The 115,343-nt window shown below is 70.8% G+C and carries 94 protein-coding genes and 4 pseudogenes (2 of these 98 only partly in view); 50 read left to right on the top strand and 48 right to left on the bottom strand.

What is annotated here, in order from left to right:
• Positions 1-747, bottom strand: partial view of a type I methionyl aminopeptidase gene (gene map, locus ACZ7MG_RS24625; protein ID WP_471383512.1) — the 5' portion only. Its footprint begins 21 nt before the window's first position; the window shows 747 of its 768 coding nt (coding positions 1-747); its start codon is at positions 745-747; its stop codon lies beyond the left edge, outside the window.
• A gap of 73 nt (positions 748-820) precedes the next feature.
• Here map and ACZ7MG_RS24620 point away from each other — a divergent pair, with 73 nt between their 5' ends.
• The 9 genes from ACZ7MG_RS24620 to ACZ7MG_RS24580 all read left to right on the top strand — a co-directional run bounded on the left by ACZ7MG_RS24620 (position 821) and on the right by ACZ7MG_RS24580 (position 12,735).
• The gene (locus ACZ7MG_RS24620) at positions 821-1,096 is read left to right on the top strand and encodes a helix-turn-helix domain-containing protein (protein ID WP_471383509.1); all 276 of its coding nucleotides are present in this window, start codon (positions 821-823) and stop codon (positions 1,094-1,096) included.
• 182 nt (positions 1,097-1,278) lie between these two features.
• Positions 1,279-3,261 (top strand): hypothetical protein, encoded by a 1,983-nt coding sequence (locus ACZ7MG_RS24615; protein WP_471383506.1) that lies wholly within the window; start codon positions 1,279-1,281, stop codon positions 3,259-3,261.
• A 189-nt stretch (positions 3,262-3,450) separates the two neighbouring features.
• The gene (locus tag ACZ7MG_RS24610; RefSeq protein WP_471383503.1) at positions 3,451-4,293 is read left to right on the top strand and encodes a nitrilase-related carbon-nitrogen hydrolase; all 843 of its coding nucleotides are present in this window, start codon (positions 3,451-3,453) and stop codon (positions 4,291-4,293) included.
• A gap of 121 nt (positions 4,294-4,414) precedes the next feature.
• The gene (locus tag ACZ7MG_RS24605; protein WP_471383500.1) at positions 4,415-5,701 is read left to right on the top strand and encodes an aspartate aminotransferase family protein; all 1,287 of its coding nucleotides are present in this window, start codon (positions 4,415-4,417) and stop codon (positions 5,699-5,701) included.
• A 28-nt stretch (positions 5,702-5,729) separates the two neighbouring features.
• Positions 5,730-7,319, top strand: coding sequence for a PucR family transcriptional regulator (locus ACZ7MG_RS24600; RefSeq protein ID WP_471383497.1), 1,590 nt, complete (start codon positions 5,730-5,732; stop codon positions 7,317-7,319).
• A gap of 332 nt (positions 7,320-7,651) precedes the next feature.
• Positions 7,652-8,494, top strand: a complete 843-nt coding sequence (locus tag ACZ7MG_RS24595) for a nitrilase-related carbon-nitrogen hydrolase (RefSeq protein WP_471383494.1) — start codon at positions 7,652-7,654, stop codon at positions 8,492-8,494.
• Positions 8,495-8,597: 103 nt separating this feature from the next.
• Positions 8,598-10,001 (top strand): dihydropyrimidinase, encoded by a 1,404-nt coding sequence (gene hydA / locus ACZ7MG_RS24590; RefSeq protein WP_471383491.1) that lies wholly within the window; start codon positions 8,598-8,600, stop codon positions 9,999-10,001.
• A gap of 11 nt (positions 10,002-10,012) precedes the next feature.
• Entirely contained in the window at positions 10,013-11,035 is a 1,023-nt protein-coding gene (locus tag ACZ7MG_RS24585) for a TIGR03842 family LLM class F420-dependent oxidoreductase (protein ID WP_471383488.1), read from the top strand.
• 125 nt (positions 11,036-11,160) lie between these two features.
• Positions 11,161-12,735, top strand: coding sequence for an NCS1 family nucleobase:cation symporter-1 (locus tag ACZ7MG_RS24580; protein WP_471383486.1), 1,575 nt, complete (start codon positions 11,161-11,163; stop codon positions 12,733-12,735).
• Between the two features lie 72 nt (positions 12,736-12,807).
• On the opposite strand, the gene ACZ7MG_RS24575 is transcribed toward ACZ7MG_RS24580, so the two are convergent.
• The gene (locus ACZ7MG_RS24575; protein ID WP_471383484.1) at positions 12,808-13,479 is read right to left on the bottom strand and encodes a hypothetical protein; all 672 of its coding nucleotides are present in this window, start codon (positions 13,477-13,479) and stop codon (positions 12,808-12,810) included.
• Positions 13,480-13,710: 231 nt separating this feature from the next.
• Here ACZ7MG_RS24575 and ACZ7MG_RS24570 point away from each other — a divergent pair, with 231 nt between their 5' ends.
• From ACZ7MG_RS24570 to ACZ7MG_RS24500, 15 genes are all read left to right on the top strand, one after another.
• The gene (locus tag ACZ7MG_RS24570; RefSeq protein WP_471383481.1) at positions 13,711-14,265 is read left to right on the top strand and encodes a Uma2 family endonuclease; all 555 of its coding nucleotides are present in this window, start codon (positions 13,711-13,713) and stop codon (positions 14,263-14,265) included.
• A gap of 61 nt (positions 14,266-14,326) precedes the next feature.
• Positions 14,327-15,169 (top strand): class I SAM-dependent methyltransferase, encoded by an 843-nt coding sequence (locus tag ACZ7MG_RS24565; RefSeq protein ID WP_471383478.1) that lies wholly within the window; start codon positions 14,327-14,329, stop codon positions 15,167-15,169.
• Positions 15,170-15,236: 67 nt separating this feature from the next.
• On the top strand, positions 15,237-17,063 hold the full coding sequence (locus ACZ7MG_RS24560) for a gamma-glutamyltransferase family protein (RefSeq protein WP_471383475.1): 1,827 nt from the start codon (positions 15,237-15,239) through the stop codon (positions 17,061-17,063).
• Positions 17,064-17,157: 94 nt separating this feature from the next.
• Positions 17,158-18,003: an inositol monophosphatase family protein gene (locus ACZ7MG_RS24555; RefSeq protein WP_471383473.1), complete on the top strand. Its 846-nt coding sequence runs from the start codon at positions 17,158-17,160 to the stop codon at positions 18,001-18,003.
• 469 nt (positions 18,004-18,472) lie between these two features.
• Positions 18,473-19,885 (top strand): phytoene desaturase family protein, encoded by a 1,413-nt coding sequence (locus tag ACZ7MG_RS24550; RefSeq protein WP_471384016.1) that lies wholly within the window; start codon positions 18,473-18,475, stop codon positions 19,883-19,885.
• A 92-nt stretch (positions 19,886-19,977) separates the two neighbouring features.
• On the top strand, positions 19,978-21,189 hold the full coding sequence (locus tag ACZ7MG_RS24545; RefSeq protein ID WP_471946156.1) for an SCO3242 family prenyltransferase: 1,212 nt from the start codon (positions 19,978-19,980) through the stop codon (positions 21,187-21,189).
• A gap of 32 nt (positions 21,190-21,221) precedes the next feature.
• A complete protein-coding gene (locus ACZ7MG_RS24540) occupies positions 21,222-22,076 on the top strand; it encodes a sugar phosphate isomerase/epimerase family protein (protein WP_471383471.1) in 855 nt (284 codons plus the stop codon).
• A gap of 79 nt (positions 22,077-22,155) precedes the next feature.
• Complete coding sequence (locus ACZ7MG_RS24535) at positions 22,156-22,989, top strand: EboA domain-containing protein (protein WP_471383468.1); 834 nt, start codon at positions 22,156-22,158, stop codon at positions 22,987-22,989.
• Positions 22,990-23,127: 138 nt separating this feature from the next.
• Positions 23,128-23,982, top strand: coding sequence for a TatD family hydrolase (locus ACZ7MG_RS24530; protein WP_471383466.1), 855 nt, complete (start codon positions 23,128-23,130; stop codon positions 23,980-23,982).
• Positions 23,983-23,992: 10 nt separating this feature from the next.
• Positions 23,993-25,495 carry a metabolite traffic protein EboE gene (gene eboE, locus ACZ7MG_RS24525; RefSeq protein WP_471383464.1) on the top strand — a complete coding sequence of 501 codons (1,503 nt, stop codon included), beginning with the start codon at positions 23,993-23,995 and terminating at the stop codon, positions 25,493-25,495.
• Positions 25,496-25,563: 68 nt separating this feature from the next.
• On the top strand, positions 25,564-26,895 hold the full coding sequence (locus ACZ7MG_RS24520; protein WP_471384011.1) for an alkaline phosphatase family protein: 1,332 nt from the start codon (positions 25,564-25,566) through the stop codon (positions 26,893-26,895).
• Complete coding sequence (locus ACZ7MG_RS24515; protein ID WP_471383462.1) at positions 26,892-27,464, top strand: hypothetical protein; 573 nt, start codon at positions 26,892-26,894, stop codon at positions 27,462-27,464. Before ACZ7MG_RS24520 ends, ACZ7MG_RS24515 begins: the two co-directional genes overlap by 4 nt.
• 85 nt (positions 27,465-27,549) lie before the next feature.
• Positions 27,550-28,215 (top strand): cytochrome P450, encoded by a 666-nt coding sequence (locus tag ACZ7MG_RS24510; protein WP_471383460.1) that lies wholly within the window; start codon positions 27,550-27,552, stop codon positions 28,213-28,215.
• A gap of 129 nt (positions 28,216-28,344) precedes the next feature.
• Complete coding sequence (locus ACZ7MG_RS24505) at positions 28,345-28,854, top strand: O-acetyl-ADP-ribose deacetylase (protein WP_471383457.1); 510 nt, start codon at positions 28,345-28,347, stop codon at positions 28,852-28,854.
• A gap of 257 nt (positions 28,855-29,111) precedes the next feature.
• Positions 29,112-30,041 carry a hypothetical protein gene (locus ACZ7MG_RS24500; RefSeq protein WP_471383454.1) on the top strand — a complete coding sequence of 310 codons (930 nt, stop codon included), beginning with the start codon at positions 29,112-29,114 and terminating at the stop codon, positions 30,039-30,041.
• 27 nt (positions 30,042-30,068) lie between these two features.
• On the opposite strand, the gene ACZ7MG_RS24495 is transcribed toward ACZ7MG_RS24500, so the two are convergent.
• Positions 30,069-30,449 (bottom strand): ArsR/SmtB family transcription factor, encoded by a 381-nt coding sequence (locus ACZ7MG_RS24495; RefSeq protein ID WP_471383451.1) that lies wholly within the window; start codon positions 30,447-30,449, stop codon positions 30,069-30,071.
• 57 nt (positions 30,450-30,506) lie between these two features.
• Here ACZ7MG_RS24495 and ACZ7MG_RS24490 point away from each other — a divergent pair, with 57 nt between their 5' ends.
• From ACZ7MG_RS24490 to ACZ7MG_RS24480, 3 genes are all read left to right on the top strand, one after another.
• Positions 30,507-32,456, top strand: coding sequence for a heavy metal translocating P-type ATPase (locus ACZ7MG_RS24490; protein WP_471384008.1), 1,950 nt, complete (start codon positions 30,507-30,509; stop codon positions 32,454-32,456).
• Between the two features lie 165 nt (positions 32,457-32,621).
• Positions 32,622-34,118 carry an AlkA N-terminal domain-containing protein gene (locus tag ACZ7MG_RS24485; protein WP_471383448.1) on the top strand — a complete coding sequence of 499 codons (1,497 nt, stop codon included), beginning with the start codon at positions 32,622-32,624 and terminating at the stop codon, positions 34,116-34,118.
• Between the two features lie 19 nt (positions 34,119-34,137).
• The gene (locus ACZ7MG_RS24480; protein ID WP_471383445.1) at positions 34,138-34,629 is read left to right on the top strand and encodes a methylated-DNA--[protein]-cysteine S-methyltransferase; all 492 of its coding nucleotides are present in this window, start codon (positions 34,138-34,140) and stop codon (positions 34,627-34,629) included.
• Between the two features lie 18 nt (positions 34,630-34,647).
• Here the strand turns inward: ACZ7MG_RS24480 and ACZ7MG_RS24475 are convergent, their stop codons facing one another.
• The 4 genes from ACZ7MG_RS24475 to ACZ7MG_RS24460 all read right to left on the bottom strand — a co-directional run bounded on the left by ACZ7MG_RS24475 (position 34,648) and on the right by ACZ7MG_RS24460 (position 40,038).
• The gene (locus tag ACZ7MG_RS24475; RefSeq protein WP_471383442.1) at positions 34,648-35,382 is read right to left on the bottom strand and encodes an SIR2 family NAD-dependent protein deacylase; all 735 of its coding nucleotides are present in this window, start codon (positions 35,380-35,382) and stop codon (positions 34,648-34,650) included.
• Positions 35,383-35,451: 69 nt separating this feature from the next.
• The gene (locus ACZ7MG_RS24470) at positions 35,452-37,992 is read right to left on the bottom strand and encodes a protein kinase domain-containing protein (protein WP_471946155.1); all 2,541 of its coding nucleotides are present in this window, start codon (positions 37,990-37,992) and stop codon (positions 35,452-35,454) included.
• Between the two features lie 392 nt (positions 37,993-38,384).
• Positions 38,385-38,876, bottom strand: a complete 492-nt coding sequence (locus ACZ7MG_RS24465; RefSeq protein ID WP_471383437.1) for an NUDIX domain-containing protein — start codon at positions 38,874-38,876, stop codon at positions 38,385-38,387.
• A 64-nt stretch (positions 38,877-38,940) separates the two neighbouring features.
• On the bottom strand, positions 38,941-40,038 hold the full coding sequence (locus ACZ7MG_RS24460) for an ADP-ribosylglycohydrolase family protein (RefSeq protein ID WP_471383434.1): 1,098 nt from the start codon (positions 40,036-40,038) through the stop codon (positions 38,941-38,943).
• Between the two features lie 210 nt (positions 40,039-40,248).
• Between ACZ7MG_RS24460 and ACZ7MG_RS24455 the strand changes: the two genes are divergently transcribed.
• Positions 40,249-41,427 (top strand): glycerate kinase, encoded by a 1,179-nt coding sequence (locus ACZ7MG_RS24455; RefSeq protein ID WP_471384005.1) that lies wholly within the window; start codon positions 40,249-40,251, stop codon positions 41,425-41,427.
• Positions 41,428-41,430: 3 nt separating this feature from the next.
• Here ACZ7MG_RS24455 and ACZ7MG_RS24450 read toward each other — a convergent pair whose 3' ends face one another.
• The 11 genes from ACZ7MG_RS24450 to ACZ7MG_RS24400 form a co-directional block, all read right to left on the bottom strand.
• Positions 41,431-42,648: an alpha/beta hydrolase gene (locus ACZ7MG_RS24450; RefSeq protein WP_471383431.1), complete on the bottom strand. Its 1,218-nt coding sequence runs from the start codon at positions 42,646-42,648 to the stop codon at positions 41,431-41,433.
• 202 nt (positions 42,649-42,850) lie between these two features.
• Positions 42,851-43,672, bottom strand: a complete 822-nt coding sequence (gene pssA, locus ACZ7MG_RS24445) for a CDP-diacylglycerol--serine O-phosphatidyltransferase (RefSeq protein ID WP_184903917.1) — start codon at positions 43,670-43,672, stop codon at positions 42,851-42,853.
• A gap of 40 nt (positions 43,673-43,712) precedes the next feature.
• Positions 43,713-44,369, bottom strand: coding sequence for a phosphatidylserine decarboxylase (locus ACZ7MG_RS24440; RefSeq protein WP_078531507.1), 657 nt, complete (start codon positions 44,367-44,369; stop codon positions 43,713-43,715).
• Between the two features lie 202 nt (positions 44,370-44,571).
• Entirely contained in the window at positions 44,572-45,777 is a 1,206-nt protein-coding gene (locus ACZ7MG_RS24435; protein ID WP_471383427.1) for an acyl-CoA dehydrogenase family protein, read from the bottom strand.
• Positions 45,778-45,779: 2 nt separating this feature from the next.
• Positions 45,780-46,292 carry a MaoC family dehydratase gene (locus tag ACZ7MG_RS24430; protein WP_471383424.1) on the bottom strand — a complete coding sequence of 171 codons (513 nt, stop codon included), beginning with the start codon at positions 46,290-46,292 and terminating at the stop codon, positions 45,780-45,782.
• Positions 46,293-46,297: 5 nt separating this feature from the next.
• A complete protein-coding gene (locus tag ACZ7MG_RS24425; RefSeq protein WP_471383422.1) occupies positions 46,298-47,272 on the bottom strand; it encodes an HpcH/HpaI aldolase/citrate lyase family protein in 975 nt (324 codons plus the stop codon).
• The gene (locus ACZ7MG_RS24420) at positions 47,269-49,326 is read right to left on the bottom strand and encodes a protein meaA (protein ID WP_471383418.1); all 2,058 of its coding nucleotides are present in this window, start codon (positions 49,324-49,326) and stop codon (positions 47,269-47,271) included. The genes ACZ7MG_RS24425 and ACZ7MG_RS24420 overlap by 4 nt, the downstream gene beginning before the upstream one ends.
• A gap of 9 nt (positions 49,327-49,335) precedes the next feature.
• Positions 49,336-50,673 carry a crotonyl-CoA carboxylase/reductase gene (gene ccrA, locus ACZ7MG_RS24415; protein ID WP_471383416.1) on the bottom strand — a complete coding sequence of 446 codons (1,338 nt, stop codon included), beginning with the start codon at positions 50,671-50,673 and terminating at the stop codon, positions 49,336-49,338.
• Between the two features lie 455 nt (positions 50,674-51,128).
• Positions 51,129-51,938: a TetR family transcriptional regulator gene (locus ACZ7MG_RS24410; RefSeq protein WP_471383413.1), complete on the bottom strand. Its 810-nt coding sequence runs from the start codon at positions 51,936-51,938 to the stop codon at positions 51,129-51,131.
• 473 nt (positions 51,939-52,411) lie between these two features.
• Positions 52,412-52,756, bottom strand: a complete 345-nt coding sequence (locus ACZ7MG_RS24405; RefSeq protein ID WP_471383411.1) for a hypothetical protein — start codon at positions 52,754-52,756, stop codon at positions 52,412-52,414.
• Positions 52,757-52,779: 23 nt separating this feature from the next.
• A complete protein-coding gene (locus ACZ7MG_RS24400; RefSeq protein ID WP_471383409.1) occupies positions 52,780-54,594 on the bottom strand; it encodes a 3-hydroxyacyl-CoA dehydrogenase family protein in 1,815 nt (604 codons plus the stop codon).
• Positions 54,595-54,984: 390 nt separating this feature from the next.
• Between ACZ7MG_RS24400 and ACZ7MG_RS24395 the strand changes: the two genes are divergently transcribed.
• The gene (locus ACZ7MG_RS24395; RefSeq protein WP_471383406.1) at positions 54,985-55,560 is read left to right on the top strand and encodes an adenylosuccinate lyase; all 576 of its coding nucleotides are present in this window, start codon (positions 54,985-54,987) and stop codon (positions 55,558-55,560) included.
• Here the strand turns inward: ACZ7MG_RS24395 and ACZ7MG_RS24390 are convergent.
• The 5 genes from ACZ7MG_RS24390 to ACZ7MG_RS24370 all read right to left on the bottom strand — a co-directional run bounded on the left by ACZ7MG_RS24390 (position 55,557) and on the right by ACZ7MG_RS24370 (position 64,505).
• The gene (locus ACZ7MG_RS24390) at positions 55,557-56,093 is read right to left on the bottom strand and encodes a GNAT family N-acetyltransferase (protein ID WP_471383404.1); all 537 of its coding nucleotides are present in this window, start codon (positions 56,091-56,093) and stop codon (positions 55,557-55,559) included. The genes ACZ7MG_RS24395 and ACZ7MG_RS24390 overlap by 4 nt on opposite strands.
• A gap of 118 nt (positions 56,094-56,211) precedes the next feature.
• Entirely contained in the window at positions 56,212-57,783 is a 1,572-nt protein-coding gene (locus ACZ7MG_RS24385; protein WP_471383402.1) for an alpha/beta hydrolase, read from the bottom strand.
• A 169-nt stretch (positions 57,784-57,952) separates the two neighbouring features.
• Positions 57,953-58,168, bottom strand: a complete 216-nt coding sequence (locus tag ACZ7MG_RS24380; RefSeq protein ID WP_471383399.1) for a hypothetical protein — start codon at positions 58,166-58,168, stop codon at positions 57,953-57,955.
• A gap of 480 nt (positions 58,169-58,648) precedes the next feature.
• Positions 58,649-63,505 carry a trypsin-like peptidase domain-containing protein gene (locus tag ACZ7MG_RS24375; RefSeq protein ID WP_471383396.1) on the bottom strand — a complete coding sequence of 1,619 codons (4,857 nt, stop codon included), beginning with the start codon at positions 63,503-63,505 and terminating at the stop codon, positions 58,649-58,651.
• A complete protein-coding gene (locus ACZ7MG_RS24370; protein WP_471383395.1) occupies positions 63,495-64,505 on the bottom strand; it encodes a trypsin-like serine peptidase in 1,011 nt (336 codons plus the stop codon). Before ACZ7MG_RS24370 ends, ACZ7MG_RS24375 begins: the two co-directional genes overlap by 11 nt.
• Positions 64,506-64,832: 327 nt before the next feature.
• Here ACZ7MG_RS24370 and ACZ7MG_RS24365 point away from each other — a divergent pair, with 327 nt between their 5' ends.
• Entirely contained in the window at positions 64,833-67,322 is a 2,490-nt protein-coding gene (locus tag ACZ7MG_RS24365) for a hypothetical protein (protein ID WP_471383393.1), read from the top strand.
• On the opposite strand, the gene ACZ7MG_RS24360 is transcribed toward ACZ7MG_RS24365, so the two are convergent.
• The 3 genes and pseudogenes from ACZ7MG_RS24360 to ACZ7MG_RS24350 form a co-directional block, all read right to left on the bottom strand.
• Positions 67,309-69,654, bottom strand: coding sequence for a trypsin-like peptidase domain-containing protein (locus tag ACZ7MG_RS24360; protein WP_471383390.1), 2,346 nt, complete (start codon positions 69,652-69,654; stop codon positions 67,309-67,311). The genes ACZ7MG_RS24365 and ACZ7MG_RS24360 overlap by 14 nt on opposite strands.
• A complete protein-coding gene (locus ACZ7MG_RS24355) occupies positions 69,651-70,490 on the bottom strand; it encodes a trypsin-like serine peptidase (protein WP_471383387.1) in 840 nt (279 codons plus the stop codon). Before ACZ7MG_RS24355 ends, ACZ7MG_RS24360 begins: the two co-directional genes overlap by 4 nt.
• Before the next feature lie 295 nt (positions 70,491-70,785).
• Positions 70,786-71,232, bottom strand: a pseudogene (locus ACZ7MG_RS24350) (integrase); the annotation flags it as partial.
• Between ACZ7MG_RS24350 and ACZ7MG_RS24345 the strand changes: the two are divergent.
• Positions 71,228-71,759: pseudogene (locus ACZ7MG_RS24345) on the top strand (3'-5' exonuclease); the annotation flags it as partial. The pseudogenes ACZ7MG_RS24350 and ACZ7MG_RS24345 sit on opposite strands and share 5 nt — an antisense overlap.
• Positions 71,760-71,849: 90 nt before the next feature.
• Here the strand turns inward: ACZ7MG_RS24345 and ACZ7MG_RS24340 are convergent.
• From ACZ7MG_RS24340 to ACZ7MG_RS24290, 11 genes are all read right to left on the bottom strand, one after another.
• Positions 71,850-72,701: an amidohydrolase family protein gene (locus ACZ7MG_RS24340; protein WP_471383385.1), complete on the bottom strand. Its 852-nt coding sequence runs from the start codon at positions 72,699-72,701 to the stop codon at positions 71,850-71,852.
• 9 nt (positions 72,702-72,710) lie between these two features.
• The gene (locus ACZ7MG_RS24335; RefSeq protein WP_471383383.1) at positions 72,711-73,022 is read right to left on the bottom strand and encodes an L-rhamnose mutarotase; all 312 of its coding nucleotides are present in this window, start codon (positions 73,020-73,022) and stop codon (positions 72,711-72,713) included.
• Between the two features lie 28 nt (positions 73,023-73,050).
• Positions 73,051-73,701, bottom strand: coding sequence for a LutC/YkgG family protein (locus tag ACZ7MG_RS24330; RefSeq protein ID WP_471383380.1), 651 nt, complete (start codon positions 73,699-73,701; stop codon positions 73,051-73,053).
• Entirely contained in the window at positions 73,698-75,137 is a 1,440-nt protein-coding gene (locus ACZ7MG_RS24325; RefSeq protein WP_471383377.1) for a lactate utilization protein B, read from the bottom strand. The genes ACZ7MG_RS24330 and ACZ7MG_RS24325 overlap by 4 nt, the downstream gene beginning before the upstream one ends.
• Entirely contained in the window at positions 75,134-75,874 is a 741-nt protein-coding gene (locus ACZ7MG_RS24320) for a (Fe-S)-binding protein (protein ID WP_471383375.1), read from the bottom strand. The genes ACZ7MG_RS24325 and ACZ7MG_RS24320 overlap by 4 nt, the downstream gene beginning before the upstream one ends.
• Complete coding sequence (locus ACZ7MG_RS24315; RefSeq protein WP_471383372.1) at positions 75,865-76,869, bottom strand: aldo/keto reductase; 1,005 nt, start codon at positions 76,867-76,869, stop codon at positions 75,865-75,867. Before ACZ7MG_RS24315 ends, ACZ7MG_RS24320 begins: the two co-directional genes overlap by 10 nt.
• Entirely contained in the window at positions 76,869-77,624 is a 756-nt protein-coding gene (locus tag ACZ7MG_RS24310) for an SDR family NAD(P)-dependent oxidoreductase (protein ID WP_471383369.1), read from the bottom strand. The genes ACZ7MG_RS24315 and ACZ7MG_RS24310 overlap by 1 nt, the downstream gene beginning before the upstream one ends.
• Positions 77,621-78,946 carry an L-fuconate dehydratase gene (locus tag ACZ7MG_RS24305; protein WP_471383367.1) on the bottom strand — a complete coding sequence of 442 codons (1,326 nt, stop codon included), beginning with the start codon at positions 78,944-78,946 and terminating at the stop codon, positions 77,621-77,623. Before ACZ7MG_RS24305 ends, ACZ7MG_RS24310 begins: the two co-directional genes overlap by 4 nt.
• Before the next feature lie 11 nt (positions 78,947-78,957).
• Entirely contained in the window at positions 78,958-79,809 is an 852-nt protein-coding gene (locus tag ACZ7MG_RS24300; RefSeq protein ID WP_471383365.1) for a fumarylacetoacetate hydrolase family protein, read from the bottom strand.
• Between the two features lie 183 nt (positions 79,810-79,992).
• Positions 79,993-82,245, bottom strand: a complete 2,253-nt coding sequence (locus tag ACZ7MG_RS24295) for an alpha-L-fucosidase (RefSeq protein ID WP_471383362.1) — start codon at positions 82,243-82,245, stop codon at positions 79,993-79,995.
• Positions 82,246-82,422: 177 nt separating this feature from the next.
• Positions 82,423-83,682 (bottom strand): ROK family transcriptional regulator, encoded by a 1,260-nt coding sequence (locus tag ACZ7MG_RS24290; RefSeq protein WP_471383360.1) that lies wholly within the window; start codon positions 83,680-83,682, stop codon positions 82,423-82,425.
• 183 nt (positions 83,683-83,865) lie between these two features.
• On the opposite strand from ACZ7MG_RS24290, the gene ACZ7MG_RS24285 reads away from it, so the two are divergent.
• The 8 genes from ACZ7MG_RS24285 (at position 83,866) to ACZ7MG_RS24250 (ending at position 95,785) form a co-directional block, all read left to right on the top strand.
• Complete coding sequence (locus ACZ7MG_RS24285) at positions 83,866-85,212, top strand: ABC transporter substrate-binding protein (protein WP_471383358.1); 1,347 nt, start codon at positions 83,866-83,868, stop codon at positions 85,210-85,212.
• The gene (locus tag ACZ7MG_RS24280) at positions 85,209-86,174 is read left to right on the top strand and encodes a carbohydrate ABC transporter permease (RefSeq protein WP_471383355.1); all 966 of its coding nucleotides are present in this window, start codon (positions 85,209-85,211) and stop codon (positions 86,172-86,174) included. Before ACZ7MG_RS24285 ends, ACZ7MG_RS24280 begins: the two co-directional genes overlap by 4 nt.
• Entirely contained in the window at positions 86,171-87,010 is an 840-nt protein-coding gene (locus tag ACZ7MG_RS24275) for a carbohydrate ABC transporter permease (RefSeq protein WP_471383353.1), read from the top strand. The genes ACZ7MG_RS24280 and ACZ7MG_RS24275 overlap by 4 nt, the downstream gene beginning before the upstream one ends.
• On the top strand, positions 87,007-88,296 hold the full coding sequence (locus ACZ7MG_RS24270; protein WP_471383351.1) for an alpha-L-fucosidase: 1,290 nt from the start codon (positions 87,007-87,009) through the stop codon (positions 88,294-88,296). The genes ACZ7MG_RS24275 and ACZ7MG_RS24270 overlap by 4 nt, the downstream gene beginning before the upstream one ends.
• A 335-nt stretch (positions 88,297-88,631) precedes the next feature.
• Complete coding sequence (locus ACZ7MG_RS24265) at positions 88,632-89,837, top strand: ROK family transcriptional regulator (RefSeq protein ID WP_471383349.1); 1,206 nt, start codon at positions 88,632-88,634, stop codon at positions 89,835-89,837.
• Positions 89,838-90,141: 304 nt separating this feature from the next.
• Positions 90,142-92,835 carry an alpha-L-fucosidase gene (locus tag ACZ7MG_RS24260; RefSeq protein ID WP_471383346.1) on the top strand — a complete coding sequence of 898 codons (2,694 nt, stop codon included), beginning with the start codon at positions 90,142-90,144 and terminating at the stop codon, positions 92,833-92,835.
• Positions 92,836-92,997: 162 nt separating this feature from the next.
• Positions 92,998-94,911, top strand: coding sequence for an AAA family ATPase (locus ACZ7MG_RS24255; RefSeq protein ID WP_471383344.1), 1,914 nt, complete (start codon positions 92,998-93,000; stop codon positions 94,909-94,911).
• Positions 94,802-95,785, top strand: a complete 984-nt coding sequence (locus ACZ7MG_RS24250; RefSeq protein WP_471383341.1) for a helix-turn-helix transcriptional regulator — start codon at positions 94,802-94,804, stop codon at positions 95,783-95,785. Before ACZ7MG_RS24255 ends, ACZ7MG_RS24250 begins: the two co-directional genes overlap by 110 nt.
• A 46-nt stretch (positions 95,786-95,831) precedes the next feature.
• Here the strand turns inward: ACZ7MG_RS24250 and ACZ7MG_RS24245 are convergent, their stop codons facing one another.
• Positions 95,832-96,656, bottom strand: a complete 825-nt coding sequence (locus ACZ7MG_RS24245; RefSeq protein WP_471383338.1) for an NAD(P)H-binding protein — start codon at positions 96,654-96,656, stop codon at positions 95,832-95,834.
• A 300-nt stretch (positions 96,657-96,956) separates the two neighbouring features.
• Between ACZ7MG_RS24245 and ACZ7MG_RS24240 the strand changes: the two genes are divergently transcribed.
• Positions 96,957-97,862: an AraC family transcriptional regulator gene (locus ACZ7MG_RS24240; RefSeq protein ID WP_471383336.1), complete on the top strand. Its 906-nt coding sequence runs from the start codon at positions 96,957-96,959 to the stop codon at positions 97,860-97,862.
• A 153-nt stretch (positions 97,863-98,015) separates the two neighbouring features.
• A complete protein-coding gene (locus tag ACZ7MG_RS24235; protein ID WP_471383334.1) occupies positions 98,016-98,927 on the top strand; it encodes an SDR family NAD(P)-dependent oxidoreductase in 912 nt (303 codons plus the stop codon).
• A 7-nt stretch (positions 98,928-98,934) separates the two neighbouring features.
• On the opposite strand, the gene ACZ7MG_RS24230 is transcribed toward ACZ7MG_RS24235, so the two are convergent.
• The 3 genes from ACZ7MG_RS24230 to ACZ7MG_RS24220 form a co-directional block, all read right to left on the bottom strand.
• Positions 98,935-99,102 (bottom strand): hypothetical protein, encoded by a 168-nt coding sequence (locus tag ACZ7MG_RS24230; RefSeq protein WP_471383332.1) that lies wholly within the window; start codon positions 99,100-99,102, stop codon positions 98,935-98,937.
• 397 nt (positions 99,103-99,499) lie between these two features.
• On the bottom strand, positions 99,500-100,078 hold the full coding sequence (locus ACZ7MG_RS24225; protein ID WP_471383329.1) for a TetR/AcrR family transcriptional regulator: 579 nt from the start codon (positions 100,076-100,078) through the stop codon (positions 99,500-99,502).
• Between the two features lie 121 nt (positions 100,079-100,199).
• Positions 100,200-101,252: a hypothetical protein gene (locus ACZ7MG_RS24220; protein ID WP_471383327.1), complete on the bottom strand. Its 1,053-nt coding sequence runs from the start codon at positions 101,250-101,252 to the stop codon at positions 100,200-100,202.
• A 416-nt stretch (positions 101,253-101,668) separates the two neighbouring features.
• Between ACZ7MG_RS24220 and ACZ7MG_RS24215 the strand changes: the two genes are divergently transcribed.
• The 7 genes and pseudogenes from ACZ7MG_RS24215 to ACZ7MG_RS24185 all read left to right on the top strand — a co-directional run bounded on the left by ACZ7MG_RS24215 (position 101,669) and on the right by ACZ7MG_RS24185 (position 109,587).
• Positions 101,669-102,193: a substrate-binding domain-containing protein gene (locus ACZ7MG_RS24215; protein WP_471383325.1), complete on the top strand. Its 525-nt coding sequence runs from the start codon at positions 101,669-101,671 to the stop codon at positions 102,191-102,193.
• A gap of 260 nt (positions 102,194-102,453) precedes the next feature.
• Positions 102,454-104,196 carry a CocE/NonD family hydrolase gene (locus ACZ7MG_RS24210; protein ID WP_471383323.1) on the top strand — a complete coding sequence of 581 codons (1,743 nt, stop codon included), beginning with the start codon at positions 102,454-102,456 and terminating at the stop codon, positions 104,194-104,196.
• Entirely contained in the window at positions 104,193-105,836 is a 1,644-nt protein-coding gene (locus tag ACZ7MG_RS24205) for an AMP-binding protein (RefSeq protein ID WP_471383320.1), read from the top strand. The genes ACZ7MG_RS24210 and ACZ7MG_RS24205 overlap by 4 nt, the downstream gene beginning before the upstream one ends.
• Complete coding sequence (locus tag ACZ7MG_RS24200) at positions 105,833-106,621, top strand: enoyl-CoA hydratase/isomerase family protein (RefSeq protein WP_471383317.1); 789 nt, start codon at positions 105,833-105,835, stop codon at positions 106,619-106,621. Before ACZ7MG_RS24205 ends, ACZ7MG_RS24200 begins: the two co-directional genes overlap by 4 nt.
• On the top strand, positions 106,618-107,376 hold the full coding sequence (locus tag ACZ7MG_RS24195; protein ID WP_471383316.1) for an SDR family oxidoreductase: 759 nt from the start codon (positions 106,618-106,620) through the stop codon (positions 107,374-107,376). Before ACZ7MG_RS24200 ends, ACZ7MG_RS24195 begins: the two co-directional genes overlap by 4 nt.
• 594 nt (positions 107,377-107,970) lie before the next feature.
• Entirely contained in the window at positions 107,971-108,630 is a 660-nt protein-coding gene (locus ACZ7MG_RS24190; protein ID WP_471383315.1) for a TetR/AcrR family transcriptional regulator, read from the top strand.
• A gap of 43 nt (positions 108,631-108,673) precedes the next feature.
• Positions 108,674-109,587: pseudogene (locus ACZ7MG_RS24185) on the top strand (transposase).
• A 262-nt stretch (positions 109,588-109,849) separates the two neighbouring features.
• On the opposite strand, the gene ACZ7MG_RS24180 reads toward ACZ7MG_RS24185, so the two are convergent.
• A complete protein-coding gene (locus ACZ7MG_RS24180) occupies positions 109,850-110,428 on the bottom strand; it encodes a hypothetical protein (protein WP_471383313.1) in 579 nt (192 codons plus the stop codon).
• A 156-nt stretch (positions 110,429-110,584) separates the two neighbouring features.
• Between ACZ7MG_RS24180 and ACZ7MG_RS24175 the strand changes: the two genes are divergently transcribed.
• Both ACZ7MG_RS24175 and ACZ7MG_RS24170 read left to right on the top strand, forming a co-directional pair.
• Positions 110,585-110,725 (top strand): hypothetical protein, encoded by a 141-nt coding sequence (locus tag ACZ7MG_RS24175; protein WP_471383311.1) that lies wholly within the window; start codon positions 110,585-110,587, stop codon positions 110,723-110,725.
• Between the two features lie 140 nt (positions 110,726-110,865).
• On the top strand, positions 110,866-111,039 hold the full coding sequence (locus ACZ7MG_RS24170) for a zinc-binding dehydrogenase (protein ID WP_471384002.1): 174 nt from the start codon (positions 110,866-110,868) through the stop codon (positions 111,037-111,039).
• Positions 111,040-111,066: 27 nt separating this feature from the next.
• Here the strand turns inward: ACZ7MG_RS24170 and ACZ7MG_RS24165 are convergent.
• The 6 genes and pseudogenes from ACZ7MG_RS24165 to ACZ7MG_RS24140 all read right to left on the bottom strand — a co-directional run.
• Positions 111,067-111,231: pseudogene (locus ACZ7MG_RS24165) on the bottom strand (ATP-binding protein); the annotation flags it as partial.
• 162 nt (positions 111,232-111,393) lie between these two features.
• On the bottom strand, positions 111,394-112,410 hold the full coding sequence (locus ACZ7MG_RS24160) for a helix-turn-helix domain-containing protein (protein WP_471383309.1): 1,017 nt from the start codon (positions 112,408-112,410) through the stop codon (positions 111,394-111,396).
• Between the two features lie 31 nt (positions 112,411-112,441).
• Positions 112,442-113,443, bottom strand: a complete 1,002-nt coding sequence (locus tag ACZ7MG_RS24155; protein WP_471383308.1) for an alpha/beta hydrolase — start codon at positions 113,441-113,443, stop codon at positions 112,442-112,444.
• A 637-nt stretch (positions 113,444-114,080) separates the two neighbouring features.
• Positions 114,081-114,374, bottom strand: coding sequence for a transposase (locus ACZ7MG_RS24150; RefSeq protein WP_471383307.1), 294 nt, complete (start codon positions 114,372-114,374; stop codon positions 114,081-114,083).
• A gap of 17 nt (positions 114,375-114,391) precedes the next feature.
• The gene (locus tag ACZ7MG_RS24145; protein WP_471383305.1) at positions 114,392-114,754 is read right to left on the bottom strand and encodes a hypothetical protein; all 363 of its coding nucleotides are present in this window, start codon (positions 114,752-114,754) and stop codon (positions 114,392-114,394) included.
• 36 nt (positions 114,755-114,790) lie between these two features.
• A protein-coding gene (locus ACZ7MG_RS24140) for a TetR/AcrR family transcriptional regulator (protein WP_471383303.1) crosses the window boundary here: on the bottom strand, positions 114,791-115,343 show its 3' portion. Its footprint extends 47 nt past the window's final position; 553 of the gene's 600 nt are visible here — the last part of the coding sequence; its start codon lies off the right edge, out of view; it ends in the stop codon at positions 114,791-114,793.

The following is a 115,343-nucleotide window of genomic DNA, read 5'->3' as shown; positions in this document are numbered from 1 at the left end:
CGGTCCCGCCTCAGTGATGGCCACCGTGTGCTCCGCGTGCGCCGCCCGCGACCCGTCGTCCGTCCGCAGGGTCCAGCCGTCCGGCGCCGCGTGGTACCCGTCGCCGCCCCCACCGATCACCATCGGCTCGATCGCCAGGACCATCCCGTGGCGCAGCCGCATCCCGCGCCCGGGCCGCCCCTCGTTCGGCACGGCCGGGTCCTCGTGCATCCGGCGGCCGATCCCATGGCCGCCGAACCCGTCCGGGATCCCGTACCCGGCGGCACGGCACACGGTGCCGATCGCGTGCGCGATGTCGCCGATGCGGTTGCCGACGACGGCCGCCTCGATGCCCGCCGCTAGCGCCCGTTCGGCCGTCTCGACCAGTCGCAGGTCGGCCGGGCGCGGCGTACCCACCACGAAACTGATCGCCGAGTCCCCGGCCCAGCCGCCGAGTTCGGCGCCGTAGTCGACGGACACGAGGTCGCCGTCGCGCAGCCGGTACGACGTCGGGACGCCGTGCACGATCGCGTCGTTCACCGAGGTGCAGAGCACGGCGGGGAAGGGGGTGGGCGCGAAGAAGGGGTGGTAGCCCAGGAAGGGCGACGACGCGCCCGCCTTCCGCAGCACCTCGTGCGCCACCTCGTCCAGTTCGAGCAGGGAGACGCCCACGGCGGCGGCCTCCCGCACCGCGCTGAGGCCCTGCCCCACGACCTGCCCGGTCTCGTACATCGCGTCCATCGACGCGTCCGTCTTCAGTTCCACCATGCCAATTACTATACCGCTCGCGACCCAATTAATATACCGGTCCCTCGGTGGGGATCGGTATTAGAATGGGCGCATGGTGCGCACCCCACTGACCCCCGAAGAGCGCGAACGCGGCGAGCGGCTCGGCCGGTTGCTGCGTGAAGCCCGCGGCGGTCGCAGCATGGCGGAGATCGCCGCCGGCGCCGGTCTCTCCGCGGAGACCCTCCGGAAGATCGAGACCGGCCGGGCCCCCACCCCGGCCTTCTTCACGATCGCCGCCCTCGCCCGCACGCTGGGTCTGTCCATGGACGAGCTGGTCGCCCGGTGCGCCCCGGCCGAGGCGACCGCCCCCACGGCCGCGGTGGCCTGAGCCGTACGTACGCCGTACTGGCGCGACTCGTACGCCGTGATGGCTGGAACCCCGCACGCACAGCCGTCGCGCGGCCGTGCACAGCACACTGCGTCCGCTCTGAAAACTTCGCGTAGCCGTTCTGTAACACGAATGGTGTTTTCTAGCGGGCCGGAGCACACCGGTCTGCCGGGGAGTATGCGATGGCTGTGGATCAACTCCCGGGTCAGGTGCGGGAGTTCGCGGGATACCTGAACAAGCTGATGACGAAGCTCGACCAGGGCGGTGGCTGGTGCGCCGTCTTCTGGCAGCGTGACCCCGACGGCATGCGGGCCTGCCTCGACGGCCTGGAGGTGCCGCCCTGGGACGTCGTCCAAGCGCTGATGCACGACCTCGACGCCGCGTACGGTCCCGCCGCCGCGGCCCAGGAGACCGAGCGGGCCCGCGTCCTGCACAGCGCCTCGGTGGCCGCCCACGACTCCCGGCCCGGCGGCCGTGAAGCCCTCGGCGACCGGCTCGACGGCATGTTCCGCGAACAGCGCTACGCCGCCGAACGTACCGCCGAGCTGACCCGTCTCCTCCAGGCCGCCACCACCCAGGAGGAGGCCGACTCCCTCCGGCTCGACCTGGCCTGGGCCCACGACGACCACGAACGCGCCACGGCCCGCTGCGCGGAGCTGCGCACCCGCATCGACGACGCCGACCGCCGCCCCGTGCGGGGCGCGCCGCGCTTCCCGACGAACCCCGCCGGGGACGTCTTTCGGCTACCCGTCGCGGAGGAGCACCTGGCGGCGACACCGGAACGGCGCGACGGCCGTACCCACACGGACCAGTACGGCGGCGCTGACGCGTACGCGGGCCGACACGGCGGTGGCCCACACGCGGGCCCGTACGGCGGCGGGGCCACGTATGCGGATCAGCTCGACGCCGATCGGGCACGGGGCGCCCGGCACGGCGACGGACGTATCCACGCGGACCTATACGACGGCGGAGACGCGTACGACGGGCGCGCGCCGGAGGGCCGCGCGCCGGGGGGCCGCGCGTCCGAGGGCCGCGCGTCCGAGGGGACCGCCTCGCGGGATGCCGCGCCCGACGCCCGGCGGGACCCGGCGCGCGACGCCCGGCGCGACCCCACCCACGACGCCCGGCGCGATGCCGTGCGCGACGCCCGGCGCGACCCCACCCACGATGCCCGGCGCGATGCCGTGCACGACGCCCGGCGCGACCCGGCCCACGACGCCCGGCGCGACCCGGCGCGCGACGCCGCGCACGACCCCTACGCGTCCGCCTTCCCGGCCCCCGGCGCCCCCGCCCGCACCGACGCCGCTCCCACCCCCACGTCTCCTCCCATCCCCACCTCTCCTTCCACCCTCGCCGACCCGCCCCCTCCCACCCCCGAGCCCGACCCCTCCGCCCCCGAGCCCGTCACCGCGCCGCCCGTCAAGCAGCGCTCCAAGCGACGCCCGCGCGGGGGCGCCCGTTTCGCCGGGGCGGTGGAGGCCGAGGAGGCGCAGCCCTCGGTCGTGCCCGAGGCGGGGCCGGCCGTCGGGCGGAAGGGGCGTCCCCGGGGCGCCCGTTACGCCGGTGTCGCGGAGCGGGTCGAGGAGCCGGGGCCCGGGTCGAAGTCGAAGCAGCCGCAGGCGCGGGAGGCGCTGGACGACGAAGCGCGGCGGGAGGTCGGCGAAACCGTGGAACGGCTGGTGTGGTTGCGCCGGGAGGGCCGCAGCGGCGAGGCGCACGCCCTGCTCGTGGAGGTCGCGCGGGGCCCGGCCGCCCGGTTCCCGCTGCTCGCGGCCGAGCTGCACCGCGCGGGGCTCGGCGCCGACTGGGCGACCCTGCTGTGGGAGGCCGGCTCGCTGCCCGCCGACCGGCTGGTCGCGGTCGCGGACGCCCTGAACGCGGTGGGCCGCGCCGCGGACGGCGAGCAGATGCTCCGCCAGGGCGTCTCCCGGCCCGCCGAGGAGATCGGCGAGGCCGTCGCCGCCTTCCTCGCCGAGGGGCGCGAACGGGAGGCGCGTGCGCTGCTCGACGTGTACGTACGCGTCCGTACGCCGGAGGAGGCCGCGCGCACCACCGAGGCCGACCCGCGCCGGCTCAAGCCCCTTGTCCTGGCGGCGGCGCGCGGCATCTCGCAGGAGCGCCACCGCGAGGTGACGCACGCCCTCCGCGTCCAGGGCATCACCTGACCCCACCCGCCCCCCGGGCCAGGCGAAACACAGGCGTGATCCTCCACTGGAGTGCGAAACGTGATCGACTCGGCTGGTTGACGACGATGGTCTTGCCCCGCCCGTCGACGGGGCTTACTTTCAAGCCTCTACGGCCTGCTTCTACGGGCGTAGAGGCTCGCTGAGGTCCCTGTCGAAGGAGCACCTGACATGGCCAACGTCGTACGCGCCGCCCTGGTCCAGGCGACCTGGACCGGCGACACCGAGTCCATGGTCGCCAAGCACGTCGAGCACGCCCGTGAGGCGGCCCGGCAGGGCGCGAAGGTGATCGGGTTCCAGGAGGTCTTCAACGCGCCCTACTTCTGCCAGGTCCAGGAACCGGAGCACTACGCCTGGGCGGAACCCGTGCCCGACGGCCCGACCGTGACCCGGATGCGGGAGCTGGCCCGCGAGACCGGCATGGTGATCGTCGTCCCGGTCTTCGAGGTCGAGCAGTCCGGGTTCTACTACAACACCGCGGCGGTGATCGACGCCGACGGCACCTACCTCGGCAAGTACCGCAAGCATCACATCCCCCAGGTCAAGGGCTTCTGGGAGAAGTACTACTTCAAGCCCGGCAACCTCGGCTGGCCCGTCTTCGAGACGGCCGTCGGCAAGGTCGGTGTCTACATCTGCTACGACCGCCACTTCCCGGAAGGCTGGCGCCAACTCGGTCTGAACGGAGCCCAGCTCGTCTACAACCCGTCCGCCACCCACCGGGGCCTGTCCTCCCACCTGTGGCAGCTGGAGCAGCCCGCGGCGGCCGTCGCCAACGAGTACTTCGTCGCCGCGATCAACCGGGTCGGTGTGGAGGAGTACGGAGACAACGACTTCTACGGCACCTCCTACTTCGTCGACCCGCGCGGCAAGTTCGTCGGCGAGGTCGCGAGCGACCAGGGCGAGGAACTGGTCGTACGGGACCTCGACTTCGACCTGATCGAGAACGTGCGGCAGCAGTGGGCCTTCTACCGGGACCGCCGGCCCGACGCGTACGAAGGACTCGTACAGCCGTGACCGTCCACGACAGCCTCGTACAGCCGTGATCGCCTCCGCAGGACTCGTACCGCCCTGACGTGGGCACGTACAGCCGTGACACACGCAGAACCCGTACAGCAGTGAAAGGAGTGGTGCAGCCGTGACCGACGAACTGCTCGGACGCCACCGGGCCGTACTGCCCGACTGGCTCGCGCTCTACTACGCGGACCCGCTGGAGATCACCCACGGCGAAGGCCGCCATGTCTGGGACGCCGGGGGCACCAAGTACCTCGACTTCTTCGGCGGCATTCTCACCACCATGACGGCGCACGCGCTGCCCGAGGTCACCAAGGCGGTGAGCGAGCAGGCCGGGCGGATCATCCACTCCTCCACGCTCTACCTCAACCGGCCGATGGTCGAACTCGCCGAGCGGATCGCGCAGATGTCCGGCATCCCGGACGCCCGCGTCTTCTTCACCACCTCCGGCACCGAGGCCAACGACACCGCGCTGATGCTGGCGACGACGTACCGCCGCAGCAACCAGATCCTGGCGATGCGCAACAGCTACCACGGCCGCTCGTTCAGCGCGGTCGGCATCACCGGCAACAAGGGCTGGTCGCCGACCTCGCTGTCCCCGCTCCAGACGCTGTACGTGCACGGCGGCGTCCGCACGCGCGGCCCGTACGCCGATCTCAGCGACGCCGACTTCATCACGGCCTGCGTCGCCGACCTGGAGGACCTGCTCGGCCACGGCCGCCCGCCGGCCGCGCTGATCGCCGAACCCGTCCAGGGCGTCGGCGGCTTCACCTCACCGCCGGACGGCCTGTACGCGGCCTTCCGCGAGGTGCTGCAACGGCACGGGGTGCTGTGGATCGCGGACGAGGTGCAGACCGGCTGGGGCCGTACCGGCGACAACTTCTGGGGCTGGCAGGCGCACGGGCAGAACGGGCCGCCGGACATCGTCACCTTCGCCAAGGGTATCGGCAACGGCATGTCCATCGGCGGTGTCGTCGCCCGCTCCGAGGTCATGAACTGCCTCGACAGCAACTCGATCTCGACGTTCGGCGGCACCCAGATCACCATGGCCGCCGGCCTCGCCAACCTCAACTACCTGATCGAGCACGACCTCCAGGGCAACGCCCGGCGCGTCGGCGGACTGCTCATCGAGCGGCTGCGGGCGATCACCGCGCAGATCCCGGCGGTCAAGGAGGTACGCGGCCGGGGCCTCATGATCGGCATCGAGCTGGTCAAGCCCGGCACCGACGAGGCGAACCCGGAGGCCGCGTCCGCCGTCCTGGAGGCCGCCCGCCGGGAGGGCCTGCTGATCGGCAAGGGCGGTGGCCACAACACCAGCGCGCTGCGCCTCGCGCCACCGCTGTCGCTGACCGTCGCCGAGGCCGAGGAGGGCGCCGACGCCCTCGAACGGGCTCTGAGGAGCATCCAGTAGCACCAGAACAGATCTGAGGAACACCGCCATGACCACCACCTCGGAACCCGGCCCGGAACCAGCCCTGGAACCCGCCCTGTCGGTACGCCAGGTCCTCACCCTGGACCGGGTCCTCGCCGGAGAGCCCGAGGTGGTGGCCGGCGCCGGTCAGCTCGACCGGCCCGTGCGCTGGGTGCATGTGGCCGAGGCCCCGGACGTCGGCGTGATGCTCAGCGGCGGCGAGATGGTCCTCACCACCGGGGTCCTGCTCGCCGGGGACGAGGACGCCCAGGCCGAGTACATCCACTCGCTGTACCGGGCCGAGGCCGCCGCGGTCGTCCTCGGCCTCGGCCGGGCCTTCCCGACGCCGCCCGAGGTGATGCGCCGGGCGGCGGAGCGGTGCGGACTGCCCATGGTGGTGCTGCACCGCCCGTTCCCCTTCGCCGAACTGACCGAAGAGGTCCAATCCCGGCTGGTACGGCGGAAGTTCGCGGCCGTGAGCCTGTCGGAGGCCGTCCGCACCGCCCTGACCGGGCTCATCACGGCCGGTGCCCCGCTGCAACGGCTGCTCGACGAGATCGCCCACCACGCGGGCTGCCCGCTCGTCGTCACCAACCTCGCCCACCGCGTCCTCGCCACGGCGGGGGAGCGGTCGGCGGTCGACGACGTGCTGCGCGACTGGGAACGCATCTCCCGCCAGGCGGGCGGCAACCAGGTCGACGGCTGGATCCGGGCCGAACTGGGCGGACGCGGCGAACGCTGGGGCCAGATCGTGCTGTGCGGCCACCGGGGCGACACCGCCACCGGGCGGCTGCTCGCCGACCGGGCCGCCGAGGCGCTCGTCCTGCACCGGATGCTCGGCGGCTCCGCGCACTCCTGGGAGGAACAGTCCGCGCAGGGCCTGCTGACGGACCTGGTCTCCGGCGTCGTACCGGCCCGGCAGCTGCTGCCGAGGGCACGCGCGGCCGGGCTGCCCGTCAACCGCCGTACCTTCGTACCCCTCGTCGTACCCGACGGCGACCCGGCCCAACTCGACCGTGTGCTCCGGATGTTGGGGCTCCCCGGGCTGGTCGCCGAACTCGCCGAGGGTGCCACCGCCGTTCTCCTCAGCCTCGCCCGGGACCAGGACGCGATCGCGCTCACCGCGCACTTCGCGGCCCGGCTGCGGTCGGAGTCGGGGGTGCGGACGACGGTCGTGGCCGCCGCCGAGGCACGGACCACCTGGGAGGACGTGCCGGGCGGGCTGCGCGAGGCCCGGCATGTGGCCGACGCCGTCGCCCAGTCCGCCACGACCGGGCTGGACCTCCCCGTCGTCGTACGCCTCCGGGACGTCCATCTGCGGGGCCTGGTGCGGCTGTTGCGGGACGATCCGCACGTCCAGGCCTTCGCCGAGCGGGAGTTGGACGGGCTGCTGTGCGGCGACGGGCACGCCGAGCAGGATCTGCTGCCCGTGCTGCGGACCTATCTCGCGACCGGCCGCAACAAGTCGCACACCGCCCAGCTGCACCACGTCAGCCGGCCCGCGCTGTACCGCCGCCTCGAAGCCATACAGGCCCGCCTCGGGGTGGACCTCGACGACTTCGAACAGGCCGCCTCCGTCCACATCGCCCTCCTCGCGCACGACGCGCAACAGGGCTGAAACATGCCGGGACCTGCGAAAACGGCGGTGAAACATGCGCCCAGGAAGGGGTGACACGGTGGAACGGAGAAGCCCCGCAGACGTGACACCGTGCAACTCAAACCCGATCTCCGGGCTTCCTACGCTCCTGGGGCAAGCGTCGGAAGTCCCGTCTGCCCTGCGACGCCCGGCACGCACTCTCGCCGCACCGGGCCCAAGCCCAAGTACATCCAGTACGAGGTCTTGTGCCCGGCACGCCGAGAGCACGCACCGGACGACGCAGGGCCCGCCCTTCGGGCGGACGACGGGCCTTCCGACGCTCGCCCCAGCACACCGAGTGACCGGAGGTCCCGATGAGCAGAGTCATCCGCGCAGCCATCTTCCAGACGGCCTGGACCGGCGACAAGGAGTCCATGATCCAGGTCCACGAGCAGGCGGCCCGCGACGCGGCCGCCCAGGGTGCTCAAGTGCTGTGCTTCCAGGAGCTGTTCTACGGGCCCTACTTCTGCCAGGTCCAGGACAAGGCGTTCTACGAGTACGCGGAAGCGATCCCCGACGGCCCGATCGTCAAGCGCTTCCAGGCGCTCGCCAAGGAGCTGGGCCTCGTCCTCGTCCTGCCGATGTACGAGGAGGAACAGCCCGGTGTCCTCTACAACACCGCCGCCGTGATCGACGCGGACGGCAAGTACCTCGGCAAGTACCGCAAGCACCACATCCCCCAAGTCCCCGGCTTCTGGGAGAAGTTCTACTTCCGTCCCGGCAACGCGGGCTGGCCGGTCTTCGACACCGCCGTGGGGAAGATCGGCGTCTACATCTGCTACGACCGGCACTTCCCGGAGGGCTGGCGGGCCCTCGGCCTCGGCGGCGCCGAGATCGTCTTCAACCCCTCGGCCACCTCGCGCGGCCTCTCCCGCTACCTCTGGCAGTTGGAGCAGCCGGCGTCGGCCGTCGCCAACGAGTACTTCATCGGCGCCATCAACCGGGTCGGCGTCGAGGAACTCGGCGACAACGACTTCTACGGCACCTCCTACTTCGTGGACCCCGAGGCCCAGTTCGTCGGCGAGGTCGCCAGCGACAAGGAGACCGAACTCGTCGTCCGCGACCTGGACCTCGCCAAGCTCCGCGAGGTCCGCGACCGCTGGCAGTTCTTCCGCGACCGCCGCCCGGACGCGTACGGCCCGCTGACGGCGCCGTAAGCAGCGAGGTCCAACACCCCCGCGCCCTGAAGGGGCGCGGGGAACTGCGCGACCAGCCACGAACGACCGGCACTGTCCCGACAACCGAACGGAGCGTGACCCAATGAGCGGCCGTACCGTAATCCGCGGCGGTCTCGTCATCACAGCCTCAGACGAGTTGCACGCAGACGTCCTGATCGAAGACGGCCGTGTAGTCGCGCTCGCGGCGAGCGGCACGACCACCGCGGAGGGCTGGACCGCCGACCGCACCCTCGACGCCACCGGCAAATACGTCATCCCGGGCGGCGTCGACGCCCACACCCACATGGAACTCCCCTTCGGCGGCACCTCCGCCTCCGACACCTTCGAGACCGGCACCCGCGCCGCCGCCTGGGGCGGTACCACCACGATCGTCGACTTCGCCGTACAGAGCGTCGGCCACACCCTCCGCGAGGGCCTCGACGCCTGGCACGCCAAGGCGGAGGGCAACTGCGCGATCGACTACGGCTTCCACATGATCGTGTCGGACGTGAACCAGGACACGCTCAAGGAGATGGACCTGCTGGTGCAGGAGGGCGTCACCTCCTTCAAGCAGTTCATGGCCTACCCGGGCGTCTTCTACAGCGACGACGGCCAGATCCTGCGCGCCATGCAGCGCTCCGCCGAGAACGGCGGCCTGATCATGATGCACGCGGAGAACGGCATCGCCATCGACGTCCTGGTCGAACAGGCCCTGGCCCGCGGCGAGACCGACCCCCGCTACCACGGCGAGGTCCGCAAGGCCCTGCTGGAGGCCGAGGCCACCCACCGCGCCATCAAGCTCGCCCAGGTCGCCGGCGCCCCCCTGTACGTCGTGCACGTCTCGGCCATGGAGGCAGTGGCCGAACTGGCGCGCGCGCGTGACGAGGGGCTCCCGGTCTTCGGCGAGACGTGCCCGCAGTATCTGTTCCTCTCCACCGACAACCTCGCCGAGCCGGACTTCGAGGGCTCCAAGTACGTGTGCAGCACGCCCCTGCGGCCCCGCGAACACCAGGCCAAGCTGTGGCAGGGCCTGCGCACCAACGACCTCCAGGTGGTCTCCACCGACCACTGCCCGTTCTGCTTCGTCGGCCAGAAGGAACTGGGCCGCGGCGACTTCTCCAAGATCCCCAACGGCCTCCCGGGCGTGGAGAACCGGATGGACCTCCTCCACCAGGCGGTCGTCGACGGGCACATCTCGCGCCGCCGCTGGATCGAGATCGCCTGCGCGACCCCGGCCCGCATGTTCGGCATGTACCCGAAGAAGGGCACCATCGCGCCGGGCGCGGACGCCGACATCGTCATCTACGACCCGCACGCCGAGCAGGTCATGTCCGCCGAGACGCACCACATGAACGTCGACTACTCGGCGTACGAGGGCAAGCGCACCACCGGCCGGGTCGAGACGGTCCTCTCGCGCGGCGAACTCGTCATCACCGAGCGGGAGTACACCGGGCACGCCGGGCACGGCACGTACACCCCCCGCTCCACCTGTCAGTACCTCACCTAGGAGCGGAGCAGATGGACTTCGGACTCGTCCTCCAGACGGACCCGCCGGCCTCGCGCGTCATCGAGCTGATGAAGCGTGCCGAGAACAACGGCTTCACCCACGGCTGGACCTTCGACTCCGCCGTGCTGTGGCAGGAGCCGTTCGTCATCTACAGCCAGATCCTCTCCAGTACGACGAAACTGACGGTCGGCCCGATGGTCACCAACCCGGGCACCCGCACCTGGGAGGTCACCGCCTCGACCTTCGCCACCCTCAACGACATGTTCGGCAACCGCACGGTCTGCGGCATCGGCCGCGGTGACTCGGCGATGCGCGTCGCCGGCCGCAAGCCCAACACCCTGGCCCGGATCAGCGAGGCGATGAAGGTCATCCGCTCGCTGGGCAGCGGGGGAGAGGCCGATCTCGGCGGTACGGTCATCAGCTTCCCCTGGATCAAGGAGGGCGCCGAACTCCCCGTCTGGATGGCCGCGTACGGCCCCAAGGCGTTGAAGATGACCGGTGAGGAGGCCGACGGCTTCATCCTCCAGCTGTCCGACCTGTACCTCACCGAGTACATGGTCAAGGCGGTCAAGGACGCGGCCGTCGCCGCCGGGCGCGACCCGTCCGAGGTGAAGATCTGCGTGGCCGCCCCCGCGTACGTCACCGAGGACGACTCGCCCGAGGCGCTGGCCCACGCCCGCGAGCAGTGCCGCTGGTTCGGCGGGATGGTCGGCAACCATGTCGCCGACCTGGTGTCCAAGTACGGCGAGCACTCCGCGGCCGTACCGGAGGAGCTGACGGACTACATCAAGGCCCGCGAGGGGTACGACTACTCGCACCACGGGCGCGCCGACAACCCCGACACCCAGTTCGTGCCCGACGAGATCGTGGACCGCTTCTGCGTCATCGGCACCCCCGCCATGCACATCGAGAAACTGAACGCGCTGCGGGCGCTCGGCGTGGACCAGTTCGCCGTCTACGACATGCACGACGCACAGGAAAGGGTGATCGACGTGTACGGCTCGACGGTCATCCCGGCGGTCAACGGGGGCTGACCCCCGCCCCCCGCTTCCCCTCAACCCCCCACACCTTGTCTCCCTCCCCGGCCGTCCCCGGGGAGGGGCCCAAGGCCTCCGCACGGCCTTTCTCCCCCGTCCCACCTCCCCTGATTGGCCTGCCCATGACCGACATAGCTTCCTCGGGGTCGCCGACAGCTCAGACCGCCGACCCGTCCGGCCGGATCGAGCTGGCCCCCGAGGCCTTCCCCGCCGACAGTCCGTTCGCCAACGAGGACCTGCGCCCCGTACCCGTCTCCGAGCGCAAGTGGACGACGTACAACTTCGCGGCGCTGTGGATCTCGATGGCCCACTGCATCCCCAGCTGGACCCTGGCCTCCGGGCTGGTCGCCCTCGGCATGGACTGGAAGCAGGCCGTCTTCACCATCGCCCTGGCCAACGTCATCGTGCTGCTGCCGATGCTGGCCACCGGGCACGCCGGCCCCAAGTACGGCATCCCGTTCCCGGTGCTCGCCCGTGCCTCGTTCGGGCTGCGCGGCGCCAACATCCCGGCGATGATCCGGGCGGCCGTGGCCTGCGGCTGGTTCGGCATCCAGACCTGGATCGGCGGCTCCGGCATATTCGCCCTCGGCTCCAAGCTCACCGGCGGTGAGTGGGAGAACGCGGGGAAGATCGCGGGCAACCCCTGGCCGCTGTGGCTCTGCTTCATCCTCTTCTGGGCGCTGCAGATAGCGATCATCTACCGCGGTATGGACTTCCTGCGGCACTTCGAGAACTGGGCCGCCCCGTTCGTGATCGTCGGCGCGCTGGTGCTGCTGATCTGGATCGCGGTCGAGGCCGACGGCTTCGGCGCGCTGCTCGACCAGCCGTCCAAGCTCGGCTGGGGGCCGGACTTCTGGCCGGTCTTCTTCCCGTCCCTGATGGGAATGATCGGCTTCTGGGCGACTTTGTCCCTGAACATCCCTGACTTCACCCGTTTCGGAGCCAGTCAGAAGGCGCAGACCTGGGGGCAGTCCCTCGGCCTGCCGACCACGATGACGCTCTTCGCGATCCTCGCCGTGCTGGTCACCTCCGGCTCCGAGGTCGTCTACGGCGAGGCCATCTGGGACCCGGTCACGCTCGCCGCCAAGGCCGACAACGTCTTCGGGCTCCTCTTCGCCCTGATCACCGTGCTGGTCGCCACCATCTCCGTGAACATCGCGGCGAACGTGGTCTCACCGGCGTACGACCTGGCGAACCTCGCGCCGAGGCTCATCAACTTCCGTACGGGCGCGCTCATCACGGGTGTCGTCGGTGTCCTGATCTTCCCGTGGAAGCTGATCTCCACGCCCGAGTTCTACATCTTCACCTGGCTCGGGGTGGTCGGCGGGCTGCTCGGCACGGTCGCCGGCATCCTCATCGCCGACTACTGGATCGTCCGCCGTACCGTGCTGCACCTCGCGGACCTGTACACGCCCGGCGGGCGCTACTGGTACGCGTCCGGCTGGAACTGGCGGGCGATAGCGGCCTTCGTGGTCGGCGGTGTCCTCGCGGTCGGCGGCTCGTACTCGACCGTCTCCGAGGACGGTGTGTCCTCCGGGCCCTTCCCGCACGACGGCATGATCCCGTTCCTCAAGCCGCTCGCCGACTACGGCTGGGCGGTGGGCCTGGGTGCGTCGATGCTGCTGTACGTGGCGCTGATGGCCGGGGAGCGGAAGAAGATACAGGGGGAGGTGCGGGCGGAGAAGGTGTCCGCCTGATGGGGAAGGTGTCCGGCTGACGGTGGCCGGCCAGGACCGAAGCGGCGGTGGCCGTGCCGGGGAGACGCACCCCTACTGGGCGTCCTCCAGCACGGCCGCCGCCTCTTTCGCGGCCTTGATGGCACCCTTGTTGATCTCGTCCGTGCCGGGCGCCTTCTGTGACTCGAAGTCGCTGCCGTTGTAGGTGACGACCACCAGGGCGTTGGACATCCGGACGTACACGACGCCCTCGCGGGTCTGCTGCTTGTCCTCCGTGGTGAGGTTCACCACGGAGTAGGCCGCGTCACCGAGACCGGGGACGGCCCCGCCGCCGCTCTTCTCCGTGGTGCGCGTCTTATAGGTGCTTTCGGCCTTGTCGTCCGATTGCTGAATCTCGTACGAGACGTCCAGCCAGCGGTAGTCGAAGCCCTTGAGCGCGTTCCAGGAGCAGGTGCGGCGCACGGACTCGTTCGTCGACGCGATCTCCTTGCCGGCCGTCTTCGCGCCTGGGACAAGGGATTTGACCGTTTTCTCCGAGACGCCGGAGCAGGGCGAGGGCGCCTTCGTGTACGCCTTCGTCTGCGTCGCCGTCGACGGCGCGGACGAGTCGGTCGAGACGGGCCCCGACGCCGTGTCCTGCACGGAGTCCTCCTTGGCCGGGCTCGACGACAGCGGACCGGACGACATCGCCCAGCCCGCGGTGGCGAGTACGACGACCGGCATCAGTCGCACGGTGAGGGCGAGCGGCAGAGGGAGATCACGCACAGCGCACTTCTCGGGGTCGAGGCGGCGGTACCGCCGGGCGGTGGGTACGTCAGTGTCACATGACAATCTGTGGGACGAAAGTGCGAACTCGCTCTGTGTATACGTGGTGACAGGGGCCCGGGTTCACTGGTTGGGGTGATGATCGCGAGAAGGCGTGCGGCTTCGGAGGCGGATTGCCGTACAACAGTGAAAGTGGTCATGCTGCAGGCACGACGTCCGACGGAGAAATCGATGAGCACTCAGCCGCATTCCTACGCCGTGGCCGACCCCGAAACAGCGCTCAAATATGCGATCCAGCACATCGAAGGTGACCGTGCGCAGATCGTGGAGGGGGTCATCCAGCAAGTCGTGCCGTCTTGGGATCACGAGAACGTGGCGGATCTGATCCGTGAGCAGTTGGGACCGATGCTGCGCAAGCTGGGCTGTCGTGCGGGGTCCGGAAACCTGGATCTGCCTGGTACGAGCAACTGGTACGTGCCGGATCTGGCCGTCGTACCGAAAGAACTCGCCAAGGGCACGGATGCCCTGGTGCCTGACCAGACGCTGCTGATCGTCGAGGTCACGTCGGAATCCAACGGCGACACGGACCGCATCGTCAAGCGCAAGCGCTACGCGGAGTTCGGCGCCCCGCTCTACCTCCTCGTCGACCGCCAGGAGCGCTCCACCACCCTCTACGCCAGTCCCGGCCGACTCGGCTACACCGAGGTCAGGGGGCCGCTGCCGTTCGGCACCCCCGTTCCGCTGCCCGAGCCGTTCGAAGTGGAGCTCGACACCTCGGAGTTCTGAGTCGAGGAGGCGGGTCGAAAACCGGTTGCCGCCCCCTCCTCGTGATCAGCAGCCTTGACCCATGAACCGGTTACCGGAAGTCACCGAACCCGCGCTCCCTCCCCTCCCTGCCGAGATCCTCGCCTACTACGAGCGCGGCGGGGAGAACACCCGTCTTCGGGAAGGCGCCGGACGGCTGGAGTTCTGGCGGACCCAGGACATCCTGCGGAGGCTGCTGCCGGACGCCCCCGCGCGCGTGCTGGACGTCGGCGGCGGCACCGGGATCCACGCCGAGTGGCTCGCGGGGGAGGACGGCTACGAGGTCGAGGTCGTCGATCCGGTGCCGATGCACGTGGAGCGCTCCGGGGCGCTGTCCGGGGTCACCGCCCGGCTCGGGGACGCCCGCGCGCTGCCGGCCGAGGACGGCGCGTACGACGCCGTGCTGTTGCTCGGGCCGCTCTACCATCTGCCCGAACACCCGGACCGCGTAAGGGCGTTGGCCGAGGCGCGCCGGGCCGTGCGGCCGGGCGGACTCGTGGTCGCGGCCACGATCAACCGCTTCGCGGCGCTCAACGACATGCTCAGACAAGGGAAGTACTTCATCCCGGAGCGCCGCGAGCGCACCGACGCCGTCTCGGCCGACGGCAGGCACCGGCACTCCCCGGAGAACCCGGACTTCACCACCGCCTACTTCGCCGATCCGGCCGAGGTGCCCGGTGAGTTCGCCGAGGCGGGGCTCGCGCCCGAGGGGCAGTACGGCGTCGAGGGCGTCGCCTGGCTGATGGGCGGCGTGGAGGAGTGGCTCGACGACCCCGAGCGCCGCGAGGCGGTGCTGGCGGCGACCGGGCGGATCGAGTCGGAGCCGTCTTTGCTGGGCGCGAGCGGGCATGTGCTGACGGTGGGACGGCGGTCCGCCGAGGGCTGACCCAGGTGGCCCGCCGAAGCGCTGCGTACGATCAGTGGACGCCCGTCGTGCTGTGAGGAGTTCACCCGTGTTCACCACTCGACCGACGCTCCAGGGGACCTTCGGCATGGTGTCCTCCACGCACTGGCTCGCCTCGCAGTCGGCGATGGCGGTGCTGGAGGACGGCGGCAACGCGTTCGACGCGGCCGTGGCGGCGGGCTTCGTGCTGCATGTCGTGGAACCGCACCTCAACGGGCCCGCCGGTGAGGTGCCGATCATCCTCGCGCCTGCGGGAGGCGATGTGCGGGTGCTGTGCGGGCAGGGTGTCGCGCCCGCCGGGGCGTCGGCCGCGCACTACCGGGGGCTCGGTCTGGAACTCGTCCCCGGCACCGGGCCGTTGGCCGCCGCCGTGCCGGGCGCCTTCGACGCCTGGATGCTCCTGCTCCGCGACCACGGCACCAAGGACCTGGCCGACGTCCTGAAGTACGCCATCGGGTACGCGGAGGACGGACACGCGCCCGTGGAGAACGTGGGGGCGACGGTCGAGTCCGTGCGTGACCTCTTCGAACGGGAGTGGCCGTCCTCGGCGGAGGTGTACCTGCCGGACGGGCGGGCGCCCCGCCCCGGCGAGCTGTTCCGCAACCCGGCACTGGCGGCGACCTGGCGGCGGCTGCTCGCCGAGACCGAGGGGGCCGGGGACCGTGCGGCCCGGATCGAGGCGGCGCGGGAGGTGTGGCGCTCCGGGTTCATCGCCGAGGCCCTCGTCCGGCAGGCCGGCCGGCCCACCCTCGACACCAGCGGCGAACGGCACACCGGGACGCTCACCCCGGCCGACCTCGCCGGCTGGTCCGCGTCCTACGAGGCCCCGGCGACGTACGACTGGAACGGCTGGACCCTGTGCAAGGCGGGCCCCTGGAGCCAGGGCCCGGTCCTCCTCCAGCAACTCGCCCTGCTACCGCCCGACCTGCCCGCGTACGGGTCCGCCGAGTACGTGCACCTCCTGATCGAGGGCTGCAAGCTCGCCATGGCCGACCGGGAGGCCTGGTACGGGGACGCCGCGCCCGTGCCGCTCGACGAGCTGCTGTCCGACGCGTACAACGCGGCGCGGCGCGGCCTCGTCGGTGACAAGGCGTCGCACGAGCTGCTGCCGGGCGCTCCTGGGGGCCGCGCCCCGCGACTGAGCGCGCACGCGCGCGTGGTGGCCACCGACGAGCCGGGGTTCAGCCCCATGGGCGTCGGTGAGCCGACCGTCGCCAAGGGGCCTCGGTCGCCGGTGCCGGGCGAGCCCGAGGTCGCGGCGGACGGGCACACCCGGGGCGACACCTGCCATCTCGACATCGTCGACCGCTGGGGCAACATGGTCGCGGCCACGCCCAGCGGCGGCTGGCTGCAGTCCAACCCGGTGGTGCCCGAGCTGGGCTTCCCGCTCGGCACCCGGCTGCAGATGGCCTGGCTGGACGAGGGGCTGCCCAACTCCCTCACCCCCGGCCGCCGTCCGCGCACCACGCTCACCCCGTCGCTGGCGCTGCGCGACGGCGTGCCCGTCATGGCCTTCGGCACCCCCGGCGGCGACCAGCAGGACCAGTGGCAGCTGCACTTCTTCCTCGCCGTCGCCCTCCGCCCCCGGGTACGCGGCGGTCTCGACCTCCAGGGCGCGATCGACGCCCCGAACTGGCACAACGACAGCTTCCCCGGCTCCTTCTACCCGCGCGGCATGCGGCCCGGCAGCGTCACCGTCGAGTCCCGGATGCCGTCCGAGGTCGTCGCCGAGCTGCGGCGGCGCGGCCATGACGTCGTCCTCGGCGAGGCCTGGTCCGAGGGCAGGCTGTGCGCGGTCGCCCGGGACCCGGAGACCGGGGTGCTGTCGGCGGCGGCGAATCCGCGGGGGATGCAGGGGTACGCGGTCGGCCGGTGAGGGGGAATGGGGTGACCCCGGGTATTCACGGCGATTCCATGCCGAATACACCGAACGGGTGGGGATTGTCAGTGGCGCGTGCTGTCATGGAGACATGATCGAAGACAACGAAACCATCGACGAGTTTCTCGCCCGGCACGCCTCGGACGTCGAGGAAGCGATCCGCAAGGCCGCCGCCACGGAGATCATGCCGCGCTTCCGGCAGCTCGCCGACCACGAGGTCGACCAGAAGAGCGGCCCGCACGACCTGGTGACCGACGCCGACCGCAAGGCCGAGCTGTATCTGACGGAGGCACTCGCCGCGCTGCTGCCCGGCTCGGTCGTGGTCGGCGAGGAGGCGGTGCACGCCGACCCGGCGTCGTACGAGGCGATCCAGGGCGACGCGCCGGTGTGGATCGTCGACCCGGTGGACGGCACCCGGCAGTTCGTGCGGGGCGAGCCCGGCTTCTGCACCCTCGTCGCCCTCGCCCAGGGCGGGGTTCTGCGCGCCTCCTGGACCTACGCGCCCGCCCTCGACCGGCTCGCCGTGGCGATACGCGGCCAGGGGGCCACGCTCGACGGCGAGCCCCTGCGCGCCGGTTCACCCGACCCCGGCCGTGACCTCGACATCGCCACCTCCCACCCGGACTACACCACGGAGGAGCAGAAGCAGGCCCTGCTCGGCCTCTGGACGGACGGGGTGGAGCCGCGCGCCTGCGGTTCGGCCGGGCTGGAGTATCTCGCCATCGCCCGGGGCCGGTTGGACGCGACCGCCTTCAGCTGGGAGGCGGCCTGGGACCACGCGGCCGGTCTCCTGCTCGTCGAGGAGGCGGGCGGCGCCCACCTCACCCTGACCGGCGAGCCCTTCCGCATCACCGGGGGCAACGCCCTCCCCTTCACCACGGCCCGGGACGCGGCCACGGCCCGGCGGGTGGCGGGGCTGCTGTCGGGCGGGGCCTGAAACCGGCCGAGGACGACGGCCGGCGCTGGCATGGGGGCCGGGGCGGGGACAGTCCGGGGAGCGGGGCAGGGACAGTCCGGGGAGCGGGGCAGGGGCCGGGACTCGCCCGACCGGCTGACGAGGGCTCTTGCCGGACGGCTCATGCGGCGCGAGCGCTCGGCCCGCCGGCCAGGTGTCGCAGCGGGTGCCGGGCAGGATCGAGTGGTGCGGGCGCTCGGCCGACCGGCCGGGTGACGACGGGGCTTGCCGGGCCGGCTCGGGCGGCCGCTGCGGCTTTTCCCTCTCGCGCCCCGTCACGCCCCGCCCCGGGCGGCGGGTGGAGTGGAATCGGCGCGTCCGGTGGTGGGAGGCACCCTTGCCCGGGGCTGTCGGTGGGCGGGCATATCCTGAGCGCAGGGCTGTCGGCGGGTGGGGAATCCGCCGGGCGTGCTTGGCCAGCGGCTGACGAAGGGGTCCGGACGTGCCGTCGATGCTCGACGCGGTGGTGGTGGGGGCGGGGCCGAACGGCCTGACGGCTGCCGTGGAGCTGGCCCGCCGCGGATTCTCCGTGGCCGTGTTCGAGGCGAAGGACACCGTGGGAGGGGGCGCCCGCACCGCGGAGCTGACCCTGCCCGGCTTCCACCACGACCCCTGCTCGGCCGCCCACCCACTGGGCGTCAACTCACCCGCGTTCAGGGCGATGCCGCTCCACCGGTACGGCCTGGAGTGGCTGCACGCCGAGCTGCCGATGGCACACCCCTTCCTCGACGGCTCGGCGGCCGTGCTGTCGCGCTCGGTGGCGGAGACGGCCGCCTCGTTCGGGCCGCGTGACGCGGGCGCCTACCGCAGGCTGGTCGAGCCGTTCCTGCCCAAGTGGGACACGCTCGTCCGGGACTTCATGTCCCTGCCGCTGTCCGCGCTGCCCCGCGACCCGGTCACCCTCGCCCGGTTCGGCCTCGTGGGGCTGCCGCCGTCGACCTGGCTGATGCGCCGCTTCAAGGACGAGAAGGCCCAGGCGCTGTTCGCCGGGCTCGTCGCCCATGTCATCGCCCCGCTCGGCGGCCTCGCCACCGGCGCCGTCGGCCTGGTCTTCGCGCTGGCCGCGCACGCCGCCGGCTGGCCGGTCGCCCGGGGCGGCTCCCAGGCCATCTCCGACGCGCTCGCCGCCTATCTGGAGGACCTCGGCGGCACCGTCCACACCGACTACGAGGTCAAGCGCCTCGACGACCTCCCGCCCGCCCGCGCCTACGTCTTCGACACCTCACCCACCGCGCTGGCCCGCATCGCCGGCTTCGGCAGCCACTACGCGTCGTACCGCTACGGCGCGAGCGTCTTCAAGCTCGACTACGCGCTCGACGGCCCCGTGCCGTGGACCGCCGAGGAGGCCCGCCGCGCCGGGACCGTCCAGGTCGGCGCGAGCAGGGCCGAGATCGGCGTGGCACTCGACGCGGCCTCCCGGCAGGGCCGGGCGCCCGACGCGCCGTTCCTGATCACCGTGCAGCCCAGCCTGGTCGACCCCGGCCGGGCCCCCGAGGGCAAGCATGTCTTCTGGGCGTACGGCCATGTCCCGAACGGCTGGACGGGCGACCTGACGGACGCGGTCGAACTCCAACTGGAGCGGTTCGCCCCGGGGTTCCGCGACCGCGTCCTCGCCCGCGCCACCGCCGGCCCGCCCGAATTGGCCGCGCACAACGCCAACTACGTGGGCGGTGACATCGCCTGCGGCGCGGCCTCCGGACTGCAGCTGCTGCTCCGCCCCAAGCTCTCGCTCTTCCCCTACGGCACCCCGCACCCGGCCGTCTTCATCTGCTCCTCGGCGACCCCGCCGGGCCCCGGTGTGCACGGCATGTCCGGGCACAACGCGGCCAAGGCGGTGTGGCGGAGGCTGCGGCAGGAGCCCTGAGTTCACCAGCACGTGGCTCAACATCACAGATCGACAAAGGTCTTCACGCTTTCTCCGTGTGAATGTTCAAGTCGCGTGGGTAAGTTGCCGCCATGGAAGATCGCGCAGCGGTATCGGGCTCCGGCTCGCGGCCTGCCGTGGGCCTCTCCGACCTGGCACAACTCGTACGGGCACCGGCCGCCTTGAGTGTCCCCGGCGATGTGCTCGCCGGTGCGGCCGCGGCCGGACATCCGCTGGGGGTGCGGACCGCCGGCGTGATGGGATCGTCCGTCTGCCTCTACTGGGCGGGCATGGCGCTCAACGACTACGCCGACGCCACGATCGACGCGGTCGAGCGGCCCGAGCGCCCCGTCCCGTCGGGCCGGGTGCCGCGCCGTACCGCCCTCGCCGTGGCCGGTGCCCTGACCGCCGGGGGCCTCGCGCTCGCCGCCGTCTCCGGGGGCCGCCGCAGCCTCCTGGGAGCGCTTCCACTGGCCGGCGCCGTCTGGGCGTACGACCTCAAGCTCAAGTCCACCCCGGCCGGTCCGGCCGCCATGGCCGCCGCGCGCGCCCTGGACGTCCTCGCGGGCGCGCTCGCCGCCGGGCGCGGACCGGACGGCCGTACGAGCGGAACCGGGACCGGGGCCGCCCTGCTGCGCGGCGCCGTCCCCGCCGCGCTGGTCGGCGCCCACACCTACACGCTGACCGCGCTCAGCCGCCACGAGATCTCGGGCGCCCCCGCCCGGCTGCCGGCCGCGACCCTCGCCGCCTCCACGACCACCATCCTCGCCGCGACCCTCCCGGCCGCCCGCACGGCCGCGGCCTGGCGCGCCGGGCGCCTCGCGGAGCGCGCCGGGAGCACCACGGCCGTGCGTTCCGGTCCCGCCGCCGGGGCCACCACGGCCGCGCGAGACGGTGCCGCCGCGATCACCGCCGCCGTACGGTCCGGCACGGCCCCGCGGGTCGTCGCCGCCGTACGGTCCGTCGCGGCCGCCGGGAGCCTGCGGCCGGCGGTGGCGGGGAAAGCCGGTGCTCCGGGGCGTCCGGCCGCGAGCGGCGGTGTCTCGCGGGCGGCCGCCGCCCGTGCCGTCGTCGTCACCGCCGGGGCCCTCGCCTACCTCGGCAGCTACGGCGCGGCCCAGGCCCGTGCCGTACGGGAGCCGTCGGGCGAGAACGTACGGCGGGCCGTCGGCGCCGGGATCCTCGGGCTGATGCCCCTGCAGGCGGCCCTCACCGCACGCGGCGGCGCCACGGCCGCGGCGGCGGCCCTCGGCGTCGTACACCCTCTCGCGCGACGGCTGGCCCGGCGCATATCCCCCACCTGAACAGCACGGGCTCCCGCGGGAGGAACGCCGGAATGACCCCACCCCCACCCCCCACCCCCCTCAGATTCGGCTACGGCACCAACGGCTTCACCAACCACCGGCTCGGCGACGTCCTCGCGGTCCTCGCCGACCTCGGCTACGACGGCGTCGCGCTCACCCTCGACCACGGCCATCTCGACCCGTACGCCGACGATCTGCCCCGGCGGGTGGCGGCCATCGCCCGGGACCTCGCCCGGCACGGGCTCGACGTGACGGTCGAGACCGGCGCGCCCTACCTCCTCGACCCCTGGGGCAAGCACCACCCGACGCTGATGACGGACGGGTCCGAGCGCCGGATCGACCTGCTGCGGCGGGCCGTACGCATCGCCGCCGACCTCGGCTCGCCCACCGTCCATCTGTGCAGCGGCCCCGCGCCGGACGGCGGACTGCCGGAACGGGACGCGTGGAAGCGGCTCGCGGCCGGCGTCGAGACCGTCCTGGAGACGGCGGGGGAGTACGGGGTCTCGCTGGCCTTCGAACCCGAGCCGTACATGTTCGTGGACACCGTGGAACGGTGCCTGGAACTCGCCGAGATGGTCGGCGGACACGAACTGTTCGGGATCACCCTCGACGTGGGGCACGCGCACTGCGTGGAGGACCGGCCCGTGCTGGAGTGCGTCCGCCTCGCCGCCCCGCGGCTGCTGAACGTGCAGATCGAGGACATGCGGCGGGGCGTCCACGACCACCTCGAACTCGGCACCGGCGAGATCGACTTCCCGCCCGTGCTCGCCGCCCTCCAGGACCTCGACCACCGCGGACTGGTCTCCGTGGAGATCCAGGGCGGCTGCCTCGACGCCCCCGAAGTGGCCCGCCGCTCACTGGACTTCCTCCGCGCGGCGACGGCCTGACCCCACCCCGCACACCCCGCTCGACGACCGCCACCCGCCCACCTCTTGCGTCCTCCACCCCACCGGAGGTTGTCCCGTCATGGTCCCCACCGGAACCCCGCTCTCCGCGGCGGCCGACCACTCCGACCCCCGCGACCTGCTCTCCCACCATCCGCTCGACCCGGCGGCCCGCGCCTGGCTCGACGAGGCCGTGGCCCGGATCGCCGACCGGCCCGCCGCCGTACGCACCCTGTTCCCCGCCGCCCGAAGACGCTGTGGACGGGCCCGGCTGGACGCGCGGTGGACCGTCGACGAGGCGGCCCGTACCGTCCTGCTCGCCGCGTTGCCGCTGGTCGGGCAGCCGCTCGCCGACGAACTGGCGGGCCTCTTCCGCCACGGCGACCCCGCCGAACAGCGAGCCGTCCTGCGGACCCTGCCGCCGCTCGCCGACGCGACGGGAGGCGACACCTCCTGCGAACCCCTCGGCGAACACCTCGGGGAACCCCTCCGCGAACACCTCCGGGAACCCCTCGGCGACCTCGCCCTGCCCCTCGTCCGCGAAGCCCTGCGCGGCAACGACAGCAGCGTCGTCGAGGCCGCCCTCGGAGCGTACGGCGCCGCCCGGCTCCCGGACGCCGAGTACCGGCAGGCCGTCCTGAAGTGCGTCTTCCAGGAGATCCCGCTGGACCGGATCGCCGGGCTCTCCGCCCGCGCCGACGCCGAACTGGCCCGTATGCTGGCCGACTTCGCGCACGAGCGGGTCGCCGCCGGACGGGACGTACCGGCGGACATCTGGCCCGTCGTCCGGCCCTTCCCCGCCGCCGCCCACCTCACCGGCCGTCTCGGCGCCGAGACCCGCGCCGCCACACCCGACCGCCGCGCCGCCGCCGAGCGCGCCCTGAGCGCCCTCCAGAGAGCCGACGCCCCCGCGTAGGCCGCCGCCGGTTCCCTACGACGACTGCTGCCGCCTCCGAGCGACCACCTCATCCTCCCCACACCACCCCCCCCCAGCCGCCGACTCACCCCACGGTCGGCGGCGCTCACCGGATCCCCCCGAGGAGAAGGCCGACCCGTGCGCATCTTCGATCCCCACATCCATATGACCTCCCGCACCACCGACGACTACGAGGCGATGCACGCGGCCGGGGTGCGCGCTGTCGTCGAGCCGGCCTTCTGGCTCGGCCAGCCCCGCTCCTCGCCCGAGAGCTTCTACGACTACTTCGACGCACTGTTGGGCTGGGAGCCGTACCGGGCCGCCCAGTTCGGCATCCAGCACTTCTGCACGATCGCCCTCAACCCCAAGGAGGCCAACGACCCGCGCTGCCGGCCCGTGCTGGACGAGCTGCCGCGCTACCTCGCCAAGGACCGGGTGGTCGCCGTCGGCGAGATCGGCTACGACTCCATGACGCCGGAGGAGGACGAGGCGCTCGCGCTCCAGCTGCAGCTGGCGATCGAGCACGAGCTGCCCGCCCTCGTGCACACCCCGCATCGCGACAAGGCCACCGGCACCCGCCGCACCCTGGACGTCGTACGGGAGTCGGGCATCGCCCCCGAACTCGTCGTCCTCGACCACCTCAACGAGCTGACCGTCGGCATGGTCCTCGACAGCGGCTGCTGGGCAGGGTTCTCCATCTACCCGAAGACCAAGATGAGCGAGGACCGCATGGTGACCATCCTCCGCTCGCACGGCACGGACCGCGTCTTTGTCAACTCGGCGGCGGACTGGGGCCGTTCGGACCCGCTCAAGACCCGGAAGACCGCCGACGCCATGCTCGCCGGCGGCTTCGACGACGACGCCGTGGACCGCGTGCTGTGGCGCAACCCCGTCGCCTTCTACGGGCAGAGCGGACGGCTGGACCTCGACGAACCCAAACCGGACGAGGCGTCGAGCTTCCAGGGCAACTCCGTCCGCCGCGGCGGGGAGTGAGGCGGCCGCCATGCGCTTCCGGCACCCGGACGGCACCGCCGTCCATCTCGGCTACTGCAGCAACGTCCACCAGGCGGAGGACCTCGACGGCGTCCTCGCCCAACTCGCCACCTACACCGAACCGGTGCGCGAGCGCCTCGGCGTCGACCGGCTCGGCATCGGACTCTGGCTCGCCCGCGATGTCGTCACACAACTGGTCGCTGAACCCGGTGAGTTGAAGCGCCTCAAGGGCGAACTCGCCGCACGGGGACTGGAGACGGTCACCCTCAACGCCTTCCCGTACGCCGGGTTCCACCGCGAGGTGGTCAAGAAGGACGTCTACCTCCCCGACTGGGCCGACGAGGCCCGGCTGAGCCACACCCTCGACTGCGCCCGTGTCCTCGCCGCGCTCCTCCCGGACGACGCCGAGCGCGGCAGCGTCTCCACCCTGCCGCTGGCCTGGCGCACCCCCTGGCCGGTGGACCGCGCCGACACCGCCCGCCGCGCCCTGGACCGGCTCACCGCCGGGCTCGCCGCGATCGAGTCGGACACCGGCCGCCGTATCCGCGTCGGCTTCGAACCGGAGCCGGGCTGTGTCGTGGAGACCACCGCCCAGGCCGTACGGGAGCTGCGCGGCCTCGACCCCGAGCGGCTCGGCGTGTGCCTCGACGCCTGCCATCTCGCCGTACAGTTCGAGGAGCCCGGCGCGGCACTGCGCCGCCTCGCCGACGCCGGACTCCCCGTCGTCAAACTCCAGGCCTCCTGCGCGATCGAGGCCACCGACCCGTCCGACCCCGCCGCCCGCGCGGCCCTGCGCCGCCTCGCGGAGCCACGGTTTCTGCATCAGACGCGTACGGCTGTGGGGCGGGGGGATGCGGAGGCTCGGGGGGTGCGTTTCGCGGAGGGGCGCGGGGACGCGGAGAGTCGGGCGGCGGTTGGTTGGGAGGACGCCGGGGGGAGGGCGGCCCGTTCGTCAACCCCGACGTCAAGGCCCGCCTCGACGCCGCCGCCTGCACGGGAGCCGGAGGGCCCGGGGGCGTGGGAGCGTCTGGGCGGGGGGAGGGGCCCGGGGGTCCGTGAGCGTCTGGACGGGGGGAAGGGCCCGGAGGTGCGCGGGCGCACGGACGCGTGGGCGGGCCTGGACGTGCGGGGGCGCCCGGAGGTGGGGGCGGGCCTGGATGTATGGGGGCGCCCGGAGGTGGGGATGGAGCCGGGCGTACAGGGTGTCGATGACCTTCCGGACGCGCTGGACGGGGGGCTGCCCACCGATGCCGGGCCCTGGAGGGTGCACTTCCACGCCCCGCTGCACGCGGACCCCGAACCGCCGCTGCGCACCACCGCGGACCAGCTGAGCCAGGTCCTGGCCGGGCTGCTCGGCGGGGCCTCGGCCGACTGCGACCACATCGAGGTCGAGACCTACACCTGGTCCGTCCTCCCCGAACCCCCCACCGACCTGCCCGGCGGCATCGCCGCCGAACTCGCCTGGGCCCGCGCCCGGTTGACCGGCCTCGGCCTCAAGGAGGACCACCAGTGAGCACCACCCCCGCGCAACGGCTCGTCGTCCTCGACATCGTCGGCCTCACCCCCAGGCTGCTCCGGCACATGCCCGCCGTGGCCGCCCTCGGCGAGCGCGGCTTCCGGGCCCGCCTCGACCCGGTGCTGCCCGCCGTGACCTGCACGGTCCAGTCCACGTTCCTCACCGGCGAACCCCCGTCCGGGCACGGGGCCGTCGCCAACGGCTGGTACTTCCGGGACCTCGGCGAGGTGCTGCTCTGGCGCCAGCACAACGCGCTCGTCGGCGGCGAGAAGATCTGGGAGACCGCCCGCAGGTCCGACCCCGACTACAAGGTCGCCAACATCTGCTGGTGGTACGCGATGGGCGCGGACGTCGACCTCACCGTCACCCCCCGCCCCGTCTACTACTCCGACGGCCGCAAGGAACCCGACTGCTACACCTGGCCGCCCTCCCTGCACGACGAACTCACCGACCGGCTGGGCCCGTTCCCCCTGTTCACCTACTGGGGTCCCAACGCCGGCATGCCCTCCACCCAGTGGATCCTGGGCGCCGCCCGTCAGGTCTTCGACGAGCACGACCCCGACCTCACCCTCGTCTACATCCCCCAACTCGACTACGAGCCCCAGCGATCCGGCCCCGACTCGGCCGCCACGATCCGGGCCGCCCGCCAACTCGACGAGGCGCTAAGCCCGTTGATCGAGCACTTTCTGCAGGCCGGTGCCACGGTGGTCGCGCTCAGCGAGTACGGCATCACCCCCGTCTCCCGCCCGGTCGACATCAACCGGGCCCTGCGCCGCGCCGGCCTCCTCGAAGTCCACGCCCAGGACGGCATGGAGTACCTCGACCCCTGGACCTCCCGGGCCTTCGCCGTCGCCGACCACCAGATCGCCCACGTCTACGTACGCGACGCGGCCGACACGGCGGACGTCGCCAAGATCCTGGCCGAACTCGACGGCGTGGAGCAGGTGTTGGACGCCGAGGGCAAGGCGGCCCACAGCCTGGACCACGAACGCTCCGGCGAACTCGTCGCGGTCGCCGACCCCGACGCCTGGTTCACGTACTACTACTGGCTCGACGACGAGCGCGCCCCCGACTTCGCCCGCCAGGTCGAGATCCACCGCAAGCCCGGCTACGACCCCGCCGAGCTGCTCTACGACGAGACCGTCCCCGCGGTGAAGCTCCGCGCGGTCGGCCAGGTCGCCCGCAAGAAGCTGGGCTTCCGCTACCGCATCAGCACGGTCCCGCTCGACCCGGCCGGTGTCAGCGGCAGCCACGGCCGCCTCCCCGCCGACCCCGACGACGGCCCCGTCCTGCTCTGCTCCGCGGCCGAGCCGGCCCGTGAGGCGTACGCCGCCACGGAGATCAAGTCGCTGCTGCTGCGCCTCGCGGGGCGGGACGACGAGGAGCTGCCCGCGTGACGACCCACCCTCCCCTTCCCACCCTGCGCCCGCTGCTCGACCCGTCGCCCGAGTACGCGGAGTGGCGTGCCCGAGGCCGTCGGGCCGAGCGGGACGGGCGCGGCGACGACAGCCGGGTCCTCGACCGGCACTGGCAGGGCATCTGGGCCCGGCATGGCGCCCGGTGCCGGGGCGCCGACCGGGAGCGTCGGGCCGAGCGGGCCCGGCGCGGCATCCGGGAGCTTCGGGCCGACCGGCAGCTTCGGGCCGACCGGCAGCTTCGGGCCGACGCGGAGTGGCACGGCGCCCGGGGCCGTCGGGCCGAGCGGGACGGGCGCGGTGACGGCAGCCGGGGCCTCGACCGGCACCGGCACCGCATCCGGGACCGGCGCGGCGACCGGGGGCTTCGGGTCGAGCGGCACCGGCGAGGTGACCGGAGCCAGCGCGGCGAGTGGGGCCGGCGTGACGGCCGGAAGCCGTACGGCGACGCCCGCCCCGGCTTCCACGCCCGCCCCGGCTTTCACCCCCGCCCCGCACGCCGACCTCGTCGAGTCGTACGCCCTGCCGCTGCCCTCCCTCGTCATCTGTGAGTTGCTCGGGGTGCCGTACGAGGACCATGACTTCTTGTAGCGGCAGGCGAGGGCGTTCAGCAGTCTCGTTTCGGGGCCGGAGGAGATGGTCGCCGCCCGCAAGGCCCCGCACACCTACCTGGGCGACCTGCTCGCGCGGCGGCCCCGGGAGCCCGCCGACGATCTCCTCTCCCGTCTCGCCCGGGACCGGGTGGCGACCGGCGAGGTGAGCGCGGCCGAGGTTGTCGGCATCGCCTCGCTGCTGCTGGTGGCGGGCCATGAGACGACCGCGAACATGTTCCCGCTCGGGGTCGTGGACCTGCTGCGCCACCCCGCACAACTCGCCGCCCTGCGCGCGGACCCCGCCCTGTGGCCCGGCGCGGTCGAGGAACTCCTGCGTCATCTGACCGTCGCGCACTCGGGGCTGCGGCGGCAGGCCACCGAGGACGTGGAGGTCGCGGGCGTCCGCATCCGCGCGGGCGAGGGCGTGATCGTGGCGGTCCAGGCAGCCAACCGCGACCCGTCCGTCTTCACCGACCCCGGCCCCGACCCCGACACCCTGGACGTCCGCCGCGCCACCTCCGGCCATCTCGCCTTCGGCCACGGACTGCACCAGTGCATCGGCCAGTCCCTCGCCCGCGCGGAACTCCAGATCGGCCTCCCCGCCCTCTTCGACCGCCTCCCCGGCCTCCACCTGACCGCACCCCCGGAGGACTTCGCCCTGACGATGAGCACGATCCACGGCGTACGGTCGCTGCCGGTGAGCTGGTAGCCCGCGCGGCGCCACGGGCCGAACGGAACCGACCCGCCGCCCGGAGGCCGACCGGTTCCGTCGGCCGGTTCCGTCGGCCCATGGACAAGGGCGGGCCGGCCCTCCCCGTCGGCTGATATAGAGGCGGGCATGACCACCATCACCCTCGTCCGGGGCGACATCACCGAGCAGTCCGTCGACGCCATCGTCAACGCCGCGAACTCCTCCCTCCTCGGCGGGGGAGGAGTGGACGGCGCGATCCACCGGCGCGGCGGCCCCGCCATCCTCGCCGACTGCCGCAAGCTCCGAGCCTCGCACTACGGCAAGGGCCTCCCCACCGGCCAGGCGGTCGCCACCACCGCGGGTGACCTGGACGCGCGCTGGGTCATCCACACGGTCGGCCCCGTCCACAGCCAGAGCCTCGACCGCTCCGCCCTCCTCGTCTCCTGCTACCGCGAATCCCTGCGCGTCGCCGACGAGTTGGGCGCCCGCACGGTCGCCTTCCCGGCCGTCTCCGCCGGCATCTACGGCTGGCCGATGCGCGACGCCGCCCGCATCGCCGTCGAAACAGTCCGCACGACGGAGACCTCGGTCGAGGAGGTCAGATTCGTCCTGTTCGACGACGAGGCCTACGCGGCGTTCGCCGAACAGGCGGGCTGAGGGCCCGGCCGACGGCCCGGCTCACGGCCCGGCTGACGGTCCGGCTGATGGTCCGGCTGATGGTCCGCACTCTGACGGACGAACGGTCGGGGCCTGTCGAACGGAGTCGTACGGAACGGAGCGCACGGAGAAACACGCTGGTCAGGGTCGTAGGCGCGGCCGGTCGGCGGCACGGGCGCCGGGCTGGTGATCGGTTGCGGCGGGTCGTGGTGGCTTTCACGGTGAGCGCAAGGACTGCTCCTTCGAAAGGAACATGCATGCGCGCCCTCGTCTCCCGTGCCCTTCTGCTGTCGCCCCTGGTCTGCGGGGCACTGGTCCTCGGCCCGGTCGGCTCCGCCACCGCGGCCGTCGACGCGGGCCGCACCGCCTCAAACCACGCCGCCGCGAGGACCGCAGCGGTCCCCGAACCCGATCTGGACGCCTTCTTCGACGCGTTGGACGCGGAGATCGACGCGCTCCTGGAGAAGGAGGAGGCCGAGGCGGACGCCATCGTCGACAAGGAGATCGCCGACATGGAGGCGCTCCTCGCCCAGATCGAACGCGACATGGACGATCTGCTGGCGGACCTCGACGCCGAGACCGACACGGCCACGGAGACCGTCACGGAGACCGTCACAGAGACGGTCACGGAGACGGTGACGGACCCCGCCGCGGACACGGCCACGGAGACCGGCACGACCGGGACCACGCTCCCCGCGACCGACACGGACCTGCTGCTCAACCAGCTGGACCTGCTCGACCGCATGGATCAGAACAACGTACTCGCCCCGCTGCTGGGCGAGTTGAGGGCCATCACCAAGCTGGACGGCGACCGGCTCGACGCGGCCGAGGCGGCCCGGCACGTCAAGGCCCTGCGGGCCGCCAACGCCACCGTGCAGCAGCGGCTCCAGAAGCTGGAGGCGGCGGCCCCGGCCGGCACCGACCGCACGGTCGCCGCGGCCGACCCGGTCGCGGATCTGCTGGCCGCGCTCCAGGCCGCCGTCGACGCCCTGCTCAAGGCGCTGACCTCGCTCGACCTGGGCGCCGTACTCGGCGCGGTGACGGGTCTGCTCGCCCCGGTCCTCGGAGTCGTCACCGGCCTCCTGCAGCCGGTCCTCGGCCTGGTCACCGGGCTGGTAGGCGGTCTGCTCGGCGGTCTGCTCGGCGGCCTGCCGGCGGTGACGCTGCCGGCGGTCCCCACGACCTGATCCCGGGCTCCGCCCGGCGGCGGGCCCTCAGTCCCCGTCCGGCGCGTCGCTGAGGCCCAGCCTCAGGTGCTCCACGTGGTAGACGGCCTGGTCCAGCAGCTCGGCGACATGGTGGTCGTGCAGCGCGTACACCACCGAACGCCCCCGCCGCTCGCCCACGACCAGGCCGAGGTTGCGCAGCAGGCGCAGCTGGTGGGAGCAGGCGGACTGCTCCATCCCGACCTCGGCGGCCAACTCGGTCGCCGGGAGCGGGCCTTCGCGCAACCGGGCCAGGATCAGCAGCCGGGACGGCGTGGAGAGGGCCTGGAGGGTGGTGGCCACCTTGGCGACGTTGGCCGCGTCCAGGCGCACCCGAGCGGCGGCGGCCTGCGTGGCGTCCTGCGCTGAGGTGACGGCTCCATGACCCATGGCGAGTATCTTACTCATCGCACATGAAGGCATGAATGAGTCTTCATGTGTTCCTGTATGGTGTGCCGCGTGTCTGCCACCCTTGCCCCGTCACCGGCCCGCCGTACGTCCGCGCCGACGGCCGCCCGCCGCCGTACCCGCGTCCTCGCCCTGCCCGAGGCCCGCTGGGCGCTGATCTCGACCGTCGCCTTCCTGCTCGCGTTCCCGCTGGACCTGGCCGGAGCCTCCGCCTGGCTCCACGGCCCGCTCTACGTGCTCGCCTACGCGGCCGGCGGCTGGGAACCCGCCCTCGAAGGACTGCGGGCGCTGCGCGAGAAGAGCCTCGACGTCGATCTGCTGATGATCGTCGCGGCGCTGGGCGCGGCCGCGATCGGCCAGGTCCTCGACGGCGCCCTGCTGATCGTCATCTTCGCCACCTCCGGCGCCCTGGAGGCCCTGGCCACCGCCCGCACCGCCGACTCCGTACGCGGCCTCCTCGATCTCGCGCCCACCACGGCCACCCGGCTGCCGGCGGACGGCTCCGCCGAGGAGACCGTGCCGACCGGCGAACTCGCCGTCGGGGACACGGTGCTGGTCCGCCCCGGTGAGCGCATCGGCGCCGACGGACAGGTGCTGGAAGGGGAGAGCGAGGCCGACCAGGCCACCATCACCGGCGAACCGCTGCCCGTCCCCAAGGCACCCGGCGACGAGGTATTCGCGGGCACCCTCAACGGCACGGGTGCGCTGCGCGTCCGCGTCACCCGCGACCCCGCCGACTCCGTGATCGCCCGCATCGTGAGCCTCGTCGAGGAGGCCTCCCGCACCAAGGCACCGACCCAGCTGTTCATCGAGAAGGTCGAACAGCGGTACGCCGTCGGCGTCGTCGTCGCCACCCTCGCCGTCTTCGGCATCCCCCTGGCCCTCGGCGAGGACCTCACGGCCGCGCTGCTCCGCGCGATGACCTTCATGATCGTGGCCTCGCCCTGCGCGGTCGTCCTCGCCACCATGCCGCCGCTGCTCTCCGCCATCGCCAACGCCGGCCGCCACGGTGTCCTCGTGAAGTCCGCCGTCGCGATGGAACGCCTGGGCGAGATCGACATCGCCGCGCTCGACAAGACCGGCACCCTCACGGAGGGCACGCCCGAGGTCACCGCCGTACGACCGCTGCCGGGCGCCGGGCTCGACGAGGACGGGCTGCTCGCGCTGGCCGCGGCCGCCGAGTACCCGAGCGAGCATCCGCTGGCCCGGGCCGTGGTGGCCGCCGCCGGAGCCCGGGGGCTGCGGGTCGGCACCGCCGAGGACTTCGCGGCCCTGCCCGGGCGCGGCGTACGGGCGACCGTCGAGGGGCGCGTGGTGACGGTGGGGCGGCCGGGGGAGTACGGGGACGGCTCTGGCCCGGAGGCCGCCAACGGCACCGTCGTGCTCGTCGAGCGGGACGGGGTCCCCGTCGGGACGCTCGCCCTGGCCGACCGTCCGCGGCACGACGCGCCCGCCGCGGTGGCGGCCCTCGCCGCCGTGACCGGGACGGCACCGGTCCTGCTGACCGGGGACAACGCGTCGGCCGCGGCCCGGGTGGCGGCGGACACCGGGATCGCCGACGTCCGGGCCGGGCTGCTGCCGGAGGGCAAGGTGGAGGCTGTACGGGAGCTTCAGGACGGCGGCCGGAAGGTGCTGTTCGTGGGGGACGGGGTCAACGACGCGCCCGCGCTCGCCGCCGCGCACTCCGGCGTGGCGATGGGGCGCGCCGGGTCCGATCTCGCGCTGGAGACGGCGGACGCGGTGGTGGTGCGGGACGAGTTGGCGGCGATTCCGGCGGTGGTGCGGTTGTCGCGGGCGGCTCGGCGGCTGGTGGTGCAGAACCTGGTGATCGCGGGGGTGTGCATCGCGGTGCTGGTGGTGTGGGACCTGGTCGGGCATCTGCCGTTGCCCCTCGGGGTGGCGGGGCATGAGGGGTCGACGGTGTTGGTGGGGCTCAATGGGCTGCGGTTGTTGCGGGAGGGGGCGTGGGTCCGGGCCGCGCGCGCCTAAGGGGCAGTGGGTGACTGCGGGTGGGCGGCTGCGGGCTCGTCGTGGCTGGTCGCGCAGTTCCCCGCGCCCCTGAGGGGGACGGGGGCTTCCGGCGCTCGCAGGTCGCCCCACGCTGATGTCGGATTCTCGCCAGCCCTCTCCCTCCCCGTCCCCGATGCTTGAGGCATGCGGAACGGGATGTACAGGGACACGGAGCGGTGTGTGCGGGCCGTGCGGTCGAAGGACGCGCGGTTCGACGGGTGGTTCTTCACGGCCGTGGTGACCACCCGGATCTACTGCCGGCCCAGTTGCCCGGTGGTGCCGCCGAAGGTGGAGAACATGACGTTCTACCCGAGCGCGGCGGCCTGTCAGCAGGCCGGGTTCCGGGCCTGCAAGCGGTGCCGGCCGGACACGAGCCCGGGGTCGCCGGAGTGGGACCGGCGGGCGGACCTCGTGGCGCGGGCGATGCGGCTCATGGGCGACGGGGTGGTGGACCGGGAGGGCGTGCCGGGACTCGCGCGGCGGCTCGGCTACAGCACCCGGCAGATCGAACGGCAGCTGCTCGCCGAGCTGGGCGCGGGGCCGCTGGCGCTCGCCCGGGCCGGGCGGGCGCAGACCGCACGGCTGTTGATCGAGACGACCGCGCTGCCGATGGCGGAGATCGCGTTCGCCGCCGGGTTCGGGTCGATCCGTACGTTCAACGACACCGTGCGGGAGGTCTTCGCCCTGGCGCCCGGCGAACTGCGCGAGCGGGCCACCCGGTCGGCCCGGCAGCGCTCCGACTCCCCGGGCACCTCAGGGGTGTTGAGCCTCCGGCTGCCGTTCCGGGCCCCGCTGAACCCCGACAACCTCTTCGGCCACCTCGCCGCGACCGCCGTACCCGGGGTGGAGGAGTGGCGCGCGGGCAGCTACCGGCGCACGCTCCGGCTGCCGTACGGCAGTGGCATCGTGGGCCTCACGCCGCGGCCCGACCACATCGCCTGCCGCCTCACCCTCGGCGATCTGCGGGATCTGCCCGTCGCCATCAGCCGCTGCCGCCGCATGCTCGACCTGGACGCCGACCCGGTCGCCGTCGACGAGCAGCTGCGCACCGACCCCGTGCTCGCGCCGCTGGTGGACAAGGCGCCGGGGCGCCGGGTGCCGCGTACCGTCGACGAGGCCGAGTTCGCCGTACGGGCGGTGCTCGGCCAGCAGGTGTCCACGGCCGCCGCCCGAACGCACGCGGCCCGGCTGGTCGTCGCGCACGGCGAGGCCGTCGACGACCCCGAGGGAGGCCTCACCCACCTCTTCCCGTCCGCCGAGGCGCTGGCGGCCGTCGACCCCGAGACCCTCGCGATGCCCCGCACCCGCCGGACCACCTTCACCACCCTCGTACGGCAACTCGCCGAAGGGGAACTGCACTTGGGAGTCGACAGCGACTGGGCGCAGACGCGGGCCCGGCTGCTCGCCCTCCCCGGGTTCGGCCCATGGACTGTGGACGTCATTGCCATGCGCGCCCTCGGCGACCCCGACGCCTTCCTGCCCAGTGACCTCGGAGTCCGGCGCGCCGCACGGGAGTTGGGCCTGCCGTCCACCCCGGCCGCCCTCACGGCCCGCGCGGGGGCCTGGCGGCCCTGGCGGGCGTACGCGGTCCAGTATCTGTGGGCGACGGACAGTCACCCGATCAACTTCCTCCCCGCATGAACCAGTTGAAGGACACGGCATGAAGCACCACACAGTCGTCGACAGCCCCTACGGCCCGCTCACCCTCGTCGCCGACGAAGGCGTCCTGTGCGGGCTGTACATGACCGAGCAGCGCCACCGCCCGCCGGAGGAGAACTTCGGCGGACGCGACGACACGCTCTTCGCGGAGACGGAGGAACAGCTGAAGGCTTACTTCGCGGGCGAGTTGACGGAGTTCACCGTCGAACTCCGGCTGCACGGCACCCCGTTCCAGCGCACCGTCTGGGAACAGCTTGTCCGGATCCCCTACGGCGAGACCCGCTCGTACGGCGCCCTCGCGGACGCGCTCGGCAACCCCAAGGCGTCCCGCGCGGTCGGTCTGGCCAACGGCAGGAACCCCGTCGGCATCATCGTCCCCTGCCACCGCGTGGTCGGCTCCGACGGCAGCCTCACCGGCTATGGCGGCGGGACGGAGCGCAAGCGGCGCCTGCTGGACTTCGAACGGGGTGAGCAGGGGGCGGCCCTCTTCTGAGACGCACGCCCCCGGCCGTCAGGCGCTCGCGGCGCCGAGCCCCCGCAGCACCTCCGGCAGCGCCGTCCCGATCGGCTCCCGTACGACCTCGTCCGCCCGGTCGTCGTACGGGGTCGGTTCGGCGTTGACGATGATCAGACGGGCGCCGTGGTCGGCGGCGACACCGGCGAGGCCGGCGGCGGGCTGGACCTGGAGGCTGGAGCCGACCGCGATGAAGACCTGGCAGGCCTTGGTGATCGCGACGGCCTCGCCGAGGACCACCGGATCGAGGCGCTCGCCGAACATCACCGTGGCGGACTTCAGCACACCGCCGCACTTCAGACAGGGCGGATCGTCCTCGCCGGCCTCGACCCGGGCGAGGGCGTCCTCCATCGGCCCTCGGGCATGGCACTTCACGCACACCACGGAGCGTGCGCTGCCGTGGAGTTCGAGGACCTTGCGGGCCGGCATCCCGGCGAGCTGGTGCAGCCCGTCCACGTTCTGGGTGATCACCCGCACCGGCACCCCGGACCGCTCCAGCTCGGCCACCGCCCGGTGCGCCACGTTCGGCTCCGCCTTCAGCGTGCGGTTCCGCCGCCGCATCTGCCACGAGCGCCGGCGGATCTCCGGATCGCCCATGTAGTAGTCGTACGTCACCAGCTTCTCGGCCTCCGGATCCCGCCGCCACAGCCCGTTCGGGCCTCGGTAGTCGGGGATGCCGGAGTCGGTGGAGATGCCCGCTCCACTGAGGATGGCGACCAGCGGCTTGTTCATGGGGTGAGCGTAGGTCGGCCGTTCGGCCGGGGCGAGTGGATATCGGTGTCGTGGCGGGCGGCGGTGGGGTCAGGGGGCCGGCAGGCCGTAGGTGCGGTCGTAGTGCTGGGCGACCAGGACGCCGCTGCGGTCGCAGGCGAGCTGCCAGTCGTTGACGCCGGTCTCCACACCGTCGGTGAAGTTCCACAGGAGTCCGCCCTTGGCGGCGTCGATCGCGTAGAAGCCGTTCTTGTTCTGGTAGGCGCAGACATAGACGGCGTCGGGGCCCGCGGTGACGGGCTGGTCGATGTCGAGGCGCGGGGTGGGGCAGAACCAACGGCGGGCGCCGGTCCCGGCGTTGAAGGCGTACACACCGGCGGGGTCCGTGCCGGTGACGTAGACCGTGTTGCCGTAGCCGCCGAGGGAGGCGAACATGCCGCGCTCCGGCTTCACCCGCCAGCGGGGTGCGCCGGTGGTGAGGTCCAGGGCCTCCAGCTCCTCGCCGATGGCGAACACCGTCCGGTTGAGCACGGCGAGACCCGGCCGGAGGTCGTAGCCGACGGGGTGGCGCCACAGGACGCCGGAGCCCTCGGTGTCGCGGACGGTGATGTTGCGCAGGCCGTCGGCGTAGACGAAGTACCCGGGGAGGATGACCGGCGCCAGCCGGACACCGACGTCCTCGGGGCTGATGGGGATGACCTCGGCGCGGCGGGTCGCGAGGTCGACACCGAACACCGTGTCCGTGGACGTCGCGACGCCCTGTTGGTCGGACTCCCGCTCCAGCCGCACACCGATGACGGAGACGCCCCGGTCGTCGTTGACGCCGAGCAGGGTGTTGAACCGGAAGTCCGGCCCGAAGTCGATGGTGAAACGTTCCGTTCCGTCGACCGGGTCGACCCCGATCACCGTCGCCCCCTCGCCGAGCGCGACCGCGGAGCCGAAGGCCAGCACGGGCGGGGTGGGCGACTGGCTGATGCCTTCGTAGACCCACTTCGGCCGGGTGCCGTCCCGCAGGTCGAGGCAGAGCAGGTCACCCGGGCGGGACTTCAGCAGGGCCGTGCCGTCGTGGAACACGGCGGGTGCCTGCAGCAGCGGGCCGCCGCGGTACATCCACAGCGGCTTCGGGGCCGGACCCGCGGGCTCCGTGGACCGTGCGGCCGGATGGCCGCGCCGGCCGAGCACCACGGCGGCGCCGACGGCGGCCGCGGTGACGGCGCCCGCCGACGCGGTGAGGACCGTACGCCGGGACGGCCCCGGCCGCCGTACGGCACGGCGATGGCCGGTGGAGCCGGGGCGGTACGGCTGCGGCTCCTCGGGCGCGGAATAGGGCTCCGCGGGGGCGCCGGACCCGGCTCCCGGCGTCTCGGCGCTGGTCGGGGCAGGCGGCGCCGCCTCGGCCGGACGGGCCCGGTGGTCCGGGCGCCCGGAGCCGTCGTGGGGACGGTCGGACGCGCACGCCGCCGGGGTCGTGGCGGCGTGGGACGCGCGGTCCTGCTCGAAGTCGTACGCGGCCCGGCCCGGCCGCCCGTCCTGCCCCGCCCGGTCCGGCTGCGGGGCACGGTCGGCCGGATCCTGCCCCGGGGTGCTGAAGGCACGTTCCTGCTGGAAGTCGTACGCGGCCCGGCCCTGGTCCCGGGCCGCCCGGCCCTCGTCGCGGCCCTGGGCGGACGGGCCCCGGCCGTACGGGTCCGGCGCGGGACCGGGGCCGGCGGAGGGGAACGCGGCCTCGGTGTACGGCATGGTGTCCAGGGTCTTCACCGCCGCCGCGCGGAGCGCGATCGAAGAGGTCACCGACGGGGGCAGCCAGCCGTCGCCCGTCAGCTGCTCCACACCCCCGGGCGCGCAGGCGGCGGCCAGCTTGTCCGGGGTGATCCGCAGCCGGGGGTCCTTGGTGAGACAGAGGCTGATGATCTTGTCCAGCGGCTCGGGCACACCCGTCAGGTCGGGGGCGCTGTGCACGACCTGGTAGAGGAGCGTGGCCGCCGCGGTGCCGCTGAAGGGCGCGTGCCCGGCGGCGGCGAAGGTGAGCACCGAGCCCAGCGAGAAGACGTCCCCCTCGGGGCCGAGCGGCTCGCCCGTGGCCTGCTCGGGGCACATGTACTCGAAGGAGCCGAACAGGGCGCCGGACCGGGTGAGGTCGTAGCCGTCGCTCGCCCGGACGATGCCGAAGTCGATGACGCGCGGGCCGTCGGCGGCGAGCAGCACGTTGGACGGCTTGAGGTCGCGGTGCACCAGCCCGGCGGCCTGGACCGAGATCAGCGCCTCGGCGATACCGGCGCCCAGCACCAGCACCGACTCCACCGGCAGCGGGCCGTGCGCGGCGACCGCCTCGGCCAGGGTGGGACCGGCGATGTAGTCGGTGGCCAGCCAGGGGATGGGGCCCTCCGGGTCGGCGTCCACCACGGGCGCGGTGTATCTGCCGCCGACGGCGCCGGCGGCCTCCACCTCCCGGCGGAAGCGGATGCGGAAGTTCTTGTCCCCCATCAGCTCGGGACGGATGGCCTTGACCGCGACGGTCCGCCCCTCCGGGGAGCGCGCCAGATAGACCCGTCCCATCCCGCCTGCGCCGAGCCGTGCCACGAGACGGTAGGGACCTAGCTCCTCGGGATCGTCTGAGCCCAGTGGTTCCATGACCTCAGCTGCCTGTTCGGTGATGACGGGCGGAAAACGGCCCGCAGGTGGGGGGAGACCGACTGCTCCGGGCGGCTCCCGGTGACCGTTCCCCCAGGGGCTCCGGATCTCCGCAGCCACGGCCCGCGCACGGGCCGCCGGTCACGGGTGTCCCGAGTGCTGCCCCGGTTCCTGAGCGAGGCAACGGGGCGGGATCGCTCGGTCGGGGTTGAAGTCAGCCTAGATGCTGAAGTGACGAACGGGCAGCGTTTTCAGCCAGCGCTTTAAACTTCTATTAAGTGAAGGGCGCACTCATTTCACGTTCCGTACAAGGTGAGTTGACGTGATGTCAGCTGACTCCTGTCAATGGAGGGCAGCACCCAATGACCCACTCGGTGGCCGATCTTCGACGGTCAGGCCACCCGCTCGCCGTTCTCCAGCTCGACCGTACCCGTGCCGTCCGCGAGCGCGTCGAGGGCGGCGAGCACCCGCAGGCCGAGGGGCCCCAGGAGGTGGTCGGTCAGCTCGGCGCGCGGGACGAGGCGCCACGACAGCAGCTCCTCCTCCTGCAGCCGGATCCGCTTCAGCTCCTCCTCGCCGAGCACCCCGCCGTCGTACACGTACGCCACCAGCGGCGGCCGCCCCGGCCACCGCACCCAGTCCACGGCCAGCAGCGGCCCGAGCGCGACGTCCAGCCCGATCTCCTCCAGGGTCTCGCGCCGCGCGCCCTGCCTCGGGGTCTCGCCGTCGTCCGACTCGATCGTGCCGCCCGGAAGCGCCCATCCCTCACGGTAGTTGGGCTCGACGAGCAGCACGCGCCCCTCGGCGTCCCGGAAGAGCGCGGCGGCACCGGCGAAGACACGGGGCAGGCTCGCGAGATACGCGGCGAAGTCCGAAGTGGTCATCCAGGAAGCGTAGACGGCTCCCGAAGGGCGCGAAATCGGCGCTCGGGGCGGGACCGACCGGCGCTCAGTGGCCTGAGGCCTCCGCCAACCGCACCGTGCGCTCCGCGAGTTCGCTGACGCGCACCCCGTCGAAGCCGAACACGGCGCTGCGCACGGTGTCCTCCAGCGGGTCCTTCCACCGGCCCGGGATCGCGGCGGCCCCGCACAGCACGCCCGCCACCGAACCGGCCGTGGCCCCGTTCGAGTCGGTGTCCAGCCCGCCCCGGACGGTCAGCGCGATCGTCCGGGTGAAGTCGCCCTCGCCGTACAGCAGCCCGGCGGTGAGGACGGCGGCGTTCGGCACCACATGGATCCAGCCCGCGCCCGCCGTCTCCTCACCCACCGTCGTGAGCGTCTCCTCCCAGCCCAGCCCGGCGTCGTACAGCGACACCACCCGCCGCACGGTCCGGGCGAGGCGGCTGCTCGCCGGGATCACCGCCAGCGCCTCCTCCACCGCCGCCCGCGCCCCCGGCGCCGTGAACGCCGCCGCGATCAGCGCCGCCGCCCACTGCGCGCCGTACACCCCGTTGCCGGTGTGCGACAGCACCGCGTCGCGCCGGGCCAGCGAGGCCGCGCGCCGGGGCAGGCCCGGGGAGGTCCAGCCGAAGACATCGGCGCGGATGAGGGCGCCGATCCACTCCTGGTACGGGTTGTCGTACGTGGCGGTCAGCGGCGGCCTCAGCCCCTGGGCGAGGTTGCGGTAGGCCGCCCGCTCCGCCGTGAACGTCTGCAGATACGGCAGCCGCAGCAGCCACAGGTCGCCGACCTGCTCGGTGCTGAAGCCGAAGCCGTGCGTCTCCAGCAGGTGGAGTCCGAGGATCGCGTAGTCGATGTCGTCGTCACGGCAGCTGCCGCGGATCCGGCCGCGTACACAACTGCGCCACTCCGGCCGCAGCGCCCGGCGGTCGACCTCGGTGGCCGGCTCCGGGAGGTAGTCGGTGAGCGGCAGCGCCCCGGCCTGCCGCAGATAGCGGTCGATGCGCTCCCGTGTCCACACCTCCCCCTGTTCGACGGGCTTCCCGAGCATGTTCCCCGCGATCCGGCCGAGCCAGCCCCCGAGGACCCGGTCGGCGAGCACGGCGCCCACAGGGGGCGTGCGGGGCGTGGCGGTGGTGGGCGTCATGGTGGAGGTCTACCCGCTTCGGGGCCCGTCGGCCCGTGCGACACCGCCGCGCACGGTGTTCGGTGGGCGGGACGGGGCATGACGTACGGGGGCCGGGGCGGTTAGGGTCGCAGCGGCGCGACTGCCTTGACGTGCGCAAGGCCCGATGAGCGAGGGGAACGCGAGGTGGCGAACGCCGCAGTGGACGGGATCGACACGGACACGGAAACGGTGGGGGACCCGGCCGTCGACAGGGACGCGGCTGTCGACAGGGACACGGCCGTTCCGCGGGTGCTGATCGCCGCGGACAAGTTCAAGGGCACGCTGACGGCCGTCCAGGTCGCCGAGCGGGTCACGGCGGGCCTGCGCCGGGTCCTGCCCGGCCTGGCGGTCGAGGCGCTGCCGGTCGCCGACGGCGGCGACGGCACGGTGGCCGCGGCGATCGCGGCCGGTTTCGACCGCCGCGAGGTACGGGTCGCCGGGCCCCTCGGTGAGCCCGTCACCGCCGCGTACGCGCTGCGCGGTGACACGGCCGTCGTCGAGATGGCCGAGGCCAGCGGCCTGCAACGGCTGCCCGCCGGGGTCTTCGCCCCGCTCACGGCCTCCACGTACGGCTCCGGGGAGCTGCTGCGGGCCGCGCTCGACGCGGGCGCCCGCACGATCGTGTTCGGCGTCGGCGGCAGCGCCACGACGGACGGCGGCGCGGGCATGCTCGCCGCGCTCGGCGCGCGCTTCCTGGACGCGGCGGGCGAGCCCGTCGGCCCCGGGGGCGGCGGCCTGCGCGACCTGGCGACGGCGGACCTGTCCGGCCTCGACGAACGCCTCGCCTCGCTCGACTTCGTCCTCGCGAGCGACGTGGACAACCCGCTCACCGGGCCGAAGGGCGCCCCCGCCGTGTACGGCCCGCAGAAGGGCGCGAGCGAGGCGGACGTGGCCGCGCTGGACGCCGCCCTGGCGCACTTCGCGGCGGTCCTGGAGAAGACGGTCGGCGCACGGGCCGCCGAGCACGCCCTCGCCCCGGGCGCGGGCGCCGCCGGCGGCATCGGATACGGCGCCCTGATCCTCGGCGCCCGCTTCCGCCCCGGCATCGAGGTCATGCTCGACGTCCTCGGCTTCGCGGCGGCACTGGAGAAGGCGACCCTGGTGATCACCGGCGAGGGCTCCCTCGACGAACAGACCCTCCACGGCAAGGCCCCCGCCGGCGTCGCCGCCGCCGCGCGCGCCGCCGGCAAGGACGTCGTGGCGGTCTGCGGCCGCCTGACCCTGCCGCCGGAGGCCCTGGGCCGGGCCGGCATCCGCCGGGCGTATCCCCTGACGGAGGTCGAGCCGGACGTGGAGCGGTGCATCGCGGATCCGGGGCCGATCCTGGAGCGGGTGGCCGAGGGGATCGCGCGGGACTTTCTCGCCTGAGGATCAGGGCAGGGGGACCAGGTTGCCGTCCAGCTCCCTGAAGTACTTGCCGCTGGTGAGATCCTCCACCTTGCCGTGCTTGAACCACTGCTTCGAGAAGTGATGGATGGCCTTGGCGGTGGTCTCCCACACCAGGGAGTGGCTGGACCCCTCGAAGCAGAACATCAGTGTGTGGTCATGCCCGATGGCCGCGTAGAGGTCCGGAACGGAGAAGTACAGGTCGTCGGGCATCGGCGTCGGGCTGTTGGCCGTCCGGTCCAGTTCCCCGTAGAGGATGAGCACGGGAATCCTGTCGCCGAGCACGTGCTTGTCGTCCTTCTCCAGCGCCGCGGTCTTGTTGTTCCAGCCCCACCAGTAGGTGTTCCGGTACCGCAGGACACCCTCGTAGTCGCCGTTCGTCTGTGGGCCCCACTTGCTGCCGACGGGGTCGTCCTCCATACAGGCGGCCCACGCACGCTCGTCGATGCCTGCCTCCCACAGGGCGGGGGTGCCGGTCAGCGCCCTCTTGAAGCCGGTCTTGCTGGTGACATGCATCGGGAAGCCGAACTGGGTGGCAGGCTTGCCCACAGGCAGCGCCGTGACACCCGGCGGGCGTCCGAAGGGCTCTTCCGGCTTTCCCGACCACCGTCCTCGCGGCGGGAACATCGGGGCGAGCAGGAACAGGCTCTCGACGTCGTCGGGGTGCTGGAGGGCGTAGGGGCCCATGACGAACGAGGCCGCGGACCAGCCGACGAAACGGATGGGCTTCCCCAGGCCCACCTTGCTCTTGATGAACTTGACCACGGTCTCCAGCTCTGCGAGATCACTCTCCGAATTGCCCAGCTCGGACTTGTACCAGGGCGGGCAGGGCGCCGGGATTGTGTGGTCGACGAGAACCGGTTGCTGCTGCGTCGGGTTGGTGTTGCACGGATCGTCCATCACGTTCGGCCGGGGTGACCTACCGGATCCCTGTAGATCCATGATGAAGACGTCGAAGTGGGCTTGTGCCAGCTTCTGTGCCCAGCTGTACCGGTCGGCGTCGCCGCCGGGCACCGGTGCGAGATCGAAGCCCGCCAGCGCCGGCACGCTTCTGCCATGCAGCATCAGCACCGGCTCGCGATCATGCGCGTGCCCGTTACCAGGAGTGCCGTCATACTCCCGGACGGGCAGTTCTATCTCCATGCCGTTGGTCGCCGGGACCGATGACTTGTGCTTGACCTTGTGCTCTCTGTATGTGGTCATACCAGTCTCCTGACGATGGTGTGGAACAAATGAGGTGAAATCCCCCTCTTCCACCGTCCTCCACCTCCCCACCCCCAGCAACTCGGCCCCCGCGCGGACTAGTTGACCCCTCAAGGGCCAACCCCCGACGCCCTTGAACGCGAAACGGGTGTGGCCCGAGCCAGATGGCTCGGGCCACACCCGTCAGTGCTGGAGCGGAGCGTCAGGGCAGCTGGGTCGCCCGCGCCTCGCGCCGGTTGTCGCGGAAGTTGTTCACCCGGCGGGCCGTGGCGAACAGGGGGATCACCGCGCCCATGACGAGCTGCAGGGCGCAGCCGGTCTGGAGGAGGAGCTGGCCGCCGGGCGCGTCGAAGGCCCAGGCCGCCAGGAGACCCATCGCGAGGACGATCCAGGTGAGCACCGCTCCCGCGAGGGGACCCCGCGGCTTCGGGTACTCGACGCGGCTCACCATCAGCCACGCGACACCGACGATGGCCAGGAGCGTCGCCACGAAGGGCAGCTCCAGCAGCACGATCGAGATGACCGTCAGCGCGCCGAACGGCGACGGCATGCCCTGGAAGGTGCCGTCCTTCACCGTCACGCACGAGAATCTCGCGAGCCTCAGCACCACCGCGAGGAGGACCACGATCGCCCCCACCGCCGCCACCCGCTGGTGCGCGTCGTCCGCGACCATGCCGTAGACGAGGACGAAGTACGCCGGCGCGAGGCCGAAGCTGATCAGGTCGGAGAGGTTGTCCAGCTCCGCGCCCATCGGCGAGGAGCGGAGCTTGCGCGCCACCAGCCCGTCGAACAGGTCGAAGATCGCCGCGCAGAGCATCAGGATCACGGCCGTGGCCGCGCTGTGCCGGGCCATGCCCGACTCCTGGCTGCCGGTGAGGTGCGGGATCAGAATGCCCGTGGTGGTGAAGTACACCGCCATGAAGCCACACGTGGCGTTACCGAGCGTGAGGGTGTCCGCTATCGACAGCCGGAGCGACAGCGGCATCTCCTCCGCGTCGTCCTCCACCTCGTCGACTTCGGGCACCCAGCCCGTCGCGGCCGTCTGGCCGGGTTGGGTCTCCGGATCAATCACGGTCAATGCGAGTCACCCCAGCCACGGTCTTCTGGCCCACCTCGACGTCGATCTCCACACCCTCGGGCAGGTAGATGTCGACGCGCGAGCCGAAGCGGATCAGCCCGATCCGGTCGCCCTGCTCCACCTTGGTGCCCTCGGGGATGTACGGAACGATGCGGCGAGCCACGGCGCCGGCGATCTGGATCATCTCGATGTCACCGAGCTCGGTGTCGAAGTGCCAGACGACGCGCTCGTTGTTCTCGCTCTCCTTGTTGAACGCCGGTACGAACCCACCCGGGATGTGCTCCACGGACGTCACCGTGCCGGAGAGCGGCGCGCGGTTGACGTGGACGTTGAGCGGGCTCATGAAGATCGCGACGCGGGTGCGGCCGTCCTTCCACGGCATGATGCTCTGCACCACTCCGTCGGCGGGCGAGATGACCCGGCCCTGGGCGATCTCACGCTCGGGGTCGCGGAAGAACCACAGCATGCCCGCCGCCAGCGCGGTGGCGGGTACGGCCACGGCCCGGGCCGCGCCGGAGCGGCGCGAGCGGGCGAGGCTGAGTGCTGCGGTGGCGACGGTCGGGAGAAGCCACGGCGATGCTCCGCGCGCCAGCCGTACGCCGGCCAGGCTGTCGCGTGGTGCAGAGGTTTGGCTGTGGGGCATGGATGACCTTCGTAGCGGATGATGCCGCGCGGTGACTGGGGACGGCGGCTTTCCGGGGATCGTACCGGTCGCGGACCGCAACTGGGCAAGCCAGGAAGCCGAGTCGACGACCGAAGAGTGCTGACGGGGTGTGATCTTCTTCTCGAAGAAAACACCCCGAAACAGACAACCGACCCGGGACCAGTCCTGTATCAGCCCTGTCCTAGCCCTGGAATCGGTACTCTTCGAGCAGCCGACGACCGATGATCATTTTCTGGATTTCGGCGGTACCTTCACCGATCAGCAGCATCGGCGCCTCACGGTAGAGACGCTCGATCTCGTACTCCTTGGAGAAGCCGTAACCGCCGTGGATCCGGAAAGCGTCCTCGACGACTTCTTTGCAGTATTCGGAGGCGAGGTACTTCGCCATCCCCGCTTCGAGGTCGTTTCGTTGGCCCGAGTCCTTTTTGCGTGCTGCGTTCACCATCATCGCATGGGCGGCCTCGACCTTGGTAGCCATCTCGGCCAGCTTGAACTGGATCGCCTGGTGCTGGGCGATCTGCTTGCCGAAAGTGTGGCGCTGCTGGGCGTACTGGACGCCGAGTTCGAAAGCACGCTGAGCGACACCGCAGCCACGTGCGGCCACATTGACCCGGCCGACCTCGACGCCGTCCATCATTTGGTAAAACCCTCGGCCGGTGGTGCCGCCGAGTACACGATTGGCCGGAATGCGCAGTCCGTCCATGATGAGCTCGGTGGTGTCGACCCCCTTGTAGCCCATCTTGTCGATCTTCCCGGGAATGGTGAGGCCGGGGCGGACCTCTCCGAAGCCGGGCTCCTTCTCGACCAGGAAGGTCGTCATCGACTTGTGGGGGGCCGTGCCCTCCGGGTGTCCTTCGTCACTTCGGACGAGTACGGCGACGAGTGTTGACGTTCCGCCGTTCGTCAGCCACATCTTCTGACCGTTCAGGACGTACTCGTCGCCGTCCTTGACCGCCTTCGATGTGATCGCCGACACATCGGACCCGAGCCCCGGCTCCGACATCGAGAAGGCGCCCCGGACGTCACCGGCCGCCATCCTCGGCAGGAAGTGGTCCTTCTGCTCCTGCGTGCCGTGCTGCTTGAGCATGTACGCCACGATGAAGTGCGTGTTGATGATCCCGGACACGGACATCCAGCCCCGGGCGATCTCCTCCACGCACAGCGCGTACGTGAGCAGGGACTCGCCCAGACCGCCGTACTCCTCGGGGATCATCAGCCCGAACAGGCCCAGTTCCTTGAGCCCGTCGACAATCTGCTGCGGGTACTCGTCCCGGTGCTCCAGCTCGGTCGCGACCGGGATGATCTCCTTGTCCACGAAGTCCCGGACGGTGGACAGGATCTCCTGCTGGACGTCCGTGAGACCGTGGGTCTGGGCGAGTCGTGCCATGGCTACTTCTCCTGCTCCCTGAGCTCGGGGCGGCCCGGCTGCTCGCCGCCGCGCTCCTTGATGTAGGTCTCGGTGGGCACCATGACCTTGCGGCGGAACACACAGACCGGCGTGCCGTCCTGCTTGTAGCCCTTGGTCTCGACGTACACGATGCCGCGGTCGTTCTTCGACTTCGACGGCCACTTGTCGAGCACGGTCGTCTGGCCGTAGATGGTGTCGCCGTGGAAGGTCGGCGCCACGTGCTTCAGCGACTCGATCTCCAGGTTGGCGATCGCCTTGCCGGAGACGTCCGGCACGGACATGCCCAGCAGCAGCGAGTAGATGTAGTTCCCGACCACCACGTTCTTGCCGAAGTCCGTCGTCTTCTCGGCGTAGTTGACGTCCATGTGGAGCGGGTGGTGGTTCATGGTGAGGAGACAGAAGAGATGGTCGTCGTACTCCGTGACCGTCTTCCCGGGCCAGTGCTTGTACACCGCCCCGACCTCGAACTCCTCGTAGGTGCGTCCGAACTGCATGGCGCTCAGCCCTCCGGGATCTCGAACTTGGAGGTGCGCTGCATACCGGCCGCGCGTCCCTTGCCGGAGATGACCAGCGCCATCTTGCGGCTGGCCTCGTCGATCATCTCGTCGCCGAGCATCGCCGAGCCCTTCTTGCCGCCGGCCTCGGAGGTGCAGTAGTCGTACGCGTCCAGGATCAGCTCGGCGTGGTCGAAGTCCTCCTGCGAGGGCGAGAAGATCTCGTTGGACGCCTCGACCTGGCCCGGGTGCAGCACCCACTTGCCGTCGAAGCCGAGCGCGGCGGCGCGCTGCGCGACCTCGCGGTAGCCCTCGACGTTGCGGATCTGGAGGTAGGGGCCGTCGATCGCCTGGAGGTTGTTGGCGCGGGCCGCCATCAGGATCTTCATCAGGATGTAGTGGTAGGCGTCCGCCGGGTAGCCGGGCGGCTGCTCGCCCACGACCAGCGACTTCATGTTGATCGAGGCCATGAAGTCGGCCGGGCCGAAGATGATCGTCTCCACGCGCTGGGAGGCCGTCGCGATCTCGTTGACGTTGTTCAGGCCCTGCGCGTTCTCGATCTGCGCCTCGATGCCGATCTTGCCGACCTCGAAGCCCATCGTCTTCTCGATCTGGGTCAGCAGGAGGTCGAGGGCGACGACCTGCTGGGCCGTCTGCACCTTCGGCAGCATGATGCAGTCGAGGTTCTGGCCCGCGCCCTCGACGACGGTCACGACATCGCGGTACGTCCACTCCGTCGTCCAGTCGTTGACGCGCACGACCCGCGTCTTGCCGGTCCAGTCGCCCTCGTTGAGGAACTTGACGATGGTGTGCCGCGCCTCGGGCTTGGCGAGCGGGGCGCAGGCGTCCTCCAGGTCGAGGAAGACCTGGTCCGCGGGGAGGCCCTGGGCCTTCTCCAGGAAGCGGGGGTTGCTTCCCGGCACCGCGAGGCAGGAGCGCCGCGGGCGCAGGCGGTTCACCTGAGGAACAGGGCTGGTCATGCGGGGACCTCCGTGCTGATGAGGGGGCTGAGCTTGTTGGCCTTGCGGATCTCGTCGACGATACGGCCGATGATCCCGGTGATGTCGAAGTCCTTCGGGGTGAACACGGCGGCCACTCCGGCGGCCCTGAGCTGCGCGGCGTCCGCGTTCGGGATGATCCCGCCGGCGATCACCGGGATGTCGTGGGCGCCCGCCTCCCGCAGCCGGTCCAGCACGTCCGGGACCAGCTGGGCGTGGGAGCCGGAGAGGATGGAGAGCCCGACCGCGTGCACGTCCTCGGCGAGGGCCGCGTCCACGATCTGCTCCGGGGTGAGCCGGATGCCCTGGTAGACCACCTCGAAGCCCGCGTCCCGGGCCCGCACGGCGATCTGCTCGGCCCCGTTGGAGTGCCCGTCCAGGCCCGGCTTGCCGACCAGGAAGCGGAGCTTGCCGACGTCCAGGTCCTTCGCCGTCAGCTCCACCTTGCGGCGGACCTCCGACATGGCCGAACCCTCCTCGGCGGAGACGGCCACCGGCGCCGACGAGACCCCGGTCGGTGCCCGGAACTCGCCGAACACCTCACGGAGAGCCCCGGCCCACTCGCCGGTCGTGGCCCCGGCCCTGGCGCACTCCAGGGTGGCCTCCATGAGGTTGCCCGTGCCCTTCGCGGCCTCCTTCAGCCGCTCCAGCGCCTTGCACGGGCGCGGGTGGTTGAAGGGCGGCTGGTAGCGCGTGTCGCGCCAGTTCCGCAGGGCCTTGACGACCCGGTCCTCGACCGCCGGGTCGACGGTCTGGATCGCCGCGTCGAGGTCGGCGGTCAGCGGGTTGGGCTCCGTCGACTCGTAGATGTTGACGCCGACGATCTTCTCCTGGCCGGACTCGATCCGGGCCCGGCGCTCGGCGTGCGAGGAGACCAGCTGCGACTTGAGGTAGCCGGACTCGACGGCCGCCATCGCGCCGCCCATCTCCTGGATCCGCTCGATCTCGGCGAAGGACTCCTCGACCAGCTCGGTCACCTTCGCCTCGATCACGTGCGAGCCCTCGAAGATGTCCTCGTACTCCAGCAGATCGCTCTCGTGCGCCAGCACCTGCTGGATCCGCAGCGACCACTGCTGGTCCCACGGCCGCGGCAGACCCAGCGCCTCGTTCCAGGCCGGCAGCTGCACCGCCCTGGCCCGTGCGTCCTTGGAGAGCGTCACAGCGAGCATCTCCAGCACGATCCGCTGGACGTTGTTCTCCGGCTGCGCCTCGGTCAGCCCGAGGGAGTTGACCTGGACGCCGTACCGGAAGCGCCGCTGCTTGGGGTTCTCGATGCCGTACCGCTCACGGGTGATGCGGTCCCAGATGCGGCCGAACGCCCGCATCTTGCACATCTCCTCGACGAAGCGGACGCCCGCGTTCACGAAGAACGAGATACGGGCGACGACATCGCCCATGCGCTCCTCGGGCACCTGGCCGGAGTCGCGCACGGCGTCGAGGACCGCGATCGCCGTGGACATCGCGTACGCGATCTCCTGAACCGGTGTGGCCCCGGCCTCCTGCAGGTGGTAGCTGCAGATGTTGATCGGGTTCCACTTCGGGATGTGGGAGACCGTGTACGCGATCATGTCGGTCGTCAGCCGGAGGGAGGGCCCCGGCGGGAACACATGGGTGCCCCGCGACAGGTACTCCTTGACGATGTCGTTCTGGGTCGTCCCCTGAAGCTGGGTGATGTCCGCGCCCTGCTCCTCGGCGACGACCTGGTAGAGCGCCAGCAGCCACATGGCGGTGGCGTTGATGGTCATCGAGGTGTTCATCTGCTCCAGGGGGATGTCCTGGAACAGCCTGCGCATGTCACCGAGATGGGCCACCGGGACGCCGACCCGGCCGACCTCGCCGCGGGCGAGGATGTGGTCGGAGTCGTAGCCGGTCTGGGTCGGCAGGTCGAAGGCGACCGACAGACCCGTCTGCCCCTTGGCGAGGTTGCGCCGGTACAACTCGTTGGACGCCTCGGCCGTGGAGTGACCGGCGTACGTCCGCATGAGCCACGGCCGGTCCTTGGCTTGCCTGCCTTCGGCGGGCTGACGCTCACTCATGTGTGGACCTCAGATGTTCCGGAAGCGGTTGATGGCGTCGATGTGCTGGGCGCGCTTCTCGTGGTCGCGCACGCCGAGACCCTCCTCGGGGGCCAGCGCGAGGACGCCGACCTTGCCCTGGTGGAGGTTGCGGTGCACGTCGTACGCGGCCTGCCCGGTCTCCTCCAGGGAGTAGACCTTCGACAGCGTCGGGTGGATCTTGCCCTTGGCGATCAGGCGGTTGGCCTCCCAGGCCTCGCGGTAGTTCGCGAAGTGGGAGCCGATGATCCGCTTCAGCGACATCCACAGGTAGCGGTTGTCGTACTCGTGCATGTAGCCCGAGGTGGAGGCGCAGGTGGTGATGGTGCCGCCCTTGCGCGTGACGAAGACGCTGGCGCCGAAGGTCTCGCGGCCCGGGTGCTCGAAGACGATGTCGATGTCCTCGCCGCCGGTCAGCTCGCGGATGCGCTTGCCGAAGCGCTTCCACTCCTTCGGGTCCTGGGTCTGCTCGTCCTTCCAGAACTTGTAGCCCTCGGCGTTGCGGTCGATGATCGCCTCGGCGCCCATCGAGCGGCAGATGTCCGCCTTCTGGTCGCTGGAGACGACACAGATCGGGTTGGCGCCACCGGCCAGCGCGAACTGCGTGGCGTACGAGCCCAGTCCGCCGCTGGCGCCCCAGATCAGGACGTTGTCGCCCTGCTTCATCCCGGCGCCGTTGCGGGAGACCAGCTGCCGGTACGCGGTGGAGTTCACCAGCCCCGGGGCGGCGGCCTCCTCCCAGCTGAGGTGGTCCGGCTTCGGCATCAGCTGGTTGGACTTGACGAGCGCGATCTCGGCGAGACCGCCGAAGTTGGTCTCGAAGCCCCAGATCCGCTGCTCGGGGTCGAGCATCGTGTCGTTGTGCCCGTCGGACGACTCCATCTCGACCGACAGACAGTGGGCGACGACCTCGTCACCGGGCCGCCAGACGTTGACACCGGGGCCGGTGCGCAGGACGACGCCCGCGAGGTCGGAGCCGATGATGTGGTACGGCAGGTCGTGGCGCTTGGCCAGCTCGTTGGTGCGGCCGTAGCGCTCCAGGAACCCGAAGGTGGACAGCGGCTCGAAGATCGAGGTCCACACGGAGTTGTAGTTGACCGAGGAGGCCATGACGGCCACCAGGGCCTCGCCCGGCCCGAGTTCCGGGAGCGGCACGTCGTCCAGGTGGATCGACTTGCGGGGGTCCTTGTCGCGGGTGGTGAGCCCCGCGAACATCTCCGTCTCGTCCTTGTGCACGGTGATCGCGCGGTACGACTCGGGGAGCGGCAGTGCGGCGAAGTCGGCGGACACGGAGTCCGGCGACTGGATCGCGTCCAGGATGTCCTTCACGGTGGTGCCTCCGGCGACGAGCGTCCGAGGGAAGACGCTGTTGAGGGTTACGTCGGGTGCTGAGCTGGGTGGTGATGCCGTCGGTTCGGCGGAGGTGGTGCTTCGGCGGCGCTGTGTGTGGCGCGGAAGGGTGCCTGTGACGCAGGCGTCCGGGCGCGTGAACCGTGGTTCTCGGGGACAGCCGGCGTACGGAAGATCTCTGCACACCGGCCGCCCGGACTCCTTCAACGTATGGCACGCCGTGTCACCCCGCAAGGCACCGAGTGCCAGAAAATTCGCTCAGGTGAAATCTTTACGTAACACCTGAGCGATGATCGATCAGGTGGAGGGAGAAAAGGGCCTCTGACGTGCCAAAACGGCCACCCCGGAGGGTGGCCGTCATCACAGTTACCAATGAGTGGAAGAGGGTTTCAAGCGGGTCCCGAGCCGGACTCGACCCGGGTTCGACCGGGAGTTCAGCGGTCCCGGAGTGCCTCTTCGATGGTGCGCATGACCTCGTCGAGGGGGGCGTCGGTGCGGGCCACGGTCACCAGGACCTCGCCGTGGGTGGAGGCCGTCGCGGCGGCCGGTTCGGGCGCCAGGGTGCGGCCCGCGCCGATGCCCGTGCCGAAGGTCCTGCGGACGATGGCGAAGGCGTGGTCGAGCTGGCTCTCGACATCGCCCTGCCCGCCGGACCGGAGCCACCGCCGCAGCACGTGGTTGTGCGCGGTGACGACCGCCGACGCGGCCACCTCGGCGAGCAGCGGGTCGTCGTTGCCGGCGTCGTGGTGGGCGTGCTCGTCGAAGTGGCCCAGCAGGTAACGGGTGAAGAGGCGTTCGTAGCGGGCCACGGAGGCGATCTCCGCCTCCCGGAGGGTGGGGACCTCACGGGTCAGCTTGTAGCGGGCGACCGAGATCTCCGGCCGGGCCGCGTACATCTTCATGACTTCCTTGATGCCGCGGCACACCGTGTCGAGCGGGTGCTCGTGCGGGGGTGCCGCGTTGAGCACCGCCTCGGCGCGGATCAGGGTGTCGTCGTGGTCCGGGAAGATCGCCTCTTCCTTGGAGCGGAAGTGGCGGAAGAAGGTGCGGCGGGCGACCCCGGCCGCCGCCGCGATCTCGTCGACGGTGGTCGCCTCGTACCCCTTGGTCGAGAACAGCTCCATGGCCGCGGCCGCCAGTTCCCGCCGCATCTTGAGGCGTTGGGCGGCGGCACGGCTTCCCGCGGCGCTCTCCGGAGCGTCGGGCGCAGCTGGTGTACGTGAGGACTTGGCGGGCTGGGACATGCCCCGAACGTACTGCATCCGTGCAGGAGAGTGCGCGTGTCCTGCCGTCTCCCCGCCCCGGTCGGACGGGGGAGGGGCCGACCCGGCGGGGACCCTGCCGGGCACGGGCCCGGCGGAACCGGCGGACGAGGCCCGACTCCCCGGACCGAGCAGCCCACCCCAGCGCGCGCCCGCGGTCGGCCGACCGAGGCGGGTGGAGCCGGCCGCGGCCGGGGCCGGCTCCGTGGCAGGCCGACCGGCGCCGGCTGCGGGGTCGTCGGGGCGGCTGGGGTGGGCTGCGGGGTCGTCGGGGCGGCTCGGGTGGGCTGCGGGGTGGTCGAGGCGGCTGGGGTGGGCTGCGGGGCGGGGCGCCGGTCCGGTCCCCGAGGGCGGCCCCGCCACCGGGTCACCGGACACCGATCGGACCGTCAGGCCCGCCTCCGCCGGGCCTGCGGCTCCCGATGGGCCTGCGGCTCCCGCAGGGCCCGCTGCCCCTACCGGGCCCGGAATCTCCGCCGGGCCCGCAGCCCCCGCAGCCCCCGCAGCCCCCGCAGCCCCCGCAGCCCCCGCAGCGCCCGCAGCTCCTGCCGGGCCCGCAGCCCCCGCAGCCCCCGCAGCCCCCGCAGCCCCCGCAGCGCCCGCAGCTCCTGCCGGGCCCGCAGCCCCCGCAGCCCCCGCAGCGCCCGCAGCTCCTGCCGGGCCCGCAGCTCCTGCCGGGCCCGGAATCTCCGCCGGGCCCGCAGCTCCTGCCGGGCCTGCGGCTCCCACCGGGCCCGGAGCCCCCGCCGGGCCCGCACCCCCCACCAGGCCAGGAGTTCCCGCCGGGCCCGCAGCCGCACGGGCCCCGTGCCCGCGGCCTCCCTCAGCGCTTGGCATATTCGCGGAAGCCGCGGCCCGTCTTGCGGCCGAGGCAGCCCGCGGCCACCAGGTGCTCGAGGAGCGGTGCCGGGGCCAGGCCCGGGTCGCGGAACTCGCGGTGCAGGACCTTCTCGATGGCCAGGGAGACGTCGAGACCGACCACGTCCAGCAGTTCGAACGGGCCCATCGGGTAGCCGCCACCCAGCTTCATGGCCGCGTCGATGTCGTCCAGCGTCGCGTAGTGCTCCTGGACCATCTTGATCGCGTTGTTCAGGTACGGGAACAGCAGCGCGTTCACGATGAACCCGGCCCGGTCGCCGCAGTCCACGGGGTGTTTGCGGACCTTGGCGCACAGCTCGCGGACCGTGGCGTGCACGTCGTCGGCGGTCAGCACCGTGCGGACCACCTCGACCAGCTTCATCGCCGGCGCCGGGTTGAAGAAGTGCATCCCGATCACGTCCTGCGGGCGCGAGGTGGCGCGGGCGCAGGCGACCACGGGCAGCGAGGAGGTGGTGGTGGCGAGGATCGCGCCCGGCTTGCAGACCTTGTCGAAGGTCGCGAACAACTGCCGCTTGACGTCCAGGTCCTCGGCCACGGCCTCCAGCGCCAGATCGACGTCCGCGAACGCGTCGTACGACCCCGCCGGGGTGATCCGGTCCAGCGTCTCGGCGGCGGCCTCGACCGTCATCCGCCCCTTGTCGACGGACCGGGCCAGCGACTTGCCGATCCGGGCCTTCGCGGCCTGCGCCTTCTCCTCGCTGCGCGCGGCCAGCACGACCTCGTACCCGGCCTTCGCGAACACCTCGGCGATCCCGGACGCCATGGTCCCCGAGCCCGCGACCCCCACCGAGCGGACGGTACGCCCGGCGACCGTGGCGACCCCGTCCAGCGGCGTCAGCGCGTCCCGCACGACGGTCGCGGAGCCGGGGGCCTCGTAGGAGTAGAAGCCGCGCCCCGACTTGCGGCCCGTCAGACCCGCCTCGCTGAGCTGCCTGAGAATGGGCGCCGGCGCGTGCAGCCGGTCGTGCGAGGCCGCGTACATGGCCTCCAGGACCGTACGCGCGGTGTCGACGCCGATCAGGTCCAGCAGCGCCAGCGGGCCCATCGGCAGCCCGCAGCCGAGCCGCATGGCCGCGTCGATGTCCTCGCGGGAGGCGTACTTGGCCTCGTACATCGCGGCGGCCTGGTTGAGGTAGCCGAACAGCAGCCCGTCGGCGACGAATCCGGGCCGGTCGCCGACCGCGACGGGCTCCTTGCCCAGGTCGAGGGCGAGATCGGTGACGGCCGCGACGGCCTGGGGCGCGGTCAGCACCGAGGAGACCACCTCGACCAGCTTCATCGCGGGCGCCGGGTTGAAGAAGTGCAGCCCGAGCACCCGCTCAGGCCGCGCCGACTCGGCGGCCAGCCGGGTCACCGACAGCGCGTTGGTGCCGGTGGCGAGAACCGCCTCCGGGCGCACGATCGCGTCCAGCCCACGGAAGACCTGCTGCTTGATCTCGTACGACTCCGGGACGACCTCGATCACCAGATCGGCGTCGGCCGCCGCCTGGAGGTCGGTGAAGGTGCGGAAGCGGGCGAGCACATCGCCGCGCTCCCGCTCGGTGATCCGCCCCCGGGTCACGGCACGCTCGGTCGCGGCCTCCAGCGCGGCGACGGCACGGGCGCCGGCGGCCTCGCTGATGTCGATGCCGACGACCTCGCGGCCGGCCCGGGTCAGCACTTCGGCGATACCGGTGCCCATGGTGCCGAGACCGACCACGGCGATCGTCCTGAACGGGGACTGCGGGGACAGGGGTGCGTCGGAAAGGGGAGCGGCCATCGCGGGACTCCAGATGAGGTGACGACTGAGGGAAACGCGGCGGGGTGCGCGAAGAGCGCGCAAGCGGCGCGTGGGGTGCGGGTGTTGGTGCTGCCGGGCTGATGAACGCACACGCCCGGTGCCGTCACCGAGGGGCGTGCACACGCCCGGCGGGAACGGCTGAACCGACCGGCCCTGTCCCGAGGCCGAGCCGTACTGGTGCTCCAGGTACCGAATACTCCGGGTACCGAACCGACTGTGCTCACAACGGCTGCGTCACCAAACCGTCGCGAGCGAACACGAGAGGGTGTCTCGCTCGTCTGAGCTTAACCGGTGGGTAACGAGCGCGCCAGCCCCCGTGTTTGTGACGTAGGTCCCCCAACAGCGCCACGCGCCCGTACGCTCGACGCCATGGACGAGGAGTTGCGATCACTCACGGAGCGTGTGCGGAGCGAGTCGGGGGGCGCGGCGGGATACGAGCGGCTCGTCACCACCGAGTCCACGGACGAGCTGGCGGGCGTGCTGACCGAACCGGGGCAGCCGCTCTGGGCGCGGGAGTTGGCCGCGTTCCGCCTGGGCGTCGCGGGGGACCGGCGGGCCTTCGAGTCCCTCGTCCTCCTGCTCAACCACCGTGATCCACCGCGCTGCGCCTCCGCGGCGTACGCGCTGGCCCGGCTCGGCGACCCGCGCACCGCCCGCGCGGCGGCTGCCCTCGCGACGAACGAACTGCGCGTCGCCTACGCCCTGCATCCCGTACGTCTGCTCGTCGAACTCCGGGCCCCGGAGTCCGTCCCGGCGCTGATCACCACGCTCCAGCGCCGGTTGAGGCCGCACGACCCCTACCGCCGGGTGGCGCTCGCGTGCGTGGAGGGGCTGGGGGCGCTGGAGGACGCCCGCGCCAGGACCGTCCTGAACGAGGCCCTCGCACACCCCAAGCTCGCGGAGGCGGCGGTACGGGCGCTGGCGCGGATCCCCCGGCAGCGCTAGGCGCCGAGTTCCTTTCCGTACCGCACCTCCGGCACCGCGACCCCGTTCACCTCGAACGGTTCCTCGGCGCCGTCCGCCGCGAAGCCGTGGTGTGCGTAGAAGCGGCGGGCCCGTGCGTTCTCCTTGAGGACCCACAGCAGGACGCGGTCGTGGCCGGCGGCCGCGCACTTCTCGGCGCAGGACTGCAGCAGCGCACTGCCGACGCCGCCGCCGAAGTGGCCCGGTCGTACGTAGAGGGCGTACAACTCGGCGTCGTCCGTGCGGAGTTCGCCGTCGCGGTAGGGGCCGTACGCCGCCCAGCCGACGATCTCCCCGGCGCGTTCGGCGATCAGGTTGACCACGGGGCTGTCGGGCCGCGCGAGCATCGCGCGGCGCATCTCGGCGTCCTCCTCCACGTCCATGGCGTCGAGGTGGGCCTGCGGGACGAGCCCGGCGTACGCGGTCCGCCAGCCGCCCACACGGATCTCGGCCACGGGGCGGCAGTCGGCCGGGGTCATCTCACGGATGCGGAGGCGGGGGAGGTCGTCGCTCATGGCGGCACGGTAGACGGGACGGCGGGGCCGGGGCCGCGAATTTCGCGCCCCCGGCCCCGCCGTCAGGTCGAATCCGGTGTGTTCGGTGTGTTCGGTGTATCCGCTGGGTTCGGTGTGCTCAGCCGCGGAAGCCCAGCAGGCCGTGCAGCGTCGAGCCTCGGGACGAGGCGGACGCGGCCTTGGTGCTCAGGGGCTTGGGGTCGGCGAGCTTCTTGCAGGTGGCGTCGGTCTCGCCCTGGCCGCGCGGCACCTTGCCGTCGGTCAGGTACGCCGACAGGTGCTTGTCCAGACAGGCGTTGCCGCTCAGCGAGATGCCGTGGTTCCCGCCGCCCTGCTCGACGACCAGGCTGGAGCCCCGCAGCAGCTGGTGGGCGATGACTCCGCCCTCGTACGGGGTGGCCGCGTCGTCCGTCGCCTGGAAGATCAGGACCGGCGGCAGCGCGGTGTTGGAGACGTCCACGGGCTCCAGCGACTCGGTGGGCCAGAACGCGCAGGGCGCATTGTACCAGGCGTTGTTCCAGGTCATGAAGGGCGCCTTCTCGTACACCGCCCAGTTGTCGTCGCGCCACTCGTTCCAGTCGCGCGGCCAGCGCGCGTCACGGCACTGCACCGAGGTGTAGACGCTGTACCCGTTCTCGCCCGCCGCGTCGACCGCGCCGAAGTTCTCGTACGCCTCGACCAGCGGATCGTCGTTCTTCTTCCTCGTGTACGCGGCGAACGCCTCGGCGAGGTAGGGCCAGTAGCCGTTGTAGTAGCCGCCGGGCATGAAGGTGTCCTCCAGCTCGGAGGGGCCCACCTTGCCGTCCGCGGGCTTCCTGGCGAGAGCGGCCCGCATGGCGTACCACTTGGCCTCGATCTTCTCCGGATCGGTGCCCAGCCTGTACGTCTTGTCGTGCTTGGCGATCCAGGCCATCAGCGCCCGGTGGCGGTCGTTGAACGCCAGGTCCTGCCGGAGGTTGGTGTCGTACCAGACCCCCGTGGGGTCGACCACGGAGTCCAGCACCGCGCGCCGCAGCCGGTTCGGGAAGAGCTTGGCGTACACGGCGCCCAGATAGGTGCCGTACGAGTACCCGAAGTAGTTGATCTTCTTCGCGCCGAGGGCTGCGCGGATGGCGTCCATGTCCTTGACCGTGCTGACCGTGTCGATGAACGGCAGCACGTCCGCGTACTTCTTGGCGCAGCCCGCGGCGAAGGCCTTGGCGCGCTTGACGTTGGCCTGCTCGATCTTCGGGCCGGCCGGCAGGGAGTCGGCCCGCACCGGTGAGAAGTGGCCCGGCCGGCAGTTCAGCGCGGGCTTGCTGGCGCCGACGCCGCGCGGGTCGAAGCCGATCACGTCGTACTGTGCCGCCACCTTCTTCGGCAGCGAGGACGCGACGAACCCGGCCAGTGAGCGGCCCCGGCCGCCGGGGCCGCCCGGGTTGACCAACAGGGGCCCCTGGTACGTCTTCGCGGTGTGCGGGACGCGGGACAGAGCGAGGGTGATCTTCCTGCCGCTCGGTTCGAGGTGGTTCAGCGGCACTTTCAGGGTGGCGCACTGGAGCTTCGGATAGTCGGCGGTGGCGCACTTCTTCCAGGCGGGCTTGGCCACCGGGGCGGTGACCGAGGCGCCGCTCGCGCCGGCCGGGACCGCCGTGACCATTCCGGCCAACACGGCGGCGGCACCGCACAGAGCAGCTGTGCGTCTGTTCATTCGTCAGGCCTCCCAGGACGGAGGATTTCGGGCCGTGCACGCCACGGCCTTCGTCGCATCGTCCCGGAGCGCGGGGGCGGAAGAACGCGTTCTGCCCGGACTTGACCCGATCGGGGCGGGAGAAGCGCCCGGATGACCCCGGTGGTCGGCGGTCGCCGACCGACGGAGGTCAGAGCAGGGTCAGCTGGGTCGGGGCCGCGTCCCGGGCGGGCTCCGGGGCGGCCGGTTCGCGTACCGGTGTCCGTCGCGGGAGGTCCGTTTGAATCCGTCCGGGGGTGTACGGGGTCGACTTCTGCACCAGGTGAACAGGCCGGGGGTGACGTTCGATGATCGCCTCGATCCCGGAGTCGCCGGGCACCCAGACGCCCTCGGCCATCTGGCGCACGGCATCAGCGGCCCGGTCGACGGCAGGCCACTGCCCATGCCCTCCAACCCGCCCAGACCCTCCGCACTGGCGGCGATCTCGTCGAACCGATCGAGGATGGTGGTGGCGAGGGTCTCGTCGCCGCAGAACTGGCCCCGCTCCCTGCAGGCGTCCGCTGCTTGCGACGGAAGGCTGGGATATTGGGAAATGCGGGGAACGCGTGACGACGCAGGGTCGTTCCTTACCGGAGTCGACCAGGCACGCGCGGCCAAGACTGGGACCGCCCTGCTCCAGGCCCTCGACCACGGCCCCACGGACGAGATCACTTTTGGGGAACTGCTCGACGACATCCAAGATCCCGCCCCGCCCCGGGAGTGGCCCAACTGCACGAGACCCGCTCATGAAAGGCGGTCCTGGTCGTCGACGTCCAGGTTCAGCAGGAGAGTACTGGTGCCGAAACCCGCCTACAAGCGTTGCTGGCCGTCGTCACTGGCGACGCCGTCAGTCTCCGGCGCGGGCCAGATCCGCGAACAGGCCGGGCCAGCCGCCCTCCGAGGAGTGCCGCTTGTACTGGTCCAGAATCTGGTGCATGGCGCGCTGGAGACGGGCGCCGAGATCCGGCCGGGCCGCGACGTCTTTGAGCGCGGCGCGCAGCTCGGGCGTACGGTTCACCGGGACGCACTGAAGCAGGTGCCCGGCGAACGCGTCCTCCAGGAGGGGAAGTTCACGGACGATCCGCAGCTGGGTGTCCGTTCCGCTCCCCGGGACGAACGACCACATCGCCGCCCGCCATGCCTGGGCGACGTCCTTGCGGCGCGCCGAGCCGAGCGGGCTCTCCCGCAGCCGACGGCCGACATCGAGCAGGAGGTCGGCACACTCGTCCTCGGTGAGCGGGGTGTCGCGCCGGTCCGGGAAGACGAAGTTGCTCACCTTGATGATGGTGAGCGCGTCGACGGGTTCGTGGAAGGCCAGCCGGAGCGCCTCGGGAACGTCCGAGGCCGCCCCGTGGACGCTGTACCACCACACGCACCACAGGCGGGCCTTCCGGCCGAGTTCGCTCCCACCGTCCAGTGTGCCGTCCGCGCCGCACTGTGCGCGCAGCAGCCGCAGGGCATCCGCAGGAGGATACTCATGCCGTTCGAGCCCTGCTCCGACGAGTTCCATCATCCAGCCCAGAGTTATCGGGTCGGGAACGCGGTCGATCCAGCCCGCCAACTCCATCCAGGGCAAATCCAGCATCGTGCCCCTGTGCCGCAGCACGACGAGTAGTTCGGCCAGCTCCCTCAGCCTCTTCCGGACCTTGTGGCTCATTGCACTGGGGCGGATCGCTGGCACCGTGGCGCCCAGCGCGCCGAGGGCTGAGCGGGCGAGCCGGGTGAGCGAGGCGTCGTCGAGCGTTACCCCGTTCACCAACATCGTCCTCGCCTGCCGGAGTTCACCGATGCGCACCAGCAGATCCATCATCACCCCGGCCTCAACCGCGTTCGCGGGGCGCCTCTTGTACGGCTCCACCCATTCCGCGACATCTGCCCCGGTCACGGCGAACCCGCTCGGAAGCTCCCCGAGTGCCGCAGCCGCCCCAGGGACACCGGCGACCGCGCCCCGCACCAGCAACGCAAGCAGACATCCCGCCGAACGCCAGACCTGGACGGGGTCACCCTCGGGCGACCAGGCAGAGGCCGCACGCCCGGCCACGTCGGCGACCCGGTACGCCGGCAGGTCCAGCTGCTCCAAGGCCGTCCGGGCGACCTTGGCGCGGATATGCACCAGTTCGCGGTCGTAGCGGTCAGCGATTGGCATGCCCTGGACGAGCCAGTCGACGGCCAGGTCGCGCACGGCCCGACCGACGGGGCTGTCGGAGTCCAGGAGACAAACCAGGGATCCGCGGGACAGGTCGGCGACCTGCTCCCCGCCGGTGACCCGGACGAGGAGGTCGACCAGAGGCCCCGGATCTGCTGTGGGCGGACACACGTCCGCGGCGGCAGTGAGGAGGCCACCGAACAGCGACCGGTCGGCCGTCGTCGGGCCTGGGGCGGCCGACAACCGGGGGACCAGCTCGGTGAGTTGGTCGACCAGCTCGGGAAACGTGAGCGTGCGCAGATACGGCAATTGGACGGAGGTATGCGCCTTAATCAGTGCGGAGGAGACCACGCGCGTGTCACCGAGCAGCTCGTCTGCCCAGTCGGCCCACCGGCGCGGCGCTCCGTGCGCGGCGCTCGACGCGGCCATTCTCGACAGGACGTCCGCCGCGTACTGGTGGTTGCCGGCTGCCAGAGCGGCCCGCACCACGGACCTGACGAGCGGGAAGGCATCCGCGGGCCGCGCTGGCAGGAGCCGGACGAGGAAGCGGGCGAACTCGACCCGCGTGGACAGCTCGTGGCCGCCCTCGGTCGCACGCTCCAGGAGCCCTGTCGTCCGGACGGCGCTGACGACCTCCCCGGGATCGCGGGGCAACAACCGGTCGAGCACCTCCAGGACGGCGAGCCAGGCGTTGTCCGCGCGAGCCGCGGCGGCCTTGAGGCAATCGGCGTCCCGGGACTCGAACCCGCGTCCCGGAGTGGGCAGCAGTTCCAGGAACTGCCGCAGGGCCAGCAGTGCCAGCCTCGGAGAGTTAAGGATGTGCAGCAGGTCGGTCAACATCTCCTCGGTCAGCAGGGAACTCTGGGCGCAGACCGACAGCACCGTGCGGCGCAGCCCGTACCGGACCGTGGTGCGCTCCCCGTCGAGGTCGTCGGAGATGGTCTTCAGCAGCTTCCCCACCGTCGCCGCCGCGGCGTCCGCGGCGTCCTGCGTCCGGTCCGCGCACAGCCACGCCTGCTCCAGCACTGCGAGCAAAAAGTAGTCCTCGCCGTCGGCTTCCTGGAGCCGCTCGACGAGTGCACCGAGCCCGGCGGCACCCCGGCCGTGGACCAGAGCGTAGCTTGCTGCATACTCGAAGAAGGTCTGGTGAAAGAACTGAAAGACGCCGTTCGCGAAGTGCCCGACCCCGCGCTTCTCCAGGAGGCCCGCCTCCTCCTTCAGCCGGGCGGGAGTGAGCCCAGCAGGCAGCCGGACCCGTTCGACCCATGCCTCGGGGCGGCCAGTCCGCAGCATCTCCAACGCGAGTGCCACAGCCGTACCACCAAGGTCGCGGCCGTGGTCCGGGCGGTTGCCGCCGGGGTCCCAGGAACGGCGGTCGCGGGTCACCCGATGGTCCCAGTACGTCTCGTACAGGCCGGTGGTGTCGACCACGTCGGGGACCTGACCCGGCGTGTAGACCTCGAACAGCATGCGCAGGGTCAGCGGACGCAGGCACAGCGGGTGCAGGGAGATGTTCCGGGCCACGATCGTCAGCATTCTGCTGATCAGGTCTTCCCGCAGCTGGGGGTCGTTCGTGAAAAACCTGCTGTGAGCCAGTACTGCGCGTTCGAACTCGCTGGTGGTATGCGGGCCGGCCGCAGTGTTGGTGGCGTAGTCGCTCAGCGGCAGCCGACGCCATTCCGGGGGCAGCTCGGCCGCCTCGGCCACCCTGGAGGTCATGACAACGGCGGCGCCCGCGTCTCCCGCCGCGTGCACGACAGTGACCAGCCGTTCCCAGTCGTCCTCATTGTTGACCAGCACGTCGACGGTATCGATCAGGACCGTCACGGTCCGCCCGCCGACGCGGGCCTGCCGGATCGCCTCGACGAGCATGCCCGGGTCGACCCTGGCACCTCCGGACGGGCCGGTGACCAGCCAGGTCGCCTTGAGGAAGAACACCTCCCCGGAGGCTGTTCCGCAGCGGCGCCGGGCCAGGCTCCACAGGATGCTGGTCTTGCCGCACCCAGCCTCCCCGACCACCACGAGGGGGGTGAGAGTGTCGGCGTCCAGCCGTTCCAGCAGTTCCTCTTCCAGGTCGCGGGTGACGTAGAGGCCCGCCGCGAACTGGCTCTCCTCGCCGTCGGCGAACACGGTTCCCGAGACGATGCCCGCCGAGTGCCGCGCACGGTCGCTGAGCAACCGCAGCCGGGGCAACGGGTCGCCGGGCCGGAAGCCGAGGGCGGACTCCCGGGAGGCGGGGGTCGGCGGCCCGGCCGGAGCGGACGGAGAGACGCCGAGGGCGGAGGCGAGCCGCATGGATGCCTCCCGTATGCGGTCACGCCCCTGGTGCCCGGTGCCGGGGGCGTCGGGCATCCCACGCAGGTCCACGGGTGACAACAGGGCGAGGCTTCCCGATGCCTCGCCCTCGACCAGTACGGGAACCAGACGACTGGGGGCGCTCGCGTGGTCGAAGTCGTGGACGATGTGATCGCGCTCCTCCGTCATGCCGGGGTCCGCGAGATAGGCGGGACTGACGAGGGCGAGAACCTTCCCGCCGCCGTCCACGTGCTCCCGTACCGTGCGATGCCCCGGCCGGTCGGCGGACGGGCCCATCAGCACCTGATGTCCCGAGGCGGCCAGGACATCGTGGACGAGGTCGGCCCACGATCGGTCCTGGGGCACCCAACTCAACATGACGGCAGGTGCGGCACCGCTCGGCCGAGAGGGTGCAGGCGAATGCGGATCCAGTATCCGGGCGTGCGGGCCGCCCGCCACGGACCGGGCGATCGCGGATGCCGGAACGCCCTGGTTGACCGCCCCTGCGGCGTAGTGGTGGATGCCGACGAGCCGGCCCCGGAGATCGACGACGGGGCCGCCGGACGACCCGGGCGTGGTGTTCACGTTCTGGTAGCGGATCCGCGTGCCCTCGTCGTTGATCACCGCCGGAGCGGTCGTGTACGAGACACGCGTCGGCTCGCCGAGAGGGTGGTGAACGACGAACAGCAGATTCGCGCGGTGGAAGTCGTAGGTGTCCGGTTCCAGCAGGTAGTGCCCGCGGCGGCCGGGACCGGCGGACAGGGCTGCGGGGAGGTATGGCACCGGTCCACAGCCGACCCGCAGGAGGGCGTAGTCCAAGTGGTCCGGTGGCGCCTCCCAGGACAGCGGGGAGGCGTTCCGTTCGGCGGCGGTGGGAGGACTGCAGGCGAGCAGCTCCGTCAACCGCACCCGTATTCCCCGCTCATGGGGTGCGGCTCGGCCGTCGCCGTATGGCGCGAGGAAGTCGAACCGCGCCTCCAGCCCGTCCGGCAGCGTCCCCGGTTCCAGGGCCGTCCCCAGCACATGACCAGCCGTCAGCAGGATGTCAGGCGCGACCAGCACGCCCGTTCCCACGGGCTGACCGCCGCTCTCCACGCGCGCGACCCGGACCGTCATGTCATGCAGGACCCGGATGAGGTCCGCCGGGTCGACCAGTCCGGCGGTGGCCCGGGTGATGCCTTCCAGCCCGGCCGCGTACGCCGCGTCACCGGCGGCGTCCGGGCCGGGCCCGTTGTCCGGCGGGGTGGCGTGCTCAGCGGCCACGCGCGCGCACGATCCGGGCCACGGCAGCGGCATGCACGGCCACATTGCTGCGCCCCGCCGCGCCTCCGAAGTGGAGGGCGACCGCCTTGCCGGAGTCCAGGTCGATCACGGCGGAGCCGGAGTTGCCGCCCAGCGTGGTGGCGTCGTGGTGGACCACGTCCTGCCCTTCGACCGCGGTGAGCTGTCCCGCGGCCAGCCGCTTGCAGTTGTAGACGCCGTCGAAGATCCGCTGCTGGTCGGCCGGGTCGGCGCGGGAGTCGTGCCCCGGGTAGCCGATCACCGCGATCCAACCGCTCACCCGCGCCCCGGAGGTGTCGAGCGCGATGGGCGGCGGCGGGTTCTCGCCGTCCTCACCACTCGCGTCGATCCGCAGTAGCGCCACGTCATACCTGTGGTCCGGTTCGATCCACACGACCTCGGTGACCCGGAAGCGGGACTCCTCCGGCTGCTGGTACTCCTGGTACCAGTCCAGGCTGGGCCGTACGACCTTGCCCGTCCAGGACTGCTTGAAGGCGAACCCCGAACCCGAGCCCGCCCCGGCCTGCGCATCCCGGGCGAACTCCTCAGCGACATGACGGTTCGTCACGACCAGCCGGGGACCCACCATCCAGCCCGTGCCGACCCATTTCAGGTCGTGGTTGCGCAGGTCGATACGGCCGACGCTGGGGATCGCCTGCTCCAGCGGCCCACGGGCACGCTCGACGCGGGCCGTCACGCTCGCACTGGTGGCGCGGCCGTCCGGCGGCAGCTGGAAGGTGGATTTCTGTACCAGGTGCACGGGCCGGGTGAAACGCTCGATGATCGCCTCCAGGCCGGAGCCGTCCGGCACCCAGAGGCCCTCGGACATACGATTCACGGCCTCGGCAGCCCGGTCGGCCGTGAGCCCGGCGTCCACGCTCTCGAACCCGCCGAGGCCGGTCGCGCCCGCCGCGATCTCGTCGAACCGGTCGAGGAATTCCTGCCTGACCTCGTCGTCGGAGAACAGATGCCGATAGTCCAAGAGATCCCTCCTCGACAGCGGGACAGCGCGATTGGTCCCCGATGCTCCCTGCTGCTGCCTGACAGGGATGGTACGTGAGTGCCAGTGAGAGGCGGCGAGCTATCTGCCCTGCTGCCTTGCCGCTCTCTCGCCCCACCGCTCCCAGCCGAGGACGGCTGGCCAGTACCTCTCGCCGAGTTGACCTACCGCATGTCATGCAACTTCCGTACCCAGCAGTCCCGCGGGGATCAGACGAACGGACAACTCCGCAGTCGCGCCAGTAGGGTGCGGGACGCGCCCTCGTGCGGACCAAGACGCGAGGGCGGTGCGCGGGAGGCGCCGACAGACATGGAAGTCTGGTTCTTCGTCCTGTTCGTTGTCGTCGTCCTCATCGCCCTCCGGCGCGCGCTGCTGCTTCTGCGCAGACTGCGCCCAGGCAAGCGCGGCGTGCTCGTCGGGCCCCAGCGGGCGCAGGCCCTGGACCGGCTCCAGGCGTCCGTGTGGCGGGAGTGGTCCGAGGAGGCCGACAAGCGCGGCCTCACTCCGAACATCCAGCGGCCGCGGCTGCTCCACACGCAGTGGGCCCCCGCGCCCCCGGAGCTGACCGACGGCCGCACGCGTGGGCTCACGGGCACCACGGCGGACATGGCCGGGCTCGTCGAGTCCTTCACCGCGCTCGTTCCCCAGCGGCTGGTGATCATCGGCCCGGCCGGTTCGGGCAAGTCGACCTTGCTCCTGCTGTTCCTGCTCGAACTGTGCCGGACACGCGAACGGGACGTGGCCGAACAGGGGTTGCAGACGCCGGGCGCGGAGTCCCCGTCTCCGGTGCCCGTCCTGTTCTCCCTCAGTTCCTACGACCCGAGGCGTCACGGGCTGCTGGACTGGCTGGCCGGGCGGCTGGCGGCCGAGTATCCCGAGGTGGGGTCGGCGGTTTCCGCGAGGGATCTTCTCCACCGAGGCGATGTGCTGCCCTGTCTCGACGGGCTCGACGAGGTCCCCAAGCAGCGTGTCGGCAGGGTGCTTGACCGTATCCGCAGGGAGTTCGCCACCGCGCGGCCGGTGATCCTTGCCTGCCGCACCGAGGAGTACGGGCAAGCCCTGGTCCGGGAGCCGGTACTGCACGGCGCCTCGGTCACCGAGGCGCGCGAGCTGGCCTTTCCGCACGTGATGGAGTACCTGCGGGCCAGCCTCGGAGAAGGCGGCCCCAGCCACAAGGAATGGGCGGATCTGTTCGGCCGCCTTGAACACGGCTGGGGGGTGCTGGAGGACGAAGTGGCCGCGGCACGCGGGCGCGGTGTGCCGATGCCCCCGCCGAGCTGGTCCCTGCTGGCAGCGCCCGCCGGTCGGTCCGATGTCGCGGAACTGGGCAGGCGATGGACAATCCAGGCGGAAGCGGTGGCGGCTCAGGGCGGCCCGGCACACGAGGTGACTCCCCACCTGCTCGCGGCCCTTGGCACGGCACTGACGTCGCCCCTGACGGCGAGCCTTTTCACCGATCTGTACGGCTACGCGGACGTCAGCGACGAGACACCGTTCCGGCGGCTGGCGCGTGCTGCCCCCGACACGGTCCGGGCGGCGATCCTGGAGAACGCGGTGCGCGTCCTCTTCGACCACCGTCTGAACCCGGACGACTGGCCTGACGCACGGGGGCACCTGTCTTTCCTGGCCCGCCACCTGGAGCGCATCGGCAGGACCGACCTTGCCTGGTGGGAGCTGAGCGGCGCGCTCCACCACGGCGTGTACGGCGGCCTGCTGGGGCTGCTCGCAGCCGCGGCAGGCGGCATCACCACGGCATCCGCGGTCGACGCGGGGGAGGGCGCGTCGGCGGCGTTCCAGCTGGGCGCGGCAGCGCTGGGCACCGGGATGCTCGTGTCGTGGTGGGGGCCGGACCGGGTGGCTTCATGGCTGGACGAGTTCCTGCTCAAGAGGTCCGCCGCGCGGAGGCCGCGTCGGGAGAACCCGGAGACAGGGACACCATCGGGCGGCCACGCGGGGGACCCGAGGCTCGGGCGGACGTCGACCGCTCTCGCAGTCGGGCTGCCGATGGGAGGAATCCTGGGCTTCCTCGGTTCGTTCCCGAACGGGCCTGTCGTCGGGCTGCTCATCGGCATCATCGGCGGTTCGCTGGTCGGAGTTCCCGCCGGACTCCTCGGTGCGGGCGGGCCCGTGCGGGGACCGCGCTGGTTCCGCCGCGGCACCGGCTTCCTGCGCCGCGTCGCGGGCGGAGCGGGCGTAGGGTTCGCCGGTGGGGCGGCCATAGGGCTGCTCTTCTGGTGGACCCTGCGCACCATCCGCGGGTCCGACGCCGGGCAGGAGAACCGACCCACCTACGTGCTGTCCTCCATGCTCCTGTTCGCCCTTGTCGGCATGGTCCTGGGGCTGGTGTCGGGTTTTCTTCGCTGGCTTCAGACACCTGCGCCGGCCGACGACTCCACGTCCCCGCGGATCCTGCTGCGCGGGGACCGGAGGCTGGTAGCCGGATGGGCTCTGATGATCGCCGGGGTGGCCGGGTTCGGCATGGGATGGATCATGGCGAACTCCTCGACCGGCCGCGGGCAGGTCGCCGAGGGCAGCGTGTTCCTCATAGCCCTGGTCCTATGGGTGCCCATCGCCGTCCGTCCCTGGCCCCGGTATGTCGTCGCGCGCTCCTGGCTGTGGCTCCGGGGTGATCTTCCACGCGACCTCATGGCATTCCTGGAACATGCTCACAAGGTGTCGGCGCTGCGGCAGGTGGGCGGTGTCTACCAGTTCCGGCACAAGGACGTGCAGGAGCACCTGAGCAGGGTACCCGCCGACGCGACGCACGGTCCTGGCCGTCAGGGCGTCAGGAGCCGGTGAGGAAGCTGGTCAGGGCGGCTTTCGCCGTGTCGAGCGCGCGCAGCAGAATTTCGGCGGCGTCCTCCGGCTGGTCCGCGAACAGGCCGGTCGACGCCTCACGGTCGAGCGCGCCTAGATCGCCGACGGCGCACCATTGCTCGACATCGTCCGGAGTCAGTCCGGCCGTTGTCGCCAGCGCGCGGAACGGCGCTGCCAGCGCCGCGCGCACCACGTGGGTCCCGGGATTCCCCTTACCGCCCGGGAGGGCGGCTCGGGCGCGCAGCAGCGCGAGACCGCCGCCGGGCACGGTGCCGCACCGCAACGCGGCCTGGGCCGTGTGCACAGCCCGTTCGGCCGACTCGGTGCGGGCGACGATCTCCGCCTTCGTTTCCGCGCCGACAGCCAGACGGACGGCGCGGGAGGTCAGCCAGGCGATCTGTTCCTCCAGCGCCGACCGTTCGTCCTCGGAGGCCGCCCGGTCCAGGAGCACGCGGGCGGATACGGTCCAGCGGTCCAGCATGCGCGGATCATGACCGCCGCCCACCAGCACCGTCTCCGACGCGGAGACCACCGCCAGGTCGACCCGGCCCAGCACGTCCAACCAGGCGGTCCCCGGGAGCAGGCCGGAACCCTCCGACAGCGCCGTGGCGCCGGTCAGCAGGGCCAGGGACCGCAAGCGCTGGTGCCCTCGCCGTGCGGCGGGGAGACGGGCCACCGTCGGCACCGGCCCGTCCGCCGGATCGCACAGGGCCCGCAGCAGATCGCTGCGCGGATCGGAGCCGTCCGCGGTGGTGAGCACCAGGAGCGGTCTTCCCTCCCTGGCGAGACAGTCGCGCAGCCGGCGGAAGGCCTCGCCGTCGCCCGTCACCGAGTCGAGCAGCAGCACGTACGGCTTCACGAGCCGGGTCTGGCGGGTCCATGCGTCGCTTCCGGGGGCGTCGGCGGCGTATGGGAAGGCGTAGCCGGCGGGCACGCGCAGGCCTTGGCATACGGCCGGTTCCTCGACGGCGCGGGTCACGCCGGGTTCGCAGATCACAACGCCGTAGGGGCCCGCGAGCAGTGCCGCAGCCGAGACCGCCTCAGCCACCTGCGGGTCCGCCGTCGTACCGCGAACGACCGCGTCCGGACGGGAACACGGCACCGCCATGTCGGCCAAGGAGGCGCGGGCCAGGTCGAGCGCCTCGGCGGATTCCCGGAGCAGCTCAGGCAATCTGCCACCTCTGGCGCGCTGGTCGGCCGCCTCCCCGATCAGAGCCGCGGCGAGGACCGCCGCCATCAGGGCCCCGTCCCCTGACGCCGCGTCCATCGCGCGGGCGGCCTCGACGACCGGATCGATGCCGGGTACTGCTCGGGGATCGGCGTTATGAAAGCAAGCGGCTACTTGCCGGGCGTCGGTCACCCTGACGGGTCGGCCATCCGGGCCCAGCACCGTGGCGCCAAGGGGGCGGGATCCGAGCAGAGCGCTCATGGCGGCTCCGACGGCCCGGGCGCCGTCGCCCGGTGTCGTGCCGGTCCCGCTTCTCCGTGGCACCGGGGTCTCCGGAGCCCGGACGCGCGGTAGTGGGCGATCGAGAGCCTCGCGCAGCACCTCGCCGTGGGGGCCCGCCAGGATCCGGGAGGAGATACGGGAGGTCGGGATGCCCTGGTTCAGGTTCATGGCGTTGAGATGGCTGTGGTGCATCGCCACCAGGAGGCCGTCGGCGGTGACGAGGGGACCGCCCGACGAGCCCGGCAGGGTGTTCGCGCCTTTGTACCGGACACGATTCGCGCCGGAGCGCAGGATCTCCCCGGTCACGCTGTGGTCCAGCAGGAGCCGCAGGGGGTGGTGGAAGAGATGCAGCGAGCTGCTGCCGAAGGAGTAGTGCTCCTCGGTCAGCTTGTAGTAACCCCTGGGGCGCAGAAGGCCGTTCGGCTCCACCAGATCGGGTGGATGCGCGGCCAGGCGGACGAAGGCGAAGTCCAGACCGTCCTCGCCGGTCTTCATGCCGGGTGGCACCGGGTCGCCCGGGGCGGGCGGGCTGGAGTCGAGGATTTCGGTGAGGGGAATCCGCACAGCGTCCTGCGCGGAGGTGTGCCCCGGGTCGTGGTAGGAGGGGAACACGGCCACCATCCCGGCGACCGGTCCGGCCCCGGACGTGCCGGGCGACCACCGGACCGCGTGCCCCGCGGTGAGCAGCAGCGCGGGCCCGACCAGGAAACCGGTGGCCACCTGGCTGCCGCCGCGCTCCAGACGGGCGACTCGTGCCTCGGCCTCGGCGACTCTCGTCTTGACCTCCTGGGTCGAGTGCGTGCCGGCGCGGGGATTGGTGGCCGCCTGGAGTCCGGAACCGGAGTCCGGAGCCTCCGTCGTCACGAGGTGCGCTGCCGGACGAGACGCGCGACGTCACCGGCGGGTACGGCGTAGTTGCGTTTCCCTGGAAACCCTTGGCAATGAAGGCCGAGCGCTTGTTCGGTGTCCAGGTCCACTACGACGGACAGGGAGTTGCCGCCGAGCGTTGTCGTGTCGTGATGGAACCACCGGTTGCCGTCGAACGAGATGACCTGCCCCGGAGCGAGCCGCTTGCACTCGAAGATGCGCTTGCGGTCCTCCGGGTCGTCGTACTTTCCGATGTAGGGGTAGCCGATCACTCCCGCCCAACAGCCCACGGTGAGCCCGTCCTTGCCCTTGGCCAGCTCGATCGGCGGCGGCAGGGATCCCCCATCCTCACCGGTCGGGGCGAGTATGAGCAACGCGGCGTCGCAGGGGGAGGAGTCCGGCTCGATCCAGACCACATCTGTCACCGTGAACCGTGATTCCTGCGTCCGGCTGTGCTCGTGACGCCAGTCGATGTAGGCATGCACCTGGGCCAGGGGATTCGCACGGAACCGGACGCCGCCGCGGTCCCTCTTCGCGAACTCATTCGCCACGTGGCGGTTGGTGACGGCGAGCCCCTCGGCCACCACCCATGCAGTTCCCACCGACTCCAGGTCGTGGTTGCGCGGATCGACCCGTCCCACACTGTCGCCCCGCCAGGTCCCCTCGGCCATCGCCTTGACGGCATCGGCAGCCCGGTCGACATCCAGGAGACCTTCCGGAGCGCCGACGCTCTTCAGCCCCGACGACGTCGCGACCGCATCCCTGATCTCCTCGAAGCGGTCGAGGAACTCCTCCCGCACCTCGCGGTCGGCGAAGATCTGCGTGTACTCCATGCCTGCCCCCGTCAGTGCGGTGCTACGACGGACACGCTACTGGGTGACAGACCGGACACGCAGCGACATGAGAAGGCGGTCACTGGCACACGACGAAGACGACCAGACCGGAGATCCGCCCGGCAACGCCCCCCGCCCTTTTGCTCCCCGCTCTTGATCCGCGAGCGGACGGGCCTTGGCCGAGTTCTCCATCGCCGCCTGTTTCGCGGTGCCCGCTGTACCCGGTCGCCCGCTACGGGCACAGCGGGCACCCCCGATGATTCGGGTCGATCCCGGTATCCTTCAGGATCTCTCACACGGTGGAGGCGGCCACCTGCACGCCCAGGACGAGCAGCTCACCGTGGACGCGCCGATATCCCCACCCGGGATTCTCCCTCGCCAGGCGCAGGATGAGAGCGCGGATCGAGCGCACCGTGTGTGGCCGTCCCGAACGTTTCGGACGGGAACGGGCCGCATGGCGGCGCGCGAGAAGGTCACGGTGCTGGCGCATCACCGTGTCCGGCCGTACCAGCAGCCGCACCCCGCGCAGCACCTCCGTCGGCAACCGGCGCAGCAATGCTGCCAGGAACGCGCGATCGCCCGGGGCGAACCGCACTCTCCGGCCGTCAAGTTGGCGCTCCAGTACCCTGATCTGATGGCGAAGAGCGAGGATCTCGGCGTCCTTGCCATGGTCGCTCATCGGCAGTAGGCGCAGCAGGGTGAAAGTCGGCCTGGTCGCCAGTCCGGACACAGCGACACTCATCGCACTGGCGCTCGCCGCCCGTGACCTCAAGGACGGCCGTCGTACTTCCCACCCCGAACTCGTTCTCTTCGGCTCCTGGGGTGAGTTGCAGGACTACGCGGAGCACGATCCAGCCGGCCGAGACTCCAGCCCTTCCTGGAACTTGTCGACACCCACGGCCCCGAAGCAGTCATCGCCGCCGTCGACGCGTTGACCGACGAGCACAAGGCCAAGGTGGCGGTCTCCACAGCTCACAAGGCAAAGGGCCGGGAGTGGCCCGAAGTCAGAATCGCCAACGGCTTTCCGGCTCCGCCCGACAGCGACCGGCAGGACGCCAGCAGCCGCCCGATCGCAGAAGCGGTGAGCGATATGGACGCGTGCCTCGGCTACGTCGCTGTCACTCGCGCCCGACGCCGGCTGGCCTCGGAGGGCTCGCATGGACCGAGAATCATCCATCTGCTGTCAACGGCTCGGACAAGCCCAACCGCAGTGCTGTTCCATCGAGCGCGCAGCTTTCCAGTCATCGCCCCGAATCCTCGACACACTGAAGTACCGAGTCACTGTGGAAGCGCGGTGCGAGTGGTCCGCAGGGGTGCCGTAGCTGCCGGGGTGCGGTGTCATCCCGGTCCGCTTTGCGGTCAGTCTGTGATCGTCCGATAGACACACCTGGCCGTTCCCCACCAGAGGGCGTCCGCTTCCGCCGGGCTCAGAGCGCCGGTCAGGGTTCGGCTGACCCCGACGACCTCCGCGTAGTCGGCGGCGAGGGTGCACACCGGCCAGTCGGAGCCGAACATCAGCCGGTCGGGGGTGAAGGCGTCCAGCGCCGTGTCGACGTAGGGGCGAAGTGTGTCGGGAGTCCAGGTGTGCCAATCGGCTTCGGTGACCAGGCCGGAGACCTTGGCAACCGTGTTGGGCAGCGCCGCCAGTTCCCGGATCCCGGTGGCCCAGGGTTCCACGGAGCCTGAGGCGATGGGCGGTTTGCCGAGGTGGTCGAGGACGAAGGTGAGCTCCGGGACGGCCGCGGCGGCCCGTACGGCGGCGGGCAGCTGGTGCGGCAGGATCACCAGGTCGTAGACCAGTCCCGCGGCGGCCACGGCACGCAGACCGCGCAGCACGTCCGGGCGGGTCAGCCAGTCCGGATCCGGCTCGCCCTGCACCTGGTGGCGGATGCCCGCCAGGAACTCGCCGCCTGGCAGCTCCCGCAGCCGGGCCAGCTCGTCGGCGATGCCGGGCGCGGTGAGATCGGTCCAGCCGACGACTGCGCCCACCAGGTCCGAGCTTGCGGCCAGGGACAGGAACTCCGGGGTCTCCTCCGCCACGGTGACGGTCTGCACGAGAACCGTGGCCACGACTCCCGCGGCACGCGCGGCCGGCTCCAGATCGGCCAGGGTGAAGTCGCGGCGCAGCGGGGCCAAGGCGGGCCCGGTGATCCAGTCCTGGTCGCGGACGGTGAGGTCCCACAGATGGTGGTGGGCGTCGACGATGTCCATCCGGTCGGTTCAGAGCTCCCAGACCACGGGCAGCGGGGCGTCGGCGCCCCCGGCGGAGTAGTCGTGGGCCACTTCCACCAGCTCGGACATCCGGGTCTGCCAGGCGGCGTTGACGGGCAACTTCCCCAACTCGGCGATCATCGCGGCGTAGTCCTCGACCTCGATGACATGGAAGAGGTCGGTGCCGCTGCGCCAGATCGTCCATTGAGTGGCTCCGGCGGCCCGGATCGCCGCGGTCAACTCCGAGGGGACCTCGCGGTGGGCGGCCTCGTACTCCTCGACGCGGTCGGCACGGACCTTGGTGTGCAGGGCGACTCTCATGGTCACGGCTCCTCAGGCTTCGATGATCTCAGTCTTCGATGATCAGGATGTCCAGGGTGCGCGGCCCGTGCACGCCCTCGACCCGCTCCAGCTCGATGTCGCTGGTGGCGGACGGGCCGGAGACGAAGGTCAGCGGGCGGCGCGGATCGAGGCGTTCGAGCGCCTCGGGTACGTCGCCGCTGACGTCGGCCGCCCGCACCACGCACAGGTGGTAGTCGGGCAGCAGGGTCAGGGCGCGGCGGCCCTGGCCGGGCCCGGCGTCAAGGACGAGCGTGCCGGTGACAGCGATCGCCAGGGTGGAGGTGGTCAGCACCGCGTCGGCCGCGTCCAGCTCCCGTACGGTCAGCGGCGGGCTGTCGGACAGCCTCTGCCAGGGGCCTTCGGGGAGCAGGTCGGCGGGGAAGCCCGCGGGGACGACGAGGCTGTGGACGCCGCGCAGGGTGAGGGCGGCGGCCACCGCCGACCGGGCCTTGTCCTGGGGGACCCGGGTGACCTCGGCGCGGTAGTCGGCGGCGCGCTCGGCGAAGAGGCCCACGGGGTCGGAGCCCGCATGGCTGCGGCGGTAGGCGCGGGGGACGGATGGTGCGTCCCCCGGTACCACGTCGGTCAGGGCGCCCCGGATACGGGTGAGGACCGTCTCGCGGCTCAACCCCGGCTGCGGCTTGGCATGGTTCGTCATCTGCCGTTCCTTTCCCGCCGCCACCACGTCCGGAAGCTCTCCCGCGGCGGCGTCGGAGTGTCGCGGGTGTCCGACCACCGCGCCAGCGGCCCGGGCAGTCGGCGCAGCACATCGCGCCGTGACAGCCGTCCGAAGAGGGCCGCGCCCCGCTGTGCCACGGCCAGTCGGCGTGGGGTGGCCAGCGTGACCGCGGCCGCCTTCATCACCAGGGCCTCGGGGGTGGGGACGGGGCCGCGCTTGGCGTCCACGGCCTTGGCACGGAGGTGGACGAGCACGGTCGGAATGTCGATCTTCACGGGGCAGGCGTCGTAGCACGCCCCGCACAGTGTGGAGGCGAACGGCAGCGACGCCGCGTTCTCCACCCCGGCGAGCTGCGGCGTGAGCACCGCGCCGATCGGACCGGGGTAGGGCGAGCCGTACGCGTGGCCGCCGGTGCGCTCGTACACCGGGCAGACGTTGAGGCAGGCCGAGCAGCGGATGCAGGCCAGGGTCTGCCGGCCGACGGTGTCGCGCAGGGTGTCGGTGCGGCCGTTGTCCAGCAGCACCAGGTGGAAGTCCTGCGGGCCGTCGCCCGGGGTCACGCCCGTCCACAGGCTCGTGTACGGGTTCATCCGCTCGCCGGTGGAGCTGCGGGGCAGCAGCTGCAGGAAGACCTCAAGGTCGGTGAAGGAGGGAACGACCTTCTCGATGCCCATCACGGTGATCAGCGTCTCGGGGAGAGTGAGGCACATCCGGCCATTGCCCTCGGACTCGACGACGGCGACCGTACCGGTGTCCGCACAGGCGAAGTTGGCGCCGGAGACGGCGACCTTGGTGGTGAGGAACTTCTCCCGCAGATGCAGCCGTGCCGCGTCCGCCAGTGCGGCGGGTTCGTCCGTGAGCCCTTCGGGGGCGGGTGCGCCCCAACGGCCCATCGCGTCCCGGAAGATCTCCCGGATCTCGGAGCGGCCCTTGTGGATGGCGGGCACCAGGATGTGCGAGGGCCGGTCGTCGCCGAGCTGCACGATCAGCTCCGCCAGGTCGGTCTCGTAGGCGCGGATGCCCTCGGCGTCCAGATGCTCGTTGAGTCCGATCTCCTGGGTGGCCATGGACTTGACCTTGACCACCTCGGTCTCACCGGTGGCCTGGACGAGCCGGGTGACGATCCGGTTCGCCTCGGCGGCGTCGGCGGCCCAGTGGACGGTGCCGCCGGCGGCGGTGACCGACTCCTCCAGGCGCAGCAGATGCGTGTCGAGGTCGCGCAGCGTCGCGCTCTTCAGGGCGGCGCCCGCGGTACGCAGGTCCTCCCAGTCGTCGAGTTCGCCGGCCAGGGCGATCCGCTTGCCGCGGATGGTGCCGGTGGCCTTGCGCAGGTTGGCACGCATCCGGGTGTCGGCGACGGCCTCCTTCGCCGCCTTGGGGAAGGCGGGGGTGCCGAGCCACACGAGGTCGCTCATGCCGCGTCTCCTTCCGTGGCCGCGAGGATCTCGGCGAGGTGCAGTGTGCCCACGCCGGTACGCAGCCGGGACAGGCCGCCGCCGATGTGCATCAGGCAGGAGTTGTCGCCGGCGCACACCGTCTCGGCCCGGGTGTCCTGCACGTTGCGCACTTTGTCGGCGAGCATGGCGTTCGAGACGTCCGGGTTCTTCAGGGCGAAGGTGCCGCCGAAGCCGCAGCAGGAGTCGGCGTCGGGCAGCTCGACGAGGTCGATGCCCCGCACCGCGCGCAGCAGGTTGAGCGGCCGGTCGCCGACCCGCAGCATCCGCAGCGAGTGGCAGGTCGGGTGGTAGGTGACCCGGTGCGGGAAGTACGCGCCGACGTCGGTGACGCCGAGGACGTCGACCAGCAGCTCGGACAGCTCGTACACCCTCGGGACGACCTGCGCGACCGCGTCCACGAGCCGCGCGTCGCCGTAGTCCCGGGCCAGCGTCCCGTGGTGCTCGCGCACCATGCCGGCGCATGAGCCGGACGGGGTGACGACCGCGTCGTAGCCGTCGAAGACCTCGGCGAAGCGGCGCACCATGGGAAGGGTTTCCGGCCGGTAGCCGGTGTTGAAGTGCATCTGCCCGCAGCAGGTCTGCTCCTGCGGGAAGTCGACCGTGTGGCCGAGCCGCTCCAACAGCGTGACCACGGCCTTCCCCGTCTGCGGGAACATCGTGTCGTTGAAGCAGGTGAGGAACAGGGCTATGCGCACGGGGTGGGGACCTCCGCGCTCAGCAGGCCGGCGGCCTTGAGCTCCTGCCACAGTGCCGCGGGAACCGGCTGCGTGTGCAACGCGACGGCGTCCTCCACCTGTGCGCCGGTGCGAGCACCGAGCAGGACGCTCGCGACCGCCGGGTGACCGAACGGGAAGGCGAGTGCGGCGGCGCGCAGCGGCACCCCGTACGACTCGGTGATCTCGCGCATGCGCAGGGCGCGGTCCAGCAGATCGGCGGGGGCGGCGGCATAGTCGTACGGGGCGCCGGGCTTCGGATCCGCCAGCAGGCCGGAGTTGAAGACGCCGCCGATGACGACGCTCTTGCCGCGGGCCTCGGCGGCCGGCAGCAGATCGTCCAGAGCGGGCTGTTCGAGCAGGGTGTAGCGGCCCGCGCAGAGCACCGCGTCCACATCGGTGTCGGTGACGAAGCGGGCCAGCATGCCCGACTGGTTCATGCCGGCGCCGATGGCGCCCACGACGCCTTCGGCGCGGAGTTGTTCCAGCGCCGGGTAGCCCTCGCGGAACGCCTGCTCCTCGTGGTCGTCCGGATCGTGGAGCAGGGCCAGATCGATACGGTCCAGGCCCAGCCGGGTCAGGCTCTCCTCGATCGAGCGGCGCACCCCGTCGGCGCTGAAGTCCCAGACCCGGCGGTGGGTGGCGGGGACGGCGAAGCCGTGCGCGAGGTCGTTCGCCGGCGCGTCGTCGCCGTCGTACGGCTCCAGCAGCCGGCCGACCTTCGTGGAGACGGCGTACTCGCTCCGCGGCCTCTCGCGCAGTGCGGCACCCAGGCGGCGCTCGGACAGGCCGAGGCCGTAGTGCGGGGCGGTGTCGAAGTAGCGGATCCCGGCGTCCCAGGCGGCCCGCACGGTCGCCGACGCGGTCTCCTCGTCGACGGGACGGTAGAGCCCGCCGATGACGGCGGCCCCGAAGCCCAGCGTGGTGACCTCTGTCTTGCTGCCGCCCAGACGGGCGGTGGATATCGCGGCGTTCATCACTGTCCTGTCGGGCGAAGGCGCAGGCCCTGCATGCCGCCGTCCACGGCGAGCGCGGTGCCGGTGATGGACGCGGCGGCGGGGCTCGCGAGGTAGACGATGGCGGCGGCGACCTCGTCGGCGGTGACCAGGCGGCCCATGGGCTGGCGGGCGTTGAGCGCGACGCGCTCGGCCGCGGGGTCGTCGGCCTGGTCCAGCAGCCGCCCCACCCAAGGGGTGTCCGCCGTACCGGGGTTGACGCAGTTGACGCGTATGTTCTCGCGTACGTGGTCGGCGGCCATCGCCAGGGTCAGCGCCAGCACCGCACCCTTCGAGGCGGAGTACAGGGCGCGCTGCGGGAGCCCCGCGGTCGCGGCGATGGAGCAGACGTTGACGATCGCCGCACGGTCCGAGCTTCTGAGGTACGGCAGGGCCGCGCTGGTCGCCCGGACCATGCCGAGGACGTTGACGTCCAGGACCCGGTGCCACTGCGCGTCGTCGTTGTCCTCGACGGTGCCGATGGCGCCGATGCCCGCGTTGTTGACGAGGATGTCGAGGCCGCCGAGGGCGTCGGCGGCGGCGTCCGTCGCGGCCCGCACGTCCGCGCGGTCGGTCACGTCCGCCTGGTAGCCGCGCAGCCCCGCGGGCAGGTCGCCCGGGTCGAGGTCCAGCACGGCGACCTTCGCGCCGCCGGCGGCAAGCAGCTTCGCCGCGGCCAGGCCGATCCCCGAGGCTCCTCCGGTGACCAGGGCCCTCAGTCCGGTGAGCTCGCTCATGCGGCGGTGCTCCTCTCCAGGTCGGCGGCCCAGAAGACCCCGTCGGGATAGCGGTAGGCGGCGATCGACTCCTCGTACATCTCGGCGGAGAAGCCGGGGGCGGTCGGGGCGGTGTAGTGGCCGTGCTTCATGACCACGGGGGTGAGGAAGTGCTCGTGGAGATGGTCGACGTACTCGACGACCCGGTCCTCGGTGGTGCCGGACAGCGCCACGTAGTCGAACATCGACAGGTGCTGCACCAGCTCGCACAGCCCCACCCCGCCGGCGTGCGGGCACACCGGTACGCCGAACTTGGCGGCCAGCAGCAGGATCGCGAGGTTCTCGTTCACGCCGCCGACCCGGGCCGAGTCCAGCTGGAGGATGTCGATCGCGGCCGCCTGCAGCAACTGCTTGAAGACGATGCGGTTCTGCACGTGTTCGCCGGTGGCGACCTTGATGGGGGCGACCCCCTGGCGTACAGAAGCGTGTCCGAGGATGTCGTCGGGGCTGGTGGGCTCCTCGATCCAGTACGGGTCGAACTCGGCCAGCGCGTTGGTCCACTCGACCGCCTCGCCCACGTTCCAGCGCTGGTTGGCGTCGATCGCGACCCGGATGTCCGGGCCGACAGCAGCGCGTGCCGCCCGCATACGTCGGATGTCGTCGGCCAGATCGGCGCCGACCTTCAGCTTGATCTGCGTGAAGCCGTCCGCGACCGCCTCCTTGGCCAGCCGGGTCAGCTTCTCGTCGGAGTAGCCGAGCCAGCCGGGGGAGGTGGTGTAACCGGGGTAGCCGCGTTCCAGCAGCGCGGCCTCACGTTCCGCCGCACCCTGCCGCCCGCTCCGCAGCAGGGCGACGGCCTCGTCCTGGGTCAGGGCGTCCGCGATGTAGCGGTAGTCGACCTGTCCGGCCAGCCACTCCGGGTCGGCGTCGGCCAGCAGCTTCCACACCGGCTTCCCGGCACGCTTACCGGCCAGGTCCCACACGGCGTTGACGACCGCGCCGATCGCCATGTGCATCACGCCCTTCTCCGGGCCGAGCCAGCGCAACTGGCTGTCGCCGATCAGGTCGCGGTTCAGTGAGCCGGGGTCGGCGCACAGCTCGGCCACGTCCCGGCCGACGACGTGCTCCCGCAGCGCCTGGATGGCGGCGACCTGGATGTCGTTGCCGCGGCCGATGGTGAAGGTGAAGCCGTGCCCCTCCGACCCGTCACCGGCGTCGGTGCGCAGCACCACATAGGCCGCCGAGTAGTCCGGGTCGGGGTTCATCGCGTCGGAGCCGTCCAGCTCCCGCGAGGTCGGGAAGCGGATGTCGTAGGTGTCGAGGGCGGTGATTCTCGCGGTCACGGTGGTGCCTCTCACGCTTGGGCGAACGTCTGGCGCTGGCTGCCCAGGCCGTCGATGGACAGCTCGACGGTGTCGCCGGGGCGCAGGTAGGGGGTGTCGGGAAGGCCGAGGGCGACGCCGGCCGGGGTGCCCGTGTTGATGACGTCGCCGGGTTCGAGGACCAGGTACTGGCTCAGGTACCAGACGATGTGCGCGACGCCGAAGATCATGTCCTTGGTGTGGCCGTCCTGGCGGGGCACGCCGTTGACGGAGAGGTTCAGCCCCAGCTGCTGGGGGTCGGCGATCTCGTCGGCGGTGACCAGCCAGGGACCGAGCGGGTTGAACGTCTCGCAGGACTTGCCGAGGTCCCACTGCGGTGAGAGTTCGAGCTGGAACGCGCGCTCGGACACGTCGTGGCTGACGGCGTACCCGGCGACGACGCCGAGGGCGTCCTCAAGGCTCTCCAGGTACTTGGCCCGCCGCCCGATCACGACGGCGAGCTCCACCTCCCAGTCGGTCTTCTCCGAGCCGCGCGGGACGAGCACCGTGTCGTACGGGCCGACGACCGTGCCCGGGTCCTTCATGAAGACCACGGGACGCGGCGGGATGGCGGCGCCGGTCTCCTCCGCGTGGTCGCGGTAGTTGAGACCGACGCACACCACCTTGCCGGGCCGCGCGACGGGCGCGCCGACCCGCAGGCCCGCCGTCTCCAGCGGCGGCAGCGTGCCCGCGGCCAGCTCGGCCCGTACCCGCTCCACCCCGCCCTCCGCGAGGAAGCGGCCGTCGATGTCGGCCGTCAGGGCCGAGAGGTCATAAGCGCGTCCTGTGCCGTCGAGGACGGCGGGCCGCTCCTGGCCGTATGTGCCGAGGCGCAGCAGTCTCACGTGGTTCTCCTAGTGGTGCAAAGGACCGGATGGTCCAACGGTCCGATGATTCATCGGACCTATGGCCTGCGTCAAGTCTGATTTTTGGCAGAATCTGCGCAATAAGTCGAGACTCCCTGCCCCAGTCATCGGATCACTCCGATGGCTGGGGCAGGACGACCCGTACTCGGTCCAGCGGTCCGGTCACGGAATGACGGTCACCGAGTCGAGCTGCAGATAGGTGCCACCGGTCTTGGTGACTGTCACCGTGTGCTGCCCCGGCGCGAGGTGGTCGATGGTCCACAACGTCTGCTTCGGTGTGTAGCCGCCGTTGCGGATGGCGCTCAGCATGCCGCCGCCGGCGCCGTCCACGCTGACGGAGGCCCTGCCGTCGGCGCTGGACATCGGGCCGCTGAGCACGAGACCGGTGCCGGTGAAGGTGACGGTGAAGGAGTCGCCGTTCGTCTTCGTCCAGCACACGTCGTCGCCGAAGTCGCCGACGCCGCGGTTCGCGGTGCGGGTCCAGGCGCCGTGGTAGGCGATGAGTGAGGCGTCGTTGTTGTACGTCACCCGGTTCGGCACCGTACGGAAGGCATCGATCTGCCAGTACGTGCCGGAGGTCTTGGCTAGGCGCACGGTGTGCGTCCCGGAGGCCAGATGGCGGGCGGAGTAGACCACCTGCCGCGGACGGTACGCGGTGGCGGACTCGCTGAAGGTGCCGATCGCCTTGCCGTCGACGGTGACCTGGCCCGCGCCGCCGTTGGGTGCGAAGGGCGCGAGGATGTCGACACCCGTACCGGTGAAGGTGAAGTCGACGTAGGAACCGTCGGCCGTGGTGTACGAGACGTCGTCGCCGAAGTCGCCCGCGCCCCGGCCGGTCGAGCGGGCCCACGAACCGCTGTAGGCGGCGGCGCTCGCGTCGTCGTTGACCGTGGTGGTGCCGGTCGGCACGGAGGGAGCGGTGCCCCGGACGGCTTGGCGCAGGTCGTTCAGGACGGCGAGGCTGGACTCCGCCATCGTGCCGTCCTCGTACATCATGAGGTCGAAGGAGAGCGGCACCTTGCGCGGGGCGGCGGCGCCGACCCAGCCGAGGGCCTGGGCACTGGTCACCGAGGTGGTGATCTTCTGATTCTGGAGGTGGACGCCCCAGTCGTTCTCCATGGTGAACATGCCGTGCTGCACCAGGCCCGTGTACGGGCCGGAGGTGAAGACGCCGTCAGGGCCGCTGCCGGTCATCGGCGCGCCGTGGTGATCCTCGCCGAAGTACACGTCCTGGAAGTCGGTGAGCCGCGGTAGGACCCAGCTGTTCCAGGAGACGGTCCGCTGCGGGTTGCCGGTGCGGGCGACGTGCTCGAGTTCCTCGAAGGGGGCCGGGTAGTAGACGATGCCGTCGTCGAAGAAGAAGCCGTCGAGGTCGGTGCCGTACCGGCTGCCGATGTCGGCGACGACGGCCTTCCAGTTGGCCAGGAACGTGCTGCGGTCGCCGGCCCCCGTGGACGGGAAGGTGGCCGGGAAGTTCTGCTTGCTCCACCACGCGGCCTCCTCTTTGCCCTCGTGGTAGTAGAGCGCGAAGCGGATGCCCTTGGCCTGGAGGGCACTGGCCACCTCGCCGATCAGGTCGCGGGTGGCGGTGTAGTCGCCACTGCCCATGATCGTGTCGATGGCCGGGTTGGGTCCGTCGGGGCGGTAGCCCCACCAGCTGTAGGACCAGATGACGTAGGCGGCGCCGGTCTCCTCGACGGTCTTGACGAAGCGGGGGACGTCGAAGTCGGCGGCCTGCTGTTCGAGGGACTTCGCGGGGCCCACGTTGCCGGGGAAGCCCCATGCGCCGTACTGGAACATCAGGCCGTAACCGGCGTTGTGCAGCCAGGAGGTGTCGGCGGCGGCGCGGGCGGCGGCTATCCGCTGCCGGCGCGGGGCGTCGTCGGCGTCGAGGAGCACCTCGAGGGACTTGACCTGGGCGTCGCCGCTGAGCGTGCCGGTTCGGGTGAGCTCGATGGTGGACGTGCCCGCGGGGAGGGCGAGCGTGCCCACGTCGGGGCGCTGCCAGCCGGCGGCGGCCGTGAAGGTGAACGAGGGGCCGCCGCCGCGCACGGCGACCTTGAACTGCTGGCCGGCGGCGGCGTTGAGAAGCGCCGTGACGCGGTAGGTGCCGGCGGTCGGGACGGAGACGGTCCAGGCCAGGAAGTCGCCGGCGGTGCGGAAGTTCTCCACCCAGAAGTTCTTGGTGGGGTCGGTGGCGCGGTTCACGGTCAGGGCGTCGCTGCGCTCGGCGGCGGCGGCCATCAGGACCGTGAGGTCGGCGTCCGTGGCGGTCCCCGTCCGCATGGGGACGGGGACGGGGCCGGCCTGCGGGACGGTGGCGGCGAAGGCGGGTGGAGTCGCGAGGGTCAGCATCGCGCCGGCGGTCGCGGCGGTGCCGATGGCCATGAACTGGCGACGGGAGAGCGCGGACATGTACACGTCCTCTCGGAGAAGGTGATGGTGAGGAGGAGGTCGTCGGAGGTACCTCACAGGGCATGTCGGCGCGGCTCACGTCGGCAGGAATCGACGGCCCAAGGGGCTTGCGCATACCGGAACCTTGAAGTCCGGCAGCGGCGTCAAGCTACGGGCGCGATCGAACGAGGTCAAGACTTATGTCGAAGCAGGAGACATAAATAGCGTTCCGGTGGGCTTCCCCCCGGTCCCCTCGATCGGGCAACCCGGGAGCGCCCGCTCGCCCTCCGTCAGTGACGTGAGCACCGCCAGGGCCGCACCCTCCACCGTGGCCCAGTCCGCCCCCGCCGACACCTCCAAGGAAGGCGCGTCGCCACCCGGGATCAGCTGGGCCTCGGCGAACGCGCGTCGAGCGGGTTCCAACAGCCAGGGCGCGAGGCGGGCGTAGTGTCCGCCCAGAACGATCGCCCGGGGATCGATCACCGCGGCCAGCGCCGCCGCCCCCCGGCCGATCCAGGTGCCCGCGCGGGCCAGGGTGGCGACAACCTGCCCATCCGCTGAACGGGCCCGCACCACCAGCTCGTCTATCGCGGCGGAGAGGTCCGCGCGGCCGCCGCGCCGGGTGCTCGGTTCCAGTGCCTCGGCCGTGATGGCGGACAGCCCGGCCCGCGTCTCGAAGCAGCCGCGCCGCCCGCAGACACAGACGGGTCCGTCGGGGTCCACCGTCAGATGACCCACCTCGCCGGCCATGCCCCGGCCCCCGCGCCACAGTCGGCCGCCGACCAGGACGCCGGCGCTGATGCCGTACGTGCCGGTGAGATAGACGAGGCTGGAGGCCTGCTGGCCGGCCCTCAGCCGGGTGCGCCGCTCGGCCAGCGCGGCGAAGTTGGCGTCGGCGTCCACCAGCACGGGGGCGTGTCCCCCCAATGCCTCCTCCACCCCGGCGCGCAGCGCGACATCCCGCCAGCCCAGGCTCATGACGTACTTGACCGTGCCCGTGGAGGCGTCGACCAGCCCGGGCACGGAGACGCCGACGCCCAGCAGTTCGCGGTCACTGTTCGCGGCCTGGTCCAGCGCCTCGCGGAGTGCGGTCCGGGCGTGCCGCAACAGGCGACGCGGGTTGACGGAGTCGGAGTCCACGACCCGCTCGGTGCGCAGTAGTTCCCGCCCGCGCAGGGTGTACGCGGCCGACAGCACCCGGTCGACGCCGATCTCCAGGCCGGCCACCGCGTAGTGCTCGTCGTCGAGGTCGAGCAAGGTCGTCGGTCGCCCCCGCCGCCCTTCCGGCACCGCGGCGAGCTCCGCCACCAGGCGGCGTCGGATCAGAGCATTGACCGCCGCGGAGGTGCTCGCTCTGGCCAGGCCCACGCCCTCACCCAGCTCGGGGCGGCGCAGTGGGCCGTGATCGACCAGGTGACGCAGCACAGTGAGCTGCGTCGCATCGGTACCGCCGGACACCGGCCACCTCCAGCTGTATTGCCGCCTCAATGGCCTCTCGGACGGCGCTGATCTTGCCCGAGAAGCCCACCCGGGCGCAGTTGTCAGGAAACAGAATGGCAACGGGGGGTTGATTTATGTCGTCGCCGTAGACGTTAATGCATCCACCGCGATGACGCGGTCAGCACCATTCAGGAGGCAAGCATGCGCGGTCCCTCCCGTGCACTCGGCGCGGCGGCAGCCGTTCTGGCCCTCGGATTCACCGCGGCCTGCGGCGACAGCGGCGGCGTAGGCGGCGACAACGAGGCCAAGCAGGAGACGGCGAAGGCCGGCGAGACGGTCACGCTGAACTACTGGACCTGGTTCCCGCCCGAGGCCACGCTCAAGGAGGCCATCGGCGCCTTCGAGAAGGCCAACCCGAGCATCAAGATCAACCTTCGCGAGTTCGAGGCCGCCGACTACCAGAAGCAGCTGCCGCTCGCCCTGAACGGCGGCCAGTCCCTGGACCTGGTCGGCGTGCAGATCTCGGCCATGACCAACACCGTCCGCGAGCAGCTGCGCCCGGTCGCCGACTGGCAGGACGAACTCCCCGCCGACTGGCGCGGCGATCTCAACACGACGATGGTCGCCCAGACCGAGAAGGCCGCCAAGGACGGAAAGCTCTACTCCGTGCCCATGGGCTCCATCGGCAGCGCCGTGATGCTCTCCAACGCGGCCATGCTCAAGGATCTCGGCATCCCCTTCCCGAAGACGGCGGACGAGCTGCAGGCCGCCGTCGAGAAGATCGAGAAGGAGAAGCCGGGCGTGACCCCGGTGGTCTTCACCGGCGAGCCCTACTGGCAGGAGGAGATGCTCTTCACCATCGCCGGCCAGACGTCCCCCACCCTCTCCGACGACATCTTCGCCGGCCGGAAGAAGTGGAACGACCCCGAGCTGGTCGACGCCCTCAAGGAGTACAAGGCCCTCTTCGACAAGGGCATCATCAGCAAGTCCGTGCTGAGTCTGAAGGGGACCCGCCCCACCGAGCAGTTCACCTCCGGCAAGGCGGCGTTCCTGGTCGACGGCTCCTGGCAGAGCTCGATGCTCTCTGCGGCCTACCGCAAGACCAACAAGATCGGACTGACGGATGTCGGCGCCGGCGCCTTCCCGGTGGTCGCGAGCGGCGGCAGCCCGGCGGCGCGCGGCTACGCCGAAGGCGGCCTGGCCATCCCCAAGACGTCGAAGCACGTCGCCGAGGCGGCCAAGTTCATCGAGTTCATGACGCTCGGCGCGGGCGTCGACATCTGGTCGAAGGACCTGGTCCTGGTCCCCGCCAAGGACGGCTTCAAGCCGGACGAGAACGTACTGACCAGCAAGGCGGCCCGTGACGGCTACGCGGCCGTGTCCGAGGTGATCGGAGGCGCCGGCTCGGCCCGCACCTCCAACCAGTCCTTCCTCAACCAGGTCGAGGGCAACGCCATCCTCGACGTGCTGCGCGGCCAGTCCACCCCGAAGGCCGCGGCCGACAAGATGCAGAAGGAGTGGGCGAGCGGACGGTACGACACCCAGTGAGTGCCTCCCCCATCACCGCCCGGCGCGAGGCCACCGCCTCGCGCCCGGCGGCGCGCCCCGGCCCGGCCACCGCCCACCCGACGGGTCGGCGCCGCCGCACCCGCCGGGCCCTGCTCGCCGCGGCCGTCTTCCTGGCCCCCCTCGCCGCCTTCTACGGCGTCTACTACCTCTACGCCTTCGGTTTCCTCGCCGACATGAGCACCAAGCAGACCTCACTGTCCTTCACCGAGGTCACCGACGTCGGCCTGCAGAACTTCCGCCTGGTGCTCACCGACCCCGCCTTCCACACGGCGCTGCTGAACAACCTGATCTTCGCGGCGGTGTCCATCGGAGCGGCCCTCACCATCGGCTTCTTCCTCGCCGTGAGCCTGGCCAGCGGAGTGCGCTTCAGGCGTGTGTTCTACGCCGTCTTCCTGCTGCCCTCCCTGATCCCGCTGTCGCTCTTCGCGACGGTCTTCGGGCGGATGCTGGAGACCGACGACGGCGCGGTCAACACCACGCTGCGCAGTCTCGGCCTCGGCGGCCTGACCCAGGACTGGCTCGGCAGCACCGGGCCCGCGTACACGGCGCTGTTCGTCCTGCTGGTGTATCTGGTGGGCCTGCCGGTCATGTACTACACCTCGGACCTGTCGACCCTGAACACCTCGGTTCTCGAAGCCGCGATGATCGACGGGGCGAAGGCCGGCCAGATGTACCGGCTGATCCTCTTCCCGATGCTGCGCGGCACCCACCGCACCGTGATCCTGTCCGTACTCCTGGGCAGCTTCCGCCACTTCGACGTCGTCTACTTCTCCTCCAACGGCCAGCCCGGCGGCCGCACCCAGATCACCGGCACCTACCTCTACAACACGATGATGGGCAGCGGGCGGGTCGGCTACGCCGCCGCCGCGGCGGTCGTCGTGCTGGTGATCGCGCTCGCCGTCTCCGCCGTTCAGATCCTGCTCGAGCGGAGGTCCCGTTGAGCACCGCAATCGACAACCCGCTCGCCAAACTGCGCCAGCGCCCCCGTGACAACGCGGCCGTCTACACGGTCCTGGTGGTCGGCGGCCTGCTGTGGGCGTTCCCACTCGTCACCGCGGTCCGCCAGTCCGTGGCCCACGGCGGCTTCGGCAACTACGTCACGGTCCTCACCGGCGAGTTCAACGACGTCAGTCTGGTCCGCGCGTTCGGCAACAGCCTCGTCATCGCCGCGCTGCACGCGTTGCTCGTCTGTGCGGTCGGCGCGATGGCGGCGTACGCCTTCGCCAAGATCAGCTTCCCTGGCAGGGAGACGCTCTACCACCTGGTGCTGATCTTCCTGGCGGTCCCGGCGGTGGCCGTCATCGTCCCCGTCTACTACATCACCGGGCAGTTCGGACTGTTCAACTCCCCGCTGGGCGTGGCCCTTCCCGAGGCGGCCCTCACCCTCCCGTTCGCCGTCCTGCTGCTGCGCAACTACGCCGACGGCATTCCGGACTCGATCATCGAGGCCGCGCGGATCGACCGGGCAGGCCATGCCCGGATCTTCTGGCACATCTTCCTGCCGTCCGCCCGCCCCGCCCTGGTCAACCTGGCGGCGCTCTCCGTCATGTGGTCGCTCCAGGACTTCGTCTTCCCGTCCATGGTGCTGAAGAACGCCGACACGACCACCGCGGCCCAGGCCGTCCAGACCATCCAGAGTGCCTTCGGCCCCACGCCGGAGCAGACCTCGCAGTACTTCGCCGCCCTGGTGCTGCTGGCCGTACCGGCGGTCGTGCTGGTCGTCGCCGGCCTGAAGTTCATCACCCAGGGCATCACCGCAGGAGGAAGCAAAGAGTGACCGCCACCCCCGACACCTCGTGGTTCTCCGGGCTCGGCCTCGGCCTGTTCCTGCACTGGGGCCATGCCAGCACCCGAGGCTGGGAGCTGAGCTGGCAGATGACCGGCGGCGTGCATCTGCAGCCCCCGGCCATGGACCCGGTCCCGGTCCGCACGTACTTCGACAACGCGCCGTCCTTCCGTCCCGAGCGCTTCGATCCCGCGGACTGGGCCGAGCAGGCCTGGCAGGCCGGCGCTCGGTACGTGGTCTTCACCACCAAGCACCACGACGGCTTCGCCATGTTCGACACCAAACTGTCGGACTACTCCGTCACCAAGACCTGGGGCCGGGACGTCACCGGCGAGGTCGTCGAGGCCTTCCGCGCCCGCGGCTTCCGCATCGGCCTGTACTTCTCGATCATCGACTGGCACCACGAGGACTACCCCCGCCTGACCGACGACGCCATAGCCAAGCCGTACCGCGTCGGCGTCTACCGCCGCGGCACCCCCGACCAGTGGGCGCACTACCGCCGCTTCATGCTCGGCCAGCTGGAAGAGCTCCTCACCGGCTACGGCGACCTCGACATCGTCTGGCTCGACGGCGAGTTCGAGCACACCCCCGAGGAATGGGACTACGCCGGTATCCGCGAGCTGATACGCACCCACCAGCCCGCCGCGCTGGTCAACGACCGCTGCCTGGGCCACGGTGACTTCACCACGCCCGAGCAGCAGCTTCCCGTGATGGCTCCGGACCGGCCGTGGGAAGCCTGCCTGACGATGAACTCCACCTGGGGACACGTCCCCTCCGACGACACCTGGAAGTCCCCCCGGTCGCTGCTGCACACCCTGGTGGAGGCCGCGTCGATGGGAGGGAACCTCCTGCTGAACGTCGGCCCCACGGCCGACGGCACCTTCCCGCCCCAGGCGGTGGAGCGGCTCCAGGCGCTGGCCGGATGGATGGAACGGCATGGCGAGAGCGTGCACAGCACGCAGGCGGGCCTGAAACTGTGGCAGTTCCAGGGCCCCTCGACGCGTCGCGTGCACCCCGACGGCAGCAGCCGCCTCTACCTGCATCTGACGATGCGTCCGTACGAGGAGATCACCGTCCGCGGTCTCCAGGTGGCCCGGGTCCGCGACGTCACCCTTCTCTCCACGGGTGAGCCGCTGTCCTGGTCGACCCAGGCAAATCTGAAGGACATCCACGCCGCATCTCCGGACCCCGTGGGGGAGCTGCGGGTCACGGTCCCCTCGGCGAAGCTGGACGACCTGTGCACGGTGGTGGCGGTGGACCTGGAGGCGGAGCAGTGAGCCGGTAGGCGGAGGGCGAAAAAGGGCCTAGCGCCGGCTCCGGAGAAGGGCAGTCGGCGCTATCGTCGTCACACGGCTGATTGTGTTCGGCGATAGGGCGTGGCGCGGCCTGGCTGGAATCTCTGCTCTTCCCGCACGCGGCGACGGCTCTCGTCGTCACTCGTCCTTGCTCATGGTGTCTCTCGGATCGGGTTACCAGGCATTAATGTCCAAAGTTGAGACGAAAGCCTGGGCTAATGTCTTCGTCGGAGTTTCCGCGAGAGGCTCCACCGTCCGTGTGGCCGCAGCCGGGCGCACCGTGAAAAGATCAGCCGATCCGTCGACGAGGAGGCTGTGTGACCGGCGAGACCGACCCGGGCGCCCTTGCGGTGATGCGCCAACTGATCGGTCATGGTCCGCTCACACGCCCTGAGTTGGGCGTGGCCCTTGGGCTGTCCCGGGCAACCACCTCTCCGATCGTCAACGACCTCATGCGCCGCGGTCTGGTCGGCGAGATTTCCACGGCGTCCCGCGGCGGCCGTGGGCGGCCCGTGGCGCTGCTTGATCTGGACGACGAGAACTTCGCCGTCGCGGGCCTTGAGATCAGTTCGGACCGCGTGCTCGCCGGCGTGTACACCCTGCGCGGCCGTCGGCTGCTGCGCAACGAACGCTCGGTCGAGGTCGACGCGGCAAACCCCCGGGCGCTGCTGCGTCACGCCGCCACCGCTGTGCACGAAGCACTGGACATGGTCGACCAGGGCGGACGTCGGTTGCTCGGCGTCGGTGTGAGCGTAGGCGGATTGGTCGACGCGAGCAGCGGCACGATCAAGTACGCGCCGATCCTCGGCTGGCGGGACGTCGCACTGCAGGCGGGAGTGACCGAGGCCTTCGGCGGCCGGGCCCCCGTGCTGTTGGACAACGACGCGAACTTCGCCGTGCTGGCCGAGCAGCGCCAACGCCGGCGCGACGGCCTACCCGCCGCCAGCCTCGTCTACCTGACCGGCACGTACGGCATCTCCGCCGGGATCGTCGCAGGTGAGCGGCTGTGGCGCGGTGAGCGAGGGCTGGCAGGTGAGGTGGGCCATCTGATCATCGACCCCGACGGCCGCACATGCGTCTGCGGTCGGCGCGGCTGCCTGGACACGCGAGCAGGTGTGTCCGCCATCATCGCCGCGGGTCTGGAGGGGGCGACGGGAAAGCGCCGGGCCGCAGCGGAGCCGGACGGCGTGGCCGCCGGCGTCGATCGACTGGTCGCGCTCGCCCAGTCCGGGGACGACGGAGTCGTCGGCGCGCTGTGCGAAGCCGGATCCTGGCTCGGCCGGGGTGCTGCCCTGATCGCGGCCCTGCTCGATCCCCGAGTCGTCGTCCTGGGTGGGCACTACGCGCGGCTGGCGCCTTGGATACTGGAGCCGGCGCGCGAGGCCTTCCGTGCCGCGCTGCTCATGCCCGCCCCCGAGTACAACCAACTCGAAGTCTCGAGCCTCGACGCGTGGGCGCCGGTCGAGGGTGCTGCCCTGGCGGCCCTGGTCGCGGTGGCCGATGGGGTGCACGCCCTGCCCTGACCGGAGAAGGCCGTTCCATTACCGAATTATGTCAAGGAAGTAGACGGAAGCCTTGACCGGTGCTTCGGCCACGGCGTAGGTTCGCGCCTCGAACCCCCTACCTGTCACTACGGCTCGCCGACCCATCGAGCCGAGAAGCAGGTGTGTCCATGTCCAAGTCCGGTGCAGCCGCATATCCGGACACGGCGATGGAGCCCCCCGGGTTCGCCGGCGGCTGCGGTCGGTCAGAACGATGCCGCAGCGGTTCGGGGTCTCTCGGCCGCCTACCCTCCGGCGGCCGTACACGTGAAGCAAGGAGGCTTTCGTGTCGCACAGCAAACTTCCACTGGCCGGCTCCGGGCATTCGACGGATGACACCGGGCTGTCCCGCCGCTCCGCCCTGCAGATGGCGGGCGGAGCGGTGACCGGAGCGCTGGTCCTGGACGCCGTGTCGTCCGTGGTGGGGCCTGGTACCGCGTATGCCGCAGACGTTGTGCCGCAGGCGGGTGACAACCCGGTCGTGATCGACCAGACGGCGACGACCGATGTCACCACGGCGCTTCTCGCGGGCTCCGCGGAGCGGACCTCGTCGATGACCGTGCAGGTCAACGACCCCGCGAAGCACCATTACGTCAAGAACTTCCTTACCTCGACCGATTACCTGGCGTGGACGGTGTCGGTCGACACCGCGGCCACATACGCGGTGACGTTCTTGGTGAAGGCGCCCGCCGGTCAGGAGTTCACCGCCTCCCTGCGCGGGACCTCGACCCGGATCACTTTCACCTCGGACGGTACGTGGAACCGCTTCAGCGCGGGCGAACTCCCCCTGGCGGCCGGGACGAACACCATCGTCCTGACCCGGACGGGATCGATCAGCGGTGACGCCTGGGCCAAATCGATCGAGCTGACAGAGGTGTCGAAGCTCGCCGGATATCAGGCCGCCGTAGCCGCCTCCAAGGCCGACACGAGCTGGCTGCGCGAGGCCGGGTACGGCCTGATGTTCCAGTACGGCCCCTGGGGGTTCCCGCAGGGCGGTGGCCCGGCGCTTCCGCTCGACCAGCAGGCGGCGGCCTTCGACGTGCCCGCGTTCGTCAAGCTGGTCCAGCAGACCGGGGCTCGCTACGTCATCTGGTCGATCACATGGTGGACCTACCGCATGAACGCGGCACTCTCTTCGCCCGACGCCATCGTCACCGCCGCGGGCGGCCCGGCGGACCCCGGTCTCACTCCGCAGCGCGACCTGATCGGTGAGATCGCCGCAGCGCTCAAGGCAAAGGGCATCCGCTTCGCGCTCTACTACCACACCGGCAAGGAGGACAATGCCTGGTGGCCCTATCAGAAGTTCCCGAGCACCTTCTCGACCCGGGGTGTCGGGGACCGTTCCACGTTCTTCGAGAACTGGAAGACGGTCGTCGCCGAGATCGGGCGCAAGTACGGCACGAACCTGGACGCGTTCTTCTTCGACGACGGCCTGATCTACTACCCCGCCCCGTTCCAGCAGTTGACGCAGGTCGCCCGCACCGGCAATCCGGACCGTCTGGTCTCATGGAACAACGGCCTGGAGGAGTACCCGCGCTACACCGACTTCGAGGACGTCTACTGGGGTGAGGTCCAGCGCGGCGAGCCCCGGCCGGGCGGGTCCGGCTACGGCGGCGACGGCGTCTTCACCAGTGGCCCCCAGAAGGGTCTCCTCCAGCACGCCATGTACGCGCTGGACAGCGACTGGGGCGTGCACTCGCGGGGCCAGTCCATCCGCAGCAAGGGCCACCCCGGCACCGTGCTCGCCGGCTGGGTCAAGGACGCCAACGCCCACGGAGTGCCGATCGCCTTCGACATGATGATGTACGAGGAAGGTACCGTCTCGAGCACGGACCTGGACGCGCTCACCCAGGCCGGCCAGCTGCTCGAGGGCGCCATCACGGTCAACGACACCGACTCGTCGATCACGTACACCGGCTCGTCCTGGAACCACTACACCAACCGCGGCATCGGCGACCTCGGCGACGACGTGCATGCCGCGTCGGCGAACGGCGACTCCGTCTCCTACACGTTCACCGGAACCGGCGTCGCCCTGATCGGCGAGACCTACAGCGACCAGGGAACCGTCGACATCTACGTCGACGGCACCTTCGTGCGGACCGTCAACACCAGCAGCACCACCCGCAAGGTGCAGCAGACGATCTACTCCCAGACATGGCTGCAGCCAGGCACGCACACGATCAGGGCGGTGAAGACCGGCGGCAAGTACATGACCGTGGACGCGTTCACCACCTTCCACGCCACCACGATCGTCAACGACGACGACCCGCGCATCAGTTATTCCGGTTCGTCGTGGGCCCGGAGCACCAACCGCGGCGTCGGGGACTTCCGCGACGACATCCACTACGCCACCTCGAACGACGACTCGACGTCGTTCACCTTCACCGGCAGCCGCATCGATCTGCTCGGCGAGACCTACAGCGACCAGGGGACCGTCGACATCTACATCGACGGAAGCTTTGTGCAGACGGTCAACACCAACACCGCGACCCGGGCGGCACAGCAGCCGATCTACACCCAGGCCTGGCCCTCCATAGGCCGGCACACGATCAAGGCGGTGAAAACCGGCGGCACGTACATGACCGTGGACGCCTTCAAGGTGTACGACGGCATTACGGTGATCGACGACACCGATTCCTCGATCACGTACACCGGCTCGTCCTGGCAGCACTCCACGAACCGCGGCTACGGCGACCTCGGCGACGACGTGCACGCCGCGTCGGCGAACGGAGCCTCCGTCTCCTACACCTTCACCGGAACCGGCGTCACCCTGATCGGCGAGACGAACTCGGATCAAGGCACTGTCGACATCTACCTCGACGGCAAACTCATGTACGGCGTCAACACCAAGAGTTCGACCCGCCGGGTAAGGCAGGCGGTCTACTCGTGCAGCGGCCTCCCCTACGGCACGCACACGATCAAGGCGGTCAAGACGAGCGGCACGTACATGACCGTGGACGGCTTCGTGGTCATGAGCTGAGACCGGCCGGTTGTTCCAGCGGCGGTCGCCGCTCCCCTGTCTCATGGGGGTGGGAATCGACCGCCGCCGCGCAGGCCACTGATTCTGCGGCAGCGCTCGAAGCTCGAACGAATCGAGCAACCGCACGTCAGCGACGACTGATCTCTGTCGTAGGCTCGCCGTATGCGACTGGTCGGGCGCACGCGGGAGTGCGCGCTCATTGACGCTGTGCTCACCGACGTCCGGGACGGGCGCAGCAGAATGCTGGTCCTCAGGGGAACCGTGGGTGCCGGCAAGACAGCACTGCTCTCGTACGTGGGGGAGGCCGCCGAAGGGCTGCGGATCGAGCGCGTCACGGCTATCGAGTCCGAGATGCGGTTCGCCTACGCGGGACTTCAGCGGCTTCTGGCCAAGCATGTGGACGAGGCCGGTCTGCAGGCACTTCCCGAGCCGCAGCGCGAGGCGCTGGAAGGCGCGTTGGGGCGGCGGGCGTCAGGGGCGGACGGCCTGATGCTGGTCGGGCTTGCCGCGCTGAACCTGTTGTCGCACGTCGCCGCCACGACACCGTTGGTGTGCATCGTCGACGATGCTCAGTGGCTGGACCGGGAGTCCGCGGAGGTTCTTTCCTTCGTCGGCCGACGCACGGAGCTGGACGGGCTTGGGCTGCTGTTCGCTGTCCGACAGAACGAGCAGGGGAAGACCGGATCGCCGTGCCAGGGCGTGGACGAGCTGACAGTTGAGGGACTGGCTCCCGATGCTGCCCGCGAACTGCTGGTCTCGGCGGCCGACGGGCCCGTCGCCCAAGGGGTACGGGATCGGCTGGTGGCCGAGACCGGGGGCAATCCGCTCACCCTGCTGCACGTCAGAGACTCCCTCAGCACCGGTCAGCTCGCCGGGCGGGAACCGCTGCCCGACGCGCTGCCGATCAGTGTCGCTCTGGAGCGGGCCCTGCTGGGGGTGGTGAAGAGCCTTCCCCAGCCCGCCAGGTGTGTCCTGATACTCGCCGCGGCCGATCCCACCGGGGACGAGGCCCTGGTCCGACGGGCCTGTGCCGACGTCGACGTTCCGTTCGAGGCGATCGGCGACGCCGAGGCGCGTGGCCTGGTCGAGCTCACCGACGGCATCGTCTTCCGGCACCCGCTGATGCGTTCGGCCGTGTTGTCCGCCCTCCCGTCACTGCGGCGGCGCCAAGCACATCACACGCTGGCCGAGGCCACCGACCCGGTACTGGCGCCCGACCGCCGGGCCTGGCACCGGTCGCTTGCCGTGGCCGGCCCGGACGAAGCAGTCGCCGCGGAGCTGGCGGCCTCGGCCGAACGCGCGAGCCGTCGCGGAGGCGCGGCCACCGCAGCCGCCTTTCTCCGCAAGGCGGGCGATCTCACCCCCGAGCCCGCCGCTCGTGCGCGCCGTTACCTTGCGGCGGCCTCGGGGGCGCTCCTCGCCGGAGCGGTGGATACGGCCGACGAGTTGCTCACTGTGGCCGAGCGGCAGACCGGCCTGGGCAGCCGGCTCGGTGGTCTGATGCTCCAGAGACGGGCGCAGGTTGCATCCTCCCGTGGCCGACTCGGGGAGGCGGCACCCGTGCTGACCGAGGCGGCCCGTATCTTCCAGCCGACGAGCCGCCGGCGGTCCCAGTGGCTCCATCTGTACGCCCTGTGGGCGTACATGTATCTGGGTCGCAACGCACCCGAGCGTTCCTTCGCCGAAGCGGTACGGGCCGCAAGCGCGTCCCCGCGAGCCCAACAGCCCACGGCCGTCGATCTGCTCCTGGACGGGTTCATCGAGCGCCTCACCGACTCGCACCAGGCCGCCGCACCCCAGTTGCAGAAGGCGCTGGCCGATCTGGAGCGCAGGGACGTCTGGCAGGCGCGCCCCGCCGTCCTGGAGATGGCCCAGTACGCGGCCGTCGAACTGTGGGACGACGTGGCCCTGGACGCGATCTCGGCCCGTCGGGTGCGGGAGGCGCGCGCTCGGCGCCCTCACCCCCTTGCCGCTCGCCCTCAGCGACCGTGCCCGGGCCGAACTGCTGGCGGGTCGGCTCGACGACGCACAGCTTCTGCACGAGGAGGCCCGGCAGATCACCCAGCTCACCGGTAATCCGGGTCTGATCGGTCCGGTGCCGCCCGGTGAGGCCATGGTGGCGGCCCTGCGCGGCGACGAGCCCCGCACAGGGGAGCTGGCCGCCGCGATCATCGGCCACGCGATGCGCAACCGCACTGGCCTGCTCGCGGACATGGCCGCCCACAGCCTCGGCGTCCTGGAGCTCGGACACGGGCGGCACGGAGAAGCGGTACGGCACCTGGAGTTCGCGCTCGCCGCACCACACAGCTGGGTCGCCACCGCCGCACTGCCCGACCTCGTCGAAGCCGCCGTACGAGCCGACGAGCCGGACCTCGCCCACCGCGCCGCCGACAGACTGTCCGACTCGGCACAAGCCGGGGGCACTCCCTACGGCCTGGGCGTCGATGCCGCGGCCCGGGCTCTGCTCGCGGGCGACACCGACGACGCCGACGACAAGGAAGTCGACGATCTGTACAAGAACGCCCTCGGCCAGTTGCGTCAGAGCCGCGCCGTTGTCCACCTGGCCCGCACCCATCTCCTCTACGGGGAGTGGCTGAGGCGTAGGCGACGGCGCCGGGACGCTCGCGAACAACTGCGCACCGCGCACGCGAGCTTCTCCGCACTTGGTGTCTCGGCCTTCGCCGAGCGCGCCCGGGCCGAACTCCAGGCCACCGGCGAGCGCGCCCGCAGCCGCAGCGCCGACGCGGCGACCGATGCGCTCACCCCGCAAGAGGGGCGGATCGCTCGTCTTGCCGCCGAGGGCGCGTCCACCCCCGACATTGCCGAACAGCTGTATGTCAGCCGACGCACGGTCGAGTCCCACCTGACGAAGATCTACGCCAAACTGGGGGTGAGCTCCCGGGCCCAGCTGGCGTACGCGATGCTCCGTCACCCGAGTCCGCGGCCGTAGGCGTCGCTCGCAGCCGTACGGACGATTCGTCCAACGCCTCGGATCGTCAGGGACGGAAGTCGTCGGCGTGCTCCTGCGCCCATTCCGCGAAGGACTGGGCCGGACTGCCAGTGAGCTTCTCGATGATCAGTCCCGACGTGTCCGGGACGTTCTCGACGCCCGCCTCCCACGCGCCCATGTGCGTCACGACCCTCGTCGAGGGAACCCTCCTGGCCAGCTCGGCCCGCCCTTCCTCGGGTGTCACTTCCTCAATCGGGATCTTCCTGCCGATGGCGGCGCCGATGTGATCGATCTGCTCGCGCAGGCTGAGCGCATGCGGCCCGTACAGGGTGTACGCCTGCCGCGAGTGTCCCGGCTCGGTCAGCGCGGTCACCGCGACCGCGGCCATGTCCCGCTCGCCGATGGGAGCCGTCAGCGAATCCGGGTACGGCAGCCGAACGGGCTGCCCTGCCCTGATCGTCTCCCCCCACCACCGCAGGGCGTTTCCCGAAAACATCCCTGGCCGGAGGAACGTCCAGGAAAGCCCGGACTCCATCAGGGCCGATTCCACGATTTTGTGCTCACGTCCCACGGGCTGGTGGTCGGCGCCGGGCAGGACAGCCCCCGCGGACGAGAGCAGCACGACGTGCCGTACTCCGGCCGAGCGCGCGGCATCGACGAACGCGTCGATGCCTGCCGAGTTGCTGTAGAGAAAGACCTGTTCCGCGCCCTCCAGCGCGGTGGGCAACGATTCCGGCGCTTCCAGGTCCGCCGCCACGTGAGAGGCGTCCGGCGTCCGGCTCGTGCGCCGGACCGGTACGTCCAAGGCCGTGAGACCTTCGGCGACATGGCGGCCGACGTTTCCTCGAGCGCCGATGACAACTGTGACCATGGTGTGGGGCTCCTCTGCATCCTCTGTGAGCACGTCCGCAAGTCGGGTGCCTACCTCGTGCCGGACGTGCGACGTCCTCTACGAGGACGGTACGGAGGGCGCGTTGACCTTCGCATCGGGGAAGTCCGCAGTCCGCCGAGCGTGACTCGGCTACTCGTTGCGCAACGCGCTCTGGAGAGAGAGTGCCGGTGGACCTGACGCTGGTGGCCGAGCACCGGCACGGGCGCGGCATGTCGGAGCTGAACTTGCACGATGCTCGCGAGCATAGAATCCGGCGTGGAACGGTGGTGCAATGGAGGCATGTGTCTCGATGAGTTCCGCGCCTTGGTAGCCCGGCATGCCCGCTCCGACTGGACCACGGCCATCGACGGTGTCTTCCTCTCCAAGGTCGACAGGCCAAATCCGCCGGCGCCTTTCATGTCCGGCACGGTGCTCGGGATCATCGCCCAGGGTGCCAAACGCCTCGCGTTGGGGGACCGGGTGTATGAGTACGGCCCCGGTCAGTACATGGTCGCGTCCGTCGATCTGCCCGTAACGGGGCAGCTGCTGCAGGCCGAGCCCGAGCAGCCCGCCCTCGGCTTCCTCCTCACCCTGGAGGCGTCTGCCGTCGCCGAACTTCTCCTGCGGGCCGGTCCTGGGGACATCCCGCGCGCAGGCGTAGGCGTGCCGTCGGCAATAGCCGTCAGCGACGCTCCCACCGCGCTCCTTGACGCAGTGGTCCGGCTGTTGCGTCTGCTCGACGAACCAGGTGACCGGGCGGTGCTGGCGCCGCTGGTGAAACGCGAGATCCTGTGGCGGCTGATCACCGGCGAGCAGGGTGCGACGGTGCGCCAGCTCGGTCTGGCCGACAGCAGTCTCAGCCACATCTCGCGGTCCGTGCGCTGGATTCGCGAGCACTACGACCAGCCCTTCCGCGTCGAGGATGTGGCACGCATGTCCGGCATGGGCGTCTCCGCCTTCTACCGCAACTTTCAGGCGGTTACCGCGATGAGCCCTATCCAGTTCCAGAAGCAGATCCGCCTGCAGGAGGCCCGGCTACTGCTCGCCACTCACCCCGGCGACGTCACCGGGGTCGGCCGGCGGGTCGGCTACGACAACCCCTCACAGTTCAGCAGGGAGTACCGCCGCCAGTTCGGAGCTCCTCCGAGCCGCGACGCGGCCCGCCTGCGGAACACTGTACGAACGCCAGAGGGAGTCCTGCCCTGAACGCACGGTACCGCTGCGGAGGATTGTGCAAGAAGGAGCGAGGATAGTTCTAGTAGGCCCACTGGTCAGAGCGATGCAATGGATCTCATCAGTTCTTCTCAGACAAGGAGAACGCCTGCGGCACCAGGCCGCAGATCCGGCATCGGAGGAATCATGACCGAAAAGTGGACGAGCGGCGACGTGCCGGCCCAGAACGGCCGACTCGCCGTAGTCACCGGCGCGAACACCGGTCTCGGCTTCGAGATCGCCCGCGTCCTGGCGGCACGCGGCGCATCGGTGGTGCTGGCGGTGCGAGACGTGGAAAGGGGCAAGCAGGCCGCCGCCCGGATCGCCGACACAGCGCCGGGCGCGAATCTCATGGTCCAGCGCCTCGACCTGACGTCACTCGAGTCCATCCGCGCCGCCGCGGACGCCCTGCGGGCCAAGCACCAGAGAATCGACCTGCTGATCAACAACGCGGGGGTGATGTACCCGCCCAAGCAGCTCACCCGCGACGGGTTCGAGCTGCAGTTCGGTACCAACCACCTCGGTCACTTCGCACTCACCGGACTGCTGATCGAGCAGATGCTGCCGGTGCCGGGCTCCCGCGTGGTGACGGTCAGCAGCCTCACCCACCGAGGGGCCGGCATCGACTTCGACGACTTGCAGTGGGAACGCTCCTACAGTCGCAGTGCCGCCTACGGCCGGTCCAAGCTGGCGAACCTGATGTTCACCTACGAGTTGCAGCGCCGTCTGGCCAGCGCGGGCACGACCATCGCGGCCGCAGCCCACCCGGGCTTCGCCGACACCGAGCTGACGCGCAACTCACCCGCGCCCCTGCGCGCCATGAACACCCTCCTTGCGCCGGTCATGACACAGAAGCCCGCGATGGGCGCCCTGCCCACGCTGCGCGCGGCGACCGACCCCGACGTGGTTGGCGGTCAGTACTACGGCCCGGGCGGATTCCAGCAGTACAAGGGCTACCCGAAGCCGACCGAATCCAGCAAGGAATCTCACGACACCGCCGTCCAGCGCCGCCTGTGGACCGTCTCGGAGGAGCTGACCGAGGTCTCGTTCCCCGTCTGAGCGGACATCAGCGCTGCAGCGAGGCTCCGATCGGCCTGACGATGGACGCCGTGCCCTCACCACGCGGGGATGCGGGCGGGCGGGACGGCACTCCAGAACCAACGAGCACCACGAAGGGGGCGGTGGCCGGCACGATCATGGCCGTGCGGGCGCCGATCTTCAGGGACTCATGCAAAGGTTTCCTCGGCTTCCAGTGCTGTGACCGGGGCCTGTCGAGAGGCGACCCACCCCTTGCGATTCGCGCGGCGGGTAGCAGGGCCCGCAGGGAGAGGGCATCGCCCAGCCGTGTCACTACGGTGAGGCTGAGTAGTCGGGCGACTTTGCCCCGGCTGATACCGCCAGAAAGTCGCGGTCGGCGGCCATTGAACCGCCCGCCCGGAGAAGGGTTCCACGTGACCGCCGTCGGACAGACAGCAATCAGCACAGATCACGCGGATCTCTCACTGGTGGAGACTGACGAACCACTGCGAGAACTGGAACAGCTCAGTGGATTCATCCGCGACCAGGACGGCACGATGCATCAACCACGCGCAGAAGCCGTGACCGACCAGACAGCCAGCGCAGAGGCCGGCTCATTGTTCTGGGGTCGCCGTGGTGCGTCGGATGAGTGCCCACAGGCGGCTGGCGAGGGCCTCGACCTCTTCCTCCGGCGCCTGCTCCGGAGACTGCATCCAAGGTGTCAGTACTGCGAGCAGACCACCCGCCAGGAAGAGACGACTGTCCGGGTCATTGCTGAGCTGGCTGAAATACCCAGCCGTGTGGTCCACCACTGTTTGGCGTCCCTGACCGAACTGTCCGTCCCCTTTCATGATCCGCCCGTACAGCCAGCGATGACGATTAAGCTCCGTCAGCAGATCCAGCAGAGTTGACGGCACGTCGTCTCTGGGAGACTCGGAGGCCATCCCCAGTTCCAGACGCATCTGCAGCCGACGCCGGACAGCCTCGGCGATCAACTCGTCCGGACCGGCGTAGTGCTGGTAGAAGGTCGGTCGGCTGACACGCGCCGCGGCGGTGATCTCACTGATCGAAAGGGTCCGAGAATCGGTGCCCGTGTTCTGGAGCAGATGAGTCACGGCGTCAACCAGCAGTTCCCGAGTGCGGGTCACTCGTGGATCGACTTTCGACTCCCTGCTGAGATCGCTGATGTCCATCCTCCTTGTGCCTGACCAGCCGTTTGTTGCGGGCAGCATTCTATCTGCGTACGACCTGTTCAGGGGCTTCGCTCGGCGGCAGGGAACGTGGGCGGCCGGGAGTCCCGGCCGCCCACACCAGTCAGGCCAGCGGGCTATTGGACACCGGGTCGCCGCGGAAGGCGCCGTGCTTGGGTTCGGTCTCGCCCCAGGCGAACCATGTCGCGGGTTCACGGGTGTCGCCGACACGGCGGAACCTGCCCTCCTGCTGCGGGGTCGGCGGCTGCCCGTGCTCCACCATGTCGGGCATGCTGCCCTTCGGATGACGGAGGAACTCCCACTGCTGTCCGTCGACAGTCAGAGCGATCTGCTCGGCGAACGGAGTGCCGTTCTGCTGGTAGACGCGGACATCAACGTCCTGTGTCGCCAGGACATGGTTGCCGTCGGTGACCACACCGAATCCCAGCCGGTCGTGGCCCACCATGAAGTGGCCGCCCTCGAAGGAGCCGTCCTTGTAGCGTGTGGCCCAGGTGTACCAGAGCAGGTGGCCCTCGTTCTCCAGGATCAGGTCCTTGTCCCGGTAAAGGGTGCCCTCCTCGTGCATGTAGGCCTGGTCGAAGGCCAGTATCCCGCGCACCGGGCGTCCGAGCACGGTTCCCGTTACCTCCACGAACTGGGAGACGTAGTAGGTGCCGTAGTGACGACCCGGCAGGTACCAGTGCAGGCCAGGGTTGATCGGGGTGCCGGTGAGCTCGAACAGATCCTCCTCGAGCCAGGTGAAGGAAGCGAGTCCGTACCGGAGTTCGAAGGGCTGCCCGGGGACGCCGGCGGCCTGCCGCCAGACTGCCTCATCGCTCTCCCTGACGCCGACGGCGCCCTCGGCGGACGCCGCCGCATGCATGCGCTCCATGTCGTAGCGCAGGGTCTTGCCGTCGATGAGCGTGGACTGGAAGAGCAGGAGCCGCGGGAAGCCTCCCTCGAGGCCGTCGCCCTGGTGGGAGTTGTGGTTGACGCTGCGGCACACCTCGTAGATCTCGCCCTGTTCGTCGTCGAGCCGACCGTAGACGAACGTCGCCGCCGGCGGCAGACCGTAATACGACCGGTCCGACAGGACGTCCTCGATGGTGGGCTGGTGGGCGCCCGAGAGCATCTGGAAAAAGTGCCCGCGGGGGTGGACATGTTTGACGATCGGCACGGTGGCCTCCCTGTCGCTCGATCTATCTTACATGTGTAGCTTACTTTACGAGTGTAAGATAGATGTCAGTGGGCGATGCCTGGGACCTGGCATGGGAAGGGGAATGTGCGGGACCGCACGCCAGAAAGGCGTACACGCTATGACCGTGACGAAGCTCGGTGAGCGCACCGCCCCGGTGGTCGTCGACCTGCGGATCGGCACCATCGGCTACGAGACGGCCCACACGATCTCCGACGTGGTCGCCAACAGTGCGGCCCAGGCGCCCGCGCAGCGAGACCTTCGTTCCCCGCGTCGAGTAGACCCCGGAGGGGTTCCTGGGCATCGAGCCCGCATGGACATCAGCCGGCGCGCGAGGGGAGACCGCCATCGCCCGTGTTCGCCGCTGCACCGCGTTGAGGCGCATCTTCTGCCTTCGGGTGGGTGCTCGAGCTTGGCAATGTTGGCCCGGCGGGACAGGAGCCGTTCACCGTCTGTGTCGATCACTGCCGTGCGGTGGTGTGTCTTGTCGATGCCGTAGCGAGGCCGCGAACCTCGCGCTGGCGATCGCACGTGCCGACCCCGATGTCGAAGTGTCCGAGCAGATCGCCGGAACCGACCCGCAGGCCCAGATCTCGCAGTACCAGTCGATGATCGCCCAGGGTGCGAAGGCCATCATCTCGTTCCCGGTCTCGCCCACGGCGCTCAACCAGACCATTCGCCAAGGCTGCGAGCGCGGCGTGAAGTTCTTCATGTACGACGCCACCGTCACCGAGCCGTGCGCGTGGAACGTCTCGTACATCACCGGCGCTCCGCAGGGGAAGCCCGACCGGCCCTTCTTCGGCGCGAACACCGCACAGGCGCTTGTGGACGAACTGGGTGGCAAGGGCAAGAGACACGGCGCCCGCCACCGCGGCAGTCGCCTCACTTGCGCGCATTGGCTCCACCGTGAAGATCATCGATAGCTCTTCGTCATTCGGACCCCCATGGGCGTTGATATTTCAGGACGCTCTGGGCCTGGGCGGCGGAGTTTTTGTCGGCAGCCCCCCGGATGTCGATGCACCCGAACCGGTCGATCACGCCGGGCGGCACGAACCAAATCCGCGCAGGTCAATAACACGAGGCGAGGGACAGCGGCCGTTCGGGGTAATTGACAGGGTACTGATGTTCTCTTTAACGTACCCATGTCCGGGAGCCATGCCTCCCAGCTCAAAGAGGAGCACCGATGCAGCACCTGTACGACATAGATGTCCGGATTCCGATGCGTGACGGCGTAGCCCTCGCCGCCAACGTGTGGCACCCGGCCGAAGGGGCGGCTCCGACGTTGCTCGTGCGCATGCCGTACGGCAAGGACGCGGTGAGTATCGCCCAGATCACGCCCTCCTTCCCTGCTTTGCTGGAGGCCGGCTACGCGGTAGTGGTGCAGGACTGCCGGGGCACCTTCCGCTCGGAAGGCGAGTTCGTTCCTCACATGGCCGACCGGGCCGACGGCGAGGACACCGTCGGATGGATCGTCGAGCAGCCGTGGTCGGACGGCACGGTGGGCATGTACGGGCCGTCCTACCTCGGCATGGTCCAGTGGGAAACCGCCGTGAGCGGTGCCCCCGGCCTCAAAGCGATCGCTCCGACCTTCACCTCGACCGACAACTACGAGGCGCCCTGGTTCTCCCCGGGTGGCGCGCTCTCATTGAGCCTGGTCACGTGGTGGAACGCCATGATGTACGCGGCTGACGCGCAGCGGTCGCTGGCGGCCGGTGAGGGCTCCGTGTCCCAATTGCAGCAGCTCGGTCAGGCGGTGCTGTTTCCGGAGCCTCTCAACGATGTGCTGCCGACGGCGGAGGTTCCGGTCCTGGCGGCGTACGGGAAGTGGTGGGACGACTGGATGGCCCATCCGTCCCACGACGAGTACTGGGACGCCATGGAGCTCACCCAAGAGCTCAAGAACGTCACCGTGCCGGCGCTGAACATCGGTGGCTGGTACGACCTCTACATCGGGCAGACCGTGCGCACCTACACCGCCGCCCGCCGGCAGGCAGGCAGCGCACAGGCACGCGAGGGCCAGCGGCTGATCATCGGCCCGTGGGATCACGCGTCCACGACGGGCGTCTATCCCGACCGCTCCTTCGGGCCGTTGGCCAATGCTCAGGTGCTGGGTCTGACGGACCTGCATGTGAAGTTCTTCGACCGCTGGCTCCGCGGCGACACCGGTGCTCTGGACGGCGTGGCGCCGGTGAAGATCTTCGTGATGGGTATCGACGAGTGGCGCGATGAGCAGGAGTGGCCGCTCCCCGACACGAGGTGGACAGACTTCCATCTCACGAGCGAGGGCCACGCCAACACGGCGGGCGGCGACGGCGTGCTGACGACCGAGCCGCCGACCGTCGCGCGACAGGACACCTACCTCTACGACCCGCGCCGCCCGGTTCCCACGGCCGGCGGGGCGTCCATGCCGACGACATTCGGATTCTGCGGCCCGGTCGACCAGCGGACCGTCGCCGGCCGCGATGACGTCCTGTGTTTCGCCGGACCCGTCCTGGAGGAGGCTGTCGAGGTCACCGGTCCGGTCAGCCTGAGGCTGTTCGTCTCTTCTTCGGCGGTGGACACCGACTTCACCGCCAAGCTCGTCGACGTCTTCCCCGACGGTAAAGCGATCAACCTGTGCGACGGGATCCTGCGCGCACGCTACCGCAACGGCCTCGCCGCGGAAGAGCTCATGGACCCCGGCACGGTCTACGAGATCACCATCGACATGACCGCCACCTCCAACGTGTTCCTCCCCGGTCACCGCATCCGCGTCGACGTCTCCAGCAGCAACTTCCCCCGCTACGACCGCAACACCAACACCGGCGGCATCATCGCTCAGGAGAGCGAGGAGCAGATGATCCCCGCGGTCAACCACATCCATCACGGCCCGAACCATCCCAGCCGTCTGGTCCTGCCGGTCATCGACCGCAAGGACCAGCCGTGAGCGCCGCCGACCGGGTCGCCGAACTGACCGCGCGATTCAAGGCACCCTCCCTCGACGTGGCCTGGCTGCTGTGCGACCGGCACCCCGCCGACCGCCCGGCGTTCACCGTTGTCGATGCCGCCGGTGACGTCTCCACTCTGTCCTTCGGTGAGCTCGCGGCGGACTCGCACCGCTGTGCGCGGGCGCTTCAGGGGCTTGGCGTCGGTCCGGGCGACCGGGTCGCGACCCTGATGGGCAAGAGCACCGACCTGGTCACCCTCGTCCTGGCGATCTGGCGGCTCGGCGCGGTCTACGTCCCGCTGTTCACCGCGTTCGCGCCCCAGGCCATCGCTCTGCGTCTGGAGGGCGCGGGTGCGCACGTCGTGGTCGTCGACCCGGACCAGCGCCACAAACTCGACCCGGGCTCCGACATGCCGGACGACCCTCGGCGCCGCATCGTGGTCACCCAAGCCGGCACTTCGAACGGTGACATGGTGCTGGCAGACCTCGTCGCGGCCGCGTCGCCCGAGCCGGTGCCCGCCGTCACCACCAGCGGGGACGGACCGCTGGTGCACATGTTCACCTCCGGCACCACCGGCAAGCCCAAAGGGGTCATCCACCCCGTCTCCTACATCGCCGGATGGCAGGTCTACCTGGAGTACGGTCTCGGCGTCACCCGGGACAGCAGCTACTGGTGCGCCGCCGACCCCGGCTGGGCCTACGGGCTGTACTCCGCCATCGTCGCCCCGATGGCCGCCGGCATCCCCAGCCTGCTGCTGTCCGGCGGCTTCTCTCCGGAGACGACCTGGCAGACCCTGGTCGACCACCAGGTCACCGACTTCACCGCCGCTCCCACCGTGTACCGGGGACTGCGCTCCTCACCGGTGCCCGTGCCCCAAGGGCTGCGCCTGCAACGGGCGTCCAGCGCGGGAGAGCCCCTGACCCCCGAGGTCAACGAATGGGCCGGTATCACGCTCCGGCTGGCCGTGCACGACCACTTCGGCCAGACCGAGGTCGGCATGCCCCTGGCCAACCACCACCACCCCGAACTCGCACGCCCCCTCAAGACGGGATCGATGGGCCGGCCGGTGCCCGGCTGGAGCCTCACGGTCCTGGCCGACCAAGAAGACGAGCCCGCAGGACCAGGCGTGCTCGGCCGGGTCGCGATCGACGTCGCGGCGAGCCCGCTGATGACCTTCCGGGAGTACCAGATCCCAGGGCAGAGCGACGCCAAGTTCACCGCCGACGGCCGCTGGTACCTCACGGGCGACGCCGGCCGGGTCGACGCCGACGGCGACTTCTTCTTCTCCTCCCGCGACGACGACGTCATCATCATGGCCGGTTACCGGATCGGGCCGTTCGAGATCGAGAGCGTCCTCGCTCAGCACCCCGCGGTCGCCGAGTGCAGCGTCATCGGCGCACCCGACGAGGTACGCGGCGAGGTCATCGAGGCGTACGTCGTCCTCCGCGACGGTGGCGAAGCCTCCCCAGAACTGGCCACCGAGCTCCAGCAGTTGGTCAAGACCCGCTACGCCGCCCACGCCTATCCGCGCACGATCCACTTCATCGACGCCCTGCCCAAGACACCCAGCGGCAAGATCCAGCGCTACCTGCTGCGCAGCCGCCGACACACCGAACTCGCTACCCCGGAGCCACGTTGACCGACACCGAACCTCTACTCGTCGAGCAACGCGGCACCGTCCGCTGGCTGCTGCTCAACCGCCCGGAGCGGCGCAACGCCCTCGACATCTCCCTCATCGAAGCCCTGGACAAGCAGATCACCAGCGCCGAGGCCGACCCCGGCACAGCGGTCATCGCCGTGGCCGGCCGGGGACCGAGCTTCTGCGCCGGCGGGGACTTCCACCAGTTCCTGGAACTTCACGAGCGGGGTGACAACCCGGTCGCCTTCCTGGCCGACGTGTCAGCTTGCTTCAGTCGCATCGCGGCCAGCCCGAAACCCTGGGTCGCCGTCCTGCATGGTCACGCCGTCGCCGGGGGCCTCGAACTCGCCCTGGCCTGCGATGTCGTCGTCGCCGCCGACACCACGCTCATCGGCGACGGACACCTCAACCGGCGCCTGGTACCGGCCGGCGGATCCAGCGTCCGGCTCCCCGACGCGGTCGGACGCGGGTTGTCGCGCTGGCTCCTGCTCACCGGCGAACTGCTGCCCGCCACCGCTTTCGAGAACACCGGCTGGATCCGGGCGATCGTGCCCGAGGCCGAACTCGACGCCACCGCCACCCGCATCTGCCGGCAACTGGCCGACCGCCACAGCCCCGCCCAGCAACGGCTCAAGACGCTGCTGCACCGGATCGACGGCATCGCCCCCGAGCACGCCCTGCGCGAGGAACTGGCCACCTTCGCCGACAACTGGCAGGCCAGCTCGGTGGCCGACGCCTTGCGCGCCTTCCTCACTCCCCGGACCACGAAAGCAGACACCCCGTGAACCGCTACCCCGGGCGCGTCGTCGCCATCACCGGAGCCGCGCAGGGTCTCGGCCTCGCGATGGCGACCCGGTTCGCCGCCGAGGGTGCTGCTGTCGCCCTGGCCGACGTCAACGAACAGGCCCTCACCGACGCCGCCGGGGCCATTGCCGACGCCCACGACGCGAAACTCCGCACCGACACGGTGGACGTGACCGACTCCGCCCGGGTCGACGACTGGATCACCGGTGTCACCGCCGATCTCGGCCGCCTCGACGTGCTGGTCAACAACGCCGGCATCATCCGCGACAACCGCGTAGAGGACATCACCGACGACGACTGGCACGCGGTCATCGACGTCAGCCTCACCGGCGGCTTCCACTGCGCCCGCGCCGCGTTCGCCCCCATGAAACGCCAGGGCTACGGACGCATCATCAGCTTCTCCTCCATGTCATGGCGCGGGAACTTCGGCCAGACCAACTACGTGGCCGCCAAGGCCGGCATCGTCGGCATGACCCGCACCCTCGCACTCGAAGGCGCCCGCCACGGCATCACCGCCAACGCCATCGCCCCCGGCCTCATCGAGACACCCATGCTCGCCTCCATGAACGGCCCCGCACGCGACAAACTCACCAACAAGGTCCCGATGCGCCACACCGGCAGGCCCGAGGACATCGCCGAAGCCGCAGCCTTCCTCGCAAGCGAAGCCGCCGGCTACATCACCGGCATCGTCCTCGACGTCGACGGCGGCATCTCCATCGGATCCTCGATCCGATAACGCTGCTCCGACGATCACGCGGTGACTGCGGGCTCGCCGTCGGGGACTGTCACGGCCCGGCTCACCCCTCTCGGCGGAGGAAAGCGCGAGGTCCTCGACGCCAGGGCGAGAACCCTCGGGACGACTCGGCCGAGAGCGCCGTCTCGGTGCTTGCCGCCGAACTGGCGGACAGCAATGTCTCCCACGCCGTGATCGAGCCCCGGTTCTACCTGCAGAACCCGCCTCTGCCGCCTCATCGCAGGCGTCCGCGAAGACGGCGTGTTGCGCCACCGCCGCCCAGCGACTTCCGCGCCTCGTGGGCCTCGCACCTGGACATCGCCGCCACGGCGTCGTTCGCGCGCACCGACGTCACCGGTGTCGTCTCCCTTCCCGCTCGCACTTACATCGATCTCCGGCCTGGATCGCCGACGCTGATTCTCGGACCCCGGTGATCAGTGCGACGGCGCCTGCAAGTCCCTGGCCCGTCGCCTGAACGCCACTCACCGTGTGGGTACGTTATGCGGTACGCTGGTACCCACTTGGCGAGGGGTCGGTCTTCCGGTTCGGACGATCACCCGTCGCTTCAGGTGGAGATCCTCATGGGAGACTGCTGCGGTGACGGCTAAAACTGACTCGCGTGACCGCCGCCCGCGCCGCACGGCACGCAGGCGGGTCGTCGACACTCGCCGACGGGACGAACTGCTGATCCAGGCCGAGGCGATCATCCTGGCCGAAGGCTTCACCGCGGTGACCATGGACGACCTCGCCCAGCGGCTGGAGTGCTCCAAGGCGACGCTGTACAGCCTCGCCTCCACCAAGGAACAGCTGGTGCTGGCCGTCACCCGCGCCTTTTTTCGGGATGCGACAGTCGAGATCGAGCAGGCTGTCCAGGCCGAGCCCGACCCTAGGCAGCGGATCCGCGTGTACCTCACCGGCGTCGGCACGGCCATGCGCCGGCATTCCCATGCCTTCTACGACGACATGGTCGGTTACGAACCGACCGCACAGATCTACCGCAAGAACTCCGCCGCCGCGGCGCACCGGGTCCACGAACTGATCGAAGAGGGCGTTCGGACCGGCGTCTTCCGCGCGCTCAACGGCCACTTCGCCGCCCAGGTCGTGGCAGTCACCATCGACGCGGTCCAGTCGGGGGTCCTCCTTGAGAGGACCGGCCTGACCGCCGGCGACGCCTTCTCCGAACTCGGTGACCTCCTGCTGGGTGGGCTCAGCTCGGGGCAGGGCACCACTTACGAGTTGGTGCGTGACAGCGGGTGAGGCGTCGTGCTCCGACCGGTGGCATGATCCGGCTGTGGCGATCATGGTCAATCGGGCAGTGCTGGCGCATCGGCTGTTCACGGGGATCTCCCGGCGTCATCTCGCCCGTCTGGTCGCGGAGTTGGCGGTGCCGTGACAGGCCGGAGTCGAGGGCCGCCGTCATGCTGCGCGAGGCGGGATCCGTAAGCGGGCTGCAGGAGCGGGTGCCCGCCACCAGTTGGTGTTCGTCGACCGACTGGTGGCCACGCTGATCCATCTGCGGCACAACCTGCCGCACGCGGTGCTGGGGCTCCTGTTCGGTGTCGACCGCTCCACTGTCACCCGCGCGATCGGAGAAGTGCGCACGCTCCTGGCCGAGCGGGGGTGCGCGGTCCCCGACCGCCCTGGCCTGCGTCTTCGGACGCTGCCGGATGTGTTCGCCTACGCACAGGCCGAGGGCGTCGAGCTGCGCCTGGACGCCACGGAGATTCAGGTCCGCCGACCACCGGCCGGGCGTGGTGGTCGGCGCGCGTTCGTCTCGGGGAAGAAGAAGCAGACACGATGAAGGCCACCGTCATCGCCGACCGGCGAGGCCGCACGTTTTGGGCCGACGCCCTGCGGCCTGGTCGAATGCACGATGCCACGGCCGTCCGCAACGAAGGCATCGCCGTGTGCTTCCAGCACTTCCCCGACGTCGAGGTCCTCCTGGACGACGGCTACCTGGGCCTAAGCCGCGACCACCGCGGGCAAGCGATCACACCGCCCAGAAAGCCGCGCCCGGGAGCACTGCCCGGCGGAGTCGAACAGTGGGAGCGGGACCGCCACGAGCACTCCTCCGACCGCATCACCGTCGAGCACGCTCTCGCCGACCACAAACGCTGGAAGCAACTGACGCGCTTCACCCACCGCCGCGACCGTCTACCCGACACCTACCGCGCCATCGCCGGCCTCGTCCCCGACCGCACCGCTCAAACCTGACCAGCGATCCTCAACCAGACCAGCCCACCTCACCCGCTATCACGCACCAACTCGTTAGAGGGCGGTATGCGAGCGAGGCGATGGACCTGGAGATCGCGCCCAACAACATCAACAACACTCGACTGAAGCGCAAGCGGCTGACCGAGCGCAGAATCCTGGTCGAGACGGAGCAGGGCTTGTTCACCCAGCCGCGGCCGTAGCCGCCCGGCGACACTGCGGCCAGCGCGCTTGCCTCTCCCGAAAGCGCGAAACGGACATCGACTTACGCACCGCCTCTCAGCTCCTGGACTGCGTCGATCACGCTGTCCACCACCACGGTGACCGGCTTGGTCGCATCGATGATCGTCGCGCCATGGCTTTCGTAGATCGCTCGCATCCGAGGATTCCACTTCAGGGCCGCTGCGAGCTCTTCGGGATGTTGACCGAATGGGTTCGTAGTGCGGTTCGCGAGCCGGTGGCGGAGGGTGTCCTCGTCGATCACCAGGCACACGATGGCGTCGCAAAGATCGAGGATGTCTGCCTCGTTCTCCGCCGACCCGCACAAGAACGCGATTCGGGAACGAGACTCCTTGACGAGGGTCTCAACGCGCTCGCGGACGATCTCCCACCCGTATCGATCGAGCCAGCCGCCGGGAACCGGATACGGGGGATCCGTTACGACCTCGCCGTTCGCCCGGTCGATCCAGCGACTGAAGCCGTCCTCGTCGGCGTCGAGCGCGACGTGGCCACGCGCTCGTAACACCCCGCAGACCGTGGACTTGCCAGTCCCTGAATTGCCCGTCACCCACACCAATGTCACGCCGCCAGCGTAGACATGACCACCCTGGGCCAGCGACGCCATCGCCGCGATCAGGCAAGGTGTAGCTTCGACCGAGTGACTGCTCCGGCACAGCCGGCGGACGGCCAAAGCCCCAGCTCAGCTACCCATGCCAGGTGCGTCAAGCACGCCATCGCGACCGGTCGCTCAGCCTGAGCTGTACCCAAGCCGAAACAGGCATTGGCCTACATACCGCCCTCTTACGTCATCGACCGTCAGGGGACGGTCCGGGATGCCTTCAACTCGCTGACCAATACGGACCAGCACGTCAGCGACGCGCTCGACGTAGTCCGCAACATCCAGACCGAGAACCCGGTCTGACACTTCAGACAGGCGCATGACCATGCCGAACGGCAAGATGAGGGCGGCCCAGCTCGACCGGTCCGGTGGGTCGGAGGTGCTGCAGATCAGTGAAGGGCCTCCCGTTCGCCCTGCTCTCCGTGCTGCTCCCCGGCCCCCGGATGCGTTTCATGTCCGAGAAGATGCGGCGCGACGACATGGAAAGCCTGGTCGGCTACGTGGACCGCGGCGAACCACGCACGATCGTCGAGCAGGTCTACCCGCTGTCCGCCATCCAGGACGCCCACCGCGCGGTCGAGACCGGCCACGCCCGCCACCGGCAGGACGGTGGGTGACGGCTGGTCGACGCGCGCCCGCTGTGCGCGCAGGTCGTGCTCGACGGGGGCACTCTTGCCGATGCCCGCGGCCCCCTCGACCAGCACCACCCCGGGCCGCCCGGCACAGACGGCGTCGATCGCACGGGTCAGTGCGGCGATCTCATCGGCCCACCCGACGAGGCTTCGCTGCTGCTCAGGACGGTCGTCCATGCCTGGCACGCTACATCGCTCGCCGCCGTCAGCCGCGGTCGCCGCCGGCGACCGGCAGGCTTGCCGTGAAGGGGAGACCGAATCCATCTTGGGCGGCCTGGAATTTGCCGCTCGCCGGCCGTAGCGCCGGTCTCCCGTGCCGTCAGCTGCCGTCAGCTGCCGTCAGCCATCGTCGGCGAGCTCGTCCTCGCTGTGCGCGATGCGCCAGAAAGCCACGGCGACGCCGGCGCGTTGACGCCCGCCCGGCTTCGTCACTGCGTATCCGAGCTGGGCTGCGAGCCAGACCAGGCGTTCCTGGAGGGTCGAGTGATGGACGTGCAGCCCGGCTGCCGCCTGCCGCAGGCTGGCATGGTCCAGCACTACCTGGAGGGTGTCGATAACCCAGGGACGTGTGACCAGTGTCTGGTCCAGGCGGCGTACGTCGGCGATGGCGGCCGCCTCCCGCGCCGTGGCCCGCTCGGCCAGGACGGCGAGAGCGCCGAGATCTTCGTACGCCACCAAGGACGGGCCGGGTCCGCCCGCCCGGTCGGTCAGCCGCAGCGCCAGACGGGCTTGCTCCAGGGCGGTAGGCAGGTGTGCCGACTGCTGGGCGATCGCAGTCCCGGCCCGGAGGTCCTGGGAGAGGGCCGGTGTGCCGGCGGCCAGGGTGACCGCGTGTCGGCCGACTCGTGTGTGGTGAGGCGACGCCGGCCCGGGGGAGACGATGACAGTCACCTTGTCGGTGAGCCCCAGCCGCTTGGCGGCGTCGTACCGGTCGCTCGCGGAAGCGTCGGCGTCGCAGGCGATCCGCACCGCGGCGTCGGTGGAGCGATCGGCTGAATGTTCCGTGAGCGTCTGGACCGCCTTGGCCGAGCGTTCGAGAATCAAGGCGTCCAGTGGTCTCGGCTCGCCGGTCCGCTCCAGCCAGACCCGGGAACCGGGTCGGCCCGCAACCGCCACCTGCGCCCAGGAACGGCTCTCCGTCTCGGGCAGAGAGTGCCCTGCGGCGTCATACCGTCGGGTGAACCCTCGGCCGGCGTCGTGCAGCCCGGCCGGGCAGCCCGCCAGGGCGGCCACAGCCCGGACCACGGCCCCGACCGGGGCCCGGTCGTCGACCAGGTGGTCGAAGTGGTCGATCACACGCAGCGCACTGGCTGCCGCGTCGTCGGCCACTTCCAGTCTGCCGATGAGATCACGCAACGGAGCCTCCCAAGAGCCGATCTCGAACCGCTCACTCCTCAAGTGCCCGCCGGATGAACTCGTCACGGGTCGCGAGGGAGGCCCGCGAGATCGCCGCGTGAGGCGCTATCCCGTCGAACCCGTGGAAGCCGCCGCCCCACATGTGGAAGTCGACGCTCACGCCTGCCTCGGACAGGCGGCGAGCGTAGATCAGGGCTTCGTCACGGAACAACTCCGCCGAGCCGGTGTCGATGTAGGTGCGCGGCAGACCGGCGAGGTCTTCGGCACGGGCCGGCGCGGCGTACTGCGACACGTCCGGACCGCCGCGCCGCTCGCCGAGCAGGGAGGTCCACCCGTACACGTTGCTGTCGCGGTCCCAGCCGGCCCCGTCCACCATGCGGCTGCTGTGCGTCTCGAAGCGGTCGTCGAGCATCGGGCAGATCAGCACCTGGTGGCTGATCCGGGGAAAGGCACGGTCGCGGGCGAGCAATACGGTCCCCGCCGAGAGGCCACCACCGGCGCTGCCTCCGGTGACCAGCAGCCGCTCGGGGTTGATGCCCAGTTCAACCGCGTTCTTCGCCGTCCACACCAACCCGGCGTAGCAGTCCTCGACCGGCGCGGGGTCGGGATGCTCCGGCGCCAGGCGGTACTCGACCGACACCACGACCGCGCTCCCCTCAACCACGTAGGGGAGGAACCCGCTTACGCCTGTGCGGCGGTCCCCGGCGATCATCCCGCCACCGTGGATGTGAAAGATGCCTGCTTTGGGGCCTCGGTCCTCGACGGGGCTGAGGATCAGCAGCGTGATGTCCGGCGCCCCCTCCGGCCCGGGTACCTGGCGCTCCTCCACCCGCACCCTGCCGCCCGCCGTCAGATCCTCCGGATCCATTCCGGGTATCCCCCCGACTATCTGCTGCCGGGACGTCTCAAGGTGCTCGGGTGACGTGGCCGGAAAAAGCGGGCGAAAAGCCGCCTCGGCGGGCGCGAGCTCCGCGTCCACGGGGGGCCGGGTGGTCAAGGGGCCCAGAATGTCTGCTGCCGTCTGGTTGGCCATCGTTCTCTCCTTCGGGAACGGCGGGAGGCGGGTGCCCTCCACTCTCGGACACCGGTGCCCGCCGGGACACCCGCAGATGGCGGGAATCCCCGAAGCCGACCCCGCCATATGGCGGGGCCGTCGGCCTGACGAGGGTGACATGGCCGTCCGCGCGGATACCTCGGGTATTTCCTCAGTGTTGACCAGGAGCCTATTGATATCTCGCTCGTTTCAATACCGTCGCATCAGGTATTTGTGGGGTATCGGGTCGGCTCCATAGGCTTAGGAACATTCGAGGCCCCGAACTAAGAAAGGGGCAGCCCGATGGAACTCAGGCATCTTCGGTATTTCCTGGCCGTCGCAGAGACCCGCCATTTCGGAAAGGCCGCGTAGGCCCTCCACATGGCGCAGCCGCCGCTGTCCCAGGCGATCCGTCGCCTGGAGGGCGAACTGGGCGTGGAGCTGTTCACGCGCCCCCCGGCGGGTCGCGCTGACGGCGCGGGTGAGGTGTTCCGCGCCGATGTGGAGCGCATCCTCAAGGCCGTCGACGAGGCGGCGGCCCGGGCGGGGCGCTTCGCCGCCGGGGTGGAGGGCGTGCTGCGCGTGAGCCTGACGGGCCCGGCCTCGTACCGCCAACTGCCAACCCTGGCACGCCTGCTCAACACACGCTCTCGACCTGTCGAGTTCGCCGGCCGCGTTTCAGTTCGGCGAGTAACACGCGGTGCAGTTGGTCGAAGACAGCGGCCTGCTGCCAACGCTCCAGACGCCACCAGCACGTCTGTCCGGAGTCGAACCCCAGTTCCCGCGGCAGCAGTTGCCAGGCTGTGTCGCCGTAGAGGACGTACAGGATTCCCTGCAGACACAGCCGGTCCGCCACCGGCCTCGGCCCGGGCGACCGCTCCGGCCACGGCGGCAGCAGCGGCTCGATCAGCACCCATAAGTCCTCATCCACGATCCACGGCCGAGTACTCACACCCTCCCGAACGGCCGAATCGTCACATCGGTCACGCCCGACCAGAGCACTTCGTTGGTCATGGTCTGCTCCTCCGCGTACTTCGGCCCCGCCGGAGCCTGGCGGAGGGAACCGACCTCTTGCTGACGAATGGCCCGCCCGTTGGTTCGCCACGCCCGCCACTGCTGAAACGCCTCTCGGCCGCAGGGCTGCTCGGCAACTTGGCCGACGCCGACCCGGCTGGGTACGCGGCGTGCTGCGACACCCTGGCCACGTGCGACGCACGCCGGGACCTGAAGCGTGTCTTCGCCCCGCTCGTGGCGGGCATCCCTCACGCCGCCCTGGGCACCCTCGACATCGCTCATCTCGCGGTCGAGCATCCTCGAACACCTTGGAGCAGGCGCAGCTCCGGGGCGTCAGTCCGGCGCGCATCCTCGCAAGATGTACGCGATCACGTCGTCCAGACCGGGCTCGGTTGTCCCGGTGGGGTGCATTCCGCCGGCTGCCAGCCCGGCATAGCCGCGCAGGGTGGTGAAGACCGGCAGGGCGAGGCGCTCCCACGGCCCTTCCCGCACCTCGCCCCGGCGCTGGCCCTCGCCGATCATGTCGACGACCTGCTGGCCAAAGCGCCGCTCGGCCGCGCGCAGTGCCTCCGAGGCCTCCGGCGTGTGCTTGACGGCGTACATCAGGTCGAGCAGTGCGGCGTTAGCGAGGGCGAAGTCCACGTAGGTGCGGGCCACAGTGCCCAGCCGCTCGGCGAACGACTCGCCAGCTCGCTCCTGAGCCGCCGTGCTGATCTTGAGAAGCCGCTCGAAACCGGTCAGCGCCAGCGCGTCCAGCAGCGTCTGCTTGTCCGGGAAGTGACGGTTCGGCGCCCCATGGCTGACGCCTAGGTCGCGGGCGAGCTCACGCAGTGAGAGCGCGGCCGGCCCCTTGTCCCGCAGCGTCTCCTCGGCTCTGACCAACAGC

The sequence above is a fragment of the Streptomyces sp. NPDC107538 genome (assembly GCF_055657445.1).
The sequence above is the reverse complement of the archived record's forward strand: the minus strand, read 5'-3'. Positions and strand labels throughout refer to the sequence as shown.

Coding starts and splice junctions, on each gene's coding strand:
- ACZ7MG_RS24435 (WP_471383427.1), bottom strand. CDS start 45,777: ATGGCACGACTCGCCCAGACCCACGGTCTCACGGACGTCCAGCAGGAG.
- ACZ7MG_RS24540 (WP_471383471.1), top strand. CDS start 21,222: ATGACCCCACCCCCACCCCCCACCCCCCTCAGATTCGGCTACGGCACC.
- ACZ7MG_RS24180 (WP_471383313.1), bottom strand. CDS start 110,428: ATGGCGTCGCTGGCCCAGGGTGGTCATGTCTACGCTGGCGGCGTGACA.
- ACZ7MG_RS24315 (WP_471383372.1), bottom strand. CDS start 76,869: ATGAACGCCGCGATATCCACCGCCCGTCTGGGCGGCAGCAAGACAGAG.
- ACZ7MG_RS24210 (WP_471383323.1), top strand. CDS start 102,454: ATGCAGCACCTGTACGACATAGATGTCCGGATTCCGATGCGTGACGGC.
- ACZ7MG_RS24420 (WP_471383418.1), bottom strand. CDS start 49,326: ATGAGTGAGCGTCAGCCCGCCGAAGGCAGGCAAGCCAAGGACCGGCCG.
- ACZ7MG_RS24450 (WP_471383431.1), bottom strand. CDS start 42,648: ATGACCACATACAGAGAGCACAAGGTCAAGCACAAGTCATCGGTCCCG.
- ACZ7MG_RS24485 (WP_471383448.1), top strand. CDS start 32,622: ATGCGGAACGGGATGTACAGGGACACGGAGCGGTGTGTGCGGGCCGTG.
- ACZ7MG_RS24430 (WP_471383424.1), bottom strand. CDS start 46,292: ATGCAGTTCGGACGCACCTACGAGGAGTTCGAGGTCGGGGCGGTGTAC.
- ACZ7MG_RS24620 (WP_471383509.1), top strand. CDS start 821: ATGGTGCGCACCCCACTGACCCCCGAAGAGCGCGAACGCGGCGAGCGG.
- ACZ7MG_RS24535 (WP_471383468.1), top strand. CDS start 22,156: ATGGTCCCCACCGGAACCCCGCTCTCCGCGGCGGCCGACCACTCCGAC.
- ACZ7MG_RS24410 (WP_471383413.1), bottom strand. CDS start 51,938: ATGTCCCAGCCCGCCAAGTCCTCACGTACACCAGCTGCGCCCGACGCT.
- hydA (WP_471383491.1), top strand. CDS start 8,598: ATGAGCGGCCGTACCGTAATCCGCGGCGGTCTCGTCATCACAGCCTCA.
- ACZ7MG_RS24565 (WP_471383478.1), top strand. CDS start 14,327: ATGAACCGGTTACCGGAAGTCACCGAACCCGCGCTCCCTCCCCTCCCT.
- ACZ7MG_RS24285 (WP_471383358.1), top strand. CDS start 83,866: ATGCGCGGTCCCTCCCGTGCACTCGGCGCGGCGGCAGCCGTTCTGGCC.
- ACZ7MG_RS24145 (WP_471383305.1), bottom strand. CDS start 114,754: ATGCTCGACCGCGAGATGAGCGATGTCGAGGGTGCCCAGGGCGGCGTG.
- ACZ7MG_RS24155 (WP_471383308.1), bottom strand. CDS start 113,443: ATGGCCAACCAGACGGCAGCAGACATTCTGGGCCCCTTGACCACCCGG.
- ACZ7MG_RS24505 (WP_471383457.1), top strand. CDS start 28,345: ATGACCACCATCACCCTCGTCCGGGGCGACATCACCGAGCAGTCCGTC.
- ACZ7MG_RS24610 (WP_471383503.1), top strand. CDS start 3,451: ATGGCCAACGTCGTACGCGCCGCCCTGGTCCAGGCGACCTGGACCGGC.
- ACZ7MG_RS24520 (WP_471384011.1), top strand. CDS start 25,564: ATGCCCGCCGTGGCCGCCCTCGGCGAGCGCGGCTTCCGGGCCCGCCTC.
- ACZ7MG_RS24225 (WP_471383329.1), bottom strand. CDS start 100,078: ATGGACATCAGCGATCTCAGCAGGGAGTCGAAAGTCGATCCACGAGTG.
- eboE (WP_471383464.1), top strand. CDS start 23,993: ATGCGCTTCCGGCACCCGGACGGCACCGCCGTCCATCTCGGCTACTGC.
- ACZ7MG_RS24440 (WP_078531507.1), bottom strand. CDS start 44,369: ATGCCCCACAGCCAAACCTCTGCACCACGCGACAGCCTGGCCGGCGTA.
- ACZ7MG_RS24330 (WP_471383380.1), bottom strand. CDS start 73,701: ATGACGAACCATGCCAAGCCGCAGCCGGGGTTGAGCCGCGAGACGGTC.
- ACZ7MG_RS24545 (WP_471946156.1), top strand. CDS start 19,978: ATGGAAGATCGCGCAGCGGTATCGGGCTCCGGCTCGCGGCCTGCCGTG.
- ACZ7MG_RS24240 (WP_471383336.1), top strand. CDS start 96,957: ATGTGTCTCGATGAGTTCCGCGCCTTGGTAGCCCGGCATGCCCGCTCC.
- ACZ7MG_RS24595 (WP_471383494.1), top strand. CDS start 7,652: ATGAGCAGAGTCATCCGCGCAGCCATCTTCCAGACGGCCTGGACCGGC.
- ACZ7MG_RS24600 (WP_471383497.1), top strand. CDS start 5,730: ATGACCACCACCTCGGAACCCGGCCCGGAACCAGCCCTGGAACCCGCC.
- ACZ7MG_RS24490 (WP_471384008.1), top strand. CDS start 30,507: ATGGTGTGCCGCGTGTCTGCCACCCTTGCCCCGTCACCGGCCCGCCGT.
- ACZ7MG_RS24550 (WP_471384016.1), top strand. CDS start 18,473: ATGCTCGACGCGGTGGTGGTGGGGGCGGGGCCGAACGGCCTGACGGCT.
- ACZ7MG_RS24335 (WP_471383383.1), bottom strand. CDS start 73,022: ATGAGAGTCGCCCTGCACACCAAGGTCCGTGCCGACCGCGTCGAGGAG.
- ACZ7MG_RS24580 (WP_471383486.1), top strand. CDS start 11,161: ATGACCGACATAGCTTCCTCGGGGTCGCCGACAGCTCAGACCGCCGAC.
- ACZ7MG_RS24510 (WP_471383460.1), top strand. CDS start 27,550: ATGGTCGCCGCCCGCAAGGCCCCGCACACCTACCTGGGCGACCTGCTC.
- ACZ7MG_RS24615 (WP_471383506.1), top strand. CDS start 1,279: ATGGCTGTGGATCAACTCCCGGGTCAGGTGCGGGAGTTCGCGGGATAC.
- ACZ7MG_RS24395 (WP_471383406.1), top strand. CDS start 54,985: ATGGACGAGGAGTTGCGATCACTCACGGAGCGTGTGCGGAGCGAGTCG.
- ACZ7MG_RS24470 (WP_471946155.1), bottom strand. CDS start 37,992: ATGGAACCACTGGGCTCAGACGATCCCGAGGAGCTAGGTCCCTACCGT.
- ACZ7MG_RS24310 (WP_471383369.1), bottom strand. CDS start 77,624: ATGAGCGAGCTCACCGGACTGAGGGCCCTGGTCACCGGAGGAGCCTCG.
- ACZ7MG_RS24480 (WP_471383445.1), top strand. CDS start 34,138: ATGAAGCACCACACAGTCGTCGACAGCCCCTACGGCCCGCTCACCCTC.
- ACZ7MG_RS24400 (WP_471383409.1), bottom strand. CDS start 54,594: ATGGCCGCTCCCCTTTCCGACGCACCCCTGTCCCCGCAGTCCCCGTTC.
- ACZ7MG_RS24425 (WP_471383422.1), bottom strand. CDS start 47,272: ATGACCAGCCCTGTTCCTCAGGTGAACCGCCTGCGCCCGCGGCGCTCC.
- ACZ7MG_RS24390 (WP_471383404.1), bottom strand. CDS start 56,093: ATGAGCGACGACCTCCCCCGCCTCCGCATCCGTGAGATGACCCCGGCC.
- ACZ7MG_RS24475 (WP_471383442.1), bottom strand. CDS start 35,382: ATGAACAAGCCGCTGGTCGCCATCCTCAGTGGAGCGGGCATCTCCACC.
- ACZ7MG_RS24570 (WP_471383481.1), top strand. CDS start 13,711: ATGAGCACTCAGCCGCATTCCTACGCCGTGGCCGACCCCGAAACAGCG.
- ACZ7MG_RS24385 (WP_471383402.1), bottom strand. CDS start 57,783: ATGAACAGACGCACAGCTGCTCTGTGCGGTGCCGCCGCCGTGTTGGCC.
- ACZ7MG_RS24500 (WP_471383454.1), top strand. CDS start 29,112: ATGCGCGCCCTCGTCTCCCGTGCCCTTCTGCTGTCGCCCCTGGTCTGC.
- ACZ7MG_RS24325 (WP_471383377.1), bottom strand. CDS start 75,137: ATGAGCGACCTCGTGTGGCTCGGCACCCCCGCCTTCCCCAAGGCGGCG.
- ACZ7MG_RS24465 (WP_471383437.1), bottom strand. CDS start 38,876: ATGACCACTTCGGACTTCGCCGCGTATCTCGCGAGCCTGCCCCGTGTC.
- ACZ7MG_RS24355 (WP_471383387.1), bottom strand. CDS start 70,490: ATGGAGTACACGCAGATCTTCGCCGACCGCGAGGTGCGGGAGGAGTTC.
- ACZ7MG_RS24585 (WP_471383488.1), top strand. CDS start 10,013: ATGGACTTCGGACTCGTCCTCCAGACGGACCCGCCGGCCTCGCGCGTC.
- ACZ7MG_RS24245 (WP_471383338.1), bottom strand. CDS start 96,656: ATGGTCACAGTTGTCATCGGCGCTCGAGGAAACGTCGGCCGCCATGTC.
- ACZ7MG_RS24170 (WP_471384002.1), top strand. CDS start 110,866: ATGCGTTTCATGTCCGAGAAGATGCGGCGCGACGACATGGAAAGCCTG.
- ACZ7MG_RS24235 (WP_471383334.1), top strand. CDS start 98,016: ATGACCGAAAAGTGGACGAGCGGCGACGTGCCGGCCCAGAACGGCCGA.
- ACZ7MG_RS24555 (WP_471383473.1), top strand. CDS start 17,158: ATGATCGAAGACAACGAAACCATCGACGAGTTTCTCGCCCGGCACGCC.
- ACZ7MG_RS24495 (WP_471383451.1), bottom strand. CDS start 30,449: ATGGGTCATGGAGCCGTCACCTCAGCGCAGGACGCCACGCAGGCCGCC.
- ACZ7MG_RS24460 (WP_471383434.1), bottom strand. CDS start 40,038: ATGACGCCCACCACCGCCACGCCCCGCACGCCCCCTGTGGGCGCCGTG.
- ACZ7MG_RS24255 (WP_471383344.1), top strand. CDS start 92,998: ATGCGACTGGTCGGGCGCACGCGGGAGTGCGCGCTCATTGACGCTGTG.
- ACZ7MG_RS24340 (WP_471383385.1), bottom strand. CDS start 72,701: ATGGACATCGTCGACGCCCACCACCATCTGTGGGACCTCACCGTCCGC.
- ACZ7MG_RS24365 (WP_471383393.1), top strand. CDS start 64,833: ATGGAAGTCTGGTTCTTCGTCCTGTTCGTTGTCGTCGTCCTCATCGCC.
- ACZ7MG_RS24295 (WP_471383362.1), bottom strand. CDS start 82,245: ATGTCCGCGCTCTCCCGTCGCCAGTTCATGGCCATCGGCACCGCCGCG.